The organism is Paenibacillus sp. FSL H7-0357 (genome assembly GCF_000758525.1).
Taxonomy (GTDB): Bacteria; Bacillota; Bacilli; order Paenibacillales; family Paenibacillaceae; genus Paenibacillus_AQ.
In genome coordinates, this window is the sequence record NZ_CP009241.1 from 922,427 (window position 1) to 1,037,769 (window position 115,343).

Consider the following 115,343-nt stretch of genomic DNA (forward strand, 5'->3'; position numbering starts at 1 on the left):
GTTGGCCTAACATGCCTGCCTGTCACGCAGGAGATCGCGGGTTCGAATCCCGTCGGTTCCGCCATTAGTATGGCATCAGGGATCAGAAGTATAAGCTTCGCAAGAATTACTTTGCAATCTCGCAACGAAGTGCAGAGTATCCGCCCTGTTCCGTGTTTTTAGCTAATTATAAATATTGGGGATTAGCCAAGCGGTAAGGCAACGGACTTTGACTCCGTCATGCATAGGTTCAAATCCTATATCCCCAGCCATTTTCATGAGAGCCATTAGCTCAGTTGGTAGAGCACCTGACTTTTAATCAGGGTGTCGAAGGTTCGAGTCCTTCATGGCTCACCATTTCTTTAAAGTGTGCGCGTGTGGCGGAATGGCAGACGCACCAGACTTAGGATCTGGCGTTTTACGACGTGGGGGTTCAAGTCCCTTCACGCGCACCATGTTTTTGCGGACGTGGCTCAGCGGTAGAGCATCGCCTTGCCAAGGCGAGGGTCGCGGGTTCGATTCCCGTCGTCCGCTCCATATAGATTTTGCGCCCTTAGCTCAGCTGGATAGAGCGTTTGACTACGAATCAAAAGGCCGGGAGTTCGAATCTCTCAGGGCGCGCCATTTTTAATATTAACGGGATGTAGCTCAGCTTGGTAGAGCACCTGGTTTGGGACCAGGGGGTCGCATGTTCAAATCGTGTCATCCCGATTGTACACCTATGCGGGTGTAGTTCAATGGTAGAACTTCAGCCTTCCAAGCTGATAGCGTGGGTTCGATTCCCATCACCCGCTTAACAGAATAAACCACAAAAAAAGCCTGCGATATGGTCATACCCCTGTCAAGAAGACAGATGAAAAAAAGCTAAGCAGCCAGCGCGTGCCGATACTCGATCGGCGCGCGCTGTTTGAGTTTCGCCTGGAAACGTTGGTAATTATAAAAGTAGATATACTCCTCGACGGCTTGATGAATCTCTGCTTCTGACTTAAACTGGTGAAGGTACAACTTTTCTGTCTTCAGATGCGAAAAGAAGGATTCGATGCAGGCGTTATCTAGGCAGGTTGCTTTGCGAGAGTGGCTGCCCTTGACGCTGAATGCCTCTAATCGTGTGTTGTACGCCTGAGACGTGTATTGGAAGCCTTGGTCCGAATGGAGTACGGCTTCAGACACGTCTCTTTTTCGTGTCCACTGTTCAACTGTATCCAGGACGAGTTTTACGTCGTTTCGCTCTGAGATCTGCCAGGCCACAATTTCATTGTTAAACAGGTCCTGAATGGCGGACAGATAATAAAAGCGCGTGCCGTCTGAGATATACGTAATGTCGGTTACCAGCTTCTGTTGAGGAGCTGTCGCATGAAACTGGCGCTTTAATCGGTTAGGATAGACCACGGAAGGAGCATAGCTCGAGCGATTCCTTTTCTTTCGAATGACCGACTGGATCGACAGTTCTTTCATGAGCCGCCACACCTTCTTGTGGTTGACGAGGTAGCCGGCCTCCCACAGGGCTGTTCGCATTCGAGGATATCCAAAATAGGGATGGGCTAAGTGAACGGCCACCATATGCTCTTTAATTGCGTGCTCCTGCGCATGGGCTTCAATCCGCTGAGCCTGTGTACCTCGCCACTTGTAGTAGTTTGCTCGAGATACACCTGCAATAGCTAATAGGCGGGTAACGCCATGCTGGTCACGTAGCTCTTCGATTACGGCGTATTTGTCTTGTAGCCCGAACTTCGCTCCGTTAACAGATTTGGATACCGCTTTTTTAAGTAATCCACCTGTGCCTTCAAGTAATCTCGTTCTTCTTCGATACTGGCAAATGTAGTACGAGGACGTCCTTTCAAAGGGTTTGTTGTACCCTTACGTGTATCAAATGGCTCTCCAATCCGATATTTCTTTACCCATACTTTAAGCTGGGTACAACTCGCAATCCCCAACCTTTCTGCGACTACCTTGTAGCTCTCTACTCCTTTAAGATAGGTTTGAATAGCCTCTACCTTGAATTCCTCTGAGTACGATTGAAATACTTGTCCCTTTTTCGCCATACAAAAACCCCCTCCAAGTTCACTCATTTCCTCATGTTAACACAGGAGGTTTTTTACGAGTGTCTACTTGAAGGGGATAATACCAATATGCAAGGCTTTTTTTGTGCTGTGTGCTCAAGAGTCATGCAGCAGCTACAGTCTAGTGAAATTAGGAAAGTTAGAGTGGGACAATACTATACATAATAAGTTCCAATAAACCGATTATAAGTTATAATTGCCCATTTTTTCATGGGATAGTAATAAAGTTGAAGGGACGTAGTAATGGTGGATTCGAAATTCAATTTAGATGCATTATCGGGCAGTTCTATTTCAAACGATACAGAGATACATAAAGCGTATGGGCATCAAGGTTTTGGGGGCTGGCTCATTTTTTTTCAAATCAGCATTTGGCTGGGATTCATACTAGTGATATTTAAATTTTCAAAGGATTTAGTTTTGGATGAATTTTCATCAATAATGAAAGTAACAGAGAAAAGCTGGGAGTTATCGCCAGAATATGTTTTTTCTCATTGGCTTGCATATTTGCAAAATCCTTTTTTCATTGTGCTGCTGCTCGTCATAATATTTTTGTTTTATTTTAAGAAGAAACAGACCATTCATTGGGTTAGAGGATACCTGATCGTAATATCACTGATTTCGATTGCAAATTGTTGGTTAAGTTATTATTCGGGCAATTATTATATAGGTGAGCCTTTAATTATGGTGACGATCGTTTCTGTAATAAAAAATCTAATCTGGACTGCTTACTTTACTTTATCTGAAAGAGTTGAGAATACATTTGATCAATAGCTAATCGCAAAGGGAAAGCAAACTAATTAATAGTAGCTTGACGAACACGTTGGGAGATAGTTCCTTCGTGTTTTTTTGTCTGCCGGAAAGTGTGTTTCGTGACAGCCAGCGGGTCTGTGAAGCTGGTATATTAGATTTACGATATCGGGCTTCAATGATCAGGAAGTATTAAGGAGCAACTCAAATGAAAGATAAAGTAATTCGAATCTTCAGAATTATTAATGCGATTCAATCTAATCCTGGTATTACGGCGACAGATTTGGCTTTCAGATGTGATGTGAACGTTAGAACGATCTACAGGGATCTTGAGATCATCAGCCATTTTGCGCCCGTTACGAATGAGGGTAGAGGCACTGGCTATAAGTTTCTTGGTAAGTTCTTTCTCTATCCGCTTGATTTTTCCGAGCAGGAAGCGTTGGCATTCTCTCTTTTACCTTCTGTACTCAATGAGGACAAAATCCCTCCGGGTTTCCATACAGCTTATGACAAAGTAATGGGTACACATATGAAGGAGAAATCCAGGCAGAATGGGATTCTGGAGAACATTGCCGACATCATTCAGATGGGCACACCCGCCTATCGTAAAGAAAGCCGGAATTTTCTCCAGCCGATTATAGGGGCGATTGTGGAGCAGCGGCGGATCCGAGCTGTATATCACTCGCAGTCGCGCGATGCGACAACGGAACGTGAGATCGATCCCTATTATTTGATTCCGCGTGATCAGCGCTTTTACCTCATTGGGTATTGCCACCTTAAAAAGGCCATCCGAACCTTCAGAATCAGCCGTTTTCTGGACGTGGAGGTAATGGAGGCGAGCTTCGACAAGGGGAACTTCAATATTAAGAAATATTTGAAAAATACATGGTCCATTGACCGCGGCAATAAAAACATAAAGTTCAAGGTGCGGTTCCAGCCGGAGATTGCCCGCTATATTAAGGAAGAGGAACTGTTTGTTCATCCGCGGATGAGCGATGAGCCGGATGGCAGTCTGCTGTTCGAAGTGACTGTGAACAATGAAAAAGAATTCATGAAATGGATATTGCAATACGGGCCAAATGCCGAAATCCTGGAGCCGACATCGGCCAGAGTGGAGCTAAAGCACCGGCTGGAGCATTGGATGAGTATTTATAAGGAATAGGAGTAAAGTATCCTCTTGATCCTGATCTAAACACCGTCATTTTTAGGGCAACAAGAAACCCCGAATCCTCAAGGTCCGGGGTTTTGCATATGATTTATTCAGCTAGAGGTACAGGCAATCCCAGACCTTCGGCGATGCGCTGACCGAATTCAGGATCGGCTTTGTAAAAGTGGCCGATCTGGCGGATTTTGATCTCATCAAACTCGACAGGAGTCATGGCACCGACAATATTGCGGACAAGACGCGCACTTTCCTCTTCGCTCAGCAGCCGGTAGAGGTCGCCTGCTTGTGTATAATGATCATCGTGATCATAAGGGACACTGTCTGCCTGACCGGAAACGTTGTATGGAGCTGGTTTATGCTGCGGAGATTCCGTTGCTCCGCCGAAGCTGTTAGGTTCATAATAGACAGAGCTGCCGCCGTTGCTGCCAGAGTTCATTGCACCGTCACGCTGATTGTTGTTGACCTCGGCAATAGGCCGGTTGATCGGCAATTGGTTATGATTCGCACCTACCCGGTAGCGGTGGGCATCGGCATAGGCGAATAGGCGGCCTTGCAGCATTTTGTCGGGGGATGCTTCAATGCCCGGAACAAAAGAACCAGGAGAGAAGGTAGCCTGCTCTACTTCTGCGAAATAATTTTCCGGATTGCGGTCCAGGACCATACGGCCAACCTCAATTAATGGATATTCCTTCTGCGACCATACCTTGGTCACATCGAATGGGTCGAAACGGTACGTGTCGGCATCCTCTACAGGCATAATCTGCACATGCAGTCTCCATGCCGGGAAATCTCCTTTATCAATTGCGTTGAACAAATCCTCTGTATGATAATCCGGGTTCTCCCCGGCAATTTGTGCCGCCAGATTTACATCAAGATTTCTTACGCCCTGTTCAGTTTTGAAATGGTATTTCACCCAGACAGCCTTGCCTTCGGCATTCACCCATTTGAAGGTGTGGCTGCCGAACCCGTGCATATGACGGAGTGTAGCCGGGATGCCGCGGTCGGACATAAGAATGGTTACCTGATGCAGGGATTCAGGAGATAGAGACCAGAAATCCCAAACAGCATTCGGATTCTTCAAATGAGTCTGCGGGTGACGTTTCTGGGTATGGATGAAATCCGGGAATTTGATCGCATCGCGAATGAAGAAGACCGGTGTATTGTTGCCGACGAGATCATAATTTCCTTCTTCCGTGTAGAACTTTACTGCAAACCCGCGTGGATCGCGGACCGTGTCGGAAGAGCCCAGCTCTCCGGCAACGGTGGAAAAACGAATGAACATTGGCGTGCGTTTGCCGACTTCGGACAGGAATGCTGCCTTGGTATATTGTGACAAATCCTGAGTGACTTCAAAATATCCATGAGCACCGGCTCCTTTAGCGTGGACAACACGTTCAGGAACACGCTCCCTGTTAAAGTGGGCCAATTTCTCCAGCAGATGAACATCCTGCAGCAAGGTAGGTCCACGGGAGCCTGCGGTCATTGAGTTCTGGTTGTCTCCGACAGGAGCACCCCAGCTTGTTGTAAGTTTGTTATTGCTCTGACTCATGAATACAATCACCTCGTAATAAGATTTGATTTTAGATTTAGTATAAGTTCTATAATAACAAATAAAACGGGAAAAGCAATTCTTTTTTATAATGATTTTAATTAACAATATGCGGAAATGGGTTGAATCATGATAATGGGAAAAGAGGCACGTCCGATGAGGGAAGCTCGAGTTGTAATCACCTAAGTTAATAAGGATGTGGTAAAGGATATTCATGAATGTTGTTGAAAGTAAGGGGAATTCATTGCAGGAATGGGGAGGAAGCGAGATTGGAGAAGCGCAGTATCATACGCTTCATTAATGCAATCATCTTAAAGAAGACCGCATACAAATAACTCCCATCCGCAGCAGCGGACGGGAGCAGGGTAAAAGCAGGATAGGCTAAGGCGTCAGAGAAGCAATATACTAAAGATTGACGCTGAAAAATACGCTGCTTAGCCTTTGATATACATTCTGCTGTAATATTCATCCAGCATACGTTTGCTCGCGAATTCAACACGAGTGGTCTCGATACTCTTGCGCATCATTTGTACCCATTTCTCCCGGTTGTCATAGAAGGTAGGGAGCACGCGGTTCAAGAGGGTGTCGTAAAGCGCGTCGCTGTCATGCTTGTCGAGCACTTCGAAATCGGTGGTCTCGAAGCCGTCGCCAATCTGCCAGCCATTCTCGCCGTCAATGCAGGCTTCCGGCCACCAGCCATCCAGAATCGAGCAGTTGAGGACGCCGTTCATAGCCGCTTTCATTCCGGAGGTGCCGCTGGCTTCCAGCGGTCTGCGCGGATTGTTGAGCCAGATGTCGGAGCCGCGGGTCAGCTGTGCCCCAATGGTCATATCGTAGTTTTCCAGGAAAACGACACTTTTCGGATATTTTTTCATCATCGCCACGAGATTGCTGACGATTTTTTTGCCGTTGTCATCCAACGGATGGGCTTTGCCGGAGAAGACGATTTGGATTTTTCCGTCCCTCAGGTAAGGCTCAATGACTTCCGGCTGGGAGAAAATCAGGTCGCTGCGTTTGTAAGGAGCGGCGCGGCGGGAGAAGCCGATAAGCAGATTGTCCGCATTCAGGGCGATGCCGGAGCGTTCCTCGATGAACCCGACCAGCTCATTTTTAATTTCTTTATGCGTGGCCCAAAGATCCCCGTTCTCCTCAAAGGTGCGGGTAATCCGTTCGTCCACCCAGGTAGGGGTATGAATGGCATTAGTAATGCCGATGATCTCCGATCTGCCGGCAACTTCCTTCCACATTTTGTTCGCAGTATCAGCGTGAAGCTGGGCCACTGCATTGGAAATGCGCGACAACCGCAGACCGGCTACGGTCATATTGAAAGGATCTCCACCGATACGTTCCATTTGATCGCGGGTTAAGCCATTGAATGCGCCCATATACTCGAGGCGGTCGAGCGGATGCGTTTCATTGCCTTCCTTGATGGGTGTATGGGTAGTGAATACAACTTCTTCCCGGGTAGCTTTCCAGGCTTCCTCAAAGGTACTGCCGCCGGACATTTTTTCACGGATCAGCTCGATGGCGGCCAGTGCCGCATGTCCTTCATTGAAGTGATAGACATCAATCGGAATTTGCAGTGCACGCATTGCTTTAACGCCGCCAATCCCAAGAACGATTTCCTGAGCGATCCGTTCTTCGCCGAACCAGCCGTACAGTTGGCCTGTAATCCAGGCATCGCTGTTCTCGGGAATATCCGTGTCCAGCAGGTACAGCGGGTTGTTGCCAAACTGCTCAGTCTTCCACACTTTACAGACAACATCGATTTTTCTAACTTTAACCGTTACTTTAACCCCTGTATCTTCAAGGAAATCATAAACATAGTTGTGATAGGAGTCATACGGATTGCCGTGGGCATCAATCTTTTGATCCGTGTACCCTTGCTTCCACTTCAGCCCGATTGGAATGATAGGAGCGTTGATATCCTTCGCGCCCTTGATGTAATCTCCGGCCAGGATGCCCAGGCCTCCGGCGTACATTTTGAAATCGGAATGCAGGCCATACTCCATGCTGAAATAAGCAACTGACGGTAATTGGTTCTCGTTCACTTGATAAGCCTCCTAATACGAATTAGATTATAATCTGGTATTGCTGTAGGCTCAATCTAAGGTGCAAACGTTTGCTCAAAATGATGTAGTCTTCCCTGGAAGCGATTGCACACCTATTCTAGCACACTTGCAGTCAAAAAGCATAACGAAGTTTTTGTGAAGAACAAACATAAGGATTCAAGAAAAAACTATATAGATTGAACTTGAGAATTTGAGATAAAGGAAAGGAGCAACGAAGGGGGATTTGGGAACTGTAGGAGCGACAGCAACCGGAAGTCTAAATATTCACCGTAGTTGCGACTGATCCTGTACTCTAACCACAAGTTCAATCTATATAAACAGAAAAGTTTGATAAAGATGGCTTCAGGCCATAAGATAAGGAAGGGACAATATCACCCTTTGAAGTGATTGCTGCTGCTGAAGCGGGCTATATGGATGTGAGAGTGACAGTTCAGCATGGTTCCGGCCGGAAGGATATTCAGGTTCTATACCGAAAGCGGACAAATTATGGCCGCAGCGGCTTAAGATAAGTATAGGTTGTAAACCCCGATTGTTCAAAATAACTAATGGTGGTGTAAAGCTTGAGTATAGTGGTGATCGGAAGTTTGAATATGGATATGGTGGTACGCACCTGCCGGGCCCCTGAAGCCGGGGAGACTTTGTTTGGACAAGGCTTCGCCTTGTCACCGGGAGGAAAAGGCGCCAATCAGGCAGTAGCCGCAGCGCGTCTTGGTGCCGAGGTAGCCATGATCGGAAGTGTCGGCCGGGATGCTTTTGGCAGTGAGCTGCTGGAGATTATGCGGCAGGAGCATATTGATGTCCGGCATATTGCCCAGAGTAACTCGCAGGCTACCGGCGTCGCGTCAATTGTGGTCGATGGAGAAGGGGAGAACCGGATTATTGTTGTGCCGGGAGCGAATATTGAACTTGGTCCAGCGGATATTGAGGCGCTTGAGCACGTAATCAGCGGAGCTGAAATGATCGTGATGCAGCTGGAGACGGATCTTCCGATGTGTGAACAGGCGGCTTCCATTGCGCAGCGCCACGGCATTCCGGTCATTCTGAATCCGGCTCCGGCCAGAGAGCTTAGCCAGGAAATGTTGAGAAATGTGACATATCTGACCCCGAACGAAACCGAAGCGGGAATCCTGTCCGGCATTGAAGTAAACAATACGGAGACGGCTGAGCAGGCGGCGCTTATTTTGCTGGGGAAAGGGGTACGGAACGTCATTGTCACTCTGGGTTCCAAGGGGGCGCTGATCGTGACTGAATCCGGCAACGCGCAGCATATTGCCGGATTCCCGGTACAGGCGGTCGATACGGTTGCGGCAGGCGATTCCTTTAACGGGGCGCTGGCTTACCAACTGACCCGCGGTGTGGCCTTGGAAGAAGCGGTGAGGTTCGCCAATGCAGTTGGTGCGCTGGCTGTAGGCAAAGAAGGGGCAATTCCGTCGCTGCCGAAGCTGCCGGAGGTCGAGCAGTTCCTGAAAGAAACAGCTGAACGGTAAGCCGGGGATAGATATAGATCGGATAGATGAGGAGCTGAAGTAAATGAGTGGCACTGTAACGGTTAAGAATGTGACTCTGGGCGAGGGAATGCCCAAGATTTGCGTATCGCTGATCGGAGCAACATTGACCGAACTGAAGGAAGAAGCGGAGGCACTGAAAGCTCTGGCACCGGATGTGCTGGAGTGGCGGAGCGATTTTTTTGCCGGAGTGGACAATATTGAGGCAGTTACGGAAGTACTGGAAATGATCCAGGCTATTCTTCCGGACCTTCCGCTGATCTTCACGTTCCGCAGCGCCAGAGAAGGCGGGGAGCGGCAGATTGCCACGGAGGATTATATCCGGCTGAATAAGGCTGCAGCCGCGAGTGGACTCGTCGATATCATTGATGTGGAGCTGTTCAATGAGGAAGCTGATGTACAGGCGCTTATCGCTGCCGCGCATAACTGCGGGGTGTTTGTGATTGTGTCGAACCATGATTTCCAGGGAACACCTTCTGAGGAGGAGATTGTGTCCCGGCTGCGCAAGGCTCAGGAGCTGGGCGGAGACCTGCCGAAGATCGCCGTTATGCCATGCAGCGCGGCAGATGTGCTGACACTGCTGGCTGCGACAAACCGGATGCAGGAGTTGTATGCGGACCGTCCGATCATTACGATGTCCATGGCCGGAGAGGGCGTAATCAGCCGCCTAGCCGGGGAAATCTTCGGCTCTGCGCTTACCTTCGGCGCGGCCCATAAGCCATCTGCCCCTGGACAGGTTGCGGTTGCCGAGCTGCGGCAGGTGCTGGAGCTGCTGCACCGCAGCCTGTAGAACCGTTCATTTATTGTCCGGCAGCAATAGAAACAATTAGAATGGGGTGTTCTAAGCCAGTGAAACGGCGGGAACACCTTTTTTGGATAGTTAATAGTTAAACATATATATGGTTCACACTATAAATCATCTTCAAGGTGCGGCAGGGTTTGAATCAGCGCCCGGTCATGCCCTACAATGAAGGCAGCCAAGTAGTTAAATCATCCACTTGCGGAACGAAGAAAGGGAGAACTGCCAATGACGGAATCCATCCTGGTCGTGGAGGATGAAGAAAAAATCGCCCGGCTGCTGCAGATTGAGCTGGAATGCGAGGGCTATCGCGTATTTATTGCGGGCAGCGGCCATCAGGCGCTTGAAATCTATCAGGCACAGCAGCCGGACCTCCTTCTGCTTGATGTGATGCTTCCCGGGTTCAGCGGAATTGAGCTGCTGCGCCGTATCCGGGTCAATGATGCGCTTACCCCTGTACTGATGCTGACTGCCAAAAGCTCGGTGGAAGACAAAGTGTCCGGGCTTGACCTTGGGGCAAATGACTATATCACCAAGCCCTTTCAAATTGAGGAGCTTCTGGCGCGTGTCCGCGCTGCGCTGCGGCTTGCGTCTACCCGAAACATTGAGGAGACAGGCAGCTGGCTTAAAGCGGATGATCTTGAGCTGAACGAAACCACGCGTGAAGTTGTTCGGGCTGGCAGAACGATTGACCTCACCCCGAGGGAGTTCGATCTGCTGGTGTTCTTGCTGAAGAACAAGCGCCAGGTGCTGAATAGAGAGCAGATTATGACCGCGGTTTGGGGGTACGATTATTACGGTGATACCAATGTCGTAGATGTGTATATCCGTTATGTCCGTAAAAAACTTACCCAAGGGGATCAGAGCGAGCTTATTCATACCGTCCGGGGCATCGGGTATGTCCTGAAGGACTCCCCATGAAGCTGCGGAGCAAAATTTATCTTTATTCCAGCGTGCTGTTTGCTGTACTCCTTGTCATTATGAACCTCGTCATTTACTTTATGTTCAGCCGGTTGTCGACAGATAATCAGCTGGATCAGGCCGCTGCAGAGACTGCCAAAATCGCTGCCGATATGCGAAGAGTTGGAACCGGTGTGGCTGCCCCGGAGCTGCTTCGGGCGTACGTGCCGATTGAGGGAATGCTCCGGCTGCTGGCTCCGGACGGGAGCGGACCGGCGCCCGTGACTTCGGCGTCGGAACAGGAGATCAGCCGGCTGAAGCCGGTATATTATAAAGACAAGCTTAGTGAAATTATCAAGGTGGATGGCCGTTCCTATGCTTTTGTGACGACTCCGGTCATCTGGATAGACGGGATCGTGATGAATGTCCAAATGACCAAAAGCCTGGAGAGTACGATGAATACGCTCCGCGTGCTGCGGGTTGTGCTGGCGGGGGCAACCGCCTTTGCACTGCTTCCGCTGCTGCTCTCCAGCCGTGTGCTGTCCGGGCTGATTATGCGTCCCATTGTGCAAATGACAGCTACGATGCGGGAGATCAAGAACAGCGGGAAATTCAGCAGACTAACGCTGGAAGATACATCCAGAGATGAGCTGGTTGAAATGGGGCGCACGTTCAACGATATGATCGCTTTGCTGGAGAGTAATTATTTGAAGCAGGAGAAATTCGTGTCCGACGCCTCGCATGAGCTGCGTACACCGCTGACGGTGATTGAAAGCTACGCCAGCCTGCTCAAAAGGCGGGGACTCACCCATCCTGAATTGTTCAATGAATCCGTTGAAGCCATCCATTCCGAGGCGATTCGGATGAAGGAGCTGACCGAGCAGCTGCTGCTGCTGGCGAAGCACCACGAACAATGGGATCTGTCCATGAAGGTTGTTGATCTGAAAGAGCTGGCCAACGCATCGGCTAAAGTCTTCCGCAATGCATATGGCAGAGAAGTCACCGTCAATGCACAGGGGGAGGTTAAAGGGTACAGCGATGAAGCGAAGCTGCGACAGCTGCTGTTCATATTTTTGGACAATGCCCGCAAATACAGCGATGAAGCCATAACCATCACACTTGGAGCCTCCGGGCAGGAGAGCCACATTATCATTACTGACCGGGGCATCGGGATTCCGAGCGGGGAGCTGCCCAGAGTGTTCGACCGCTTCTACAGAGTAGATGAGGCAAGAGGCCACCAGGGCGGAGGAGCAGGGCTGGGGTTGTCACTCGCTGCGGAAATTGCCGAAGCCATTGGAGCCAAGCTGTCCATGGAGAGTGTGGAAGGCGCCGGAACATCGGTTATGATCCGAATTGCGGCTGAGAGCAGGGGAAGACAATGAAAATAAAGAAACCTGAGAGCAAAAAATTCATATACAAAGCCGTCATTATTATTGCTGCCGTGCTGCTTCTGTCCATTGCTGCGTTTAAAATATTCACAAATGAATCCGCACAGCTGTTGACGAAAGAGCAGGCGAAGCAGGCTGTGCTGAAAGAGTATTCCGGCAGCTTAGAGAACCTGACCCTGCAATCCGGGAACTATGTAGCGGAGCTGAAAACCGGCCAGGGTCTCTATGAGCTGGAGCTGGATGGGGCAACAGGTGAGATTGTTTCCATTGTCCTGCTGGAGCCAGCCGCTTCCGCAGAGGTCCGGCCCACACCATTGCCTTCTTCGGCCCCTCCGGCAGGCGGCAGCGCCCTGCCATCCCCTTCACCGACTGCTCCGCGTGCAGTGTCAGAAGACGAGGCAGTCAAGCTGGCGCTGCAGGAGGTGCCGGGAGAACCGGATGATGTGGATACCGAAATTAACGAATCAGGCGCCTTTTATCTGGTGGAAGTTAATACAACGGATGGGCGTGAAGCGGTGGTCCAGGTGGACGCGATCTCCGGAAACATTATGTCCGTGGCTTGGGAAGAACCGGATGAGGATCATCCTTAAGCAGAATTCTCATCAATTTCTAATGTTACTGCCGCCTTTCTCTCATTTGGGCTGTGTATATTGAATACATGAGCAGCACAGATTGAACATGAGGAGGCGGCAATAAATGATGAAGATGAAATTATGGAGCAGTGTAGCGGCGGCAGCCATTCTGTTCGGGGGTGCATACAGCATCAGCGAGGTTCAGGGTGCTTCCGCAGGATCAACTGCTTCACAAAGTCAAAGCAAGACACTGATTGGCGTGGACAAGGCAGAGGCGTATGCGCTGAAGTCAGCACAGGGCCGAGTAGAGAGCATTGATCTGAAGGAGAGAATCAGCGGTTCGTATTACGAGGTTGAGATCCGTCATAACAACCAGGAAATTGACGTTCGGGTTGATGCCTACACAGGTAAAATCTTAAGCGTGCGCAAAGAAACCGATGACGATGACGATGATGACAACTACGCAGCAGCCACATCACAAAGCGGAACGATGATCAGCGCAGCTAAAGCGGCAGAAGCGGCCTCCGCCTCCGCAAAGGGTACAGTTACTGAAATTGACCTTGATGGGGACAATGGAAGTTTCGTATATGAAGTGGAGATCAGAAACGGCAAAGTGACGACCGAAGTGGGAGTCGATGCCTATACTGCGAAGGTTCTGTATACGGATGTAGATTCTGATGACGATGAGGATTGAATCCATGAATATGCAGAGGAATTAACACTTTATAAAAGCGGGGCAGCCGGATATCGGCTGCCCCGCTTTTATAGATCATACAACTGCTGTATCACTCCGGGCAAGCGGAGTGGAAGACTACTGCGTTGTACCTGTATAGACGTGCACAGTATCTCTCAGGAACTCGGCCAGACCCGGACGGCGCTTGTCATAATAGGCGGTAAAGCGTTCGTCATCCACATACATTTGTGCTACGTGGGCGTGAGCTTCTTTAGTATAAGTGTCCCAGTAGAAGGTGAGCCACTGGCGGTGCAGCTCAGCGGCTTGCTGCGCCAGCTCGCTGGCGGAATCGCCTTCCTCCATCGCCTGCTCAAGGGCTGCGAACATGTCTGCTTCAAGCAGCTGGATGGCGGCATACTGCTCTTCGGTCATATTTTTCAGCTTGCGGTTAGACTTCTCTACAGCTTCCTCCCCGTATTTGCTGCGGGCTTCCTGTCCGTACGTACGCTCATTATCGTCAATCAGCTTTTGCTTAAAGCCTGCAAATTTCTCTTCATTGCTCATGGTTATTCTCCCTTCACTTTGGGCCAGTGTTTTTTCGACGTTTGCGATTAATTGATCCAATTGCTCTCTCCGCTGAAGCAGCTGGTCATGGTGCTCCCGCAGTGCCCGGGTGCCGTCAAAGGACGGTGCGGTCACGATTTCTTTGATTCCTTCGAGGCTTAAGCCCAGTTCCCGGTAAAAAAGAATCTGCTGCAGCCGGTCGACCTCGGCCTGGCCGTAGATGCGGTATCCCGAGGAGTTGATTCTCGCCGGCTTGAGAATGCCAACCTCATCGTAATAGCGCAATGTCCGCGTACTGATGCCCGCCAAAGCTCCCAGCTTCTGCACCGTGTATTCCATAGTGGCTGTACCTCCCATAACTTGTTTCAGCGTAGTATTATTGGACCCAATTGCACACTTGTAAGCTGTGGTTTGCTGCTTACAAGATCACTCTACACCTTCACGCAACGGCAATGTCAAACACTCTTTTGTGGGGAATATCGCTCAAAAAAACAGCAGCTCCCTATAGTATGTCCACTAAGGAAACTGCTGTTAACCTTGTATTACACATGAAGCCGGATTATTTCTTGCCGACCTGTGCCGTGAAATATTCCCGCAGCTCTGCCAGCTTCCGGGGATCCGCCAGCGCATCTTCACCCGGGAAGTAATGTTCGGCGACCAGTTCCCAGGTGGGAACGATTTTTTGGGAGATCATTGCCTTGATGGCGATCTTGACCGTCTTGCGTTCTCTGGCGTTGGAGAAGGTGTCCTTGTAATGCTGGGACCGCTCAAAATCCAGGTCGTTAAAGACAGCGCGGAAAATCTCCGCGGTCATCTTGGCATCGTCCAGCGCCCGGTGAGCGGAACCGGAAGGCTCAAGCTCGAACAGGGTCATCGCACCTTCGACGCTGATATCATTGCTAAGGCCGCGGGCACGAAGCACGCCCTTCAAGAGATCAAAATAGGTTGCAGCCATCCAGTAGGAATCATCCATTTTGTGCATCCGGATGTCCTGAATGATCCGCTTCATATCCTCGCCGCCCCAGGTCAGAAGCAGCACTCCGTCACTGCTCTGATCCAGCCAGGCTCTAAAGGCGGTAATGACCTTGGGGAAACGGTCGGCGACGTCGATATCCTCTTGGGGAATGCCGGTTTTTTTCTTAATGAACGAATTCAGGGTGGAGAAGTATATAGGTTTAATTAAGGCTGAGAACTCATCCTTAACTTGCAATGAAGCGTCTAACCGGACGGCTCCAATCTCAATGACCTCCATAGGATGCTCGCTGGCAAATTTGCGGCCGTTGAATTCGATGTCCAGAATAATATAATCCACAGGTAATGCCTCCGTTTCAGTGACTGGCGCCTTACAAGCTGAAGAATGCGCCGACCCTTCTATTTTAGCAAAAAAAGCGGAGGAATGGGAAATAAGACGGGGAATTGCCGTCCGGGGTGTGCGGCTAAGGCTGTTTTTGTATTGAAGAGTGATGAGGAGCCGCGGTAAACGTGAAGAAGGATAAGGGAGAAGGTTGGAAGAATAAGTAAGCATGATGGCGTGAATTGGGAAATTGCAATTGATATATTTTTGGGGGAGGGCAATGATGAATACTCATGAAAAAGTTAAACAGTGGGAGAACGGAGAAGGGGTTGCTTTATTTCAAGGCTTAGGACTTGCAGAAGATGCGGAAATTTTGGACTACGGTTGTGGCTTCGGACACTACACCTTTGCTGCATCAAGAGCTCTAAATGGCCGGGGGACGGTTTATGCTGTTGATATTAATAAAGAATGCATGAAGGCTGTGGGTAAGGTATCCAGTGAAGAGCATTTAAATAACATTCAAGTTTTGACGGGGAATAAGGACTACACTTTGAATTTTGAGGACAGGTCTTTGGATATGATCATGTATTACGATATTTTACACGGCAACGGAACTCACCGGTTTACCTTGTACGAGGAAGCGAAGAGAACGTTAAAGCCGGATGGGATTTTATCTATTTTGCCTTTTCATTTATCTAATTTCCGAGATCAGGAAGGAAAAAAGAAAACGTACAACTATAAAAAAATCATAGATGAAGTTCTTGAGTTTGGTTTTTTTGTGCAGCAAGACCAGACGAAGATGGGCATTCATTTCGAAAAGTATCATAGTTCCTATTATATAGATAAAGGCTGTGTGGAGTTTGAGGCTCTGGAGAGAGCGGAAATACTCAATTTTAGAAAGAACAGCTGAATGCACTGAACAATTTGCTTCAGGGAAGAAAATCTTAAGTTGGAGCAGTACTTCGGTTCCTGGTGTTGATTTGTACATTGAACACTGATAGGCAGTATAGTTTAGCTATAATTGTTTTTCCCTAGCCATGGAATCTACTAGAGAGATATGCTAAGCAATAGGACATTTTTCCAGGGAGGGATATATCATGGACAGCAATACTTATTATATTTCTGAAGAAAACACTTTTATCATTGACTGTAAGGATGTAATTTTAAGAGAATTCAAAGTTTCTGATTTAGATAAGTTTCATTCACTTACATGGCAGCCTGAAATACATGAATACTTGCCAGGTTGGAACGTATCAAAAGAGCAAAGAGAAGATTGGTTAATAAATTACGAAATTCCAGAGAACAAGCAGTTTCTACATGCTGTATCGGAAGGTGGAGACATTGGTGAACTCCGTCTTCGCTTGGGAATTATATTGAAAGAGACGGGAGAGCTTATCGGCTGGTGCTGTACGGGATTAAAGGATGAATTGCCGCCCCCAAACCGAGAGATCATGTATGCCATATCAAAAGATCATAGAGGTAAAGGTTATACAACCCAAGCCGCCCAAGGGATAGTCAAGTATTTATTTGAGAATACGAACGTCGAGGTGCTTAATGCTATTGCTCTTTTAATTAACTTGCCATCGAGTAGAGTCATACAAAAATGCGGGTTTGACTTTCAAGGTGTTATCGGGATTGATAACGATAGATTTAATTTTTATAAACTTGATAAAAAGGGTTGGACAATCAAACGCTAAAAGTCGAACGCAGAACTAGAATGATTTTCATTCAATGGCACAGGAGGCAGACGATGAGCGGAAACGGATATAGATTTGTAATTGACGAGGTTACGTTTCAACTGCAGGAGGCCTACTCTTTTGATTGGCTGACGGCAATGGGGCGGGTGTTCCGGGTGTTTGATGAGCAGGATTCCGGAAATATCAGCTTTGGGGTTGAGCAAGACGGATGCAAGTATTTTGTGAAGTTCGCCGGAGTGAAAACGATGGAATTTCATGGTGATCCTGCGGAAGCGGTTGAAAGATTGATTCAGGCGGTTCCTCTCTATGAGGAGCTGCGGCATCCGTCGCTAATCCAGTTGTTATCTCATGGTCCTGTGGAAACGGGATATGCAGTTGTTTTTGAATGGACGGAAGGCGAGTGCCTGCATTCGCATTGGGCTTTTGGCGGAGCGGCCAAGTATAGTGATCCCAAATCGCCTTTTTACCGCTTTAGGGCCTTGTCGACGGAGAAACGGCTGGATTCTCTGGAGGTCATCTTTGGCTTTCATGAATACATAGAGTCTAAAGGATATGTGGCTGTGGATTTTTATGACGGAAGCATTCTCTATGATTTCACTAAGGACCGTACAGCGATTTGCGATATTGATTTCTATCAACCTAAGCCCTTCTTTAACGGCATGGGAGAGCAGCTATGGGGTTCCAAACGGTTCAAATCACCGGAAGAGTACCTTCTGGATGCCCCAATCGACGAAATCACCAATGTATATAATATGGGGGCTACTGCTTTTGTACTACTGGGTGGAGAAAGTGACCGTTCCAGGGATAAATGGGAAGCGGGACCGGAACTGTACAAGGTTGCGCTGCGGGCCGTAGATCCAGAGCGGGCTCAGCGTTACCGGAGTGTCTCGGAGTTCAAGGCGGAATGGGATAAGGCGAGGAAGGAAGCAAACGATGGATAATAAATCCACTGCAAAACAAAAATTTTTTTCGATAGTAAAGGCAATTATTATTGGAGTTATTCTGGGGTTAGCAGCAAAACTTGTGGATAATCCGAATATAAACCCGATATTTGACAATCTCGGAGGACGTCTTGGTATATGGGTATTTGTTGCAACACTTTTATCAGTTTTCAGTTATTCTCCCAAATTAGCGGCTGTTAATATATTTGCCTTTTTTGGGTCGATGCTTACCGTTTATTATCTTTACACAACGATTGTGCTGCATTTTTTTCCAGAAAGAGAAATTGTTTTTTGGGGGTTATGCGCGGTGGTATCTCCTGTTAGTGCTTATGTTATGTGGTATGCACGCGGGAGCGGATTGTTTTCTAATCTTATTTCGGCCCTTCCAATCACAGTATTACTGTCAGAAGGGTTTGAATTACGTAACGCTTACTTACCCGTTCACCATCATTTCTATTTAATTCCATGGCTTATGGGGATATATCTAATAATGATAGTTGTTTTGTTACTTAGCATTCCGAAAAACAAAATTCAAATTTTGTCCATTCTGCCTATAGCCCTTATTTTGTCTTTTATCATGATCTATTTTAATGTTTTTGGCCGGATATTTGGTGGAATGAACGGTGTATTGTAGGGCCGGATTTCGCCGGGTACGAATAGTGGCAGAAAGAAGGATTACAGTGCTTGAAAAAAAAGGCTTAGGATACAAGGAACTGAACGCAATGGCCAAGCAGATCTGTGAACTGGAAGAGAAGCTGCTGAACACGGAGGTGCGCACTTCGCCGGATGAATTGTCGCGACTGCTGGCAGACGATTTTTTTGAATTTGGAAGCTCCGGGAAGGTATGGCATAAGCGGGACTTGATGGGCGAAGAAGGAGCGGGCGAGGTCCGAATGACCCTGAGCGGGTTCGAACTTCATCCGTTATCCGGGGAGGCTGTGCTGGCCACCTACCGGATCATGAACGAAGAGACGGGTGGAGAGACACTGCGCAGTTCAATCTGGAAATTCAGGGATGGGCGGTGGCAGATGTTTTTTCATCAAGGAACTCCGGTGAGAGGATAGGGTTAATCAGGCTGTGGGTTTCCCCAACGGAGACCCTCTGTTTATAGGTTATCCATGCTTAGTCCCGGATCACATGCCCCTGCCCAAGGGTGACTTCCACAAACCCGGCCATCTGCCGGGCTTGATAGCGGATCGGCTTGCCGCTGCCCATGATGATGATATTGCGGATGTCGGCGGTGCCTTCCGAAGGGAGGGCAAAGGCTTTGATATAGGCGAATTCCCCGGCTAAAGTCGTGTGGATGGCCCCTATCAGGCGGTCCTTTTCACTTCTGCCCATCAGGTTCATGATGATGGAGCCGCGGCTGTTCAGCTTGAAACGGGCCAGGGTGAAGAACTCGCTGGAGACCAGATGCCGGGGAGTGCCGTCAGCGGTGAAGGCATCCAGAAGAATGAAGTCATAGCGGCGTTCCGGCTCGCCCTCCAGAATGCGCCGTCCGTCCCCGACAATGACATTGTCCTGGCTGTAGCCAAAATGCTGCCGGCTCAGCTTCACAACCTCCGCATTCACTTCGGCCACTTTAAAGCGCTTCTCCGCAAAATAACCGGCAATCGTTCCGATCCCATGTCCAATCAGGAATACATCTTCGAAATAAGGTTCGCCAGCTTCCATTAGATGGATCATCGCGCGCGGATATTCAAAGATCACCCGCCGGGGGTGGTCCAGATCAAGGGCGCCCTGAATGGCGTCTCCCGAAAACTGCAGTACGCGGAATCTGCCTCTCTCACCATATAATTCTGTCGTTTCGTACACCTGGATTTCGGGGTTGTTCTTTGAGTTCAGGAACTCTGGATGCAAGGTATCATTCTCCTTAAACAAGTGAAATGCGTTTATATTCGTTCGGCGTAACACCGACAACTTTCTTGAACAGCTTGTTGAAATAAGCAGGGTCGGGATAGCCGACCTCGGTGCCGATCTCGTGCACCTTCAGATCCGGCGCATTCTTCAGCAGCTGCTTCGCTTTGCGGATGCGGGTTTCAATTACATAGTCGGTCAGTGTCAGCCCGGTCTCCTGCTTGAACAGCTTGCTTAAATAGCTTGGCGTCAAAAATACCATACCGGCCAGCATGTTCAAATCGGCATGCTGATTATAATGGGCCGCTACCCAGCGCTTGACCGTTTCAACGGCCGTACCGGACATCTCCAGCCGGTGCTTGCGGATTTCGTTCAGCGCGACCGAGAAGGAGGAGGTGAAGAGTTCCTCAATTTCAGCAAAGGCCATGCAGGCTTCGATTTGCTCTTCCAGCCGCTGGCTGCAGTCTTTTCGGTAGACCGCCTCAAATTCCTGCAGCTCCTTGCGGGCAGTATCCTCAACCTGCCGGCAGGTGCGCAGGATCAAGTCGGGATAAGCCTGCTGCAGCTCCAGCACAGAGAACAGCTTGTGCAGCCCTTCCAGCACCCCGGCCACATTTAGAATCTGCAGCTCATGGATCAGCGGCTCCCGGAATGGAGGGAAGGGATCACAGACAGCCTGCACCGGTGCCTGGAGCTCTTTAATCGTAACATAATGCAGCGGCAGCGGACTATAAATCCCTGCATCGCAGGCGAGCTTGGCTTCAAGATAGGCTGTTCTAAATTTGCCGGGATCATCGTAGGAGCGGCTGGCCCCCGCATGGAGACGCTGGCCCTTGCTTGCAAAGCCGATAATCTCTCCGATTTCGTGTGATTCTTCAGGGGTGAGCGGCTGTGCGGAATAACAGATCCATGCCTGCAGCCCTTTCTGCACTTCCAGCGTATCGAGGAGAAACGCCTTCTCTTGCCGCAGACTGTCTGCAATTCCGCAGACTTTTTCCTGGGAGCTTCCTTTAAGGACATAGACTGTGAAATAAGGCTGGGGCAAGGTAAGGCCGCTTAAAAGAACGGCAGAGGGCTCTTCGATATGCAGCAGGGAGTGCAGCAGGCCGGTGCGCTGGCATTCTTCTTTTTCCCGCAACAGCTTCTGCTCCTTCTCCAGACTATACAGCACTTCGAAGAGCTGTTCTTTGTTGATAGGTTTGAGCAGATAATCTACCGCTGAACTGCGGATGGCTTCCCGGGCATAATTAAATTCAACGAATCCGCTCATCAGCAGGCTGCGAATCCCGGGGTGGTTCGCTTTAAGCTGCCGGATCAGCTCCAGCCCGTCGATTTGCGGCATACGGATATCGGTTATAACAACGTCAATGTGGAGCGAGGGGAGCGCATCAAGTAAATGTTTGCCGTCCGGATAAATGCCGGCGACAACGAAGGTGCTGCTCTCTTTGCTGATCATTCGTGCCAGACCTTCGCGAATCAGAACTTCATCATCTACAATCGCAATACGCAGCAAGCCGAGTCCCCCTTGTTGGAATGATATTATTCTTCGCTGTGATCGTCCGAAAGATCCTCGATTCGTAAGGTCACACGGGTTCCTGTGCCAAGTTCACTCTGCACGTGTAATCCGAAGGGGCCGCCGTAATGCAGACGAATGCGCTCATTCACATTTCGCAGACCGATTCCGAACATTTCACCGTCTGCCCCGCCCATCAGACTGTTATTCAAAGCGCGCAGGGTATCCTCATCCATACCTATTCCGTCATCCTCGACGCAAAATACAGTATTACCGTCCTCCTCCCAAGCCGTAATGTTCAGTGTGCCCGGCCCCTCCTTAGGTTCAAGCCCGTGAAAAACGGCATTCTCGACAATCGGCTGGAAGACCAGCTTGATCACCGGCAGCGGCAGGAATTCCTCCGGCACATGGATATTGAGCCGGAATTTATCCGGAAAGCGGATTTGCAGCAGATGCAAATAATTACGCACATGATCCAGCTCATGCCGGATCGTAACGGTTTCTTCACTGCGGACAATGCCGTAACGCATCTGCAGCCCAAGCAGATAGGTGAGCTTCGCGACGCGGGGGTCATCACTGCTCTCCGCCAGCATGCGGATGGATTCCAGCGTATTGTAAATAAAATGCGGGTTAATCTGGTTCTGCAGCGCCCGCATATCTGCCTTTTGTTTGCGTTTCTCCGTAAGGGAGACCTCCTGAAGCAGATCCTTGACCCGGATAATCATCCGGTTGAAGTGGCTGCCGAGCATCCCGATTTCGTCATTATATTTCGGATGCAGCCAGACATCCAGATTGCCGTGCTGCACCTGCTTCATCAGACGGACCATCGACTTCAGCGGTTTGGTCAGTGCATAGGAAATAAAGGTGGCAACGACGAGCGCGAAGGCAATAATCGACAGAGTAGTGAAAATCAGCCGGTTGCGGTTCTTCTCCACCGGGGAGAGGATACGGTCCAGCGGAATGGAAACAATGGTCGTCCAACCGGTCTTCTGGGATACCCTGTACACTGCAAGAACATCAAGGCCATCCAAAGTGATTTGAAAGTGGCCATTGGGAGCGGTAACTTTCTGCAGCAGCATCTGTGCATGTTCCCGTTGTTTCGGGGTCTCTTGGCCGTCCATATGCTCACCGTCGTACATTAATTCGCCCTTGTCGTCCACGATCAGCGTATTGCCCTGGGTGACGGCGTTTACAGGATCAACGATCCCCTTGAAGAGGTTGTTGATATCAATGTCGAAGACAAGGATTCCGATATTTTTGAGCGTGCTGACCGAAGTAATGGTGCGCAAAACGCTGAACACCTCTTTGTGGTCACCGGAGTTTACACGGATCGTATGCCTGCCTTGGACTACCGGAGCTACACCGGCCCCCTCGGTGAGGCTTTGCCACTGCGCCAGCCGTTCCGCCGGGAACAATTCATTGATGCCGGGAGCCCTGTCAAAAAAAACGGAACCGTATTTGTCCACTAAGTATACGGCAATAATCTGTTCTTTCGTATGGTTCAAATAGCTCAGGAACATCGACATGCTGGTGTTCTTTTCCCAATCGGTATTACGCTGCTCCAGGTAGAACTGAACATCGGTATTGTACAGCGGCAGCGCCGTGTACCGCTTGAGATCGGCAACATACCGGTCTGTGGTATCCGAAGCGCTGTCTGCCATCTGTCCGGCACTCTTTGTGGAGCTCGACAGCACCGAGTTGAAGGTGGAGCGTGAAGAAAGATAGCTGACGTAAGTGATTGGCAGGGAGATCAGAAAAATAAATACGACAATCAGCTTTCGCTCCATTGGCAGGTTGGCCAGGAACAGCCATATGCTGCGCACAATTCTCCGGATGTAAGAGACCACTATGGTTATTCCTTTCCGTACCCCCTATTTGACGGCGCCGCTGGTTACCCCCTCAAAGATATAACGCTGCAGGAAGAAGTAAAGAATGACTGTCGGCAGCAGGATAAGCAGAATGGCTGCACAGATCAAATTCCAATCGGCTGTATTGACCCCCTGAAAACGCATGAGGACGGTGGTAACGACGCCGAGGCTTTGTTTTGGCATATATAGATAGGGGATGTACATGTCATTGTAGATGCTGATCGTCTTCAAAATAATCAGTGTTGCCGTCGCCGGTGACAGCAGCGGGAAGATGATCGAACGGTAGATTTTGAACAGGGATGCACCCTCAACCATCGCATTCTCATCGAGATCAACGGGGATGTTGCGGATGAACTGTAAATACAGGATGATCTGAATGACGTCTGCTCCGATATAGAGTACGATCGGAGCACCCAAGGTGTTGTAGAGGCCCATACTTTTGATGATGCCAAAGGTCGCTACCTGAGTAGTAATGCTTGGAATGATGGTCGCCACAAGATAAGCGCCGAATACAATCGGCTTCAACTTGAAAGAGAACCGCCCCAGTACATATGCCACCATTGTCCCAAACAGAATGTTCAGGGTCAATGTAATAATGATAATAATCAGCACGTTGCCGAAGCCGCTGAGCAGTCCGCCGCGCTGAAACACAGTCACGAAGTTATCGAAGTTGAAGAAACTGCGCGGCAGAGCCATGGAACTGCTGCTGTTAAATTCTTCGGTTGATTTGAAGGCGTTGACCACCACGACATAAGGCGGAAAGAGTACGACGAATACGCCGATAAGCAGCGTGAAGTATTTAAAAATGTCTTTTAGGCTAAGTTTGGAATGTTCCATGGCTACTTATCTCCTCCCCGGTTAAGAACCAATTGCTGCAGCAAGAGCACAACAACGACAATGAAGATCAGGATAACGCTCATCGCTGAGGCCAGGCCATAGTTATTAAAAGCAAAGGCGGTATCCACTACACGCTGAACATAGGTCTGGCTGGCACCCGCCGGGCCGCCCTTGGTCAGCACGAACGGCAGATCGAACACTTCCAGCGCGCCGGTTACGGTCAGGAATAAATTCAATTGAATGACGGGCTTCATATTCGGCAGTGTAATTCTCCACAGCGTCTGAAACGAGCCTGCACCATCTATTTTGGCCGCTTCATAAATGTCTTTCGGAATCGCCTGCAGCGAGGCAATGTAAATGACCATATTGTAGCCCATGAACCGCCAAAAACCAGTGGAAGCGAGCGAGTAGTTCACCAGTCCTTCAGTACCGAGCCAACTGGTCTGTCCTAGTCCGGTGAGGCCGATGCTGTTCAGGAACATATTGAGTGAACCATTGGTAGTATCAAACACATAGCCGAACATGAAGGCCACGGCTACACCGTTCATGATATAAGGCAGGAAGAGCATAATCCGGAACCCGTTTTTACCCCGCAGCTTGCTGTTCAGCACAACGGCGAAATAAATGGCGACAATATTCTGGACTATCCCCATCGCAAAGTAGGCAAAGTTATGGGTGAACACCTTGAAAATATCAGGATTGCCAAAAACCTCGCGGTAATTGTCCAGACCGACCCAAGGCTTCTCAGGGCTGTACCCGTCCCAGTTGGTAAAGCTGTAATAGACCAGTTTAATGGCCGGATAATAAGTGAATGTCGCCAGCAGGAGCAGTGGAATCAGCAGGAAGGATACAATGATAATGAGCTTTTGCTTGTTATAGGATAATGTTCCGAACATCGCTTAACCTTCTTTCTGAATAGCGCTTTGGTCAATGACGACAAAATGGATTATCCGGAGAAAGCGATAATCCATTTTGCGCCGGGGGATTGCTAGGTTCTAACGTTACTGGTCTTGCTTAAGATTAATAGCCGAGGTCTTTTTTTGCTTTGGCCCAGGATTTGTTCCATTTGTCGAAGACGGATTGCGGGTCCTTGGCCAGGACGAACTCCTGTGCCATAGCCGGCAGATCGAGCTGCGCCTTGTTAGTAATCTCTGTTACCTTGGCATCATCCACTGTACCCTCTTGCAGGGTTACGCCAGTTGCCTGGAATTCCTTCAGTTGGGTCAGCTTGGATTCTTTGCCTTTCAGCGGGGAGATAAATCCGGCGAAATCCTCATAACCGGAATCCTCGATCATCCATTTCACGAACGCTTTGGCAGCATCCAGATTTTTGCTGTCCTTGGCCACAGCATAGAAGAAGTCAGGGCTGAGCGGTGCAGTAAGGGTGCCCGAGTTATCATAAGGAAGCGGGAAGAAACCTACATTGTCAGAAGTAGTGCCGGCGCCGATGACTTGATTGATGACCCAATTGCCAAGGAAGTACATGGCGAATTTGCCTGAGGCAATGTCCTTCTTCGATTGTTCCCAGTTAGTAGAGTTGATGTCTTTTTCCAGATAGCCCTTTTCGTTCAGTTCTCTAAGCAGGTTGAGTGATTTTCCGTAGCCGTTGTCCATAGTGAAAGGTGTTTCGGAGGTCAGCTTTTCGTTCGGGAAATCCGGGTTGCCTGCAATCACGCGGGGAACAGAGTACACCCAATCGTTAAGCGGCCATTTGTCCTTGAAGTTGGAAGCGAGCGGAACGACACCTTTGGCTTTAAGCTTTTCGCAGGCAGCGAGGAATTCATCCCAAGTCTTCGGAACCTCGGTGATGCCTGCATCGGCGAAGGCTTTTTTATTGTAGACAATCCCAGTGGTGGAGTTACCTGTGGTAATTCCGTAAAGCTTGCCTTCATAGGATTTGAAATCTTTAAAGGTGATCTGATCATTCAGGCCGAGATCGTCCAGGGAAGCAAAATATTTCGGAAGATCGGAGTTGGGAATGGAAGGAATGAACATCACATCAGGAAGCTCACCACTGGCCATTCTGACCTTGGCTTGCTGGTTGTAGTCTGTTTGGGAAGCTTCGAACTCGACCTTTATGTTCGGATACTTCTCGTTAAAGCGTTTAACATATTCGTCATACTCTTTGCCGATCATATCGGTTCTGTTGGTCAGGAAGGTAATCTTTCCGCTAATGTCGGAACCGCTTCCAGCCGCTGGCTCAGTAGTTGCTTCACTGCCGGAATTCTCTGGTGCTTTGGTTGCAGCCGGCTCATCTGTGGCTTTAGCTGCGTTGTTATTATTGTTCGATCCGCAGCCTGTCAGAGATAAAGAGAAAGTCATGGTGATAACAAAAAATAACGAAAATAACTTGTTTCTCATTGCGTTGTCCCCTTTTCGTTTTGATGTTAGCGTTTACATTATCATTATAGCGTCATTGATTCCAGCATTAAATGTATTCAATTATTATTTATTGTCTTTATTTGTTTTCTTTCTGGGTTTATAATTACTTTGTTGCTAACAATAAGATAACAAAATATAATGAAACAAATGAATTTTGCTGAAATAGGGAGGACTTATGAAATCATATCATCTTGAATTGACAAGCTGGGAATTTAGAGCCTGCGGTGATGAAACGTGGCTTCCGGCGGTTGTGCCGGGAACGGTGCACACGGATTTGCTCCGCAATGGACTTATTTCGCAGCCCTTTTATGGAAAGAACGAGCATGAGCTGCAATGGATCGACAAGAAGGACTGGGAGTACAGAAGCAAGCTGCGGCTGGAAGAAGAATGGCAGAGCCTGGCCATTACGGAATTGGTCTTTGCGGGCTTGGACACCTATGCCGATGTTTTTGTGAATAATGTGCATGCGCTTTCAGCAGACAACATGTTCCGGGCCTGGACTGTAAATGTCAAAGGGCTGCTGGTGGCCGGTGACAATGAAATTCTCGTGAAATTCCGTTCCGTAGTTAAGGAAGACCTGCCGAAGCTGGCGCAGCTGGGGTATGATCTGCCGGCGCCCAATGATCAATCAGAGCTGGGCGGACTGCAAGAGCAGCGGATTAGCGTATTTGCCCGCAAAGCTCCGTATCATTATGGCTGGGACTGGGGCCCGAGATTTCTTACCAGCGGAATCTGGCGGGAAGCGGCGCTGCAAGGCCGGGATGCCGCAGCCATTACGGATCTCTATATCCGCCAGAATGGAGTCAAGCGGGAAGAGGCGCGGCTTACAGCTGTCGTGGAGATTGAAGCTCCGCAAGCTTGCGAGGGAATGCTGCGGATCACGACTGCTAATGGACAGGAATGGATGCAAGCGGTTTCTGTTCCTTCCGGCAAGCACACTGTGGAGATGGATATTGTCGTTGACCAGCCGGAGTTATGGTGGTGCAATGGGCTGGGCACGCCTCATTTAACTACCTTCCGGGCAGAGCTGCTGGATAGCGCTATGGTATTGTCCAGTGCAGAAGTAACTACCGGGCTGCGGGAGATCAAGCTGATCCGCAAACCTGATGCGAAGGGCGCTTCATTCAAGTTTGAGCTGAACGGCGTCCCGGTATTCGCAAAGGGCTCCAACCATATTCCGAACGATAGCTTCACCACGGAAATAACGGAGGAACGTTACCGGCACGAGATTGCCACAGCGGTAGAGTCGAACATGAACATGCTGCGGGTGTGGGGCGGCGGAATCTATGAGGAGGAAGTTTTTTACCGGCTGTGCGATGAGTATGGGCTGCTGGTCTGGCAGGATTTCATGTTCGCCTGCAGCATGTACCCGGGAGATGAGCCTTTTCTTGAGAATGTACGGAAGGAAGCAGAATACAACGTGCGCAGATTGCGCAATCATCCCTGCATCGCCCTATGGTGCGGCAATAATGAGATTGACTCCGCCTGGTCGCAGTATGAGGATAACATGGGCTGGGGCTGGAAAGAAGGCTACAGCGCTGAGATCCGCGAAACACTCTGGGGTTATTATGAAGAAATCTTCCACCGCATTCTGCCGGAAGCGGTAGCGGCTTATCATCCGGGTGCTGATTACTGGCCATCCTCTCCGCTTCGTGAACTTACTACTGATCAAGATCAGCATGCGACGCGGATCATGGGTGAGGGCGATATTCATTACTGGGGTGTATGGCACGGGATTGAGCCTTTTGAGAACTATAACGTCAAGGTAGGCCGCTTCATGAGCGAATACGGCTTCCAGTCCTTCCCTGAGCTGAAATCGGTGCTGAGCTACGCGGAGGAAGAGGATATGGAGCTGGAATCGGAAGTGATGCTGGCTCACCAGAAGAATGGACGGGGCAACCTGATCATTAAAGAGTATATGGACATCTACCTGCCGCAGCCGAAGGACTTCAGGTCATTCCTGTATATGAGTCAGATTCTTCAGGCAGAGGCGATGAGAATCGCTATTGAAAGCCACAGAAGAAACAAACCGTATTGCATGGGAACGTTGTACTGGCAGATGAACGACTGCTGGCCGGTGGCTTCCTGGGCTGGCATGGATTATTACGGCCGCTGGAAGGCACTGCAATATACGGTGCGCAAAAGCTTCCAGGAACTTCTGCTCTCTATTGAAGAGATGGATGGGGAGAACCTGCAAGTGCATGCCGTTTCAGATCTTCAAAAGGCACTGGCTGGTGAACTGGTACTCCGGCTGTATGATTTCAGCGGCTCGCTATTGCGTGAATGGACACAGCCGGTCCAGCTGGAGGCCGATTCGGCGGCGGTGGTCTTCGCGGTGCCGACTGCGGAACTGCTGCAGGGCAACGATCCGAAGCAGGTGGTATTGGTGGCTTCTCTGCTGGCGGACGGCTCCCTACTGGAGCGTAAGGAGCATTACTTCGCTGCGGCCAAGGACAGCAAGCTGAACCGGCCGGTTCTTACGGTGACCGAGATTCCGGGCAGCCTGGACTTTACGGTCAGCAGCGACGTGCTGGCCAGAGGGGTATACCTGACGGCAGAAGAGGAAGGTATCTTCTCGGATAACTTCTTTGATCTGCTTCCGGGTGAGCCGAAGACCGTGCAGTTTATGCTGCGGGGCAATGGAGATCGGGAATTCATTCCCGTAGCGCCAAAGGGGCTTGAGATTCATTCGATGGCTGACTATGTGAAGGAAGATTACCTGGGGTAAAAAACAGTAGAGAGAAGGAACCGGACCATGGCAATTTGGGTACAGGAAGACAAGGGGATAGTTCATTTACAGAGCAAGGGTATGAGTTATATTATCGGCATCTTCAATAACTATCCGATGCATGTCTATTGGGGTAAAAAACTGCGCCATGACGGCAATCTGGGTGGACTGCCGCATCTCGGGGCGGGTACCGGCCTGGACCGGCTTCCGCAGGAATATCCGCAGTACGGCACGGGCGATTACCGCGTGCCGGCTTATCAGGCCAAGCTTACGGACGGCACGCGGATTACTGAGCTGCAGTACACCGGATACCGTGTACTGCAGGGCAAGCCAACGCTCGCCGGACTTCCTTCCGTGTATGTGGAGTCCCCTGAAGAAGCAGATACGCTGGAAATTACGCTGCGAGATGATTACTCGTCGCTGAACGTTATTTTACGCTATACCGTATATCGTGACACGGATGTGATTGCCCGCTCGGTAGAATTTGTTAATGACGGCCAGGCGCCGCTTGACCTGCTGCGCGCGCTGAGCGCTTCCGTCGATTTCCCGGAGGACGGCCAGTTTGATCTGATCTATCTTTCCGGCGGCTGGTCGCGGGAAGCGAATCTGACCCGCAGACGGCTGGAGCAGGGCACTACCGCACTCCAGTCCCGCCGAGGAATGAGCAGCCATCAGCACAATCCGTTTGCCGCGCTGGCCAAGCCGGGTACAGACGAGCACCAGGGCGAGGTATACGGCTTCTCGCTGGTCTACAGCGGCGGGTTTGCGGCTGAAGCGGAGGTGGATGCCTTTGGTTCGACCCGTCTCTGCATTGGGCTGAACCCTTTTGACTTCTCCTGGCATCTGGCTGCGGGAGAAAGCTTCCAGACTCCTGAAGTTGTTATGGTCTACTCGAATGAAGGCCTTGGGGGCATGTCGCGGATTTATCACCGCCTGTACCGCACCCGTCTGGTAAGGGGGATGTACCGCGACAAGGAGCGGCCGATTCTGGTGAACAACTGGGAGGCAACCTATTTCAATTTCAATGCCGACAAGCTGGTGGAGATCGCCGCCGAAGGCTCGAAGCTGGGCATCGAGCTGTTTGTGCTCGATGACGGCTGGTTCGGCAAGCGCGATTCCGACAACTCCTCGCTTGGCGACTGGACCGAGGACCTGCGTAAGCTGCCGGGCGGACTGGCTGATGTGGCGAAGCGGGTCAACGACCTTGGTATGCAGTTCGGCCTGTGGGTGGAGCCGGAAATGATCTCGCCGGACAGCGAGCTGTACCGTGAGCATCCGGACTGGTGCCTCCATGTACCGGGACGCCGCCGCACCGAAGCCCGCTGGCAGCTGGTGCTGGACTTCACCCGTGCGGAGGTCCGGGAGTACATCTACGATGCGCTGAGCAAGATCTTCTCCACCGTGCCGGTTGCTTATGTCAAATGGGACATGAACCGCAACCTGACGGAGATCGGCTCGGCTTGCCTGCCGGCTGAGCGCCAGGGAGAAACTGCCCACCGCTATGTGCTGGGCCTGTATGAGGTGATCGAGCGCCTGACGGCGGACTTCCCGCATATTCTCTTCGAGAGCTGCTCCAGCGGCGGCGGCCGCTTCGATCCGGGTCTGCTCTACTATATGCCGCAGACCTGGACCAGCGACGACACCGACGCCGCGGAACGCTTGAAGATCCAGTACGGCACCAGCCTGGTGTATCCGGTCAGTGCGATGGGCGCGCATGTCTCGGCGGTGCCGAATCACCAGGTTGGACGCGTCACGCCGCTGTCCTTCCGCGGGGATGTCGCCATGTCCGGGAACTTCGGCTATGAGCTTGACCTGACGAAGTTCACGGACGAGGAGAAGGAGCTGGTGAAAGAGCAGGTAGCGAATTATAAAGAAATTCGCGGCCTGGTGCAGCAGGGCAATCTGTACCGGCTGCAGAGCCCGTTCGAGGGCAACGAGACGGCCTGGATGTTCGTCTCGGACGATCAGCGCGAGGCGCTGGTCTATTACTTCCGGGTAATGGCTGTGCCTTACCCGCCGCGCCGCAGCCTGCTGCTCAGCGGCCTGAACCCCGACTATAACTACACGCTTACAGACAGCGGTGAAGTATACGGCGGTGACCGGCTGATGCAGGCCGGGCTAGCGCTGCCGGACATCCAGCAGGACTATGTGAGCGGATGTTTCCACTTAAAGGCGCAAGCATAATTAGCATTTAGGAGAATAGGAGAAGCCAGGGGGACTTGGCTTCTTTTGTTTTGTTTGGGGAACCACTGAGAGGTGAAAGTGCGTCTGAATTCGGCACATTTTACTGAACGTTGGCCCGCTGAAAAGCGCTAATTGTTCGTGTTTAATGTAACTTTCATGTGAGTTATTGCTTTTTTGTTGCCGAAAATGCGATATTTATGTATAATAACAATTGCTATCGAAGGAATTGTACGATATTCTGTTTTCAAAGGTGGTTTCATGGCAGAACTGGAAAACAGCGAGCAGAAGAAGAAAATGTGCCAGATCTACAATGAGGTCTCTAAGGATTTGTTTGGTTTCGGGACGACCCTGCTCCGCGTTACTGTCGATCAGCGGGTCATTACCTTTCACGCCAAGCACCGCAGATCTCCCCGGTCGACCGCCCTGGAGGGCGAGGCGCCTGAACTAAAGCAGGAAGTGGATTTTCGGATGTCACTGCTGTTTAAGAAGAGATTTAAGGAAAGACTTGAAGCAGAGATGGGACTAACGATTGAGGTTCTGCTCAGGGATTACGACGCACCGACGGGGTGGGCCTTTACGAATATGATATTGGCCGGAGAATGACAGTTTCAATATGATATCCGCGGATTTTCGTTTTTGATCTATCTTAAGCGAAGACCGTCCTTCTATTACGGGTAGCTCTTTGCTTTGTTTATACAAAGAAAAGTGTTCTTGTTCCTACAAGAATGCTTTTCTTTTTTTTATGAAAAAATAAGGGGAATCAAGATTTTACTACCAGCAGGAGGTGCTGCCAAACCGTTTTCCGCCAGAAGCTCACTGGAATGAAGAGAACTGAAATTGCCGCAACTATAGGATGAAGACTGGATTTGTACAGCATATTACACTTGGGAGGTTATTTACTAATGAAAAAAATAATGAATGCGGGTCTTGCCCTTACACTGACTGCTGTGCTTGCTGCTTGCGGCAACAATACCTCGACGAACAACACAGGAACAAATAACGCGGCTGCACCCGAAGCGGCACAATCGGGCGAGCCTACGGAACTGGTTGTCTCCACCTGGGGTTTTTCAGAAGATTTCTTCAAGGAATCGGTCTATGCGCCGTTTGAGAAAGAGCACAATGTGAAAATCGTGGTGGAAATCGGCAACAACGCCGAACGTCTGAACAAAATCCGTCAAGGCAGCTCCGATGTTGATGTCATTTATCTGTCGGACTATTATGCGCAGCAGGCAATTAATGAAGGGTTGTTCGAAACGATCGACAGCAGCAAGATTCCGAATCTCCAGAACCTTTATGATATCGCCAAAGCCCCGCTGGGTGCAGAATACGGTCCTGCGTATACGATCGGACGCCTGGGAATTGCCTATAATCCGGCACTGGTTAAAGGCGACGTAACCGGCTGGAGCGATCTGTGGACGAAGTTTGATAAAAACCTGGCGATGCCGGCAATTACAGCTACAGCAGGTCCAATGGTTGTAGATGCGGCATCTCTTGCGGCGGGCAATGCGGACTTCAACGAGGATACAGCATTCACGAAGCTGAAGGAGCTGGACAGTAACGTTGTTAAATACTACGCCCAGACTTCCGAGTATGTGAACATGTTCGGCCAGGAGGAAATTGCCGGCGGTCCGATTATGGAAATGTACTTCAAGGATCTGCAGGCTGCTGTGCCTGACGCCAAATTTATCGCACCGTCTGAAGGTGCTTATGCTGTAATGAATACAGTCAACGTCGTCAAAGACAGCAACAATAAAGAGCTTGCCGAAGAATTCATCAACTGGCAGCTGAGCGATGAAGTGCAGGCGGCATCCGCCAAAGCAAAGGTCGATTCCCCAGTCAATATGAACGTAATGCTGACACCTGAAGAAGCTGTGGGCGTAACGTACGGACCGGATGTCATCGGCAAGCTGCGCAAGCTGGATATGTCTTTCGTGAACGAGCACATTACAGAGTGGACGGACCGCTTCAACCGTGAGATTGGCGGCTAAGGATGACGGGGCGTAAAAAAGTCATTCTGGACGTAGATACTGGGGTGGATGACGCGCTGGCGATTATGCTGGCGGTGACGAGCGGACAGCTCGACATTCTCGGCATCACCACGGTCAGCGGCAACGTCTCACTGGATCAGGCAACCCTGAACACCTGTAAAATTCTCCAGCTGCTCGGCGTGTCCGGGCAGATTCCGGTATACCGCGGAGCGGACAAGCCGCTGGCCCGCGAAGCGATTTTTGAGTACCGTGTGCACGGTGCAGATGGCATCGGCGGTGCATTGGGTGATATGCCGGTAACAAAGCAGGCGGAAACAGAGCCTGCGGAGGACTTCATCATCCGCCAGGTGCTGGCGCAGCCCGGCGAAATCACGCTGATCATGACCGCGCCGCTGACCAATCTGGCGCGCGCGCTGCAGAAATGCCCGGAGCTTATGCAGCATGCCGCCGAGGTAATCGTCATGGGCGGCGTGGTGCAGGGCTTCGGCAATATCACGCCGACGGCGGAATACAACATGTACGTCGATCCGGAGGCCGCGAAGCAGGTACTGGCTGCCGGGTTCCCCCGGCTGACGCTGGTCGGGCTGGATGTGACCCGCCGTGCGCTGCTTAGCGCGGAGGACATTGCGAAGCTGCGCATTCCGGCAATCCGCGATTATGTGGAGCAGAGCACCTCCGGCTACCGGAAGCGTTATTATGAGCGCAACGGTGTGCAGGCCTGTGCCCTGCATGATCCGCTGGCGGTTGGCGTGGCACTGAACCGCGGGTTCGTCACCGTGCACGATTATTATGTGGACGTGGAGACCCGCAGCGAGCTGTGCGACGGCCAGACCGTCTGTGATTTCCAGAACCGGCTGGGCAAGCCGGTAAATGCCGCTGTCTGCCTGGAGGTAGACGCGGCTGCTTTTCTGGAGTGTTTCATTGATAGCTTGAACCAAGAGCCGAAGAAGGACGGGAGTCATTAGAAAATGAAGAACAAAAGAGCAATGTATCTGCTGCTGCCGGGCCTCTTGTTCCTGGCGGCCTTCATGCTGGTCCCGATCACGCTGACCATTGCCTCCACTTTCGTGCAGGATGGGAAGCTGACGCTGGAAGGGTATCTGCATTTTTTCCGCGACGGGTACTTTAACCGCATCCTGCTGACTACGCTCCGGGTAAGTGTCGTGACCACGCTGGTCTGCATGCTGCTCGGGTATCCGGCGGCTTATTATATTTCGCGGGCAAGCGCACGGAAGAAGAGCCTTCTGCTGGCGCTGTCGATCTTCCCGCTGCTGACCAGTCCCGTTGTGCGTTCCTTCAGCTGGATGATTATTCTCGGCAAAAAGGGGCTGATCAACTCCTTCCTGGTCAACACCGGGCTGATCGAAAAGCCCCTGGATATTCTCTATACGCCTACGGCAATGATGATCGGGCTGGTGCATTTATTCCTGCCGCTGATCATCATCACACTGCTGGGGGTTATGGAGAATCTGGATCATGAGCTGGTCCGGGCGGCGCGCAGTCTGGGCGCTTCCCCGTTTGCGGCGTTCCGCAAAATCACCTTCCCGCTGACAGTGCCGGGGCTGATCATCGGCGGAATTCTCGTCTTCGTCGGCAGTCTGACGGCCTATACCACGCCGGCGCTGCTCGGCGGTAAGGAACGGGTGGTCTCCACCTTCCTGTACCAGAATGCCATGACGCTGAATGACTGGCAGGCGGCTTCGGTTATTGCCGTAATTATGATCGTCATTACATTTGTGGTCGTGGGGCTGATGAACGTCTGGGCCAACCGATTAAATCCGAAGGGGTGAGAACATGAAGGAAGGAAACCGCGCGCTGTCGCTGTATACGCTGTTGGTCTTTATTTTTCTGCTGGGTCCGCTCATCATCATTTCCGTTACTTCCTTTGAGCCGGGCACAGTCCTGAAATTCCCCCCTGAGGGCTTTTCATTGAAGTGGTACAAAAATATCTTCGAGGTCAGCGCGTTCATGGAGACCTTCAAGACCTCGATTGTGATCTCGCTGCTCGGCAATCTGCTGGCGCTTCTCCTGGGTGTACCTGCGGCCTACGCGCTGAGCAGATACCGGTTCCGCGGACGGGATACGCTGAATGCGATTTTTCTGTCCCCCGTCCTGATTCCCGGCATTGTTCTGGGCTTCACGCTGCTGCGCTACCTGATTGTAGTGTACGGGCTGCCGATTGTAGCCGGACTGTTAATCGGACATACGGTAATCATGCTGCCTTTTATTATCCGGGTGATTGCCTCGAGTCTGGAAAATTTCGATTTCGCTGTGGAAGAAGCGGCGCAGAGCCTGGGAGCTTCCAGATTGTACACGTTCTTTAAAGTGGTCCTGCCCAATATCCGTTCCGGTATTCTGGCGGCCATTCTGATTGCTTTTCTGGAATCCTTCAACAATGTGGACATTTCCGTGTTCATGACCGGCCCGGGGATCAGTACCCTGCCGATTCAAATGCTGACCTATGTGCAAAATTACTTCGATCCCACGATTGCCGCGATTTCAGTCATTCTGATGGTGCTGACGGCGGCGCTGATGTTCGTCATTGAGCGTCTGATGGGATTCGCTTATTTTACCAAACGATAAACGGAGGCATAACGCAATGTCACTATTAAGTCTTGATCATGTATCGGTTGCGTATGACAACCGTTTGATCCTGGAGGATTTCAATCTGTCGCTGGCCAAGGGGCAGCTTCTCTCGCTGCTCGGCCCAAGCGGCTGCGGCAAAACGACCACACTGCGGCTGATCGCCGGTTTTCTGAACGCGGAATCAGGAGCATTCATGTTCGGCGGGAAGGACTATACCAAGATCCCCGTGGAAAAGCGGAATTTCGGCTTTGTGTTTCAGAGCTACGCGCTGTTCCCGCATCTGTCAGTCTATGACAATGTGGCGTTCGGCCTCCGGCTGCGCAAGCTGAAGGAAGCGGAGGTTAAGAAGCGGGTTACCCGGATGCTGGAAATTGTCAGCCTGGGCGGCTTTGAGAAAAGACTGCCCGCTGCCCTTTCCGGCGGGCAACGCCAACGGGTAGCGATTGCCAGAGCGCTGGTCATCGAGCCGGACCTGCTGCTGTTCGACGAGCCACTCAGTAATCTTGATGCCAATCTGCGGGTGAATATGCGGGTGGAAATCCGCCGCATCCAGCAGGAGCTGGGCATTACGACCGTCTATGTCTCCCATGACCAGGAGGAATGCTTCTCTATCTCCGATCAGGTAGCCGTGATGAATAATGGCAAGATCGAGCAGCTGGACAAGCCATCGGCGATCTTCAAGTATCCGGCCAGTGAATTTGTGGCCCGGTTCATCGGTTTCGGAAACTTCATTTCCTTTGAGGGCAGGAATGACGAGGGAACGGATATCGAGCTCAGCCGCGGAGCGCTGAAGTTCCTGGCGGCCAAACGGCCGGGCGGGGAAGGCAATACCGGATTGCTTGGTGCCATCCGCCCTGATGATTTGCAATTGCTCGGCACTGCGCCTGATCCAAACACCGCCGGCAACACACTGCCTGGCACGGTGCAGATCAGCACGTATCTCGGCCGCAGCTATCAATACCAGGTGGAGACGGAGCTGGGTGTATTCACCGTTAATCAGGAAATGGAGCAGCCTTTCATTCAAGGACAGCAGGTTACGGTTTATTTTCCAAAAGAGAAGCTGGTGCTGGTGCAGTAGCGCTTCATAAGGAGCATACATGATGATTACAGATCAACTTATACTGAACGCTAAAGTGTACAACAGTTACTATAAACGGTTCGAGACGGCGAATGTCGCCGTGAAGGAGGGGCGTTTCCTCTATGTGGGGGCGCTCGGCGCGGAGACGTTCACAGCCGGGGAGGTCATTCAGGCGGAAGGCCGGTATATGGTGCCAGGCCTGATTGATATCCATCTGCATATCGAGAGCACGATGATTACGCCGGAGACCTTCTCCTACGGTATTCTGCAGCATGGGGTAACAACAATTGTTCCAGAACCGCATGAAATGGCCAATGTATTCGGCGTAGAAGGTGTACATGAGATGATCCGGGCCAGCCGGGACTGTCAGGTGGACATGTTCTATGCGATTCCAAGCTCGGTGCCGGCGACTCCGCTGGAGACAACGGGCGGCTCGATTGAAATTGCCGATATCGACGAGCTGATGGAGACGGAGCAGATGATCTGTCTGGGCGAAGTGATGAATTATGTTGATGTCATCCGCGACCCTGATTGCAAAAGCAACCGCATCATCCAGCATGTCCGCAGCCGTTATCCCGGTCTTGTCATCGAGGGGCATACGCCGAAGCTGCTGGACCTTGATCTGCACCGCCTGATCTATGCCGGGATTGATTCAGATCACACCCACCAGAGCATCGAAGGGCTGACCGCACGGATTGCAGCGGGGATGTTCATCGAGATTCAGGAGAAATCGATGACCCCGGATGTGATGGAGTATCTGATCAGCCATGCGGTCAGCGAGCATTTCTGCTTCGTGACCGATGATGTGATGACCGATTCCCTGGTGCAGACCGGACACCTTGATCATCTGGTACGTAAAGCCATCGCCATGGGCATGGCCCCGGAGGATGCAGTCTATGCTGCTACCTTCACCCCGGCCCGGCGGATGAAGATGGCTGACCGCGGCGTGATCGCCCCGAACAAAGCCGCCGATTATGTGCTGCTGTCGGATCTGGCCAGCTTCGCTATTGATAAGGTCTACAAACGGGGCGTCCAGGTCTACGACCGCATGCAGCCGCTGCCTCAGGTGGAGCGGGGGCCGCGGTTCCCGGCTCATTTCTACCGCAGCGTGCAGTTGGCTCCATTGGCTGCAAGCGACTTCGCGGTGTCATCGGAGCTGGCGGACGGCCGCTATGGCTGCCGGGTGATGATGGTCAACAACGTGTCCACGTTTACCGAAGAGAAGCACGCTGCGGCCGAGGTTAAGGGCGGCCAGCTGCAGTGGCAGGAAAGCGGCTATGGCCTGATCGCCACTTTTGAGCGCTATGGCAAAAACGGCAACCGCGCCTACGGCCTGATCGGCGGCGACACGATTAAACGCGGCGCCATTGCGACTACGTATTCGCATGACAATCACAATCTGCTCGTCGTAGGTCATAACCCTGAGGACATGATCCTGGCGGCGAATACAGTGATAGCTGCACAAGGCGGCTTCTGCGTCGTATGTGATGGTGAAGTGCTCGCATTGCTGGAGCTGCCGGTTGGCGGTATTTTGACCGAAGCACCGCTTGCAGAGACGGCTGAGCGCGTGCTCGCGCTGCGGACGGCAATGGAATCGCTGGGTTATAATCATTACAACCCGATTATGTCGATCAGCACCCATTCGCTCCCTGTCAGTCCTGCACTTAAAATCACGGATCACGGCCTGATTGATGTCGGCGCCGGACGGGTGGTACCGCTGCTGTTTCCGCTTGGAGAAGAGTAGCCGCTGCTAGATGCAGCGGTAAAGTCATTGAGACGGGGTATCCCAGCAGGGGATGCCCCGTCTTCTTGTGAATACTGAATCTGACGTCTGTATGCTGCAACGAGGCATCTCTGCTGATATAGCTCCTAGCTCATAATAGCTCAAAATCGGCGGCTGCTCACCAGCACCAGGTAGCGTCAAGCTCACAGAAGTACATAATTGCATTTACTGCAATTAAAAAGAGCTGCAGCGGTCTATTTTCAGCGATAATTGCATTTCGTACACTTAAAAAGGACAGTAAGCTTACTTTTCCTGGTATCGGCGATATTTAACTGTACAAAGTGCAATTATATTTTGATTAACGCTGATATGCGCCTTTTTAGTTGCACGAAGTGCAGTTAGGATGTGGCAAGGCTCTAATTCTTCTATGGAGCAACAGCCGTACCAGCTCAACAAGCAACCTTTCAGGCAGAAACGCGGACTCAGCAAAAATGGTTTTAGCCTAAGCATATGCTGGCTACTCGCACCGGCTTTTTCCCATAAGATTCGGCTTTTGCGATTGACTTGCGTATGACACGACCCTATGATGATTAATAATATAAAATATAAGCGGAACTGGAAGAGGAGAGAGCGAACAGCATGGCTATGGAAATTGAACGCAAGTTTCTGCTGCCGGAATATCCGGAGCGGCTTATAGAGGACGGACAGCTTACGGTACTCACCCGGCACAGCATAGATCAGACCTATCTCGCGATCGAAGACGGGCAGGAACTGCGGGTGCGCAAAATTACCGATTTGGATTCAGGAGAGGTTACCTTTACACATACCTTCAAGGATGGCAAGGGGATCAGCCGCCAGGAGATTGAATATTACATCTCGGAAGGAATCTATAATCAGATGATTGATGCGGTCAAGGCTATTCCGCTGGTCAAAACCCGGATTACCGGCGTATGGAACGGTACTACGGTGGAAATTGATCTCTACACCCAGTTGGAGCTTACGGTGCTTGAGGTTGAATTTGATTCGCTGGAGGAAGCGGAAAGCTTCGCCGCCCCGGACTGGTTCGGTGAGGATGTCAGCGTAGAGAAGAAGTACAGCAACAAGACCGTCTGGAAGCAGCTGCAGAATAAATAGTGCAGCCGGTTCAGCCCTGATTTTTTATCGCAAAAGTTGACACATAAATAACGGACTTTAACGCTTAAACGTGTTACTATATAGGTTAAATAAAGAGGGGTTCAGGAGGATGAGACAGGTATGGAGTATATAAGCACAAGAGGAAATGTGGAAGCCAGAGGCTTTATTGATACGGTTCTGATGGGGCTTGCGGATGATGGAGGGCTGATGGTCCCTTTTAAGATCCCGGTGATTTCCCCGGAAACGCTGGAAGAGTGGAGAAGCCTCAGCTTCCAGGAGCTGTTCCTGGAGATTTTCTCCTACTATACCAACGACGAAATTCCCTATGAGGATCTAAAAGAAATGGTATACACCAGCTACGGAAATTTCCGTGCGCCGGAGGTTACGCCACTACGCAAGATTAACGATTCGCTACATGTGCTGGAGCTGTTTCATGGTCCTACGTTTGCTTTCAAGGATGTGGCGCTGCAGTTTATGGGTGAGCTGTATTCCTATATCTCCAAGGTGCGGGGCGAGATCATCCATATCCTCGGTGCAACCTCGGGCGATACCGGAGCGGCAGCCATTCAGGGCGTTCGCGGCAAGGAAGGGATCAAGATCTGCATCCTGCATCCGCATGGCAAAGTAAGCAAAGTACAGGAGCTGCAAATGACGACGGTGGATGACAGCAATGTGCTGAACCTGTCCGTGGAGGGCAACTTCGACGATTGCCAGAAGGTAATTAAGGAGCTGTTCGCGGATCTGGATTTCAAAGGGCGTTATCATCTGCGGGCGATTAACTCCATTAACTTTGTACGTATCCTGGCCCAGACCGTTTATTATTTCTATGCCTATCTGCAAATTGAAGGCAGCGACGAGAAGAAGATCAATATCAGCGTGCCTTCTGGCAACTTCGGCAACATCTTTTCAGGCTATTTGGCTAAAAAGATGGGCCTGCCGATCAACAAGCTGATTATCGCCACCAACGAAAATAACATTCTCGAACGGTTCGTACTGACCGGCGAATACAAGCCAGGCAGTTTTACGGGCACTTACAGCCCGTCGATGGACATCCAGGTGGCGAGCAATTTTGAACGCTATCTGTATTATCTGTTGGACGAGGATACAGTGAAGCTGTCTGCATATATGTCACAGCTGCAAACAGACGGCAAAATTACGGTGGACGGCGAGCTGTTCGACCAGGTGCAGGCTGATTTTGCCGCGCTTGGGGTCAAGAACCAGCAATGCCTCGATACCATCGGCAAATACGAGCAGGAATACGGCTATTTGCTGGATCCGCATACAGCCTGCGGCATCGCGGCTTATGAGGCCTTCAGCGGTCCAGGCGAAACGGCCATTACCTTCGCAACGGCGCATCCGGCCAAATTCGACGAGGCGATTGCCCTGACCGGTATCAAGCAGGACTTCCCGGCGCAGATTTCGGCCTTGTTCGAGAAGCCGCAGCATATGACGGTAGTCGAGCATGACAAGGCGGAGATTGTGCGGCAGCTGCAGGCTTTTTACGGATAAACAAGCCAGCTGCTGGCTGAACTAGACACCTTTGATTCATAGAACGCCAAGAGCCCCTTTCTTCACCAGAAGAAGGGGGCTCTTGGCGTTCTTAAAATATAAGAAATTATCTGCTTCACGCTATAAATTATCCTTCTATTTCTCGCTGAAACGGATACCGTCCTATTGAGGACGGCGAAGCCGTTTCCACTTAGCGTTGTACACATAAGGCTGTGATCTGCTCATGCTGCGTTTTACGTTTATACGCCACGCACCGCTGCCAACTGCTGTTCCCTGGCTTTCTCGCAGAAATCAGCGACTTTGTAGGAGACGTAATAGGCCAGCATTTTTTCCGAATCGGAGAAATCGGTATCCAGCAGTCTCGCGATATGATCCAATTTATATCTGAGTGTATTCCGGTGAACATACAGCTCGTCGGAAGCGAGCTGCATGTTCCGGTTGTTTTTGAGATAAACAAAGAAGGTATGGTACAGGGTGGACTGATGGGCGGCATCGTATTCCTGCAGCTTGAGCAGCTCCGGATGACGGTACACCTGCTCCTCGCCGGACATCACCTCGGCAGAAAGCAGCTCATAGAGCTGGACATCGGCATAGTAGGTCAACTGCTGCCCGGGGCAGAGAATCCGGCCGATGCGGATTGCGCTTAAGGCTTGCAGATAGTGCATTCTGCACTGGGTCAGACTGGAGAACATGCTGCTGAGACCTATGGTGATGCCAGTCTGGTCCAGAAATTGCTGCAGCTGCCTGCTGCGGGCAAGCTCTTTGGAGAGATTTCCGTCATGGATCATCACGATCCGGCCCTCGTAATAGCTGCAAGGACTGCCGGGAAAAAGCTGTTGTAAACGCTCTCTTAAATAGTCGTCATAACGGCCCGATCCCTCATAGCGGGTTAGATCGAACAGCAGCACAAGCAGTTGTGTGCCGAACTTTAGGCCTGCCGATAACATCCGGTCCCGGATAGTGCCGGGGTCCTGTGGCTGCTGATCCAGCAGTCCGCAGATGAAATCCTCCACCTTTATATTTTTGGCGTTGCGGTAGTAGCTGCTCTTGCCCATTTCTTCCGCAAGGATGGTGGCGGCAATCGCCAGCAGTTCGGGATCTCTGGGCCGGAAAGGGCTCTTGCAGCCGAGCAGCAGCACGTTGCCGACTTGCTTGCCGCCTACTTTTATTTTGGAGATCAGCTTGGTATTGGCAGTCTCCTCGCAGGTAACTTCATACGCAGCATCCGTTTGTTTGCCCCGCCTTACACTTTCCATTCGGTTCACAGCCGCAATGAAGTCATAAGAGCAGTAGCCCTTGCGGATATTCTCGTTCCACAGATAATCGTCGATATCCTCCTGGCCGGAGTGGGCCACAATCTTGAAGCTTGCGTCAAACACAATCACGGGATTTCCCAGCAGCCCTGCGGCTGTGTTCACAATTGCCGAAAGGCCTGCGCCAGAAATGTATGCTGTGAACAAAGATGCGGTATAGTGCTCAACTTCGATTGTTTCACGCTGCAGCTCATTTAAGGTAACATCCATTGGTATCGCCCCCTAATTATCATAGTGCAATTTGCACTATAAAGAAGTGATTTTTGGCGCTTGTAAATATATTCACAAAGTATCCGGAGCCTTACACTATAGGTGGAGGTGCTAAGCAGATGAAATATGAGAAACTGTTTGCAGCAGGAAAAATAGGACGTCTTACCCTGAAGAACCGGATTGTAATGCCGGCGATGGGCACGTCACTGGCAGCGGCCAGCGGCGAAGCCTCGGACGAAATGATTGCCTTCTATGAAGAACGTGCCGCCGGCGGCTGCGGCCTGATTATTACAGAGATTACGCGGGTGGACAACGAAACGGGTGTGGGAACTCCCAACCAGCTGAATGCAAGTGATCTGTTATTCGTTCCACGTCTGGAGAAGCTGGCCAGAGCCGTACACCGCCATGACAGCAAAATCTTTCTCCAGCTGCAGCATCCCGGACGGCAGAATCACGGGCGGCTGATCGGCGGCAAGCAGATTGTGGCGCCTAGCGCAGTCATGTCATCAGCCATTGGCGAAATGCCCCGGGAGCTGACTACGGAAGAGGTTGAAGGGCTGGTGCGCAAATTCGTATTCGGCGCGGTTATCGCCCAGACTGCAGGGATCGACGGTGTGGAAATCCATGGTGCCCACGGGTATCTGATCGGGCAGTTTCTAAGCCCGCTGACCAACCTGCGGACCGACAAATACGGCGGTTCACTGGAAGGCAGAATGCGGTTCCTGAGTGAGATCGTTCAAGGAATTAAGCAGACCTGCGGGGCCGGATTCCCGGTATCCGTACGGATCGACGGGGATGAATTTGTGCCCGGGGGCATTACGCTGGAAGAAGCGCTGCTCACAGCGAAACATCTGGAACAGCTTGGTGTGGACTGCATAAATGTAAGCGCTGGCACCTATGAGTCGTCCAATACGATCATTGAGCCGATCTCCTATCCGCAAGGATGGAAAAAACATCTTGCTGCGGCCATGAAGCAGGCCGTTCAAATTCCGGTGATTGCTTGTGATGTAATCCGTAAACCGGAGTTTGCCGAGAGCCTGCTCCAGGAAGGAAATACGGATTTCGTGGCGCTCGGCAGAGCCCAGCTGGCCGATCCGGAGTGGGGGAACAAGGCGGCAGAAGGCCGCGAAGCCGAGATCAGAACCTGCATTTCCTGCCTGTACTGTATCCAGGAAGTGATGGAGTGCAAGGTCATTAAGTGCGCCGTCAATGCGCGGGTAGGGCGGGAGCTTGAATTCTCCGAGCCGCCGCGGGATGGCGGCGGCAAGGTTGTAGCCGTGATCGGCGGCGGTCCGGCAGGCATGGAGGCTGCGCGGATTCTGGCGCTGCGGGAGTTCAAGCCGGTGCTGTTCGAAGCGCGGGATGTGCTGGGAGGCAGCGTGGAGCTGGGAAGCCACCCGCCGCTTAAGGAGAAGCTGAACTGGTTCATCGACAATATGCAGCATCAGCTGGAGCAGCTGAATGTGGATGTCCGGCTTTCAACGAAGCCTACGCTGGAGCAGCTGAAGTCGCTGAATCCGTATGCGGTATTTATCGCTGCCGGGGCACAGCCGATTGTGCCTGCTATTCCGGGAGTGGATAAGGCAGCGGTCTGCACAGTTGTCGACGTGTTAAGCGGAGCTGCTGTAATCAAGAACAAGCGGGCGGTAGTAATCGGCTCGGGCATGACCGGACTGGAGACGGCGGAATATCTGGCCAGCCTCGGCAATCAGGTCACGGTAGTGGAAATGCAGCCGCGGGTTGGCCCGGATGCATATCTTCCGAACCTGATCGACATTGTTACCCGGCTGAAAAAGAGCGGCGTGGAGCTGCTGGCTTCGACGAAGCTGGTAGAAGTGCGGGACGGGGCCATTGTGCTGGAGAACAGCGCCACGGGTGAAACCTCAGTGAGGGAAGCAGATGCCGTAGTGCTGTCCATTGGAGTTGCACCTGAGCGTTCATTCACGGAAGAGCTCAAGCTGGCCCTGCCGAAGGTGAAGATAATTGGCGATGCCGGCAAGCCCGGCAGAATCGGGCAGGCGATTCAGTCCGGCTTCGAGACAGCATTTGTACTGAATTGATACTAAATAAAGGAGGATTCAATGATGGGGAGTTTTGTGAAAAGTTTTGCGGATATCAAGAAGTATGGAGGCAGACCGACTACCTTCTATGATGCAGAGATGCTTACGGTGTATTGGGAGACGAAACCGGAGATTATCGAACGCCTGCTGCCGAAGCCGCTGAAGCCTGCCAGCCGTCCGCTCGTCAATGCGTTTGTGGCCGACTATCCGGCAACGAACTTCTGCCCGCCTTACCGAGAAGCCGGATTGTTCGTGCTGGCCGACTATAACGGACAGCTGGGCAACTACTGTCTGTCCATGCCGATTACAAGCGATATCGGTATGGCGATGGGCCGCGAGGTCTGCGGCCTGCCTAAGAAGATGGCCGATATCCGCATGAACAGCTCGGAACGTACCTTCGAAGGGGCGATCAGCCGGAATGGCGTTGACTTTTTCAACATAAAGGCCACTATGGAGGACCGCTTCAATGACGGCAAGGCCGGAGGGGTTCTGGAGGAGTATTACGGCAAGGACATTCCTTTATACAACATCAAATATGCCAATGCGGTTGACGGAAGCGGCTTTGATCTGATGCCTACGCTGGTGACCCAGCGGCTGGTCAGTGACGTCAAGGTGTATAAGGCTGCCGAAGCTTCGATTACCTTCCAGGAGTCTGAGCATGATCCATGGAGCGAGCTTGAAGTCGTGAACATGCTGGGAGCGGTCTATACCGTCAGTACGAATGTGCTGGAAAAAGGCAAAGTGCTGGAACAACTCAATCCGATGGAGTTCCTGCCCTATTGCTATCTCCGCTGGGACTGGTGGGAGAACAAGCTGCAGCCGGAATATACCCCATCGTCCATATAAGTCGAGAACACATCATTATCAGAACAGGCTTACAAAACTATTAGGAGGGTTTACGATGAACAATCTTTTTGACTTAACGGGGAAAACGGCAATCGTGTCGGGCGCATCCAGCGGAATCGGTGTGGAGTTTGCGGAAATGCTCGCGGATCAAGGGGCTGATGTGGCGATATTGGCCAGAAGATATGACAAGCTGAAAGCGGTGGCTGAGAAGATCACGGCGAAGTATCCGGAACGCCGGATTATCCCGATCGAATGTGATGTAACCAAAGAAAACCAGATTATTGCTGCGGTTCAAAAGGTGATGGCCGAGTTCGGCAAAATTGATATCCTGCTGAACAACGCCGGTATCGTCGATTCCGTGCCTATTGAAGCGCTGGAGGAGGAGGCCTGGGACCGTGTGCTTGATACCGATCTGAAGGGCGTGTTCCTGATGTCCAAACATGTTATCCGCCATATGAAGGAACGGAAATACGGCCGGATTGTCAATACCGCCTCCATGCTGGGGCTTACCGCTTCGGCGTCCATCCCTACCCATTCCTATAACGCGGCTAAGGGCGGAGTGATTCACCTGACCCGGGGTGTGGCAGCAACGTATGCGAAGCACGGAATTACTGTCAATGCGATTGGACCGAGCTTGTTCAAGAGTGAAATGACGGAGAATACGCTCTTTTCGGAGCAGGCTTTGAAAATGTACAACGCCGTATGCCCGATGGGCCGTCCCGGAAATCCCGGTGAGCTGAATGGAGCTGTGCTGTATTTTGCCTCGGATGCTTGCAGCTACACTACCGGGCAAACGTTGTTCGTTGACGGAGGCTGGACGATTATATAATTTAAAAGTGTTGTGAGGAGAAGCGCCTGCATTTATGCAGGTGCTTTTTTTCACATAGTGATCCTATCAGAATTTGTCGGAAATTACCCGTTAAAAGTGGACATGACCACCCTGACAGTGAGAAAATAGCATATAGAGATTAGTGAGAACAAAAAAAGGACGGGATCATCATGACAATTCGATTCGGGGTCGTAGGCACCAACTGGATTACAGACCGCTTTGTTCAGGCCGGACTGGAAAATGAGGAATTTCTCCTTACAGCTGTACATTCCCGCACAGAAGAGAAGGGCCGCGCTTTTGCCGCCAAATATGCGGGAGCTGCCATTTACACAGATCTGGAGGAGATGGTCTCCAGCGGCGAAGTGGACGCCATATATATCGCCAGTCCCAATTCCATGCATGCCGAACAGGCGCTGGTGTGCATGAACCATGGCAAGCATGTGATATGTGAGAAACCGGCCGCTTCCAACAGCACAGAGCTGCGGGCGATGATTGAAGCTGCGAACAGCAATGATGTGCTGCTGATGGAGGCAATGAAATCAACCTTCATGCCGAATTTCGGCGTTATTAGAGACAACCTGTACAAGCTGGGTCAAGTGCGGCGGTATTTCGCCAGTTATTGTCAATATTCGTCGAGATATGATGCATACCGGCAGGGAACGGTGCTGAATGCTTTTAATCCGGAATATTCGAACGGCTCGCTTATGGATCTGGGCATTTATTGTCTGTATCCGCTGGTGGCATTGTTTGGCAAGCCTGATTCGATTAAGGCTACGGGCATTATGCTTTCTTCCGGAGTGGACGGGGAGGGGAGTATGGTTATGCGCTATGCCGATATGGATGCGGTTGTCATGCATTCCAAGATTACCGATTCCTATTTGCCTGCCGAGATTCAGGGGGAGAACGGAACGATGGTGATCGACAAGATCAACCAGCCCTATCAGGTCAAGATTCATTACCGCGACGGTACGGTCGAGGAGCTTACGCTGCCGCAGGTATTCGAACCGATGTATTATGAGGTGCAGGAATTCATCCATCTGCTGAGGAATGGACACCGCGAGAGCAACACCAACAGCCATGCCAATTCGCTCGCGGTTGCGGAGGTTATGGAGGAAGCCAGAGCACAGATCGGCCTCCGCTACGCCTCGGATCTATAGTTGAAACCGCTGGGATTACAGAGGGAAAAGGGGAGCAGAACTTGAAGACTTTCAAAAAGGTGTACATCGAGATTACAAGCGTCTGCAACCTGGCCTGCAGCTTCTGTCCGCCCACGGAGCGGCAGAAGAATTTCATGAAGCTCGACACCTTTAATAAGATTCTGGACGAGATCAAGCCACATAGCAGTCATATCTATCTTCATGTCAAAGGCGAGCCGCTGCTGCATCCGAAGATCGGCGAGCTGCTGGACGCTGCCCACGCCAAAGGCTTCAAGGTAAACATTACGACCAACGGCACGCTGATCCATAAGGCGGGGCCGAAGATTCTCGGCAAGCCGGCGCTTAGGCAGATGAACTTCTCGCTGCACAGCTTCGACGGACATGCTGGCTCAGAGAACCGCGAGGGCTATCTCCGGGAGATCATTTCGTTCGTGCGCGAGGTTTCTGCGCAGGGTGTGATTATCTCCTTCCGGCTATGGAATTTGACGGAGGATAACCTGACCAATCTGGAACGAAGCCGCAACCGCGAGACATTGGCCTTGCTGGAGGAGGCGTTTCAGCTGGATTTCAAGATTGAGGAGAAGGTTATGCCGGGCACTGGCGTCAAAATCGCCCCGCGCATCTATCTCAACCAGGACCATGAGTTCAAATGGCCTGCCCTGCACGAGCCGGAGGACGACGGCAAAGGCTTCTGCCATGCGCTGCGCAGCCAGGCGGCGGTGCTGGTCGACGGCACGGTCGTGCCGTGCTGTCTTGATGGCGAGGGTGTCATCAACCTCGGCAACATCCATGAGAAGCCCTTCTCCGAGATTGTCGAGGGCGAGCGGGCGAACAACCTGTTCTACGGCTTCTCCCGCAGGGAAGCCGTAGAGGAGCTGTGCCGCAAATGCGGGTACCGGCAGCGGTTTGGAACTTAAGCTTTTGTAGTTGCTGTATCCAAAAAAGAGAACCGGGACTTTCCGGTTCTCTTTTTTTGGATGGAACAAAGACGTTTAACTTATATCTGCTAGTCCCTAATGATCACATCTGCCTGTATAAGTGTTTTTTCATAACTCGTGCCTGGATTGAGGATTCTCCACAGCAGCTGATCTACAGCTCTTGTACCAAGCAGCTCCTTATTGACATTAACGGTCGCCAGGAATGGTATGGAAGGATGCGTATTGTCAAAACCGGTAAACACCAAAGTGTCGGGTATAGCCATGCCCATAAATTCGAACGTCTCCATGGCGAACAAGGCGTAAATATCGTTTGCGCATACAAAGACCTCGGGCAGTCCGTGTTCGGTAATGGCAGCCGCGAAGGTTTCCCTGAAGTTATCAATTTCGGGTCCGTTAAGTGAAGGGATCTGCTTAAGTTCGATATCGTTATCTTCGAGTGCTGCCCGAAAGACAAGGAATCGTTCATAAAAACTATGGGCATCACGTATGTTTCCAAGGAATTGATAGTCCCGGTAGCCCTTATTAATGACAAAGTTCATCATTTCTTTCATGGATGACGGATTATCGGTAAAGATGGAATCGCAATGAAAGCTGGGGTCGGAGTGATCCACCATCATGACCGGAATGCCCAGACTACGAATCTCTACCAGAATAGGTGTTGAAATGGAACCTACCGTAATCACACCCATGATCGCTTCAGGGTTAAGAAGAGAAAACATCGAGTCGTCTTTAGGTTCCGTTAATGTTAATACGTTAATGCCCCTCTGATTCAATCTGGAAGAGATACCGCTAAATACCGGTCCCCAATACAAAGATTCCGGGTTCTGGTAGCGGATGTTTGGAAATAAAACCAGAACTGTGCCGGACCATTTGCGGGCATCCAGATCGACCAGCTCGCCTGGAGTTTGCGCAGACTTAGAGTCTTTAAAGTAACCAAGCTGTCCGGCGGCCTTGAATATCGTATCTCTCGTCTGTGAACTGACTCCGGGTTTGCCGGATAATGCCCTTGATACTGCAAATTTCGACAGTCCCGTAAAATCAGCTATGGATTGGATAGTTACTTTACGTCGCATACAAATCATCCTACTTTAATCAGATTATTTTATAATTCCCGAAGACAATTACATTACAATTTTACATGAAGAATGAGTGGCTAACACTTGTTTTTTTGAATTTGGTTATTTGCTTCCTTTGGGATGGTTTTGTTATTTTGTTTTAGGGCTATATTTTTGTTTGGGATTTTTGATTATTGTTATTTTGTTATGCAAAAGATAACATTATTATTTACAATGTACAAGTTAATGACTTATTTACGATATAACTTGTCCTATTTCATGGAAAAAGTGAGATTAAGTATAAAAAATGATTGACCGTTTTCTTGGGTGGTGGTAATATTTGTTATGTTAAGAAAAACAAAATACAATAACAAATAAAGGCGGTGTTCCAAACAAACGAAGGAAATTGTGCTTCTGTTATTTTTTTATGCAGTCGTGTAAGCGCTTTAACCAGAAGGGGACAGCACTGACGTATTCATATCATTAACGGGAGGTTTGACGAATGAGAAAGATAAAGGGGTATTCAGTTTTATTATTATGTTTTGTTTTTTTACTTACAGCCTGCAGTGGCGGAAACAATGCTGCCAACAATACAAAAGTAAATGCGACTACTGAGCCTGCAGCTACAGAAGCGGCGGTAGAAGCAACAGCAGAAGCAACGGCAGCACCGGTTGACATGGGCGGACGTGTAATTAAGGTAGCGGCTTGGTGGGATCTGAAGCCTGCGGGCAATTCAGCCTCTGAGAAGGAACGGCTTGCTAAAATTGCTGAAGTAGAGAAAAAGTATAACTGCAAGTTCGAATTTGTAAACGTTCCCTTCCAAGAGTTCATGCCTAAATTCACGGCTACCGCGCTTACGGGTGAACCCTTTGCCGATATCGTCATTATGGAGTACAACTCGGCATGGCCTGCAATCCTCAAGGGACAGCTGCTGAAAGTTAGCGAATATACTACAGCCGCTTCCAATATCAACAATGAAGCTAATCTATTGGTTAAGGCACCTCAAATCGCAAACGAGGACTATGCCTTCGCTGAACCCGGCGTCGGTGGTGCGGGCATCCATTACAACCGCGATTTGTTCAAAAAACTGGGGCTTCCCGATTTGCAGGAGCTTTATGCCAGTGGACAATGGAATTGGGATAAATTCATCGAAGTCGCCAAACAAGCCACTAAGGATACGAATAATGACGGTAAAATCGACACTTATGGATTCTCGGGCTGGGCTATCGATATCCTGCGTAACTTCTCCGCAGCTAATGGTGGAAAGCTAGTGGACGAAGCCACAAGTACACAAGGTCTGACTGATCCCAAAGTCATTGAAACCGCTGAATTTATAAACCGTTTGTACAACGTTGAAAACGTTGTCAAAGTCAAAGGGTCAGACAAAGTTGGCTATGACGAATTCAATACCTTCAAAGATGGCGATGTAGCGATGTTCCCGGCTCCGATTTGGAATTTGGGAGATTTGACTTTCGATTTCGGTGTTGTTCCGTTCCCGAATGGACCCTCAGGATCTCCTGAACTTACCTATGCTGATAACGGCAAGAATGCATTTTTCATTCCTAAAGGTGTAAAAGATCCACAGGCTGTCTACCAGGCTTTCGAAGATACCTATGATATTACTCAAACCGGAGATTTTCCGAGCCAAGAGTGGCTGGAAAGCATCTACACTCATGAAGAAGATGTAGCTATGATGCATGAGCATATCAACAACACAGGCCAGATTCTTTTGGAAACCGCTTACCCGGAATTCCCGACCACCAATTTCATGAAGGACATTATTGTAAACAATCAATCGGTTACAGCAACAGCCGAGAAATATAAGCCAGAGGCGGAGGCTTCCATTGCCAAGCTAGGCAAGTAACAGAAGCGGTTCGTATCGTCATAAGAACAGGGGGATGTCTTGGCGACTCCCCCTGTTGTATGAATATAAGATTTCACCATAGCACGTAAGCTCTCCCGTAAAAGGGTGATAACCGCTTGCGCTTGTAAGGAGGACTTCTGGTGATAAGTAAAATGCGTCAATCCAAAATGGCCAAGAATATAACGCTTGCTGCAATGGCATTATTGATCACGCTTCCGGCAGGCTTAAATGTACAGGTAGATGCAAGTGCGCAAGCAACGTCCGCAGTGGAGCAAGTACCCAATGAAACAACGGCTACAGTGGAGACAGCGGCTTTTAATGAGCATAAATACGTATCCTATTTAACCGAACATGAGGGGGCTTCCAGACCTGATCAAGAAATTGTACTGGAGGCAGCTAATTATAGTCATGTTGAGGGCAGCGGCTTCGAGAAGCTGCCGGATTACGAAGGCATGGCAGGCCAATCTCTATTAACGGGGGAATCCGGCAGGGTCGAATGGAATGTTCAAGTCGCGGAAGAGGGCTTCTATAATTTATCCATGCTGTATTATCCCGTTGAAGGGAAAAGCTCAGCGATTGAGCGCGCCTTATATATTGACGGCAAGCTCCCTTTTCGGGAAGCAGCTTTCTTGCAGTTTGACCGTATTTGGGTTGACCAATTGGATCAGCTGGTTCAGGACAATCAGGGCAATGATCTGAGGCCTAGACAGATTGAGAAACCGGGCTGGAGCGAGAAAGCGTTCCAAGACTCTAACGGTTATGAGAATGAGCCCTTTTTATTTTATTTCTCTAAAGGCTCACACACGTTAACTTTGGAATCTTCCAGAGAACCAGTCGTTCTTAAGCAGTTGAAGCTGTTTAAGCAAGCGGAGCCGCTGCCTTATAAGGAAGTAAAGAAGCAATTGGATGCCGATGGTGTTCAGGCCTCCAGCGGTCAGCTCCTGAGGATCGAGGGAGAGGATGCGGCTGCCAAATCATCGCCAACCTTGTACCCGCTTAGCGAGCGTTCCAGTGCCGCGGTTCATCCTTACAGTTCTTCCAAGATCAAGATCAATACCATAGGCGGGCTGAATTGGCGAATACCCGGCCAGTGGATTGAATGGGAAATTGATGTCCCTGAGACCGGATTATATAAAATGGCCTTTAAGACACAGCAGAATTATGTCAGGGGGATTTATTCCACCCGGAGGCTGACCATAGACGGAATAGTGCCGTTTGAGGAAATGGCAAAGGTTCCGTTTCGATATAAAAGCTCCTACCGGTTGGACATTATGGGTGGGGACGAACCCTATTTATACAAGCTGGAAAAGGGCAAACATGTTGTGAGGCTTGAGGTAAGCCTTGGCGAGTTCGCCCCTTTAATTCGCGAGGTAGAGGACAGCCTGTACAATCTCAATTCCATGTACCGCAAGATCCTGATGATTACGGGAACCAAGCCGGATGAATACCGTGATTACCAGCTGGATAAAAAAGTGCCTGACATGCTTGAGGTGTTTGGTGCCGAACGGGACCGATTAACGGGGATTGCCAAGCAATTGGTCCAGTTGTCAGGACAATCGAGTGATCAGGAAGCGCTGCTCAAAACAATGGCACAGCAGTTGGGCGAATTAATTGATGATCCGGACACCATTCCAAGAAGACTGGCCGCATATAAGACGAATACCGGAGGACTTGGAACATGGGTACAGACAGCAAGAGAGCAGCCGCTTGAAGTAGATGCACTTTACTTAGCTTCTCCCGATAAGAAGTTTCCCAAGAAAGGGATGGGTTTTGGCTCGAAGTTTAAGCATGAGACCGCTACCTTCTTCGCTTCCTTCTTTACCGATTACAACCAAATCGGAAATGTGTCGGAAGAGGATGACCAGAAATCAGTAACCGTCTGGATCGGAAGCGGACGGGATCAGGCGAATACGATGAAGGCCATGATTGATGAGACATTCACATCCGCCACGGGCATTAATGTCAACCTGAAGCTCGTCAACATGACGACATTGCTTCCGGCTACCTTAGCCGGGCAAGGACCCGATGTAGCGATGCAGATCGGCAATGATCTGCCTGTCAACTTTGCGATGCGCAATGCGGCGGCGGATCTGACACAGTTTACAGACTTTGATGAAGTGAGCAGCCGTTTCCGGGAAAGCGCAGTTGTACCTTACAGATATGATAGCGGAGTGTATGCCTTACCTGAGACCCAGACCTTTAATATGCTCTTCTACCGGAAGGACATTTTGGAGGAGCTTCATCTGCAAGTGCCTCAGACTTGGGATGAGGTATCCACTTTACTTGCTGTGCTCAGTAAGAACCATATGCAGTTTGGACTGCCGGTTGTGGTTCAATCCGCAGTCCAAGGGCAGAACATCCCGCCTAACTCGATGTACGCCGCTCTCTTATTTCAGAATGGCGGACAATTTTACCGGGATGGCGGACAGGAGTCAGATCTCGATTCGCGGACCGGGATGGAAACGTTCAAGCAATGGACGGAGTTTTACACCGATTACAAGCTTGAGCGTGAATATGACTTTGCCAATCGCTTCCGCACAGGAGAAATGCCTTTCGGCATAGCCGATTACACACTATATAACCAGCTTTCTGTATTTGCTCCGGAGATTCGGGGGATGTGGGGCTTCGTGCCGATCCCGGGAACCGTGCAAACAGATGGCACCTTGGACCGGACGGTATCCAGCGGGGGAAGTGCTGTCGTGATGATGGATAAGGCCAAAGACAAAGAGGCCTCTTGGGAATTCATGAAATGGTGGACGAGTGAAGAGACGCAAACGGTGTTCGGACGTGAGATGGAAGGGTTAATGGGGGCGGCAGCCCGTTATCCGACCGCTAACATCAAAGCGTTGGACAGCTTGCCTTGGCCCGTTGCCGATTATGATAATTTGAAAGCCCAGTTCGAGTGGGCCGAAGGTGTTCCTGAAGTTCCGGGCGGGTATTTCACGGGCAGACATTTATTCAACGCTTTCTACAAAACGGTAGTCGGCGGCGTGGAAGCACGGGAATCCATTATGGACTATGTCCAATATATTCAGGACGAGATCACCACCAAACGGAAAGAGTTTGGTCTATAGCGGTAAGGAGGAGGGTCAAGCGTGCAAAATTGGTGGAGCCTGAAGTGGCGGGAAATGAGAGCCAATAAGCATTCGTATATTTTGATGGCGCCGTATATGATATTGTTCGCCGTATTTACGGTCTTGCCTGTCTTGGTCTCGATCGTGCTTAGCTTCACATACTTCAATATGTTGGAGTTTCCGAAGTTTATAGGCTGGCAGAACTATACCCGCTTATTTCTGGAAGATGATGTCTTTCTGATTGCCCTCAAAAACACACTGTTATTCGCAGTGATCACAGGGCCGATTAGTTATATCGCCTGTTTTGTTTTTGCCTGGATCATTAATGAGCTGTCTCCAAAGCTTAGAGCTGTAATGACGCTCGTCTTTTATGCGCCTTCCATTTCGGGAAATGTCTATTTCATTTGGCTCATGATCTTCTCCGGAGACCGGTATGGAATCATGAACGGATTATTACTGAAGTTTGGCTTTATCCTGGAGCCGATCCAATGGCTCAAAACGGAAGGCTACATTATGCCTATCATCATCCTTGTTCAATTATGGCTCAGTCTCGGAACAGGGTTCCTCACGTTCATTGCAGGCCTGCAGACTGTTGATGGAACGTTATATGAAGCGGGAGCTGTGGACGGGATCAAAAATCGCTGGCAGGAGCTGTGGTACATCACCTTGCCTTCCATGCGCCCGCAATTGATGTTCGGTGCCGTTATCCAGATAACGACCGCGTTTGCCGTAGCTGATGTTTCGATTGCGCTGGCAGGGTTCCCGAGCGTGAACTATGCAGCGGAAACCATCGTCACACATTTGATTGATTTTGGCACAACCCGATTCGAAATGGGCTACGCTTCAGCTATTGCTACCGTGTTGTTCCTGATCATGGTTGGATCGAACCTAATTGTTCAAAAACTGCTTAGAAAGGTGGGTGAATAGAGGCATGACTATCCCCTTTCAAATGAATGCAAAACAACGGTTAAGCCGGTCGATCCGGATGCCGAAAAAGCGGGTGAACCGTTCAGCATGGGGCACTTTATCTTTATTCGCCCTGCTCACCGTATTTGGAGCATTTATGATTCTACCGCTTGTCTACGCTATTAATAATGCGTTCAAGCCGCTGGATGAAATCTTTATCTTCCCGCCGACGTTATTTGTCCGCCATCCAACGATGAACAACTTTATAGATCTGTTTAATCTGCTCGGAAATTCCTGGGTTCCGTTCTCGCGGTATATTTTCAATACGGTATTTATTACCGGCACGGGTATTGTCGGTCACGTATTGCTGGCCTCGGCAGCGGCGTACCCTCTCGCTAAACATCATTTTCCCGGCAAAAAGATATTGTTCAGCATCGTTGTCTTGTCGCTTATGTTTACGCCGGCAGTAACCGCGATGCCAAACTATATGATCATGTCCTGGCTCGGGTTGATTGATACTTACTGGGCAGTCATTATTCCGGCGTTTGCTTATTCACTGGGTTTATATTTAATGAAGCAATTTATGGAACAGATTCCGGATGTGCTGCTGGAAGCCGCTAAGATAGACGGGGCAAGCGAATACCGCATTTTTTGGTCCATCGTTATGCCTAACGTAAAGCCGGCTTGGCTGACGCTCATCATTCTATTATTCCAAATTCTATGGGGCAGTGACGGGAACGGGTTCATTTACAGTGAACAGCTGAAGTCGCTTCATTTTGCGGCGGGCCAAGTGGTGGCCGGGGGAATTGCCCGTTCCGGTGCAGCGGCGGCGGTAGCTCTCATTTTAATGAGCGTACCCATTACGCTGTTTGTTTTTTCGCAGAGCCGGATTATAGAGACGATGGCTACTTCGGGAATGAAGGACTAAGGGGGGAAGACAGTTGATAGCAAAAAAATGGCTGCCCGCGGTTATGGCAGCATCCCTGCTGTTATGTTATGCAGCTCCTGCGCCGGCGTCTGCTGAATCTACGCCCTATGAGAGCTACAACTATAATTACTGGGAAGAAGCGGTACCTGCTCCTGCTGCTTATGTACCTGACCGTACCCTATCCGGAAAGGATCTCGGTGTGGGCGATTTTCTGGATCCCGGCGATATGGTCGTTGCGGCAAGCGGACTGATCTATATTGCTGATAGCGGGAACGGACGGATTATTTGTCTGGATAGCGACTGGAAGGTCAATAAGGTCATTAGCGGCTTCGATAACAAGGGTAAAGCGGAAAAATTCAAGAATCCAAGCGGATTATATGTTAATCAGGAAGGCAATCTGTTTATTGCCGATACGGATAACGGGCGTATTGTTGTTCTGTCCCCGGAAGGGGACTTGCTACGAATGATAGAGCAGCCGAAGTCCGATATTTTACCGGCTGACTTCAAGTTTATTCCTGTTAAAGTGACCGTAGACCAGGCGGAACGTGTCTATGTCATCGCTAAAGGGATATTCGAAGGGATTATGCAGTTTGATAAAAACGGCGACTTTATCGGTTATGTCGGTACGAACAAGGTGAAGCGTGACTATACCGAATATTTATGGCGGTTACTCTCCACCAAGGCGCAGAAAGCGCAGATGGCACTATTTGTGCCTACAGAGTTTTCCAATATTGATGTTGATTCTAAAGGGTTTCTGTATGCCACGAATATTGATCCGGGCTCGAAGGAACCGATAAAACGTCTGAATCCATCCGGTGAGGATGTGCTGAAGCGATTCGGATACTTTGATGTTAAAGGTGATATCAGGTTCCGCATCTCTATAGGACCTTCTAAGTTCACGGATATTAAAGTTCTTGCCAACGGGATGTACAGTGCTCTTGATGCTAACCAGGGCAAAGTGTTCACGTACAACGATGAAGGTGACCTTCTCTATGTGTACGGCGGTAAAGGCAACCAGGTCGGAACCTTCAAAATACCGGCAGCCATAGAATTCTCTGGCGGGAACCAGCTCGTACTTGACCGCGGCAAAGGAAACATAGTCATCTTCAAGCCAACCCGGTTTGGCACAAGCGTCAATCAAGCGGTAGGGTATCACTATAATGGCGAGGATACCCGGGCTGTCCCGGTGTGGAAGGAAGTTCTGAAGCTGAATTCCAACTATGATATCGCTTATATCGGCATTGGAAAATCATTGCTGATGGACAAAAGCAATAAAGAGGCGCTGAAATATTTCAAGCTCGGAATGGACCGCGACGGTTATTCTGTAGCCTTCAAACGGTACCGCAGGGAAGTCATGCAGGAGCACTTCGGAACATTTCTAACCGTGATAATGATCCTGGTGTCAGGATGGCTTGCTTTCAGGCTCTTACGCTTCTGGAGAAGAAAGCGGCTGTCAGGAAGATCCCGGCAGGCTTCGCAAAACCTTAAGGAGGGTAAAGCCCATGAGGCAGGATTTCATTAAATTCCCGCTGCACCTCATTGTGCATCCGTTTGATAGCTTTTGGGATATGAAGTATGAAGGAAAAGGTAAAATCCGGGTAACGTTGACGATTTTACTGCTTGTAGTTATTTCGATGGTTTTAAAAAATCAGTTCGCAGGATTCCTTGTCAATTATAATGATCCGCGTCATCTGAATAGTATCATACAATTATTAACGATTGTATTTCCCTTCTTTCTGTGGTGCTTATCAAACTGGGCGATCACAACTTTAATGGATGGGGAAGGGAAATTCAAAGAAATTATGATGGCCACAGGTTATGCGCTTGTTCCCATCGTGATCATTTATACGCCGATGATTATTGCAAGCCGGTTTATGGCGGAGGAAGAAACGGCTTTTTATTATTTGATGATGTCGATCTCCTCCATATGGTTTGTAGCGCTTTTATTCGTTGGTATTATGACCGTCCATCAATATACCGTGCTCAAAACAGTGGTAACGATGCTGCTCACGGTTGTTGTCATGGGAATTGTCATATTTCTGGGGACGCTCGTATTAAGTATGCTCCAGCAAATCATCGAGTTCTTCGTTAACATTTATCGGGAATTAACTTTCCGTACGTAAAGGAGGCCGCACCTGTGAAAAATCGTAAAATGCTGGTTGCGGTACTCGCCTGTGCCGCAGCTATTCTAATTCTTGCCGGTTCTGCCCTGTTCTTCACATCCCGCGGAGTAAAGGCTGTTGAAGCCTCCTCCTATATGGAAGTAACTGCTGAACTGGAAGCCGGAAGCGAGCTAACTGCACTGCCTGATTCGTCCAAGGGTGTACCGGGAATGCAACTGGTAGCCGACGATACGGAGCTGTCTTTATACTACAATCCTGAAACCACGGAAGTAGCGGTTAAGGATAAACGCCAAGGTCATATCTGGTACAGCAATCCTGTCAACCGCGAAGAGGATGCTCTGGCTTCGGGGTTCGAGAAAGAGCTGCTGTCATCGCAGTTAACAGTGTTGTTCCGTGATGCTGTAGGCACACTAGAATCCTATACGAACTTTGCCCAGAGCATCAGCAGCAAACAGTTTACTGCCGAAAGCATTAAGAACGGACTTCGTATTGTGTATACGATTGGAGATACGTCGATCGGAATCGACGCACTGCCTAAGTATATAAGCAAGACGAGAATGGAAGAAAAGGTTCTGTCCAAGCTCGATAAACCCACGGCAAAATACGTGGGGCTTCGCTACTACCCGAAAGAGGGCGACCCGGAGGTGCTGGAGCGCATAGATGCACAAGTCTCCAAACCGCTGGTGCTGAGCAAAATGACAGCGGCCTTTACCAAGTCCGGTTATTCTGCAGAAGACCTGGCGTTCGATAATCAGGAGAATGGAGCGGGGGACGGGGCCGGAACGACCAAGCCGAATTTTATTGTTCCGCTGGAATACCGGTTAGACGGGGGATCTCTGGTTGTATCCGTCCCTGTAAACCAAGTTAAGGAAAGCGGGGACTATCAGATTCGCAGCCTTGAGGTGCTCAATATGTTCGGTGCTGCCGATCAGCAGACCGATGGCTATATGCTCGTTCCTGACGGTTCCGGCAGCCTGATCCATTTGAATAATGGAAAAGTGAAGGAAGAGCAGTATGTACAGCGTGTGTATGGCCCCGACCCGAATGATAACAGCTATAGACGCGGGCAAGTCAGTGAGAATGCCAGAATGCCGGTGTTTGGATTAAAGGCTGGTGATGCTGCCTGGTTCGCCGTGATCGAAAAAGGAGATGCCATAGCCAGCATAGCCGCCGATATCAGCGGCAAGAAGAACTCGTACAATTTCATTCACAGCAGCTACACCTTACGGGGTGAGGATGAGCTTGAACTGTACACCGGATCTACCATTCAGGAAATACAGCTCCTGAATGAGGAAATTTACAAAGGCGATATTCAAGTTCGCTACAGCTTCCTGAACAATGACGAGGCCAGCTATTCAGGAATGGCTGAGCTCTACCGGAATAAGCTGGTGACGGAGAAATCACTGCAGCCTTTAGAGGAGGGACAGGGCATTCCTTTTTATCTGGATATGCTGGGGGCTGTCGACAAACAAAAGTCATTTCTTGGCGTACCTTACCGGTCCGAGGTGGCAATGACCTCCTTTGAGCAGGCTGCGCAGATTGCCGATCAATTGAAGCAGGACGGCATTGACCGGCTGCTTATGCGCTATACAGGCTGGTCTTCCAAAGGTGTAAACCATGCTACACCCAATAAGCTGAAGACTGAAGATGTGCTGGGAAGCAAGTCGGAGCTCCTTACATTAACGGAAAAGTTGGAGCAATCAGGCGGGACGTTATTCCCTGATGTGGCCTTCCAGCAGATTTACCATGATGATAGCGGCTTTACACCTTCCTCCGACGCATCCAGATTCGTGACAAGGGAAGAGGCAGAGCTCTATCCATACAATCGGGCATACAACGGGATGGATATGACGCTCGGGAGCTACTATTTATTGTCCCCTGCCAAGCTGCCTTATTACGTTGACGAGTTTATGAACAGGTATAAATCCTTCGGGATGAAAGGCGTATCTCTGCGGGATCTCGGCAATGTACTCAGCTCGGATTTCCGGGTTAGCCGTGTTATACAGCGGGAAACGGCCAAACAAATCGTGGAAGAGCAGCTCAGTAAACTCGACCAGAATATCGATCAAACCATGATCGCAGGGGGGAATGCCTACGCATGGCCTTACTCAGATCATCTGATCAATGTACCGTCATCCTCCAGCGGATTCTTGCTGACCGATGAAGAGATCCCTTTCTATGAAATGGTTGTTCATGGCTTTATCAACTATGCAGGGACTCCGGTTAATCTGAGTGATGAGCAGGATCTCAAGCAGCAGATGCTCCGCTCAATTGAGCTGGGTGCAGCACCCTATTTCTCGTGGTCCTATGAACCCTCCTCCAAGCTGAAGTTCACTCATTTTGACAGCAAGTATGCAACCTATTACAAAGATTGGTACGATCAGGCGGTTTCGATGTACAAGGAAGTCAATAAAGTACTCTCCCCCGTACAGAATGCGCAAATCGTGAACCATATACGCCATCAGGAGGGTGTTGTGGAGGTGCAGTACAGTAATGGTATTTCGATTTATGTGAATCACACAGATAAGGATGTCACCGTCCATGGGTTCGCAATCGGAGCCGGACAATATGGGATAGAAGGTGAGCAGTCATGAGAGGAAGTAAGCTCAGCTTAAATCACAAGCGCTCTTTTCTGGGGATAGCCTTTATTGCGCCATGGCTGCTTGGGTTCGTATTCATGTTCGCAACTCCGCTCGTTCAGTCCATCAAATTCAGCTTCAGTAAATTAACTGTAGATCCATCAGGCTTCTCCTTAGATTGGGTAGGCTGGTCCAACTTCAACAATGCTTTGTTCGTAGATGCAACCTTTAACCGGGTATTAACCGAATCTGTCAGGGATATGGTGCTTAACGTTCCGATGATCCTGTTCTTCAGCCTTTTCTCGGCAACGCTGCTGAATCAGAAGTTTCGGGGGAGAATTCTGGCCCGGGCCATATTTTTTCTGCCGGTCATTCTGGCCTCTAACGCGATATCGGCGGCAGAAGCGTCCGGACTGATCAATCTGGTTGGTGATGCGACGGCTGTCAACGAATTGGGCCAATCGGGCTCACAGTACAATGTCATGTCGATGGTTATGATTCTGAGTGATATCGGGTTGCCGCTGTCGTTCGTGGATTATATTGTAGACGCGATCCTGCGGATCTATGAGATTATTACGAGTTCGGGCGTACAAATTCTGATCTTTCTGGCCGCGCTGCAGTCTGTTCCCGGGGCGATGTATGAGGTGGCGAAGATTGAAGGGGCAACCGCCTATGAATCCTTTTGGAAAATCACATTCCCGCTAGTGAGCCCGCTCATCTTGACCAACGTTATTTATACCATTATCGACTCCTTCTCGGGTAGCAGCGTGACCCAAATGATATTCTCAACCGCATTCACCACACAAAACTTCGGTCTCAGTGCGGCGATGTCCTGGATCTATACGCTGATTATCAGCCTCGTCCTGGTTATCGTTGGTTACGTACTGTCTAAAAGAGTGCATTACAACTGATTAATAGCAAAGGAGGGTACGGCTATGCAATCTCCTCAACCCGTTCACAGAGAAGCGAATCACTATAGAGTTCAGAAGGTCAGAGGTAAGGCAGTTGATATTTTGTATGCATTGTTCCGGTACGCACTTGTCATCGGGATTTCATTTATTATTATTTACCCGCTGCTTATGAAATTCTCCATCGCCTTCAAGGATAAAGCAGATATTTATAATCCGACGATTTATATGATACCGGTCCACTTTACGCTGGATAACATCAAGATGGCGATGCAGATTCTGGATTATTTTCCGCTGCTGGGGAATACCTTGCTCTTCGTCGTAGTGACAACGCTGCTGACTACGGCTTCCTGCGCCTTGGCGGGTTATGGCTTTGCCCGGTTCAACTTTCCGGGAAGCAACATCCTGTTTGCGCTCGTCATTCTAACCTTGCTTGTACCTACCGGCACACTGATGGTGCCTATGTACCTGCATTTCCGAAGCTTTGATATTCTGGGGATTATTCATCTGATCACAGGCAAAGAAGGCATCAACCTGCTCAATACGTATTGGCCTTCCATTATTACATCAGCGACAGCGATTGGATTAAAAGCAGGCTTGTTCATCTATATTTTCCGCCAATTCTTCAAAGGAATGCCGAAAGAAATTGAAGAAGCCGCTTTGATTGACGGCGCGGGAGGCGTTAAAACATTCCTGCGGATCATGCTGCCTAATGCAGTCTCCCCGATGATCACAGTCATTTTGTTCTGCTTTGTCTGGCAGTATAACGATACCTTCTTTACCTCCCTCTTCATGAGTGAAGTGGCGCTTATGCCTACGAAGGTCAGCTCGCTGGCGGCTCAGGCCAATGCCTTACTTCCGGGGTTACTTGGGATAGGTGCAGGCGGGTCTAGTATTAAGGCAGATCCAAACCATGTGGCCATGATTATTGATACCGGCATCTTGCTGGCCATTATCCCGCTGATCTTGCTGTATATGGTGGTGCAGCGTTATTTCGTAGAAAGCGTTGAACGCAGCGGTATTATTGGTTAACAGAATACGTTGCTTCATGGAGAAATGAAATGCTGGAGACCCGCGTAATGTGCCTCCAGCATTTTTTATTAGGAAGGGAGCCGGATAATGAAGCCTAAACGTTTGTTCGTCATGATTTGTATGTTGCTGCTGGCCGTGACGGTGACAGTGACGGCTCTACCTGCGCATGCAGAAACCAAAGAAAAGAGGAGTGCCATGCAAGCTTACGTCGAAGCCATCGGACCGGGCTGGAATCTAGGAAACACCTTCGAAGCTACGGGTGAGGAAACTTCATGGGGAAACCCGAGTACAACCCAGGCATTTATTAAGCAAATTGCTGCTGAAGGCTACAAAAGCATCCGCATCCCGATTACCTGGAAGCACCGGATGGGCGGCGCTCCTGATTATGTGATCCAGAAAGAGTTTATGGCACGGATTCAAGAAATCGTCGACTGGTCGCTGGCTGCGGATCTTCATGTCATCATTAACCTTCATCACGATACGGGCTGGGTCCTGAACATGGAGACGGAGCATGATGATGTGGTTGCCAGATTCAATGCGGCCTGGACGCAGATTGCGGGGCATTTCAAGGATTATCCGGACACGCTGATGTTTGAGAGCCTGAATGAGCCGCGCTTTTCCGAGGATTGGAGCAAGGACACCCCTGAATATTTTACGATGCTGGATGAACTGAATGTTTCTTTTCATGCTATCGTTCGTCATTCCGGCGGGAGTAACAATAAGCGTCCGCTCGTACTTTCTACTCTTACGGCTGCTCCAACCCAGGCCAGACTGGATGAGTTAGCCAAAACCATTACGAAATTAAACGACGATAGGCTGATTGCGACATTCCACTACTATGGATATTATGCGTTCAGTGTGAACCTTGGAGGTTCGACCACATTCGATAACACGGCCAGGGAGGATCTGATTCAGGCTTTCGACCGGGCTTACGATACCTTCACCGCCAAAGGGATTCCTGTTATCGTGGGGGAGTTTGGCCTGCTTGGGTTCGATAAATCGCTGGATACTGTTCAGCATGGCGAAATTTTGAAGTTTTTTGAATACATAACCTACTATGCTCGGGAAAAAAAGATGCCGCTGATGCTGTGGGATAACGGCCAGCATTTCGATAGGCGCACCCTCAAGTGGGTGGATGAGGAGCTTCATCAGGTGATGAAGCAGGGCTGGAAGGGCCGCTCCTCCAACGCGGAAACGGATTCGGTCTATATTCTTAAAGATTCGGAAATTAAGGATCTGGTCATTCCCCTGAATTTGAACGGGAATACCTTCACCGCTCTGCTCAATCAGGAAAATGCGTTAGTGAAAGGTACGGATTATGAGCTTGACGGAGAAAACTTAATCCTCAAATCTGCATTGCTGCAAAAGCTTGTCACGAAGAAGTATGGAATAAATGCGACCTTAACCGCTACGTTCAGTGCAGGTGCCGACTGGAAAATAAATATTATTTATTATGACACGCCCAGCCTGATTAGTGCGCAAGCCCCGGAGGGGATATTCACGATCCCGACCTGGTTCAACGGGGACAGCCTGGCGACACTGGAAGCCGTCTATACGGCTGGCGGCAATGCCGGTCCCAATGATTGGACTCCCTTCAAGGAGTACAAACGTACCTTCTATCCGGACTATACCACTGGAGAGATCAAGTTCACGGACGAATTCTGGAAGGAAGTGAAGGATGAAGAAGTGCAGCTGAAGCTGCATTTCTGGAGCGGCGCAGTGATCCCGTATACGATTACAAAAGCAAGCGGGAAGATCGTAGGGGTATCCGCAGAGGAAGCGAAGAAGAGAGCGGCAGTAGAACAACAAGCAGTTGAACAAGCAGCCGAAACACCGGTAGACACACCGGCAGACTCTGGCGATTCAGCAGCAGCAGCCGTTTCAGCACAGCTCTCCGGCGATAAATCTCCATCAGATGAAGGAAATCATATCCTGAGCATCCCGGTGGCGGTAGCCTCACTCCTGGTCTTGGCAGGTGCGGGAATGTACTGGTGGAGAGCAAAGAGGCGATAATATTGCGAATGGGATTTCATTTGGATACAGTACAAACAAGTCTTCTTGCCAGGTTTTACTCTGGCAGGTTAGAATACGATTATCCTGCAGAACCAGTATAAATAAACGATACGACAAGCAGCAGGCCTCTCTTTGGAAGCTTGCTGTTTGTTATATCGGCAATTTCTTCGGGGGAATTTGAAGGGTGGTCCGAAATGGCTAATACCATAACAAGATCAGACGCAGAGGCGGATCAGGAGATTAGGTGTTCAAACGGCTTATTTTCCGTAGTGATATCCGTACTTGCACTGAGTGGATCGCGGATTGCAAGAACATCGGATGAGAAGGATTTCATTATATGGCTAGCCGAGCATGATCAATCTGTACTGGGAAGCGGTACCTGCGGCTTTACAATCTCGGAAATGCCATGGTCAAGAGACCGGATGCAACTGGAGAAGAGCTTTTTAGACACAACCATTGAGGGGGCCATCCGCTGCTTGGGATGGAGCATGCTCGATTATACGCCCAATGTAACCATGCTCGAACCTGCACTTAATCAGTTTAGGACGCTTGTAAACGAATTGCAGGAGACGGAAATCGATTTTACTGTTGGCCAGTTGTGGCGGGAGGAGCAAGAAGCGGAACGGACCCTTCCGGGTGAATATCCTGTATGTGGTCAACATCATGTTCTTTTATGCTGGCATGGGTGTGTTATTTGTCATGAGAACGCCGGAATACTTCCTGCCGATTCTGATTCAAATGGCCGGTAGCAGGGCTATGGTATAGAGAGAGTTGTTCAATTACATAGGGAGGCACACACATGCTGAAATCATTGCAAGCGATTGAATCGTACCGTGAAGGGGAAGAGTTGCCCGCAAAGGCATTTCCCTGGCTGAAATATATTGTTCAGGCTGAGCAAACCATTGTCAATCTGGAGCGGGTGGAATCGCTGCGCGAACTGGATGAGCAGAATCCTGTGCTGGATTATGTGGAGCGGAGCTTACGCCTGCTGGATAGCCTGCCTTTGTCCTACTGGATCAAGGAACTGGCCGAGGAGACACTGGTCTGGTCGGAGACGGCAAAAGGCGGAACTTCCCGCCAGCGCAGGATGTGGCAGCTGGAGGGCATTAATTGTTTCGTACATAATATTGGCTCGGCACAGCTGTACTGGCGGTATGCCGGGGGAGATCCGGCAACAGAGCATAAAGCGCAAGCGGGCCAGCTCACGGCGGCAGGGGTAGCAGATGCGGAGAAGACGATGATCGTACACCGGCTGATCGAGACTCACGGACTGATCGGGCAGCAGATTCGCGGTGAGGTTCCGCCGTCCGCTAACCGTCCGCTGTCAGCCATGGTGGAGGAAGGGCTTCTGACTGCAGATGAGCTGGAACGGCTGCTGTTCGCGCTGAACCATTGCATCATTTCCGCCGTTTCCCCCGAGCTGTGGCAGGAGGTGCGCGCGGAGGTTATGGAGCTGATTGCGGCAATCGCATCAGGCGCTCTGGATGTCCCGCTGCCGATGAAGGAACGGCTGGAGCGGATGCGATCGGGGCCGATTGCCAAAGGGGAGGATTTCGGCAGCGAATGGAGCAGGCTGGAGTCTGAAGGATTTCGGCCTTCCTTGCTGGAACCGCTGCAGCCCCTTACCTTCTGGTATGTGGAGTCGGCACTCCAGACCTTCTCGCTGGAGCAATTCCTGAAAGTGATAGCTTTGACCGCCTGCGGTGCCGAGCTTTCCGGTCTGAATCATATCAGCTTTGAGGCTGTCATGAATTCGCTCCATTATGACTATAAAGGCGTGAAGAAGATCAATGTGTACAAGAAGCGGATTATTGAGAAGTATTTGTCGGAATTAACCTGGCAGGATATCACGAGCGGAACCATGTCTTCCGGTAATCCGCATCTTGCCCACCGGCTCCGTAGGCAGGCTCACTTGCCGGATACGGTGTTCTTTGATTTTGAATTCTCACCCGCTGCGGAGAAGCTGATCGAATTCTGTATGGAAGCCGAGAAATCAGCCTTGTATGAACGGGCGGTACTGCTGCTGTTCGATCTGTTCGATCTGCGCCGCGATGCCTTTGACCGGTTCCATAACGAGGACAGCTATTTGAGCCAGATGAATGATACAGGTGATTATAAAGCAGTGATTCTGGAGTATGTCACCGGCAGCAAAGTGCTGGATATCGGACCCGGCGGAGGTGTGCTGCTGGATTTGATTGAAGCGCGTATGCCGGATGTCATTCCGGTCGGCATTGATATTTCCAGCAATGTGATTGAAGCGCTGCGGCAGCGCAAGCAGCGGGAAGGGCACCGCTGGGAGGTACTGCAGGGCGATGCGCTGAACCTGAAGGATTTCGTGGACACTGGCAGCGTAGACACCGTCATTTTCTCATCAATACTGCATGAGCTGTATTCGTATGTGCCGCTGGATGGCGTCAAATTCAATCACGGGACAGTGGCTGCAGCTCTGCGCAGCGCCTTTGATGTGCTGTCGGCCGGCGGTGTGATCATCATCCGCGACGGGATTATGAGCGAACCGGAGAGTGATCAGCGCCGCGTACGGTTTCTGGAGGAGGACGGGATGGCCTGGCTTGCACGTTATGCTAAGGATTTTGCCGGACGCCAAATTCAGTATTCGGTGACCGGTGAACAAGAGGTGCTGATGCCTGTGAATGATGCCATGGAATTTCTGTATACCTACACTTGGGGAGAAGAAGCGTATATCCATGAGGTCCAGGAACAGTTCGGCTATTTCACTCCCAGCCAGTATGCCGATTTTATCAAACACAGTCTGGGCGAAAGGGCGAAGGTTGAAGTGTTCCGGCACTATTTGCAGGAGGGTTATACGGAGGCGCTGCAGGGCAGGGTGGTCGTTATGGACGAAAGCGGTCAAGAGGTGGCGTTGCCGGACAGTACCTGCTTTATTGTGATCCGGAAAGCATAAGTGCATTGATCTCAGGAAGGCTGAAGCAGCGTGTGCAGCGTGTAGGAATGATGCGGGACGAATTGCCTCGCAGTGATGATCTAACTTTACAGATGATGTATTCAGATAGTATTATAATCAGCGTATTGTTGTGATGATCATGACCGGTGAAGGAGACTGTGTATATGGGCAAGCAGAACCAAGCGCAAATTGCATACGACAGCATTCTTCGGGATATCAAAGAGAACCAGCTAACCCAAGGCCAGCCCATTATAGAAGAAGAATACGCCAAGAAGCTGGATATGAGCCGGACTCCGGTAAGAGAAGCGATCAGACTATTGTCCGTCGAAGGATTTGTGACCGTGTACCCTCGAAAAGGTGCGTATGTCAGTGTACTGACAGCAGAAGATGTGAAGGAATGTTACGAAATGATGGAAGCCGTTGAGGGGATGATCGCTTATCTGGCTGCACAACAGCCTTCTACTGAGCATGTTAACCAGCTTACGGAACTGATCGGCAGAATGAATGAGCAAAAAAGTCTGTCTAACTTCCATCAGTGGAAGGAATATGACATCGAATTTCACCGGACCCTGCACCGCATGTGCCCTAATAAGCTACTCATTTATCATGTGGAAAAGCTGTTCCACAAAACCTACCAAATTCAGACCCGGTTTGTGGCGGGAGTCAATTTGGAGAAGGCGACAGAGGAGCATCAATTCATACTCGATGCAATCATCGCTAAAGATTCCGAGAAAGCCAGGCATTATACACAGCAGAATTGGAACAGAGCCAGAAATGAACTGGTGAACTACGGATACAACGATAAGCTGTAGGTATCCTGAAAGGTTCATTTTGCAGCTTACAACACATTGGTATCGTATGGACAAGCCATTTGTTGCGCCCTCGATGGGCGTAAACGAGTGGTTTTTTTGTTGTGTGTCATGTTATATTACATTTAATTCGATAAAAATATCTTTTCATCCCCCTAATGTAACTTTTGTTGACAAGGAACATCCTTGTACGTATTATTGTATACAATAACAAAAACAATTTGTTCACAAAAGATTAAGGGGGATTTCCATGACGATTGATATCAGCCGCTTGCCCATCATTGACGACCATTGTCATCCATTCATGCCGACCAGAGAGAAGAAGAGCTTCGATAATTGCTTCACCCTCTCATTGATCCCCCCCAAGAGCCGTGACACCCGAAACACTCTGTTATTCAAAATTGTCCGTAAAGAGATGATCCAGCTGCTTGGGCTTGATCCCCGCGTGACGGATGACGAACTGATCCTGCAGCGTAATCAGCGTTATCAAGCCAATCCCAAAGAATATGTAGACATGCTTTTCAAGGATGTAGGATTGGAATCACTGCTGGTGGACTACGGTTTCCCGGTTATGGGGTCGCGGTTGGCCCAGGATGAGCTTGACTGGTTCCATCAGACCTCGTCGTCCATTCCGACCCGCCGCATTCACCGGGTGGAAGCTACCTATCACCGGCTGTTCGAGGAGAAGGTACCCTTCGGGGAATTGGAAGAGACCTACATCCGGGAGCTGCGGGATGAGGTGGAGAATCAGGGGACTATTGCTTTTAAGACCGTAATTGCCTACCATACCGGACTAAAAATAAACAAGATCAGCAAGAGCCAGGCCGCAGCCAGCTACAGCCGGTTCCTGGAATCACCGGACAATACTGAAGCTGAAAAAGATGTCCGTGACTATCTCGTATTGCTCGCGTTCGAGCTGTGCATGGAATATGACATTCCAATTCAGATGCATTCGGGAGCAGGTGATGCCCCGCTGCTGGATGTGAAGCTCGCAAGTCCGCTGCTGATGCACAGTATCGTCAGCGATCCGCACTATCAGGCTGTAAAGATTATTTTCATTCATACCGCATATCCGTTTGTTGAAGAAGCCGGTTACCTGGTCAATCAGTATCATAATGTGTATCTCGACTTGTCCTCCATGATCCCCTTCAGCAGCATAGGCGTGCAGCCGAAGCTGCGGCAAATCTTTGAAATGGCTCCTTTTACGAAAGTGATGTACGGCTCCGACGGTTTCACGATTCCCGAAGTTAGCTGGCTGGGTGGCCGGATGATCAAGAAAGAGCTGGGTAAAATGCTAACGGATCTGGTGACAGATGGAATTATTGATGAAGAATATGCTTATACTGCGGCTAGCCTGGTTCTCTCGGAAAATGCACGCAATCTGTATATCCGCAACTGGGGCGAAAGATCAAACGGCTAAACCAAGGGAATATACCATCATCTGAACGATAAGGGGATATGTGCGATGCGGAAATGGTTCTATGGAAAAGCTGCGGCAGGTATACTGACACTTCTGATTACGGCGACAGCCTGCAGTTCGGGTAAGGATGCTCCAGCGGCGGCAGCCACGGACAAGCCTTCCGGCGGCAAGCTGGTGGTCACCTCTTTCGGCGGAGCGATTGAAGAAACCCAGCGTGCCTATATCAAACAATTTGAAAAGGAGTACAATGCCGAGGTTGAAGTCGTAACGTTGTATTCGGCAGATGCGCTGGCCAAGATTCGTGCGGAGAAGAACAATCAAACCATTGATGTGGTGCTGTTCTCAGGCGGACAGGAGCAGATTGCAGCCAAAGAGGATCTGATTATGAAGCTCGACCCGGAGCAGATGGAGAACCTGGACCAGCTGTACCCGGAAGCGCGCAGTGCTGAAGGCTATGGACCTACCTTCGGCTATGAAGCTCTTGGTATGATTTATAACCGTGATGCAATCCCAACTCCTCCAGCCTCGTGGAATGATCTGTGGAAGGAAGAATATAAAGGACAAGTCGGTTTGGTTGATATCTCCAACACCTACGGCAATCAGTTCCTGGTAGCCCTCGCCAAGATGAACGGCGGCGGAGAAGATAATATTCAGCCCGGACTCGATGCAATCAAGACTTTGCTGCCCAATGCCGCGGCAATTGTGAAATCCAGTCCCGAAGTCGGCAATTTGTTCGCCCAGGATGAGGCGGTTATAGCTCCGTTCGATTCCGGTTATGCCTATACGTTTGGCAAACAGGGAATTCCCATTAACTTTGCGATTCCCAAGGAAGGAGCCGTCGGCATCTATATTACTGCCCAAGTGGTGAAAGGCAGTCCGAACCCTGAGCTTGCCCGGAAATATATAGACTTCCTGCTGCGTCCGGAGATTCAGAAGCTGACTGCTGAGGGTGGCGGCTATTCCCCGACCAATAGCAAGACAGAGTTGTCCGATGATCTGAAAGGCATTCTTCCGAATGGCGAAGATACGTTTAACGGCCTGATTCATCTTGATTTGGCGCAGGTGAACAACAACAAGGCAGATTGGATGGAGAAGTGGAGCAAATTGATTTCACAGTAGCACTGCATCATTACTATTTGAAGGGAGCTGCAATGCCATGCTGAAACGCATTCCCCCTTACTGGATTCTGCTGGCTCCCGGGCTGATAATTTTCCTGCTGGTGTTTGTCCTCCCGCTTGCCCGGCTGCTGATGCTCAGCTTTTATCAAACGGACTCATCCGGAGCCATGGAAGCGGCGTTCGTCTGGCAGCAATACGGAAGATTCTTCACAGATCCGTTTTATCTGCAAATGCTCTGGCGTTCGGTGTACATCGGCGTTGCCGTAAGCTTCATCTGTCTGATTCTGGGATACTGCCTCGCGTATGGGGTATCCCGGGCTCAGCCCAAACACCGTTTCCTGCTGCTCATCTTAATCGCGCTCCCTCTGTTGACAAGCGCTGTGATCCGCAACTTCGGCTGGATTATTATTCTGGGCCGCAAAGGAATTCTGAATCAATTCCTGCTCGGAATAGGGTTGATCCAGGAGCCGCTTGAGCTACTGTATACTCCTGCGGGTGTGATTATTGCTTTGGTGCATGTCATGCTTCCTTATATGGTGCTCGTTCTTTACTCGGTGCTGGAAGGCATGGACCGCAATCTCGAAAGTGCGGCCGCCAATCTGGGTGCGTCGAAAACAAAGGTATTCTGGTTCGTCACCCTGCCGCTCTCCAAACAGGGGATTATTGCTGGAACATTGCTTGTTTTCTCAATTACATTAAGCTTTTTCGTCACTCCGTCCCTGATCGGGGGGGCCAAGGTGAAGCTGATGGCTACAGAAATCTACAACCAGACAATTAACCTGCTTAACTGGCCTTATGCTTCTGCTATGGGCGTCATTTTACTGCTGACCATGCTTGGGGTAACCAGTCTCTACAGACGGATGCTTAGCGGCAGGAAGCCGGGAGGAGTCGTTTGATATGAGAAGGAAATTTCCGCTCCTTACTATAGTAAATACTCTAATCTATCTATTTATTATGGCACCGCTGCTTGTCATCCTCATTTCATCATTTAATTCCGGTGAGTTTCTGGTATTTCCTCCCAAGGGCTTCTCCCTGCGATGGTATGAAGAGGTGCTGACAGGCGGGAGGTACACCGGGCCCTTCCTGACCAGTATTAAGCTGGCTGTTTTGACTACGCTGTTTGCGCTGCCGCTTGGGACGATGATTGCCTACGCCATACAGCGGTTTGAATTTCGGCTGAAGAATGCGCTGCAGGGGCTGTTTCTGTCCCCTCTGGTCATTCCGACACTGCTGTTCGGCATCGGCCTGCTGATTTTCTTCAGCTATCTGGGCATACGGATGTTCTTCCTGAGACTGCTGCTCGCCCATATCATCTTAATTATTCCTTATGTCGTGCGGACCATGCTGGCCGGATTCTCGCGGATGGAACGGTCGGTGGAAGAGGCTTCAATCATTCTCGGCGCTTCGCCGCTGAAAACCTTCTTCCTGGTGACACTTCCGTTCGCCAGACCCTCGCTGCTCGCCAGTGCGTTCCTCAGTCTGGTACTTTCCTTTGATGAACTGGTTATCGCCTTATTCCTTACGGGTCCAGGTATTAACACGCTGCCGATGACCATTTATTCAGACATTCAGTTCAATCTGTCACCTTCGCTGGCTGCGGTATCGTCCATTATTATTACAGGCACGATTCTGATTGGGCTGCTGGGGATCGGCATAATGCGGTGGGGCAAAAAAACATAGCGGGGAGGCACATCATGAGCCAACTGATCATCGAAAATCTCGTAAAAAATTACGGGCAAAAACCCGTAGTCAACAATCTGAATGTTACTGTAGAGAGCGGTGAGATGCTGTCGCTTCTCGGACCGAGCGGGTGCGGGAAAACGACAACCCTGCGCATGATTGCAGGCATGCATGATCCGACCTCGGGCTCTATCCGGCTGGATGGCAGGGAACTCACAAACATTGCTCCGCATAAAAGGAACATTGGACTCGTCTTCCAGAATTATGCCCTTTTCCCTCACTTAAGCGTTTTTGAAAATGTAGCTTTTGGACTGAAACGTCACGGTGTGCCAAAATCGGAAATCAGGGAACGCGTGGAGGCGGCTCTGCATTCCGTGCGGCTGAACGATTTTGCAGAACGGTTCCCCGCGCAAATGTCCGGCGGACAGCAGCAGCGGGTTGCGCTGGCCCGGACTCTTGTGCTTAAACCGCCGCTCGTATTGTTCGATGAGCCGCTCAGTAATCTAGATGCCAAGCTGCGTCAGGCGCTGGGAATTGAAATCCGCGTGCTGCAGCGGGAGTATGGTTTTACCGGGATCTTTGTTACTCATGACCAGGAGGAAGCGATGGTCATTTCTGACCGTATTGCCGTAATGAACGGTGGGAATATTGTGCAGACCGGAACGCCGCAGCAGATTTATATGCACCCTGCCGACCCGTTCGTAGCCGATTTTGTGGGAGAATCGAACTTGTTTCCGATCAACAATGTCATGGAATCAGAAGGCATGTGGCGTTTCGAACTGACGAAGGGAAACCCCATTTCTGCGGAGAAAACCGGGAACGGGAGCGCTCCGACATATGTTATGGTCCGGCCGGAGGCTGTTTCTGTGCGGCGTCAAAGCCCGGAACCCCACCCGGTTCCCGGGCATGGGCTTAATACGCTGGCGGGTGAAGTGGCCTTTATCAACTACTCCGGTTCTTCCTATCTGATCGGAGTTGTAATCAAGTCGCTGGACCAGCAATTTATTATCCGGCTGCAGAACACGAGAAGAGAGCTAGATCTGCGGGTAGGCGAAGAAGCGGTGGTCGAGTGGCCGGTTCACGAAACACTTACCTTCTGATATGTCAGGAAGGGTCCCGCATGCCGCATGGTTCTGTAACCCTTCATCAAGGTTCATTCATCTCACGGATACAGCTGCGACTGCCCGGCCCCCTGCACTGCCCCTTTGCGGAACTCTGAAGGCGAACATTTCATCGCCTTGCGGAACACCTTAATGAAATAGCTGACATTATCGAATCCGACATCCATAGCGATGTCGGATATTTTGCGGTCGCTTTGCTGCAGCAGATCTGCGGCCTGGCGGATCCGGTAGGAATTGATGTAATCCACCGGCGTCTTGCGGGTCATTGCCTTGAAGAAGCGGCAGAACTGTCCTTCGCTCATGGGTATAAGCTCGGACAAATCACGGGTTCGTATCGGTTCCTGGTAGTTGTCCTGGATGTAGAGGATGACCTTCTTCAGCCGGTTGATCTTGGTTGTATCCGCACCCTCCGACTGGGTATGGTTCACGGAACGGCCCTCGATCGCGATCTGCGAGAGCATGATAAGCAAAGTCCCTTTCATAAAGGACTCAAATCCGGGCATTTTATTAGCATATGCCTCCATCAAACGTTCTAGATGGTGGAGCAATTCCTGCTGCCAGGCAATCTCCGGTGTAAGATGTCTGGGGAAGCTTTGGCGTTTCTCCTGCAGCGGCAGAATCACTGTATGCTGAATGGCATCATACTGGGCGCTGGCGAGCAGATCAGGGTGAAAGACAAGTGCACAGAACCTGCAAGGGCCTTCCTTCAGCACGTAGGCGGCATGAATATCGCCGGATTCGATGAATACGGCCTCACCGGCCCGGAGAGGGAAATAATCGGTATCGACCTGAAACAGAATCTCGCCTTCCAGCAGCATAAAGAACTCTGCCTCCTCATGCCAGTGCGTATCCAGGACATGGGTTCCGGCCGGAAGCTCGATCCAATAGGCGGCTAGCGGGAACATAACATCACCATGCACACGGTCTTCTTTAAGCAAACGTTGTGATGTGCGGTCCATAATTGGACTCCTTTCGGTAAAAACATCAGAATAGTATTATAAATAAGCTATATTATATTAGTTTTGTATTTTTATTATCGTTATAATGCAACTATAAACACCAAATTGAAGGGTGGCAAGTCACACATGAAATTTACAGACGGCCTCTGGCTGGTTCGCGACGGAATCAACATCAACGGCGCAGTACAAAACTATGTAGTGGAAAAAACTTCTGAGGGTTTGACGGCAATTACCCAAACCACTCCAATTACAGGACGCGCAGCAACCCTTAACTCCACGCTGCTGACCGTAAAATTCCATTCTCCGCTTCCGGGTGTGGTAGGCGTGAAGATCATTCATAATGACGGCGTAATTGACCGCGGTCCCGCTTTCGAATTGACCAAGGGAACCGGCGACCACGTACAGGTTGAAGAAACTGATTCGGAAACCGTGCTGATCAGCGGCGGGCTGCGCGTAGTCATCCGCAAGGGCGAGCAATGGGCAGTGGATTTCTACCGCGGCGACGAGCGCATTACAGGCAGCGGTTACAAATCCATGGCTTACATCACAGATCAGGACGGCAACACCTTCATGCGTGAAGAGCTGGATATCGGCGTAGGTGAATTCGTCTATGGTCTGGGTGAGCGCTTCACTGCTTTTGTCAAAAACGGACAGGTTGTTGATATCTGGAACAAAGACGGCGGTACAAGCTCCGAGCAGGCGTACAAGAACATTCCGTTCTATGTAACAAGCAAAGGCTACGGCGTATTTGTGAACCAGCCTGAGCTGGTTTCGTATGAAATCGGTTCGGAAAAAGTGAAAAAGGCCCAATTCAGCGTAGCCGGCGAAAGCCTGGAATACTTCGTTATCGAGGGACCTACGATCAAAGAGGTCATCAGCAAATATACTTCCCTAACCGGCAAGCCAGCGCTTCCTCCGGCATGGACCTTCGGCCTGTGGCTGACGACTTCGTTCACTACCGACTATGATGAAGCAACAGTTAACTCCTTTGTAGAAGGCATGGCTGAGCGTGATCTTCCGCTGCATGTCTTCCACTTCGACTGCTTCTGGATGCGTGAATACCAATGGACCGATTTCCAGTGGGACTCCCGTGTATTCCCGGACCCGGTTGGCATGCTGAAACGCCTGAAGGAAAAAGGCCTGAAAATCTGCGTCTGGATCAACTCTTATATCGGACAACGTTCACCGCTGTTTGAAGAAGGCAAAAAGAACGGCTATCTGATCAAAAAAGCAAACGGCGATGTCTACCAGACTGACCTGTGGCAAGCAGGCATGGGGCTTGTTGACTTCACGAACCCTGCAGCTTGTGAGTGGTATGCCGGATACCTGCGCGACCTGGTGGATATGGGCGTAGACAGCTTCAAGACGGACTTCGGCGAACGGATTCCGACGGATGTTGTGTACTTCGACGGCTCCGACCCACAGAAAATGCATAACTACTACACTCAGCTGTACAACAAGGTTGTCTTCGATGTATTGGAAGAGAAGCTTGGCAAAAATGAAGCGGCAGTATTCGCACGTTCGGCAACCGCCGGCGGGCAGCAGTTCCCGGTTCACTGGGGCGGTGACTGCTACGCAGATTATGAATCAATGGCAGAAAGCCTTCGCGGCGGCTTGTCCCTCGGTCTGTCCGGCTTCGGCTTCTGGAGTCATGATATCGGCGGCTTCGAGAACACGGCTCCGGCGCATGTCTTCAAACGCTGGCTGGCGTTTGGCCTCCTGTCCAGCCACAGCCGTCTGCACGGCAGCACCTCGTACCGTGTGCCTTGGGCTTACGACGATGAAGCTGTTGATGTTACCCGCTTCTTCACCAAGCTCAAATGCAGCTTGATGCCTTACCTGTATGATGTGGCCGGTCAGGCGCATGAAGAAGGCTGGGCTTCGATGCGGGCGATGGTGATGGAATTCCCGGAAGATCCGACTTGCGAAGTGCTGGATCGTCAATACATGATGGGTGATTCCCTGCTGGTGGCTCCAATCTTCCAGGAGAACGGCGAAGTGAAATATTATCTGCCTGCTGGACGCTGGACACACCTGCTTAACGGTGAAACTGTGCAGGGCGGATCATGGCGCAAGGAAACACATGATTTCTTCAGTCTGCCGCTGTTCGTCCGTCAGAACTCGCTGCTTGCAACAGGCAGTGTAGATACCCGTCCGGATTATGATTTTGCCGATGGTGTGAAATTCGGATTGTACTCGCTGGAAGACGGAGCGGCAACGACTGCAACCGTCCGTGATATCAAGGGCGCTCCTGAGCTGACCGTGAAGGCTGAACGCAAAGGCAATACTGTAACGGTAGCTGCTGAAGGCAGCGGCAAAGCATTCACGCTGGCAGTGAAGGATCTGGGTACTATCGCTTCCGTAGAAGGTGCAGACCAAGCGGATGAGACTACAGTGAAGGTAAACGCCGGAAGCAAATCCGTATCGTTCACCATTACACTGAAATAGGTTTATACAGCATATAATTTAAGCTCTCTGATGACAGGGGACCTCCGTCCCCGATTTCATCAGAGAGCTTTTTGGATGCTGAGGGTTACGTGATCAATGATGTGAAGGATAGGTTAAATGCTGTGAAGATAGGTTGAATGCTGTGAACACACGGTAATTAATTTAAGAGGATCTAAGATATGCTTAAATAATGGAGGATTACATATGACAAGGATAATAGAAGACAATGGAGTGTACAGCCAGCCGGACTACTCTTCAGCAACAGCATTATCGAGCGCGGCCAACTATATCATGAACTCGCCGGAGCCGTTCACCCATACCTTCCGGACATACATCCGTTTGCGGGAGAATGGCAGCCTGACGCTTAAATTCTGGCACAGTAACAGCGTGGATTCGACTTGGGATCTGGGGCAGGATGCAAACGGAAGCGAGCCGGGCGGAGAATGGAGCATTGAAGCGGCATACGTCTCAGACGGAGGAAGCGTTCCGGATGGAACGGTAACCGCCGGGACTTCGGTACCGCTAACCTTTGCGGGCAGCCGCACGAAGCAGGTTGAAGCTGGAGAAACCTTCTGGAGCGATGAAGCGAGCCTGGAACTGCCGGAGGGACATTATTTGGCGTTCACCTGGACGATTAAGACGTCATCCCCCGGCAAAACGCTGCCCTACAACGTGGAGGGAATTCTGGTCTCAGCCTATGACGGGCCGGGGAATCTGGCCGGGCAGGAATCGGCAGAGGCGTTTAGCTTGTCGGACAAGCTGCTGGTGCTGCCAAGCTATATCGGCTACAAGAAACAAGTAGCGAAGAAGCTGGTGTTCCTGGGTGATTCAATCACGCAGGGGGTACGGACAGAGAAGGATCAATACAGCTATTGGGCTGCGCGGATTGCCGAGGGGCTGGGAACGGATTACGGGCTGTGGAATATCGGCTCCGGCTGGGGACGGGCTTATGATGTAGCCGCAGATGGCCCGTGGATGAACAAAGCAAAGCAGGGGGATGAGGTGCTAATCGTGCTCGGGGTCAATGATCTTGACATCGGCCAGCGTTCGGCAGAAGAGCTGCTCAGGGATTTAAGCGATATTATCGCCAAGATCAAAGAGGCGAATGGAGGGGCAGAGATTATTCTGAGCACCGTGCCGCCGTTCAACTTTGCGGAAGAGCGGGAGCAGGCGTGGCGTAAGGTCAATATGGCGATCCTTACGAATCCGCCTGCAGGTGTCAGCCGCGTGTTTGACATCGCCTCCGTGCTGGCTATGCCGGCCCCTGCTGAGCACAGAATCAGAGCGGAGTACATGAGCGGCGAATATGACCCGCATCCGAACGGCACCGCCGGGAAGGCTGTTGCTGAAGCCTTTTTGGCATGGTATTGAAGCGTGGAGCGGAGTAATCGTTCAGCATTGTCCGTAAACGTAGACGTAAAGATAGTTACTACGGGTGATGGGTGCAGCTGACGGGTGGCCGCTGCCGGGCATACAGGCAGGGACTCGAAGGCGGGCCGCTGCCGGGCATACAGGCAGGGACTCGAAGGCAGGCCGCTGCTGGGCATACAGGCAGCGGCTCGAAGGCAGGCCGCTGCTGGGCATACAGGCAGCGGCTCGAAGGCGGGCCGCCGCCGGGACTACAGGCAGCGGCTCGAAGGCAAGCCCGCTGCCGGGCATACAGGCAGCGGCTCGAAGGCAGGCCGCCGCCGGGCATACAGGCGGCGGCTCGAAGGCAGGCCGCCGCCGAGACTGCAGGCAGCGGCTCGAAGGCAGGCCGCCGCCGGGCATACAGGCGGCGGCTCGAAGGCAGGCCGCCGCCGGGACTGCAGGCGGCGACTCGAAGGCAGGCCGCTGCCGAGACTGCAGGCAGCGGCTCGAAGGCAGGCCGCCGCCGAGACTGCAGGCAGCGGCTCGAAGGCAGGCCGCTGCCGAGACTGCAGGCAGCGGCTCGAAGGCAGGCCGCCGCCGAGACTGCAGGCAGCGGCTCGAAGGCAGGCCGCCGCCGGTGAGTATGGCCGCATACAGCAGGCGGCGCTGCGGCCTGGGTGCGGATTGCATATATTGCGGGAATAGTGCCCGCTATTTCTTTGACTATGAGGTCAACTCATAGTGGAGCGGGAATTTCTCCCGCTAAATTTGCTGATTCAAAGTATTTCAGGAAACTTGCTCAAGTTACCGGTAAATTTTTCCTCTAATGCTCCCGAAAGGGGCATTTCGAGCAAAATAGCGGGAGGATTCTCCGCTAAGTGTATCGTATTGCCGGTTTCCTTGGGTACCGTCATCCATGGTCTCCGAATCTCACTTGGAAATCACTTGGACCTGACTGGGAACTCACTGAAATCTCATTGGAGTCTCGCGGCAATCTTACGAGATCTCACATAGATACCCAGGGGTTCTTCCCAGTTTGCATATTCCCGTTAAAGCGCTGAGTACCGACACCAACCGTATGGACAGTCAGCATCCGGAATCGGGCGAAATTCCCGGATAATGGTAGCCACAAAGAGCTAAAAAGAGCTATTAAGCTACTAAAGAGCTAACTAAAGAGCTAACTAAAGAGCTACAAAGAGCTGCTAAGAGCTATTAAGCTACTAAAGAGCTAACTAAAGAGCTACTAAAAGCTACTAAGAGCTGCTACGGCAATTCCCGCAATCTTAAATATTTTTCTGGATACGGTAGTCCTTCGGTGAGCTGCCGACCTGCTTTTTGAATACCTTGCTGAAATATTTTACATCATGGAAACCGACCATTTCTGAGATTTGCGACAGCTTCAGGTTGGGATTCTGCAGCAGCAGCTTGGCCTTCTCAATGCGGACATTGCCGATATAGTCGGAGAAGTTGATGCCATATTCCTGTTTGAATTTGCGGGAGACATATTCACGGCTAACGTAGAATTTGCCGGCTACCTCCTGCAGGGAGAGGTCGGATGCATAGTTCTGCTCGACGTACCGGACGATGTCTGACATCGGATTGCTCTCTTTGACCTGTCTGGCCGAAAGCTCTTGCGACAGGCGCTGCATCAGGGCAAAGGACCAATCGCGCCAGGCAAACAGGGAGAAAGAATATCCGTTGGTATAAGGAGCCGGGTTCAACTGGTCGGCATGCTCCAGCTCTGCCAGAGCGGTGTCTGCCCGTACGCCCAAAGCGTCACGCACCAGCCGGGTACGAAACAGCAGGACATCGGCTTTCCAGGCATTTAGCATTTCGGGAGTAACGACGCCTCCGCGGCTTAGTTCATGGGTCCAATGCTGCGCCGCGTCTGACAGCGCTTCGTTGTTTCCGCTGATCACAGCCAATTTCCAATCCTCCTGAACATGGGCGAAAATGACGGGGGATCCGTGGCTGGCGCTCCCATCCCCGGATGGACTAACGGTCTGGCCATGTGCATCGGTTGAAGAAGGGAAATGGCAATAATCCTCATGACTTAACAAATTCCGCCGGAGCAATGCTTCGGCGGCTTCTGTGCGTTGCATCGGCAGCCGGTGCGGCAGGCTTCCTGTATTGCTGATGCCAAAGTGCATCCGGAACTGCAGGGTACGGTAAATACCCTGATTGATCCGGCTGATCAGCTCCACTACAGATTCCTGCACATCCCACAGAATGATTGCGATCTCCGGAGGGCCGCCCCAATAGCGAAAGGCGATGCCCTTGTTTTGCGGGTGCAGGAATTCATTGCAGATGTTCACAATGGCGTAATAGAGCAGCTCGCTGTCACCGCCGAACCGTTTCAGCAGCGGATTGTTCCCGCTGTCTGTCTGTACGAGGATCAGCCGGGAGGATTCGGCATTCCCCGGAATAACCCCCTCGCTTACCAGTCTGCGCAGCGATGCTTCGGAATTGATGGGAACGTCTATCAGTGCCGAGAGCAGTTTCTCCCCGTAAATCGGTTTGATCTCGTTCAGCCGGATGCTCTGCTGCTGCCGCTGGCTGCGTTCCTCTTCCTCGGACCGCCAGGCGGCTACCGCCTTGAAGACCGCGGTATTGATCGCTTCAGCTTCAATCGGCTTGAGGATATAATCAATGCCGCCGTTGCGGACAGTCTGGCGTACGAAGTCAAAATCATTATGCCCGCTGACCACAATGAATTTGGTGTTTCCGGCGAATTCATTGACCCAGGTCATCAGCTCAACTCCGTTGCCCGATTCCATCATCATATCCATGATAACTAGAGCCGGTTTCGCCTCACGAATGACTTCAATCGCTTCATTGCCGTTTCCCGCCTCCAGAATCTCATCAATGTGATGAGCGTCCCAGTCAACCAGGAGCCTTACCGCTTTTCTGACTCTTGCTTCATCATCTACTATAAGTGCCTTCATATCCGTTCACTCTCCACTAGAATTTCAATTTCCAGTCTGACTATTACTCCGCCTGTCTCCAGATTGTCCACGGTCAGGATTGCGTCATCCCCGCATACCAGCCGCAGCCGCGCCAGCACGTTCCCCAGGCCGATGCCTGCACCGGGAGCATCACGTTTGCTGTCACTGCTTTTCAGTGTGGCGACGTCCAGTGAACCGGGCTGCTGAAGCTCCTTGCGGAGCATTTCCAGCCGGGCCGGCGGGATGGAGTGGCCGTTGTTATGAATATTAATTTCCATCCGCCCGGACTCCAGCTTCGCTGCTGTGATCTCAATAAATCCGTCACTGCGGGACAGATTAAAGCCGTGTTTGAAATAATTCTCCACAATCGGCTGCAGAATCATCTTCGGCATCAGGGCATGGAGCAGCGATTCTTCCATATCGTAGCGGAAACTGAACTTATTTTCAAAACGTTCCTTCTGCAGCTCAATATAGGCTTTGACATGGTCCAGCTCATTCTGGATGGTCACGATCTTCTCATCATTATACATGCTGTACCGCATCATTTTGGCCAAGGCCGAGAGCAGGCCATAGATCTGCGGCACCTTCAGTTCAAGCGCAAGCGTGCCGATAATCTGCAGCGTATTGTTCAGGAAATGCGGGTTGATCTGTGCCTGCAGTGCCCTCAGCTCATTGGTTTTATTGGACAGCTCCAGCCGGTATTCCCGCAAAATCAGGTTGTTGATCGTATCCATCATGTTGCGGAAATGTTCAGTCACCACGCCGATCTCATCCTTGCCCGTTGGGCGGATGTCAATCTCAAGATTACCGGTCTGAACTTGGGTCATGTACCGGCTGAGCTGCTTGATTGGAGCCGTGATCCGGAAAGAGATGAGGATCGTCAAGGCGATAATCATAATCATCAGCAGGACCAGCAGGAGGATATTGATTTGTGCCGCCTCTTTAGCTTCGCGGAACAGGTAGGATACCGGAATTTGCTTCACCAGTGTCCAGCTAAGACCGGGACTTTCAATTTTTTGATAAATAAATACAGCCCCGCCTTCTTCAAAATACCCTTGATCACGGTCATTCGCTGCAATCTGCTTATTATACCAAGTAGCATTCAGCGGTTTGCCCAGAGCTTCGGTATCGTGGCTGTAGACCAGTGTTCCGCTGTCATCCACCAGATAGACGTTCTCCTGATTCTGCTCATACAATTGATCCACAATGTCGGTAAGTGCAGTCAGTCTCACATCCACCGACAAATAGCCGAGGACCTTGGAGGACGGGATTTTCTCAATTCTTCTATGCATCGTGAACACAGGCTCTGAAGTGAACTGCGGAAACGGTGAAGTCACCCCGTAGGCGGTGCTCATGTGAGTGCTCTGCACAGCAACCTGGGAGACGCCGGTGTTTTGGGAATCAGCATAAGGAGCGGTTGCCTGCCAGCGTTTGGGTGTCGTATTTTGTGTCACCAGTGTTGCCTTTCCGTCTTTGACGCCGTACAGATACACCTGTGAAATATCAGGCATGGAGGTCGAGATGTAATTGAGCGAGGAATAGATCGAAATATCGGCAGTCAAGTCGTCGTATCCGGCTTCAAGCAAGCGGTAGAAGTCGGAATCCGAATAGGCGATCAGAGACAGCCGGCTCACTTCCTGGATCAGACTATTAATATTTTTGTAGCCTTGATACAGCAGATTCTTATTCTCATCCACGGCCCGGGTCCTTAAGGACTCTGTCGTATAAGAATAGCTGATATACATCGTAGCCATAATACAGACTAATGTTGGCAGGAGTAAAAAAACGATCAGCTTGGTGCGGATATTGTTCCATTTCATCGATTCTTGTCACTTCCGATCAATATTTTACACCTCAAAGATCACTTGCGTAGGTGTAAGGAGTCCACAAAAAAACGGATAATATGTTTAGATCATAAACAAGTAAGTGAGTAAAAGAAAGGGGGACGGGTAAATGCGCGGCAATAAGTTGTCCCAATTTGGTCAACAGCTTTTTTTCGTCGGACCGGCCTTATTGTTCTTTACCCTGATTACGATTATTCCATTTCTAATGGGGATGTATTATTCCTTTACAGACTGGAACGGCGTATCTGGTAATGTAAGCTGGGTTGGCTTTGATAACTTTAAAGCGATTTTTACAAATGATCCGGATTTCTGGTCATCCTTCTGGTTTACAGTAAGATTTACTGTGCTGGGGGTTATATTGACCAATGTAGTAGGCTTTTTCCTGGCCTATCTGCTAACTAAACCTTTAAAAACACGTAATATGCTCCGTACCATTTTCTTCATGCCGAATGTTATCGGGGGATTGTTGCTTGGTTTTATATGGCAGTTTATCTTCATCAAAGGGTTCTCAACACTCGGGGGTATGACTGGCTGGTCCTTCTTCAATCTTCCTTGGCTCGGTGATGCAACAACCGGCTTCTGGGCGATTGTCATGGTCTTTGTCTGGCAGTCTTCCGGTTATCTGATGGTAATCTACATCGCTTCGCTCAGCAATGTGTCGAAAGAGGTGCTGGAGGCGGCTGAGATTGACGGGGCTTCCCGGATGCAGGTGCTGCGCAACATTGTAGTGCCGCTGATCATGCCTGCTGTAACCATCGGTTTGTTCCTGGCGATTTCCTGGTCTTTCAAAATGTTCGACCTTAACCTTTCCCTGACGAAAGGCGGACCGTTCAAATCAACGGAATCCGTGGCTATGAATATTTACAATGAAGCCTTCCTGAACAACCGTTACGGTCTGGGTACTGCAAAAGCGCTGCTGTTCTTCGTAATTGTGGCGATTATTACTGTGATTCAGGTCCGTGTTACGAAGAGCAAGGAGGTCGAAGCTTAATGAACGCAAAGTCAAAAGGCAGATGGAATATCGGGATTGAAGTATTCATGATCCTGCTTGCACTGCTCTTCCTGTCTCCGTTTTATTTCCTGCTGGCGAACTCGGTGAAATCGTTCGGGGAAATCCTAAGCGACGCGGCAAGCTGGCCGGAAGTCTTCATGTGGTCCAACTATTCCAATGCGTGGAAATTGGCCCGCTTCTCTGAAGCTTTCCGCAATTCGATCATAGTCACAGTCATCAGTGTTGTCTTTATCTCGCTGTTCAGCGCTATGGCTGCTTATCGTATGGTTCGCGCCAACACACGGTTCAATCAGATTCTGCTGCTTCTGTTCGTAGCGGCAATGGTGGTTCCTTTCCAGACGATCATGATTCCGATCCTGAAAGTCGTTAATATTATTGGAGTTAATAACTCCTTCGCCGGGCTGATTATCACCAATCTGGGGATCAGTGTTCCGATGGCGATCTTCCTGTTCCATGGTTTCATTAAATCGGTGCCTCTTGAGATTGAAGAAGCGGCAACCGTGGATGGCTGTAATCCGATCAGTGCTTTCTTCCGGATTGTGCTCCCGCTGTTGAAACCGATGCTGATGACGACGATCGTCTTGAATGCACTCGGTATCTGGAATGACTACCTGCTCCCGTCCCTGATTCTTCAGGCACCGGAACTTCGGACCATTCCGCTGGCAACCTTCTCGTTCTTCGGGCAGTACACGAAGCAATGGGATATGGCGCTTCCGGCGCTTGCGCTTGGTGTAGCTCCAATCGTAGTATTCTACCTGTTTATGCAGCGTTACATTGTTGAAGGAATAGCGGCTGGCTCGGTGAAAGGTTAACACCGGGCCCCCCGTTCCAAATATTAAAGCTAGTAAATTTATTCAAGGGGGAAATTAGAATGATGAAGAAACGTTCTGCACTGATGATGTCCAGCGTCCTGCTGATGTCTGTTGTGCTCGCGGCATGCGGTGGCAACAATAACAATACTGCTTCAAATAATGCTCAAAATGGAAGCGCTGGCAATAAAGGCGGCGAAACTAAAACAGTTAAGATCTTCCAATTCAAGACTGAAATCGTTGAAGGCCTCAATGAACTGAAGGTTGAATTTGAAAAAGAAAACCCTAACATCAAGCTGGATATCCAAACTGTCGGCGGTGGCGCAGACTATGCGGCAGCGCTGAAGACCAAATTCGCTTCCGGCGATGCTCCTGACATTTTCTCCAACGGCGGTTATGCCGAAATGGATCTGTGGGGCGATAAATTGGAAGATCTGTCCGACCAGCCTTGGGTGAAGGATCTGATTCCTTTGGCGGCTGAACCGATGACCAAAGACGGCAAAACCTACGGTATGCCAATGAATCTTGAAGGTATCGGTTATGTGTACAACAAAGATCTGTTCGAAAAAGCCGGCATTACTGAAACTCCAAAAACAATCACTGAGCTTGAAGAAGCAGCTAAAAAATTGCAGGCTATCGATGTTATTCCTTTCGGCAACGCTTATCAAGAGTGGTGGCTGCTGGGTAACCAGGGCATCAGCGTAGCTTTTGCACAACAAGACAATGTAGATGAATTCATCAGCGGACTTAACGCAGGTACTTCCACGATCGTGGGCAACCCAGTATTCAAAGATTGGAGCAACCTGCTTAAGCTGACTGTGAAATACGGACAAAAAAATTCATTGACTACTGATGCCAACACTCACCTGGCGATGTTCGCTAACGGCGAAACCGCTATGATGCAGGAAGGCAACTGGGCACAAACACTTATAGACAACATTACACCTGACATGAACATCGGTATGTTCCCAATGCCGATCAATGATGATGCTGAGAAAAATGACAAGCTGACTGTTGGGATTCCTGCCAACCTGGTTGTGAACAAAGAATCCGGATCGAAAGAAGAAGCTAAGACATTCCTGAACTGGCTGGTAACTTCCGATATGGGTAAAGAATACATCACTAAAAAATGGAAATTCATCCCTGCCTTGTCCACAATCGAAGCTACTCCGGAAGATATCGGTTTGCTGGGTTCGGATGTATGGAAATATGTACAGGATGGCAAAGTGTACGGTCTGCAATCCTCTAAATTCCCTGATGGCGTAACACAGGAATTCGCAAGCGTTATTCAACAGCTGGTTGCCGATAAAGTCGACGAAGCCGGCTGGGAAAAAGGCATGCAGGCTGCTTGGGACAAGCTGAAAAAATAACCTCTCACCGTAAACAGAGAGCCCTATAGGGGCCGTAATTGGATAAAGTGGATTGCCGGACGTCCCCGTCCAACTCATCATTGATGTGAAGCGGGGGCGTCTTTTTGATAGGATGGAAAGTGGAAATGGATGGAAGAGAACGGGAGGAGAGGAAGATATGACACTGAACAGTTATAACGCAGTGCAAGTCGGCGTTGATTATTACCCGGAACACTGGGATGAGTCCTTGTGGGCGGCGGATATTCAGTTAATGAAGGAAACCGGGGTCAAGGTGGTCCGGGTTGCTGAATTCGCCTGGAGCCGTTTGGAGCCAAGGGAAGGAACCTTTGATTTTGCCTGGCTGGACCGGGCTATGGAGCTGTTCCATCAGTACGGATTGCAGGTAGTGATCGGCACACCAACCGCCACTCCGCCGCGCTGGCTGACTACAACATATCCGGATGTTCTTCCGGTCTTTGCCGATGGGCAGACGTTCCATCCTGGCGTGCGCGGGCACCGTTGTTATAACAGCGCTTCCCTGCGGGAATATGGCAGCCGGATTATCGAAAAGCTGGCCCGCCATTACAGCGGTCATCCTGCTGTGATCGGCTGGCAGACCGACAATGAATTCGGCATGATTGACTGCCACTGCGAGACTTGCAATGAAGCTTTCCGCAGCTGGGTTAGGCAAAAGTACGGCACGCTGGAGAACGTGAACGCAGCATGGGGAACGGTAGTTTGGAGCGGGGAGTACAGCGACTGGAATGAGCTGACGGTACCGCTGGGCGGCTCGCCGTTCCAGAATCCGTCGTTCCTGCTGGATTTTCAGCGTTTTCAATGGGATTCGGTTGTCCGGTTCCAGAAGACGCAGATTGATATTCTGCGGAGGATTTGCCCGGAGCATTTTATTACCCATAACTTTCACAGTTATCCGCAGCGGCTGGATATGTATGCAGTGGGCACCGACCTCGATGTGGCGGCATTCGACTATTATCCGAACACCTCACCGGACAAACAAGAGACAACGCCCTATAGCGGAGCGCTGTCTCTGGACGTCACTCGCGGGATTAAACGGCAGAACTTCTGGATCATGGAGCAGCTCAGTGGCTCACCGGGCTGCTGGATGCCGATGTGGCGGACACCGTATCCGGGTTTTATCCGCGCCTATGCCTGGCAGGCGATTGCCAGAGGAGCGGATACGATCGTGCATTTTCGCTGGAGAAGTGCTGTCGCCGGGGCCGAGCAATATTGGCATGGCCTGATTGATCACAGCAATGTGCCGGGCCGCCGATTCGCCGAGTTCAGCCAGCTCTGCGGAGAAGTAAACGGCCTCAGCGGCAGGCTGCAGGGGACTGTGCTGAAGCATGAAGTGGCGATTCTGCATTCCCATGAGCAGAAGGCCGCGCTGGACATCCAGCCACAGGCCGGGGGTCTGGACTATTACGGGAACATCAAGCAGGTTCACCGGGCACTTACGAAGCTCGGGATTGGCTGCGATGTAATCCGTGCCGGGGAACCGCTGGGCGGCTATAAAATTGTCATCGCACCAAGCCTGTACGTGCTGGACGAGATGCTTGCGGAGCAGCTTGAAGCTTATGCGGCGGCAGGCGGTCTACTCCTTCTGACGAACCGCAGCGGCGTTAAGGACAGTAACAACATCTGCGTCATGCAGCCGCTGCCGGGATTGTTAAGCCGTGCAGCAGGTGTCCGGGTTGACGAATATGATCCCGTCGGCCTGGAAATCCATACCCTAGTGGACCCTGAAGGGAACTCCTTCGAATGCAGCCAGTGGTGCGATCTGCTGACGCCGGTCACGGCGGTGCCTGTCGCCTGGTACGGCGATGATTTCTACGCCGGAATTCCGGCTGTCACTGTCAACAGCTTCGGGAAAGGGCAGGTGTATTACTTCGGAACCCATGCCGAAGAACGCTACTGGTCACTGCTGCTGGCCGATTTGGCCGGTAAGTACGGAGTAACCCGCTTTGCCGGTCTGCCGGATGGCGTACAGGCCACAATCCGCAGCGGAGAGAACGGCAGCTTCCTGTTCCTGCTGAACCTGAACCGGATGCCGCAAACCGTGCCGCTGCCGGGCAGTTACCCTAGCGTGCTCTATAACGGTGAGATCCGCTCGGGCGAGCTGCGGATGGAGGCTTACGGGGTGGAGATTCTGGAGCTGGCGGAGTAGCAGGAAGGGTGAAAGCAACAGACTCGTTGTACTTAGGCTCAGGGGAGCGAGGTTGGCTTTCATTAACTATTTCATTGCAGTTTGTACATTAGATTCCGCGTACAAGGCAGGGGCAAGCAAGTCAATTGCACTTTGTGCAGCAGAAGTAATTGTGGGCGGAGTGAGAGATAGGATTCATGAAGATAGCAGCAGCTGAATGTCAGACGTTCCCCGGAGTGACTATAAATCTCCTCCCGCGCCTCACCAGTTTGCCAATAGCACTTCGCGCTTGTTAGCTGTTAGTGGAGCTTCCTAAATTGCTCCGGTGTAGTCGCCGACTGCTTGCGGAAGGTGGCTACGAAGTGGCTGACATCGCGGAAGCCAACCAGCTTTGAGATAGCTTTTACCGTCAGGTCAGGCTGGGTGACAAGCAGTTCCTTGCTCTTGCGGATACGCAGGCGGACGAAATAGGCGTAGGGAGACAGGCCAAAGGTCTGCAGAAACAGGCTGTTAAGATAACGGCCGGATACCTCAAGCTGGGACGCGAGATCATAAAGTCCGATATCGGGATCGCCATAATGGACATCCATCCATTTCAGCAGCGGCTGCAGCTTGTCCACATTGCGGGAAATGGAAGTATTGTTATGCAGCCGGCCGTATTTGCTCAAGGTAAGCAGGAAGCGGTAAGCGTCGGTGGAGACGCCCAGGCTGAACATGTCGTCCGAAGCGTCATGGCGGTCAAGCATCTCCTTCAGCATATGAGGAAGAGGGGCTTCGCTTTCCCACCGGTAGAAGGAATTGGCGCCCATACCCAGCGACTCCAGGATGTGCCGGGCTGAGCTGCCGCCGAAGGTGAGATAATAGGTGCACCATAGATGTGGAGTGAGCGATTCATAGCGGTGCGGAGTTCCGGGCAGCAGCAGAACGCCGCTGCCTTCGGAGAGCGTGATTTTTTTGTTCTCAAAATATATAATGCCTTCACCCTGGGCCGTCTGCAGCCAGTGATAGGTGTCGTAGCCTTCGGGGCGGGATACTTTTTCCTGATCGGGGTTAAAGCCCATACTGTCCAGAGTAATGGGTAACTGCTGTCCGCCCTCCTGGGCAAACACAATTCTGCGTACCGCTGTCGCTGGCACAATCATCATCTCCCGTAGTTCCATATTATTATATGTATGGACCTTATTTTTATATATAAAGCGACACGTTAACCGTTTAGAATAAATATATACTTATACTATAAAGGATGTGCGAAGTGTGATCAACGATAAATTGCCAAAGATTTGGTACGGTGGAGATTACAATCCCGAGCAGTGGGATGCCCCGGTATGGGCTGAGGATGAACGGATGTTCAAACTCGCGGGAATTGATGTTGCCACAATTAATGTATTCTCCTGGGCACTGATTCAGCCGTCGGAAGACACTTATGATTTCTCCGGCCTGGATGAATTAATGGACCGCTTATATAAGAATGGAACCTATGTATGTCTGGCAACAGGAACCGGGGCACATCCGGCCTGGATGGCTCACCGTTATCCCGAAGTGACCCGCGTCGATGTACAGGGCAGAAAACGCAAGTTCGGCGGCCGGCATAACTCCAATCCGAACAGTGCGGTATACCGCAAATATGCGGCTAAACTGGCAGGCAAGCTGGCTGAGCGCTACAAGGATCATCCGGGTCTTGTCGCATGGCATATTTCCAATGAGTACGGCGGCTATGACTATTCCGAGCAGTCCGCCGCTGCGTTCCGTGTCTGGCTGAAGGAACGCTACGGTTCCCTGGATGGCTTGAACAAAGCCTGGAACACCCGTTTCTGGGGGCACACCTTCTATGACTGGGAAGAAATTGTCGTTCCGAACGAACTCAGCGAAGAATGGAACGGCAACCGCACCAACTTCCAGGGGATTTCCCTCGATTACCGCAGATTTATGTCGTACAGCCTGCTGGAATGCTATAAGATTGAATACGATGCCATCAAGGAGCATAGTACCAACATCCCTGTTACTACCAACCTGATGGGCTTCTATCCGGAACTCGATTATTTCGAATGGGCCAAACATCTGGACGTGATCTCCTGGGACAACTATCCATCGCTGGATACACCGGTCAGCCACACGGCCATGACGCATGACCTGATGCGCGGCCTCAAGAACGGCCAGCCCTTCATGCTGATGGAGCAAACGCCAAGCCAGCAGAACTGGCAGCCGTACAACTCCCTGAAGCGCCCGGGCGTAATGCGCCTGTGGAGCTATCAGGCTGTAGCGCGCGGTGCTGACACCGTCCTGTTCTTCCAGCTCCGCCGGTCCATCGGCGCTTGCGAGAAGTATCATGGCGCGGTTATCGAGCATGTGGGACATGAGCATACCCGGGTCTTCCGCGAATGCGCTGAACTTGGCAAAGAGCTGGAGCAGCTTGGCGATCAACTGCTGGATGCACGCAGCCAGGCGCAGATCGGTATTATTTACGACTGGGAAAACCGTTGGGCGCTTGATCTATCGAGCGGACCATCCGTAGCACTGGACTATGTTAACGAAGTGCACAAATATTATGACGCACTGTACCAGCAGAATATCGAAGCCGATATGATTGGCGTTGAAGAGAACCTGTCCAAGTACAAGATTGTAATCGCACCGGTGCTGTATATGATCAAGCCGGGATTTGCCGAGAAGGTTGAGGCCTTTGTTAAGGCTGGCGGCACATTCATTACCACTTATTTCAGCGGCATCGTGAACGAAAATGATCTGGTTACGGTGGGCGGCTATCCTGGAGAGCTGCGCAAGGTACTCGGCATCTGGGCCGAGGAAATTGATGCCCTGCTGCCGGGAATGAGCAATGAGATCGTCATGAACAAGGAATGGGGAATGTTAAGCGGTTCCTACAAATGCGATCTGCTATGCGATCTGATTCACTCGGAAGGTGCCGAGGTACTGGCGCAGTACGGCTCAGACTTCTACAAAGGCATGCCGGTATTGACTGTGAACAGCTTTGGTGAAGGCAAGGCCTATTATGTGGCCAGCAGTCCTGAAGTTGGATTCCTGCAAGGATTCCTTGCCAATCTGTGCAAAGAGAACGGCATTAAGCCGCTGGTAAGCGCGCCTGAGGGCATTGAATCCGTTCAGCGTGTAAAAGATGGCGTGTCCTATCTATTCCTGCTGAACCACAAAGAAGGCGATCTTAGTGCAGACATCGGCGCAGCTGAACGCACCGACCTGCTGACCGGCAAAACCTTCAGCGGCTCCGCTGTTGTTCCGGGCCGTGGCGTCCTGATTTTGTCTGACAAGAACTAAACGAGAGTGCAATAAGGGCTGTCTCCAAAGTGGATATTTCTATTCATGAGGCAGTCCTGGTTATTTTCACACTGTAAAAAACAGCAGAGCAGCAGTTCACCCCTTACGGGAGAATCGCTGCTCTGCTGTTTTTGCCTTTGCGTGGCTCGGGTCAGCATATTGAAACTCCATGTTTACTCTTCAGTAAAAGAACCGAAGTCCGTTATTTTCAAGTCATATTTGAAACTTATCTTCGACTTGCTGAATGTATCGTCCCAATGATCCTTAACCTTTTTCCATTCCGCAGGATGTTGGATGCTGAGCATCTCGCCGAAGCCGGCGACATCCGCTTTATAATCACTTTGCAGCTTCTGTATCAGCTTTTGCATCATCTGCGCCAGCTTCTCCTGAAATACGCGGCCGACTTTTTCCGAATACACAGCTGAAGTAGAATAACTGTCATTGTTCCAGGTTTCTATCAGTCGACCCTCGGTACGAATAGAGACTTCAAATGAAATGTCGTCCCCGTCTACCATGGCTTTGATTTTGCTCTTCATTGCCTTCATTTCGTAGGTCATTGGCTCGTTGTCCCAATCATAGGCTTTGATCGCACCGCTTGTGCCCTTATTAGTGAGCCAGGAGAGGCACTCCGTATCCTCCTGTGATAAGGCACCGATCCAGTGTCCTGTATCCCCTTTAATAATTCCAGCACCCGAAAACTCCGTATCGCCATCCGCTGAAATGAGGTTCTGCAGCGCATAACTCCTTTTGGAGTGCATGAGTGCATCCAGTTGTGACAGAATGACCGGATGCATCACCTTGCTTGTCCTGAATTGATTGCTGATCATTTCTTTGATGTGAAAGGAAGGGATTTCACCGGATCGCTTGGAGATGAGCGAGGCATCTGCGCGGCCTTCACTGATAAAAACCATTGTACTCGGACGGATATCGTTGTCGCGGAGCACAAAGTCCATAAGTTGATCCATCTTCTGCCGCTTGAGCAGATCAGTTGATACTATAATGACCTTGAGATGGTGCCCGATGATCGGACGTTCGTTGCGAATGGAGAATTGGCGGAAAATCTCAAGCACGGAGTCGCCGGTTCCCGATAGATTGACATAGGGGGCGGTCTGCTGGCTCGCCTGTTTTGCCATTGTACCTGTCGATTTCACCGGAACAATCTGTAACGTTACTGTAATCAAGTTCTGCTTGGAATAGGTGCCGCCTTGCTCCTCCAGCGTTTGTTCTGTGGGAGTGAGCTTGCCCGTGTCCAAGGAAAGGCCTGAATACAGCGCCAGGTCTTCAATTTCTCTGCTGCTCCAGCATCCTGTCTGCGTAACCAGAAGCAGGAGCGTGCAGAGGATGAGGGGAAGAGTCCGCTTACACATGCTGCTTCAATCCTTTCGTGCGAATAAGCCAAATGACCGAGAGTAGTACCGGCAGCAAAAAGAACAGTACGATTCCCATTTTGCCGATAGCATCGCCAAGGGTAAACAGATCATTAATAGACTTAGGCACCATAGCGGAAATGAAAATGACCGGAACAAGCGCGAAAATAACCGGATGCATGGAAACCCGGAAGATTTGGGAGATGCCCAGAGAGGCCTGAAAGAAGAAGCTGCTGAAGTTGCAGAACATTTGCATCAGCCAGATCACCATGAGCGGAAATTCCATGCGTTCGAAGAAAAATCCCGTGATTTCAAAGCTTCGAATGAGATCAATGGTGGGCCAGGTGCTTGTAATAGCAGAATCTATCGAGAGGCCTCCGATGACCATAACTACCGTCAGAAGATACAAGAATAGCGGGATGCCGATTCCCACCAGCATCGCTTTTAGCGCCTGCCGGGGATTCTGCATGAACGCCACAAGTGTCATGACGACTTCACAGCCTGTAAAGACAAGCACTGTTGACTTCAGGCCGCTGAGCACGGGAAGAATCCCGCTGCCGAGGACCGGGCGCAAATGATTAATATCAAAAAGATTGAGGCTGAAAGCGTAAGAAATGAGCAGAATCATGATGCTGATCGGAAACACGATTTGAAAGACTCTGGAAATGGAATTAATGCCGCCGTACACGAGATAGGTGCCGACCCAGATAAAGGGAAGGATGATCGCCCATGTCGGGGTGCCTTCCAGCAGGAAAAACAGTGTTACCTCCGCGAGCGAGCGGATTTCAAACCCTCCGATGATTAAGAAATAGATAATCAGAAGCAGACATAGAATACCTCCAGGAACCCGGCCAATGATCTTTCCGGCATATTGAAAAATCGTTTTTCCGGGAAACTGCTGGCTGATCTTCACCATCAGTACAATTACCGCCATAACAATCACACCACCCAGCAGCACGGACAGCCAGGAATCCGGTGTCTTCACACTTTGACTCACACTTCGCGGCAGCGTAAGGATCCCGGCGCCAAGCACGGTATTGTTCAGGAACACAGCAGCCTGTGAAGCGGTGATTTTATCGTCTGAACGAGTAAACATTGTACGGCCCCCTTCTTAAATGTGATCATGACCTCCGTTTGCTGTTTTTTGTTTTCATCATGGCAGGTCTGCGTTTCATCATTGCGAGCGGCACACGGAAGAATAAATCCTTCCAATCTCTTGGGCGAAACGGCGATACCGGCGTCAGGTAGGGCACTCCGAAGCTCTTAAGCCTGGTAAGATGGCTGCAGATGAGCAGGAAAAACAGGATCGTGCCGAACATGCCGAGAATGGCGGCAAATATCATTCCGGCAAAACGGAGAAGCCGTAAGGTAATCCCGGCGCTGTACATCGGAATAGAGAAAGAGGATATGGCAGTGACCGCAACGACAATGACCAGGAATGGGCTGACAATCCCTGCATTCACAGCTGCATCGCCAATAATCAGGCCGCCGACGATGCCCATCGCCGGGCCGATGGGTTTGGGCAGCCTGATCCCGGCCTCCCGTAAAATTTCAATCGATATCTCCAAAATCAGCACCTCGATCAGTGAAGGGAAGGGCACACCTTGCCGGGTCTTGATAATCGTGATCGCCAGCTCCGTAGGAATAAGCCCCGGATGAAATGAAATGAAGGAAATGTAAAGGGATGGAGCCATGAGTGCCATAAATGCGGCGGAGAAACGCAGCATCCGCAGAAATGATCCCGGCAGCCACCGGTCATAATAGTCCTCCGGAGATTGCAGCAGCATACTGAATGTAACCGGCACAATCAGCGCGAAAGGCGTCCCGTCCAGAAGAATGGCGATGCGGCCTTCCAGCAGGGCAGTTATAACTCTGTCAGGTCGCTCGGTACTCTGGACCTGCTGGAAAGGACTTAGGTAGTTGTCTTCAATCAACTGCTCGATATACCCCGATTCAGCGAGAAAGTCGATGTCTATTTTGGAAATACGGGTCTGTACTTCCTCCAGCAGCTCCGGATTGACAATATCCTTGATGTAGGCAACCACCAAATCCTTTTGCACGCTGCTGCCGGCCCGGTACGTCTTCAATTCAAGCTGGTCACTGAACCCCTGGCGGCGCAGCATGGAGGTATTCTCGCTCAGCACCTCGGAGAAGCCGAGTCGTGGTCCGCGCAGCAGTGCTTCTGAGACAGGTTCTGCTATCGCACGGTTCGGGCCTCCCGGAAGTTGGATCAGCAATCCCTTCGGCATTCCTTCAATCAGCAGAGCGGCATGTCCGAACAGGACGGATTTGTTGAGTTCTTCCAGATTACTGGCTTCGCGCAAATTGCTGAAGGGCAGCAGATGTTCGGCGATGCCGGAGGCGGACAAGGATTCGGCGGTGGCCTCAAACATTAGAAACTGCATCATCTTCAAATTAAGCAGCCTGTCGTTCTGCATGCCGTCCACATACATAAGCACTCCTTTTGCCTGCAGCTTCGTTAGCGTGAACTCCCTGAAGTGGAGATCACTGTTTCCGCCGATAGCCTCCTTAATGAAGTGAAGGTCGGCGGCGAAATTTCCGCTGAAGGCCGCTGCGGGAGGGGCGGTCTGCGGCAGGGCGGTATCTGATTGTGCTCTGCGGTTAGACACTTTCCCGTTGCCTGAGGCCTGTGGTCCTCTTCCGCTGCCTACATAGGAATGCAAGGTTTTGTATAGACGGCTGGCAATTATGGGGACCAGCAGAGCAATTCCAGCCTGATAAAAAACTCCCCAGCCCGGGATATAGGATAAGATCGATGCGAGCAATAAAATCAACCCCAGCTTTAAGAGTAAACAACTTTGTAAATGAAGTTTTCCAAAGTTTGCTGCGGTTTAGTCATTTCTGTAAAAATATAATTCAACAAAAACGGATGCGTCTGATTTCAGGAGCACATCCATGTCCTCAGGAATATTTAATTAGCTGTCTGCCAGTACATTTCCGGGAAGGAATTAGCGGTGGGGAATGTTGTATAATGCATAATAAAGAGGAGCATCAAGATTACCCGTTCAGGAAAGAGGCAGCAGATGAAAACCTTACTGGTAACAGGGTACCGTGCGCATGAGCTCGGTATTTTTGACAGCAAACATCAAGGCATTCCCTATATCAAAAAAGCACTTGCAGGCAGGTTGATTCCCCTCATTGAAGAGGGGCTGGAATGGATCATTACGCCCGGACAATACGGAGTGGATCTTTGGGCATGTGAGGTGGTGCTTGAGCTGAAAGTGCAGTATCCCGGACTGAAGCTGGGCATTATTACAGCCCATGCCGCACCGGAAGAGAAATGGAAGGAGGAGAAGCAAAATGAATACCGGCGGATCATTGCCGGAGCGGATTACTACGGGGCTGTAAGCAATGCTCCTTATGACGGAAGCTGGCAATTCCGGGCCAGGGATGATCTGCTGTTCCGCAAAAGCGACAGCATTCTGCTCTTCTATGATGAGGACGCTGCCGAAGGAAGCCCGAAGTATTTTAAGGAGCGGGCATTGAAGCTGCATGCGGAGGGGGATTATGGCCTGTTCCTGATGCATGCCGAGGAAATCCAGAATATCGCAGATGAAGAAAATCAACGTGAATATGAATGAGGAGGCAATGCCAATGAATTCTGTTTATGAAGAGGATATTTGTTATGTCATTCTGTTAAGCCCGACCGAACAGGACCGCAGGGATATGGAAATTATACGGGGGCATGTGCGCCATCTGCAGGAGCTGGAACGCAGCGGGCAGCTCGTGATGTGCGGTCCGTTCAGCGATGCTCCTGGCGGGATGGTCATTATCCGCGCGGAATCGCGCGAAGAAGCAGTGGCCATTGCCGAACGTGACCCTTACATCCTCTCGGGCGTCCGCAGCTACGAGCTGCGCACCTGGGACCTGTCGCATGAAGGCAACAAGCATATGGGCATAGCTGCGGATTAACGAAAGTGCCGGTTAGATAAAGCTGCGCAGCGAAGGCGCTTTACGGATCTTGTAATTCTGCTCGTACGCATAAGCCAGCTTGATCAGCATAGGCTCCTGGTAGGCCTGCGCCGAGAAGGTAACGCCGAAGGGGGCGCCGGCCGAGGTATAGCCGGAAGGCACGACGATGGACGGATATCCCGCTCTTGAGGTAATCCGCGCACCGAAGTCGGCCGGGAACAGCAGAGCATCCAGCCGGTGCTCGCTCATGGTAGCGTCGATGCCCTGTTCCTTGCAGAGCTTAAGGTCAGTGGCGCGGTCGCGCAGGTATTGCGGTTCCGTCAAGGTGCCGGAAGAGGTGTATTCAGCATCAATCAGCGTGGCTTGCCCGAACCTTAGCGTCTCGACCGGATGGGCATGATTGAAGTCGATAATGTTCTTCAGCGTGCGCATCGGAACGCCTGGACCCAGGCGGGCTAGATAGGCATTGATGGAGGTTTTGAATTCATTCAGCACAACGGAGGAATATTTGATCTCGCGTGCGGTCTTAATCTCAGCCGGGTCGATAATTGTCGCTCCAAGCTCACGCATTCTCTCCACGGAAGCGTTGAACAATGCCAGCTGCTCTTCCGTTAATTCTTCGAAATAATAATCCCGCGGAATCCCAATGCGTGCCCCCTGCAGCCCGTTTGGGTCGAGGAAGGCAGTATAATCTTCATGCAGTCTGCCTGCGCTTGTTCCCATGGCGGCATCGCCGCTATCCTTCCCGAGCATTGCATTCAGCAGCAGTACGGCATCGCGGACGGTTCTTGCCATAGGTCCTGCAGTATCCTGTGTATTGGACAGCGGGAGGATGCCCGAGCGGCTGATCATGCCTACGGTCGGCTTAATCCCGATGATCGAGCCGAGATTACCGGGGTTGAGGATGGAGCCGGAGGTCTCCGTTCCTACGGACACTGTGCAGAAGCTGCAGGCTACCGCAACCGCAGAACCGGCGCTGGAGCCGCCTGTCGGTGTGGATATGTTATAAGGGTTCAGTACCTGTCCGCCCCGGGAGCTGTAGCCCGAAGGCATGCCGTTCGTCATGAAATTGGCGAATTCGGTCATGTTGGCTTTTCCCAGAATAACAGCCCCGGCTTCCCGCAGTTTAGTAACGATATAGGCATCCTCCCCGGCAAAAGAATCCGCCAAAGCCAGCGATCCCGCACTGGTATGCATTTTATCCCCTGTATTGATATTGTCCTTCAGTAAGACCGGTATGCCGTGCATCGGCCCCCGGGGACCCTGCTGCGAACGTTCTACATCCAGAGATTCTGCGATGAACAGTGCATCCGGATTGATCTCCAGCACGGAGTTGATCGTCAGGCCATTTTTGTCATGGTCGGCAATGCGTTCAAGATACATGAGCACCAGCTGCTTCGAAGTGATCTCTCCGGCAGCAAGCGCAGTTTGAATCTCCGTTATTGTAGCCTCTACGATTTCAAAACTCATACAGGTTCACGCTTCTTTCTCTCTTTGGTTTGTCGTTCTCCTTCATCTAACCATAGTTTGCCGTGTCTTGACAGCGTTCTTTTTACGACTCCCGGGGCATGCGGATTTCGGGTTGTTTTTGATAGGGTGATTAGAGAGTTCCAGATGTTGGGTAATGAATGCTAACCAAACTTTAGCGTATGCTTTCGAAGCGAGTTTTGTCGAAGCCAATTCAGTGAGGTAACGCGCACAAAAATTTAGGAGGACAACATCTTGAGAAAATGGACAACATTCGTACTAGGAGTAACGCTGGCAGTCAGCCTGTCGGCCTGTGGCAACAATGAGGCTGCCGAAAAATCAACGAATGCTGCCGAAGCATCCGCCACTGCTGCTCCGGCACCGGAAGCAACAGAGAAGGCGGCTGCGGAGCAAACTGCAAATGAGGGGACTCCCACTGTAGAAGAGCTTATTCAGAAGACGGCAGATGCAAGCCAGGAACTGAAGAGCTTTGCGATGGAATCGCAGATTTCACAGAAGATGAGCATGACCCAAGGGGAGACGACCCAGGATCAAAACGTTGAAATGACCATGAAATCAGAATATATGAAGGACCCGCTGCAAATGCATCAGGTGATCCAGATAAATCTGGCGGGGCAGGGAGAGCAAAAGATGGAGCAGTACATTACTGATGCCGGTTCTTTTAGCTTGGTCAATGGACAGTGGATAAAAATGCCTGCTGAAATGACTGAGCAAGTAATGTCTGCTATGCAGCAATCGGCCAGTCCGGAGAAGCAGCTGGAACAATTTAAGTCCATCACAGAATTTACGAAGGTCACCGAGGATGGTGAGGATTACGTTCTAACCGCTGAGGTATCAGGGGACAATGTGAAGGAACTTGCGAAAAGCTATATGAACCAGAGCGGCAGCGCGGACCCGCAAATGACGGCTTTGATGGATCAGATGGACATTAAGAGTATGACAATCGTCTATGGAGTTAATCAAAAAACATACCTGCCCACCCGCACGGATGTGGATATGGTCATGGATATGACCACCGACAGCCAGAAAATCAGCATAGATATGAAGATGAAAAATGAGATCGGGCAGCATAATGAAATCAAGGCGATCGAGGTCCCGAAGGAAGCTTTGCAGGCAAAGGAAATACAGACGCCTTCAGCAACAGCAGCATCAAAGTAACAACCACGGCTGCAACAGAGTAAATAATAACAATCGCAAGACAAAACAAAGCCCGGCAAAGGTCATAAGGACCTTTCCGGGCTTTGCTTTATTTTGATTAAATAGGGGCGAATATATGTCTATTCCGCCGGGACAGGGACAAAACCTTCTTCCGCCAGATACTCTTCAGCTTCCTGGATTGTCTCGAAGGCCATCTCGAGCTGAAGCCCGGCGTAGAGGTACCAGAGATCTTCCTCCAGCTTCAGGCTTAAGGTATGTCCGTCTCCATTAACCCAAAGGGTATCGGCAACTGTGGCAGTTTTCTTTTTCTTTTTGCCCTGTGCAGGGACTTCCGGGATATATATGGACAAAGAAGTGATCGACGCATCCAGCAGCTCGCGCAGCTCGGACTCCGAATAGTCGCGGATATTCACAAGACCTTTGTCATCACTTTCGTAGCCCCGCAGGAGCCCGGCGAACACGTAGCCATTACCGTTAGGATGCAGGTGGGAAGCGACAGTTTTCTTCTCATGGCGGCTCTGCTCGTAGTGATAATTCACCCGCCCAAGCGATACATTGCGTCGTTCAAGCTGGGGGTAGGAATCAAGAATAGCTAATTTTTGTTCAAAAGTAAGCATATACAGCCTCCGGTTCACGGTTTATTGTAAGTGATTATACCATGTGGAGGAGCGCCGGACTACTTCTTGCACAAGCTCGTGTCAGGGTGTCAGGGCACCAGCGGCAGTGTCAGCACGAAGCGGCAGCCTTGTTCCTGGCTACTGCCCAGCACCAGTGTTCCGCCCATCGCTTCGGCGAGCAGACGGCTGAAGGTCAGACCGAGGCCCAGTCCGCGCAGTGTGCTTTGCTTGTCGTTGCTGCGGAAGAAGGCTTCGAAGACCTTGTCTCTATTATCCGGCGTAATCCCTGTTCCATTGTCCGCCACAGTAATCTCGGCGTGTCCGGCTGGAGCCAATAGAAGGCTGATGGTGAGCTGGAGGCTGCTTCCCGGTTTCTTGGCCTGCACGCTGTTATTCAATAAATTGACGATAATCTGCTGGATGCGCAGCGGATCACCCCGCAGGAACAGGGATTTCTCCGGCATGTGCAGCAGAGGTTCGTTGACATCTGCGCTTTGTGTCAGCTTCCATTGATAGATGATTTCCTCGAGCAGTGGAACTGCATCCAGCCTGTCGTGGCGGACGGCGACAATACCGGCAGTCAGGGCGTTGTAGTCGAGCAGGTCAGCGACCATACGCTGCAATCGGCTTGCTTCCAGCAAAGCGATATCAAGAAATTCTCCGGCTTCCTCCCCTTCAACCACACCTTCACGGACGGCATGGACCAGCCCTTTGATCGAAGTGACCGGTGTCTTCAGCTCATGTGAGACTCCGGCCAGCATGACTGCGCGCGACTGCTCGAATTGCTGCAGTTTTCCCGCCATCTCCTGAAAGGACATCAGCAGCTCGTGAATCTCACGTTCCTTTGCCCCTGTCTCCAGAACAATGTTATACTGGCCGCCGCTGATTTGTGCAGCGGCGGCAGCCACTTTCTGGATCGGTTTGGCCAGCTTGCTGGAGAGGAGATAGATGGTCAGCCAGCTTAAGATGATCAGAAAGACGACGAGAATCAAGAAGAAGGTAATCTCTTCCTTCGGGATATGGCGCAGGGAACGTTTGGACTGCAGGACAATGACCTGCCCCAGCGCTTCGCCGTCTCCTTGGATTTGGGCGACAGCAGCCTTGAACTCCGGGCTGCGGGAATCGTTTAACGTATCATTGAGCTTATGCCGCATCGCTTCCTCGCTGAGCGGCGGCTCAGAGAACAGCAGCTGTCCCTCTTTATCTGTGATGATCACACACATTTCCACCGTTAATTTGAAGAAGCGCTTGCGGTCCTCAACGAGCTTGCTCAGAGTCGGACTGATGTTCATGTTTCCGTCCGTGCCGACACTGCGGTCGGCGATCTCCTGGGCCAGCAGACCGGAGGTCTGCATGCGGTTGTTCATCGCTTCCTGCTGAATCCACCAGAAAGTGACGAGTGCGGTGAGCAGCAATCCGATGCTGATAATCAGCAGGTAGCGGACAGTCCAATAGAAGAGGATGGAGGTGCGTTTCTTCAGGTTGTCCATAATTGATACCCCGTTCCTCTGAGCGTGCGAATCTCCCCTTCATCCGCCGGCCAGTGCGAGAGTGCCTGGCGCAGTCTTTTGATCGATAGATCTACGGCACGGTCGCTGCCCTCATAGTCCATTTCCCATACCTGCTCAATCAGCTGTTCTCTAGTGCAAATTTGATTCGGGCGTTCAGCCAAAAATAACATCACCGACATGTCGCGCGGGCTGAGGTTGACCTCGGCACCGTTCAGGAAGAGGCTGCGTGCCGAAAAGTCGATGAACAGGCTGCCGAAATGGCGTTTGCGGCTGCCGTCAGACCACTGGGAAGGGCGGCGCAGCACCGCATTTACGCGGGCCACTACTTCTTCCGGGATAAAGGGCTTGGACATATAATCGTCGGCGCCGCCGTCCAGTCCGGCCAGCCGGTCATTGATGCCGTCCCGGGCTGTCAGCATGATGACAGGGCAGCTGCTCTTCTCGCGGATCAGGCCAAGCAGCTCGAAGCCGTCCATGTTCGGCAGCATAATGTCGAGCAGGATCAGTGCGGGAGGGGAAACTTCAAAGGCTTCCAGCGCGGCGCGTCCGTCGGCGGCGCGGGTTACGTGGAAGCCGGCTTTTTTGAGATAGGCACTAAGCACCCGGGCAATGGCTTCCTCATCTTCAACAATTAGAATCGACTTCATATCTAGTGCCTCCTTGAACATGTCCGGCAGGTTGACTGCCATACGGACAGCGGCTGCAGTTTAATTAAAATTTACGACAAGTTTACCACATTGTGCAGGCATGTGCTTTGACTTATTCCCGACATATTGCTTTGTTAGAATGGGAAACAAGCCTAACAGGGCGCATAGAAAATGGATGGAGGGAATAAGGATGAACAAAAAAACATGGGTCTGGATTGCCACAGGAGTCGTTATCATCGGAGCTGTTACGGCCTTTGCCTTCTTGAACAAGAGCTTGGGCAATAACGTTGAAATCGAGTCTGTTATTCCTGCACAGGAACAGGGAACGAATAGTGCGGGCACGGCTGCCGCGAACGCAAATGCAAATGCGAGTGGAGAAACAGCTTCCGGTGCTGCTGTTACAGCGGAACAATTGAACGGTGCCTGGAGTATTGCCGACACTTCCAAAGTCTATTGGTCGGTGACGACCTCCAAAGAGACAGTGAATTTTGTGAACGAAAAGGTGCAGGGAACCTGGAATGTGAATCTTGAGGATGCCGCCGCAATGACCGGGGAAGGGACTCTGGAGATGAGCGCGCTGGATTCCGAAAATACTCAAAGAGATGAGCATGTCAAAAGCGATGATTACCTCGCGGTAACGAAGTTCCCGCAGTCGACCTTCACCGTGAAGTCGTTCTCTGAACTGCCGGCAGAATGGACGGAAGGCACCGCAGTACCCGTAGAGATGCAAGGGACACTTACGGTCAAAGGGATTGAGAAGGACGTGACTTTCCAGTCACAGGCCGTATACAGCGGAGGACAGCTTCTGCTGTCGGGAACAACAACCGTAACATTTGAGGATTTCGGCATGGTAAGTCCACATTCCATCGTATTGGATACGGAGAACAATCTCGAAGTACGCCTGGAACTTACGCTTACTAAATAGAATATACAGAGTCTATCACGACTGTTTGTGCCTATCGCTTTTATAAGTGGAAGTCCACTTCAGTGCAGGGCTGTAAAAGGAAAAGAGCAGGGTTTCTCCCGTTATTGGAGAAACCCTGCTCTTTGTTTGTGGTTCAAACACAATTAGCTTTAAGAAGAGGAGGGGCACGAACAAGTTCTCAAACTTTGAGAGTCACTTATTCTATCCCGGAAATTTGCATCGTCCGAAGTGGCGAGTGCTGGAACCCGGCGTGCAGCCCTCCAGCGGAGCGGCGTAAAAGCTGGAAACCACGCGGATCCCGCTCAATCAAATGTATTGCTACCTTTGAATTGGCCATTCTGCGCGGATCCCGCTCAATCAAAGGTATTACTACCTTTGAATTGGCCATTCTGCGTGGAAACCGCTCAATCAAAGGTATTGCTACCTTTGAATCGGTCTTAACGGCCCGGACCGACCTGCGCGTTACGGATATCAGGCCGGGCTGCTCTGACTAATGCCCGTCTTCCGCTGCTTCTCCATCGCCGGTGGTCTTGTCAGCCGCATCTTCCTTAGGGGGAATGCTCTTCTTCGGTGTGCCCTCCAGGCCATATTCCCAATCGTACGCGTCAAAAATTTTGCGGGCAACCGGTGCGGCACTGTTCGAGCCGAATCCTCCCTCGGGGATGACTACAGCTACTGCCAGCTTTGGATTCTCACGTGGAGCAAAAGCAATAAATACCCCGTTGTCCACTGTAAACTTCGTATTGACTCCATTGACTTTTCTGTAGTATTCCTGCTGGGAGGTTCCAGTTTTGCGTGCAAAGTCATAGGGGAAACCCTCAAATGCCTTAACGTCAGTATTCATTCCTTTAATAACTTCCCGCCAGTAGGACTTGTCGAACTTCACTTCGTTCAGCACTTCCCTCCCGAACGTCTTTACGGTTTTGCCCGCCGAATCTGTGATTTTACTGACCAGCTGGGGTTTGATCCGTGCCCCCTGATTTGCCAAGGTGGAAGCATATTGTGCTAACTGCAGGGCGGTGTAACGCCCTTGCTGTCCGAAGGAGGCGAATACCAGCGCCGATTGTGCGCTGCCAGCCTCAGCTTCTTTAAAATAATTGATGATGCCCTTGTGTTCTCCCGGCAGTCCGCTATCCGGAAATTCACCAAGTCCAAAATCTCTCATATATTTATCCCAGACCTTGACACCTTTTTCATGGTATTTCTCATAAAGCTTTTTGCCGATCATATCGATCATAAATACGTTGGAGGATTTCTCAATTGCTTTGGCAGGGGAACTAAAGTATCCGTAAGCATGACCGCCGGCGTTGCGCACGGTTGTTTCGTGTCCTGCTCTGCCGAAGGTCGTGCTGCCTTTGTCCGTATAGGTACTGTTTGTTGTAATAAATCCTTCGTTCAGACCGATCAATACGGTCAGCGGTTTGATGACAGAACCTAGAAATACTGTCGATTCGAAGTTGTGTCCGGACCGCCCGGAAGAAATAGGTGTAATAGTACCGTTCTGATAATTTAGCATCAGTTCGTTCCATACCGATGTCGGAAGGGTACCCTTGGTCCACAGATTGGTGTCATAGTCCTCCATGCTGGCCATAGCTACAATATTACCGGTATCGACCTCCATGGCAACAGCGTAGCCGGTCTTGGCGTCGGGATGAACCTTTCCCTGTACCGGATTTCTGTGCACCCATTCAAGCTGATCCAAGATAGCCTGTTCTGTCTTCAGTTGAATGTTTTTGTTGATCGTAGTCCACAGGTCATTTCCTTTGACGGGTGGAACCACTTCCTCAATGCCTTCGGCTATGTTCTGTGCATTAACGCCTACCATCAGATATCCGTTGCGCCCGCGCAGCTCTCTTTGATACTGGAGTTCAAGACCGTCGTACCCGACGAACTCATCAGCTCTGTAAGCCAGACCGGGGTCTCCCTCATTTTTCATCGCCGCCAGGATGTTTCTATAAATATCCATGTCCGCATTTTTGAAAGGCTTGATATATCCAACCGTTTGTGATGCTACCGTATCCTTGTCATAATGACGTTCATCCTCTTCACTTATCGTGAGATTGGGGTATTTGCCCTTGTGCTCCATAAAGTAGGCCACTTCTTTATTCGTCAGACCGCGTTTGATCGGACGCAGCATAAAGCCGGAATAAACTTTGGAATCCAGGTCCATGGCTAAGAGTACTTTATCTTTGGTCAGTACTTCCTCTTTGGGTACCTTGGCCCCATATGTTGCGAAATCAGCTGCAAGACCGGCTGCAAGAAGGCCGGCCTTGGCGACGGCCTCTGGAGTACGGGCAGTTTTTTTGGTCTTCTTGTCCGTCGAGGTTTCGGAATATTCTCTTGTTAAAGTAAAATATAAGGTCTGCACCGACGTCGAATAGGCCAGTTTCTCTCCAGCTTGGGCATAAATAGTCCCTCTGATTGAAGCAAGCGGCACACTTTTCGTATCCCTGCTTGTTTCCTCATCTTTGAGCGTAGGTCCCTCCACAAACTGTAGAATGGCAAGACGGACAATAATAATGCAGAATATAATAAACGTGCTGAAGAAAAACACATTGATGCGCAGACTAAGCGACTGGTTCGTTTTTTGGTCATCAGATAAAGAATTTGATTTGAAAATAGACTTCACATGCAGCCTCCCCTACAGATTAAATTGATCCTGTTTGCAGATAGATTATTGAATGAAAATCAGACTTTACCATATTGTACCACAATATACCATCTAGTTTAAAAACGGATAACTATAGGAGGAAAAACGATGATTGAAGTAGCAGCGGCGATTATACATAATAAAGAAGGGCAGATATTGATTGCCCGCAGGCGGCAGGGCAAATCGCAGGCCGGATTGTGGGAATTCCCCGGCGGCAAGCTGGAGGCCGGCGAAGATGTCCCGCAGTGTCTGCGAAGAGAGCTGATGGAGGAGTTGAATATCACCATACGTCCCACCGGGGCTTACGGGGTCAATGAGCATAACTATGGCAGTGTGCAGATCCTGCTGATTGCCTGGAAAGCGGAGTTTCTGGAAGGGGAGATCAGTCTCAGCGATCATGATGAGTACAGCTGGGTGCTGCCTGCTGAACTGGAGAGTTTTGTTTTTGCTCCGGCCGATGTTCCTTTTGTAGAAAGATTGCTGGAAGAGTCCCGCTGATGCTGATCTGAGCCGATATATAAACTTAAAGGAGCTGTTTGATTTTGGCTGAATATCCGAAGCTTGTGCGTGATGGCATTCCGGGGCTGATAGCTTCTCAGGGGCGAACCTTGACTTCCCGAATACTGGAACCTGAAGAATACATAGAATATTTGCGCGCGAAGTTGCGCGAAGAAACGGCGGAGTACTTCAAGGCCGCGAGCGATGAGCATGCACTGGAGGAGCTGGCCGATATGCTGGAGGTCATCCGCGCTTTGGCACAAACTCATGGAGCGGACAGTGAAGTTCTGGAGAACATTCGTGCAGAGAAGGCGGAGCGCCGCGGAGCATTTAAGGAACGGATTTTGCTGCTGCAGCTGGAGGAAGCACACTAGCGGACAATGAGGGAGTTGCCGCATGATTTTTGGTGAGGAGGTACATCCCATGTTCAAAAAGAAAGTGACTTTTACGCTATGTATTATTTCTGCAATTATACCCATTGTGTTATACATCTACCTTTACCCGCGGATGCCGGATTTTGTGCCAATTCACTATGATGGGGATGTAGTTGACCGGTTTGTAGACAAAGGGAGCTACGAGGTGCTGCTGATCAGTTTGTTCGGCTGGTGCGGTTTTGTGTTTATCCGGCTGCTACATTGGCTGCTGCGAAAAGTGTTCATGCGCAGCTACATTGAGAATCTCGCTGTTGTGCACCGAACCTGGAATGCGGCAACGCTGCTTGTGACAGTGGGGTGCTCCGTGACTAGTATATGTGCGCTGCTTGCTATGGCCTAGGGGACACCCCTAACTCTTTTACAGGAGAAGCGCAGTTTGATAGAATCAAAGGGACTAGCAATAGTCCCAAGGAGGAGATATTAGTGTCAGTAGATAACGCTTACAAAGTAAAATGGGGCATTCTCAGCACGGGCTGGATTGCTCACCAGTTTGCTACAGACCTGGCTCATGCCAGCAATGGGACCGCTTATGCCGTGGGATCACGTACGCAGGCAAGCGCTGATGAATTCGCCAAAAATCACGGCATCCCTGTGGCCTATGCTACTTACGAAGATTTGGTGAGCGATCCGGAAGTGGACGCCATCTATATTGGCACACCTCATCCGTTCCATAAGGACAATGTGCTGCTTGCGCTGCGCGCCGGCAAAGCCGTGCTGTGCGAGAAACCGTTCACCGTGAACAGCAGTGAATTGGAAGAAATTGTGGCGTATGCCCGCGAGCAGAAGCTGTTCCTGATGGAAGCCATGTGGAGCCGCTACATTCCTGCGAACGTCAAGGTCAGAGAATGGTTATCTTCCGGAAGGATCGGTGATGTTCGTCTGGTGAAGGCAGATCTCGGCTTTCGTTCCGACTGGAATCCGGAAGGACGTCTGCTGAACCCGGCGCTCGGCGGCGGTGCACTGCTGGATGTCGGCATCTATCCGATTTCATTTGCTTCAATGGTCTTTGGGCCTCATCCAGAAACCATCTCCAGCACCGTGCATATCGGTGATACCGGGGTAGATGAGCATTTCTCGCTGCTGCTGTCCTATGGCGACGGCAAAAGCGCTTCACTGAATGGCGGTATCCGTCTCAAAATGCTGGAGGAAGCCCATGTATTCGGGACAGAAGGTCATATCCTTGTCAAAGGAACACTGGTGAATCCTAGGTCAGCTGAGCTTTACATCGGCGGTGAGCTGGTCGAGACCTTTGAGGATGACCGTACCTCGATCGGATATTCCTTTGAAGCCGAGGATGTGGGACGCTGTCTCCAGGCCGGACTTACGGAAAGCCCGGTGATGACGCTCGATGAGTCCGTAGCCATCATGAAGCTGCTGGATCAGGTCCGTGGACAATGGGGACTTAAGTATCCTGGTGAATAAGAGAGCAACGCTGTTATAACAGATTGGCGGCCCCCGGAGAATGTTCACATCACTCCGGGGGCCGCTGTATATCGGGAGGCGGATAGGAGCTTCCCGATATACGGAAAGATTATCGGCAAATATACTTTTTGACATCCCGCACCTTCAGTACCTTCATATTTCCCTCGAGCAAAGATCTATCACTTATTATCCAGGTATGATCTTTGGAGTTCCTTCTGCGGATCGCCAGGAAATTGTAAGGACTTCCCGCGTAGATTTTAAATCCTTTGCTGAGGCTGCGGGAGCAGAACTTCACGCATTCATTCCGGTTTAGATCTGGAAAATCCACCTGCTCCAAAACAGCACGCTTGATGAGTAAGGTTGCCCCTTGTACCAGAGAAACATATTGATCAGCCCGTTTGGGATAACGGAGCAGGAGCAGTTTTTTACCGTTCAGGTACATGAAGTGGGCGCGTTTGCCGACAATATCGGCATTGGTATCCACCATGCTGCGGCGGCTGCCGGACAGATAGCCAGGGGCGTAATAATCGTCATCGTCAAATTTGGCAATCAGCCCGTATCTGGCCATTTTCACGCCATAATTCAGGCAGGAACCCAGCGAGACATGCCCGGGCAGGCTATACACCCTCACATTAGGATATGGCAACGCGGCCCTGATATAATCGCTTAGCTTCAGGCTTGGATGATTCAAGATCACGATCAGCTCTTTATTCCTGTAATTCTGTCTGTCGTAATTGTGGAAAAGGGTGTCCATATTTTGTCTCCGTTTGGTGCACGTAATGATCGAAACCGCATCCTTCTCGTAAGCAAGATATGGGGAAATCATGAGCGGATATCCTTGGGCTTTTTCTGCACAAATTTTTTGTAATTCTTTACAGACGGAATCGTTTTATGATGAGCAATCAGTTCTTTATCGCTGATGATCCAGGTATGATTGGAGGAGTTTTTCCGGCGGATGGCGACAAAGTTGTATTTTCCTGCGGAATACACCTTGTAGCCCATTTTTTTGCTCCTGATGCAAAATAGATCGTCTTCCCCAACGTTTCGATCCGGAAATTTCACTTTGCTTAATACGTTGCGCTTAATGAAAAGAGTAGCTCCCGGGAGTTTGCTTACGGGCCGGTTCTCATCATGTGGAAAGCGGAGAATCAGTGTTTTGGAGCCCTGCAGATACATATAATGCGACCGCTTGCCAATTACGTCGGCTTTTGTTCTGCGCAAGGCCTGCAAACTATCCGTCAAATAATAGGGGGCGTAATAATCATCATCATCAAATTTGGCAATATAGCTGTATTTCGCCTTCCGCACAGCGAAGTTTAGACAAGCGCCGAGAGAGGTAGAGGCAGGGATGCGGAAAATGTGTACATTGCGGAGCTTTTTGGCCTGCTTATAGTAGGAATCAAGCGGAATCTTATTGTTGTTCACGATGATGATAAGTTCTTTTGTCCGGTATTTCTGTCTATTGAAATTATTAAACAAGTTACGCAAATAACCTTGGCGGTTCGTGCAGGTGATAATGGAAACTCCCTGCTTGTTTAAAGAGCCTGCGGCACCGGCTTCCATTACATCGCTCCCTTTATCCGTAATCTTCCTTTACTATATATATGTGCACGGACAATGGCGGTAACGGCAGATGACGCGACAATGTACTGCCTATTAGGCATAACGTTGATATTTAGGAAATCATGCAAAGGAGGTACTGCAATGGGATTAGATATGGATCGTTATCAAGGCTGTCTGCAAGGGTTGGCGGTTGGAGATGCTCTGGGGACCACAGTGGAATTCAAGGCCCCCGGCACGTTTGTGCCTATGGAGGATATCATAGGAGGCGGCGTGTTTGAACTGCTGCCCGGACAATGGACGGACGATACTTCGATGGCGCTTTGCCTGGCGGAAAGTCTGCTGGCGAAGCAGGGCTTTGACGCTGCTGATCAGATGCAGCGTTATACAGAGTGGTTCCGCGAGGGTTATCTGAGCAGCACGGGGGAATGCTTCGATATCGGCAACTCCACACGGGCGGCACTGCAGCATTTCGAGGACACTGGTGAAGCTTACAGCGGATCGGAGGATCCCCGTTCAGCCGGGAACGGCTCGATCATGCGCCTTGCTCCGGTGGTCATGTACTATGCGCAGCATCCGGCAGCTGCCATAGACTTTGCGGCACGCAGTTCAAGGACAACCCATGCCGCAGAGGAGTGTCTGAGCGCATGCCGCCTGATGGCCGCCTACATCCTCGCCGGGCTGCATGGCTGGCGCAAGGAAGAAATGCTGGCCCCTGATGCATTTGCCGAATGGCTTCAGCAGGACCTGCTGACACCGCATCTTGCCGACATTTATACCGGTTCTTATAAGCAGAAGGAGCCTCCGCAGATTCAAGGTACAGGTTATGTCGTTGAATCGCTGGAAGCGGCGCTGTGGGCTTTTCACAAATCGGCAAGCTTCGCCGAAGGTGCACTGCTCGCCGTCAATCTGGGGAATGACGCCGATACTACCGGCGCAGTCTACGGCCAAATTGCCGGAGCCTATTATGGTCTAAGCGGCATCCCGGCGGGCTGGGCCGGCAAGCTGGCGATGCAGGCGCTGATTAGCGACTACGCCAGGCGGCTGTTTGCAGAGCGCACGGGGAGATAAGCGGGATGGGCAGGAAGTAGGGAAGCCTTTGGCGTGGAAAAACGCCCCCCTGTCAGAAGAGCAGGGGGGCATACGCATGCCTATCGGCATGGGAATTCTTGTTTATATTATGTAATCCTAGATGTACTAGAGCCTGTCTTCAAACTGGAAGAGCTCTGGGGAAGCAAGGATTTAGTATTGAAAGTAGGGCCCTAAAAGCCCGCAGCGGGTTCGTTTACCCGTAAACATTCCTGTATACGCTAAGTTTTCAGCTTAGACAAAAACAAGAGCGCCTCGTATGATGGGGGTGTAAGGGGTCTACAGCCCTAAAAACCCATCAGGAGGCGCTTACTATGAAGTCTAACCGAAACGATAGGACAAATCAACGCATTGAACGAATTAGCATGCAGCATGCAGTGGTCGGGATCGACATCGCTAAGGATGCACACGCCGCACAGATGACCGATTTTCGCGGACGTTCGCTCACTCCCCGTCACCTGTCTTTCCCTAACACACTGGAAGGCTTTGAGAAGTTTTTGCGCTGGGTAAAGGAAGCTCAGTCGAAGCATCGGCTGACATCCCTTCTAATCGGTCTGGAGCCCACCGGCCATTACTGGTTTAACCTCGCCAATTGGCTGCTTCAGCAAGGGATCGAGGTGGTGTTGGTCAATCCAGTGACGACTCACCGCAACAAAGAGAACCGGGACAATAGTCCATCCAAGAACGACCCCAAGGATGCGCTTGTCATTGCGGACGTCGTAAGCCGTGGCTATTACACAGACTACGTTACTCAGGCAGCCGTATTCGAACGGTTAAAGACGCTCATGAGCGATAGAGAGTATTGGGTCAAACAATCGACAAGCCTGGGCAACCGGATCGTTCGCTGGATAGACCTTTACTTCCCGGAATTTCGCCAAGTCTTCCCGGACTGGACGGTGCTAAGGTCGCTGGCGTCGCTCCACGCTTGCCCTATGCCGTGTGACCTAAAGAGACTGAGCATCGACGAAGTCATTGACCATTGGCGTAAGCAAGGGATGAGACGTGCTTCTGGCGTCAGCGGCAGAGCTAAGGCGGCGGCCTTGCTGGCAGCAGCAACGCACAGTATTGGCGATACGAGGGCAACGGAAGAAGCGCGGCAAGACATCCGCCGCCTGCTTCAAACCTATGAGCACGTGGTCGCTATGCTCGGCGAAATGGATGAGGCCATCCAATCTATCTTGGCGGAGATCCCCTTGGCCGAGCAGTTGCGGAGCATCTGCGGGCTTGGAAACATGACGCTGGCAGCCATTCTGGCTTCAGCTGGCGACTTGCGCCTCTATGCGCATGGCAGGCAATTGTTGCGGCGAGCCGGCCTGAATCTGGCCGAGTGCACCTCCGGCAAATTCAAAGGACAAATCAAGCTCTCCAAACGCGGCGACAGTACGCTCCGCAAACACTTATACTGGGGGATGCTGAATCTCGTGCGGCAAAACCCCGATTTCAAGCGGTGGCATGCGCACAACCAGGCGCAGGGTATGAAGAAGCAGGCGTCGCTTTTTAAACTGATTGGCAAGCTGGCTCGTATTCTGATCGGCATGGTGCAGCGAGGGGAAACATACCGCAGTGCACTTGCAGCCCCGGTTGCCGCGTAAACCCGAACCACGAGAATTGACTTATTCGCAGGATTGTACAGCATATATGCATAAGAGAACCGAGTGCTTGAGTCCGTAAGGGCATTGACCCGTTAAGTAAACGCTATCGGTCTCCACGCCATGGACAGGTGTAACGAAGGAATGTGAGGGCGTAGACCCGTTGAGATCTGGGAGGGTGAACCTCCGTGGGCCAAGTGGAGTGTGCAGGATATCGACGATCTAAAGGCACGTCATGCGTTGCTTCTGTTCCCGCCCGCCCGCTAGCCGCTCGACGGTTCAATTTCCATCGCAAGCCAACCATCTCCACCGCTTCGTAGCGATGAAATCCTGCGAATGAGTGAGCATTCGTGAGAATCCCTCTTAATTACGAGGGACGGACTCAGGAGGCGCTATGGAGAGTAAACTCCCTGTTTATTCTCTTTTGCGGACCCAGGCGACCTTATCTGCTCTGCATTCTAGCTAAAAACGGTCAGCAGGGAGAAATAACTGCGCTGGAGTCCGTTGTCCTCCTGTAACAGGCTAAAAGCCCCAATTAAGTGCAACTCGGTCCGTTCGTGCTCAGAGCCAGGAATACACTTTCCAGTCGCACACACACGCCTTCGGAAGAAGAGCGAAGTCTTTGAAACACCGAGACGTAAGCCTCCACCGAAAAAACTACCTAGTGGCGAAACGCCTTTCTCCGCATGTGATCAGAAAATGGTACTGTACCCATGATTCCTTAGGGCATACAGCGGCAGGTTTTGGCGGGGAAGTGGTTTGAAGACATGCCCTAGACTAATTGGTCAATCTGGCTGCCCGGAGGGATTTTTTCTTTATTTGCTTCTGCATAGATCTGTATTTCCGGCGTTGATGAAGCACCTTCGGTTGCCGGATCCTTCTTGTCTTGCACATCTGCAGGAGATTCGTTCGGACTAACTGGCGAAGGGGCTGATTGTACAGCTTCTGTCATTTTATCCTGGGCGCTTTTAGCAATATTCATGAGTTTCTGATCCAGATTGGAAGCTCTTTGGAATAGTCTTGCAGACTTTACAGGGTTACTGTTTTCCAAGGATTTCGCTTCAGTACGCAAAGTGATTTGCGCCATTCTCACAGAACCGCTTTGCTTTAAATCATTATGGGCGGATATAACGCCGTTTAAGGTGTACGTTGTATAGGCAAGCTGCTGTTCCTCAGGCGTTTGTTTGTCCGGGCTCCACGATTTTTGGGAAAGCTCCTCCTCCTTCTTTTTTTTAGTGTCTTCATCCAAACCCTGTGTCTTGCGCTGGTTTTCGACAGAATTCATTCGAATTTGCTCGTCCAGCTGCTGAATTTGCTCATCCAGTGAAGCGAGCTCGGCCTGAACCACTTCGGGACTATCCCCTCTTTTAAGGGCGTTGCCCACATACTCGGAACGTCTGTCGATCAGGGACTGCTTTTGCTCGGTCAATTGATTAATTAGCTTTGTCTGCGGATTTGCTGGAATCTTCATGTCTGGACCGGGCTTCTGTTCTGCCCCCTTTCGCTGTAGCCGACCGTGATCGGCTAATGGAAGGGGCGAACGCTGAATAGAACGCGATACATTCATACGGAACCTCCAATTTGTAGATGTATATACTAAATAAAGTTAAAGCTATGTATATATATCGGTCTTATCAGCCGTTTTGTTAATTAGTAAAGGGGGCTTATAATGAAAGTAGCAGTTCAGGAATAGTAGGAATCATAATGGCTTAAGCAGGGGATGAGAGGGTGTAAAGTGAAAACAATATTGCTAAAGTACCTGACCAGATTCACATCTCTTAATGAAGAAGAGCAACAGGCAATTGTTGAGGAAATTCATATTGAGGAATACAAAAAAGGGACAACGCTCCTTAGACAAGGAGATGTCCCTACTAAATGTTATTTTGTGATGAAGGGCTGTGTGAGACAGTACTCCATAGATCAGGCGGGAAAAGAGTTCACATCTAATTTCTACACAGAAGAACAAGGCATTTCAAGTTTCAATCGTCATAAACATGATAAGTCATCCGAGTATTCTTTAACATGTCTGGAAGACTCCATATTGGTCGTTGGTGATCTTGATACCGAACAGGACATGTATCATAAACACTCC

Annotated in this window: 94 protein-coding genes and 8 tRNA genes (2 of these 102 running past the window's edge); 73 read left to right on the plus strand and 29 right to left on the minus strand. The window is 50.7% G+C overall.

The annotated features are described in order from the left end of the window. The 8 genes from H70357_RS04100 to H70357_RS04135 form a co-directional block, all read left to right on the plus strand. Positions 1 to 64: transfer RNA gene (locus H70357_RS04100), tRNA-Asp, on the plus strand; it begins 14 nt to the left of the window's first position. Positions 65 to 176: 112 nt separating this feature from the next. Further along, a tRNA-Gln gene (locus H70357_RS04105) sits at positions 177 to 251 on the plus strand. Between the two features lie 9 nt (positions 252 to 260). After that, a tRNA-Lys gene (locus tag H70357_RS04110) sits at positions 261 to 336 on the plus strand. 14 nt (positions 337 to 350) lie between these two features. After that, positions 351 to 434: transfer RNA gene (locus H70357_RS04115), tRNA-Leu, on the plus strand. Positions 435 to 441: 7 nt separating this feature from the next. After that, positions 442 to 516: transfer RNA gene (locus tag H70357_RS04120), tRNA-Gly, on the plus strand. A 10-nt stretch (positions 517 to 526) separates the two neighbouring features. Then, positions 527 to 603: transfer RNA gene (locus tag H70357_RS04125), tRNA-Arg, on the plus strand. A 13-nt stretch (positions 604 to 616) separates the two neighbouring features. Beyond that, positions 617 to 690 (plus strand) — tRNA-Pro (locus tag H70357_RS04130). 12 nt (positions 691 to 702) lie between these two features. Further along, a tRNA-Gly gene (locus tag H70357_RS04135) sits at positions 703 to 773 on the plus strand. A gap of 70 nt (positions 774 to 843) precedes the next feature. On the opposite strand, the gene H70357_RS04140 is transcribed toward H70357_RS04135, so the two are convergent. Together H70357_RS04140 and H70357_RS37020 are read right to left on the minus strand one after the other, a co-directional pair. Then, positions 844 to 1,797: an IS3 family transposase gene (locus H70357_RS04140; protein WP_442950466.1), complete on the minus strand. Its 954-nt coding sequence runs from the start codon at positions 1,795 to 1,797 to the stop codon at positions 844 to 846. After that, entirely contained in the window at positions 1,680 to 2,021 is a 342-nt protein-coding gene (locus tag H70357_RS37020) for a transposase (RefSeq protein WP_038586069.1), read from the minus strand. Before H70357_RS37020 ends, H70357_RS04140 begins: the two co-directional genes overlap by 118 nt. Positions 2,022 to 2,282: 261 nt before the next feature. Between H70357_RS37020 and H70357_RS04150 the strand changes: the two genes are divergently transcribed. Both H70357_RS04150 and H70357_RS04155 read left to right on the plus strand, forming a co-directional pair. After that, a complete protein-coding gene (locus tag H70357_RS04150) occupies positions 2,283 to 2,810 on the plus strand; it encodes a DUF2569 family protein (protein ID WP_038586072.1) in 528 nt (175 codons plus the stop codon). Positions 2,811 to 2,994: 184 nt separating this feature from the next. Then, on the plus strand, positions 2,995 to 3,948 hold the full coding sequence (locus H70357_RS04155; protein WP_038586074.1) for a helix-turn-helix transcriptional regulator: 954 nt from the start codon (positions 2,995 to 2,997) through the stop codon (positions 3,946 to 3,948). Between the two features lie 94 nt (positions 3,949 to 4,042). Here the strand turns inward: H70357_RS04155 and katA are convergent, their stop codons facing one another. Then, complete coding sequence (gene katA / locus H70357_RS04160; RefSeq protein ID WP_038586077.1) at positions 4,043 to 5,500, minus strand: catalase KatA; 1,458 nt, start codon at positions 5,498 to 5,500, stop codon at positions 4,043 to 4,045. A 434-nt stretch (positions 5,501 to 5,934) separates the two neighbouring features. Continuing rightward, positions 5,935 to 7,551 (minus strand): alpha-glucan family phosphorylase, encoded by a 1,617-nt coding sequence (gene glgP, locus H70357_RS04165; RefSeq protein ID WP_038586082.1) that lies wholly within the window; start codon positions 7,549 to 7,551, stop codon positions 5,935 to 5,937. Positions 7,552 to 8,141: 590 nt separating this feature from the next. Between glgP and rbsK the strand changes: the two genes are divergently transcribed. The 6 genes from rbsK to H70357_RS34165 all read left to right on the plus strand — a co-directional run bounded on the left by rbsK (position 8,142) and on the right by H70357_RS34165 (position 13,430). Beyond that, positions 8,142 to 9,059: a ribokinase gene (gene rbsK, locus H70357_RS04170; protein ID WP_231578451.1), complete on the plus strand. Its 918-nt coding sequence runs from the start codon at positions 8,142 to 8,144 to the stop codon at positions 9,057 to 9,059. Positions 9,060 to 9,102: 43 nt separating this feature from the next. Next, positions 9,103 to 9,867, plus strand: coding sequence for a type I 3-dehydroquinate dehydratase (gene aroD, locus H70357_RS04175; RefSeq protein WP_038586087.1), 765 nt, complete (start codon positions 9,103 to 9,105; stop codon positions 9,865 to 9,867). A gap of 237 nt (positions 9,868 to 10,104) precedes the next feature. Continuing rightward, complete coding sequence (locus H70357_RS04180) at positions 10,105 to 10,797, plus strand: response regulator transcription factor (RefSeq protein WP_038586089.1); 693 nt, start codon at positions 10,105 to 10,107, stop codon at positions 10,795 to 10,797. Next, complete coding sequence (locus tag H70357_RS04185) at positions 10,794 to 12,158, plus strand: sensor histidine kinase (protein WP_038586092.1); 1,365 nt, start codon at positions 10,794 to 10,796, stop codon at positions 12,156 to 12,158. Before H70357_RS04180 ends, H70357_RS04185 begins: the two co-directional genes overlap by 4 nt. After that, on the plus strand, positions 12,155 to 12,754 hold the full coding sequence (locus H70357_RS04190; RefSeq protein ID WP_038586094.1) for a PepSY domain-containing protein: 600 nt from the start codon (positions 12,155 to 12,157) through the stop codon (positions 12,752 to 12,754). The genes H70357_RS04185 and H70357_RS04190 overlap by 4 nt, the downstream gene beginning before the upstream one ends. Before the next feature lie 106 nt (positions 12,755 to 12,860). Then, positions 12,861 to 13,430, plus strand: coding sequence for a PepSY domain-containing protein (locus H70357_RS34165; protein ID WP_052091811.1), 570 nt, complete (start codon positions 12,861 to 12,863; stop codon positions 13,428 to 13,430). Positions 13,431 to 13,547: 117 nt separating this feature from the next. Here the strand turns inward: H70357_RS34165 and H70357_RS04200 are convergent, their stop codons facing one another. Beyond that, positions 13,548 to 14,312 (minus strand): MerR family transcriptional regulator, encoded by a 765-nt coding sequence (locus H70357_RS04200; RefSeq protein WP_038586097.1) that lies wholly within the window; start codon positions 14,310 to 14,312, stop codon positions 13,548 to 13,550. A 220-nt stretch (positions 14,313 to 14,532) separates the two neighbouring features. Then, positions 14,533 to 15,285: a 3'-5' exonuclease gene (locus tag H70357_RS04205; RefSeq protein ID WP_038586099.1), complete on the minus strand. Its 753-nt coding sequence runs from the start codon at positions 15,283 to 15,285 to the stop codon at positions 14,533 to 14,535. Positions 15,286 to 15,550: 265 nt separating this feature from the next. Here H70357_RS04205 and H70357_RS34170 point away from each other — a divergent pair, with 265 nt between their 5' ends. The 5 genes from H70357_RS34170 to H70357_RS04230 all read left to right on the plus strand — a co-directional run bounded on the left by H70357_RS34170 (position 15,551) and on the right by H70357_RS04230 (position 18,969). Then, the gene (locus tag H70357_RS34170; protein WP_052091812.1) at positions 15,551 to 16,177 is read left to right on the plus strand and encodes a class I SAM-dependent methyltransferase; all 627 of its coding nucleotides are present in this window, start codon (positions 15,551 to 15,553) and stop codon (positions 16,175 to 16,177) included. 187 nt (positions 16,178 to 16,364) lie between these two features. Continuing rightward, a complete protein-coding gene (locus H70357_RS04215) occupies positions 16,365 to 16,964 on the plus strand; it encodes a GNAT family N-acetyltransferase (protein WP_038586102.1) in 600 nt (199 codons plus the stop codon). A 53-nt stretch (positions 16,965 to 17,017) separates the two neighbouring features. Further along, the gene (locus H70357_RS04220) at positions 17,018 to 17,905 is read left to right on the plus strand and encodes a protein kinase family protein (RefSeq protein WP_038586105.1); all 888 of its coding nucleotides are present in this window, start codon (positions 17,018 to 17,020) and stop codon (positions 17,903 to 17,905) included. Further along, positions 17,898 to 18,539 (plus strand): hypothetical protein, encoded by a 642-nt coding sequence (locus H70357_RS04225; protein WP_038586108.1) that lies wholly within the window; start codon positions 17,898 to 17,900, stop codon positions 18,537 to 18,539. The genes H70357_RS04220 and H70357_RS04225 overlap by 8 nt, the downstream gene beginning before the upstream one ends. An 88-nt stretch (positions 18,540 to 18,627) precedes the next feature. After that, positions 18,628 to 18,969 (plus strand): nuclear transport factor 2 family protein, encoded by a 342-nt coding sequence (locus tag H70357_RS04230; RefSeq protein WP_038598585.1) that lies wholly within the window; start codon positions 18,628 to 18,630, stop codon positions 18,967 to 18,969. A 58-nt stretch (positions 18,970 to 19,027) separates the two neighbouring features. On the opposite strand, the gene H70357_RS04235 is transcribed toward H70357_RS04230, so the two are convergent. The 6 genes from H70357_RS04235 to H70357_RS04260 form a co-directional block, all read right to left on the minus strand. Next, entirely contained in the window at positions 19,028 to 19,765 is a 738-nt protein-coding gene (locus H70357_RS04235) for a spermidine synthase (protein WP_052091813.1), read from the minus strand. A gap of 13 nt (positions 19,766 to 19,778) precedes the next feature. Further along, complete coding sequence (locus H70357_RS04240; protein WP_038586111.1) at positions 19,779 to 21,275, minus strand: response regulator transcription factor; 1,497 nt, start codon at positions 21,273 to 21,275, stop codon at positions 19,779 to 19,781. 26 nt (positions 21,276 to 21,301) lie between these two features. Continuing rightward, positions 21,302 to 23,122 (minus strand): cache domain-containing sensor histidine kinase, encoded by a 1,821-nt coding sequence (locus H70357_RS04245; protein ID WP_038586113.1) that lies wholly within the window; start codon positions 23,120 to 23,122, stop codon positions 21,302 to 21,304. A 24-nt stretch (positions 23,123 to 23,146) separates the two neighbouring features. Then, entirely contained in the window at positions 23,147 to 23,980 is an 834-nt protein-coding gene (locus tag H70357_RS04250; protein ID WP_038586116.1) for a carbohydrate ABC transporter permease, read from the minus strand. Positions 23,981 to 23,982: 2 nt separating this feature from the next. Further along, positions 23,983 to 24,876 carry a carbohydrate ABC transporter permease gene (locus H70357_RS04255; RefSeq protein WP_038586119.1) on the minus strand — a complete coding sequence of 298 codons (894 nt, stop codon included), beginning with the start codon at positions 24,874 to 24,876 and terminating at the stop codon, positions 23,983 to 23,985. A gap of 124 nt (positions 24,877 to 25,000) precedes the next feature. Next, entirely contained in the window at positions 25,001 to 26,341 is a 1,341-nt protein-coding gene (locus H70357_RS04260; protein WP_038586122.1) for an ABC transporter substrate-binding protein, read from the minus strand. A 196-nt stretch (positions 26,342 to 26,537) separates the two neighbouring features. Between H70357_RS04260 and H70357_RS04265 the strand changes: the two genes are divergently transcribed. The 11 genes from H70357_RS04265 to thrC all read left to right on the plus strand — a co-directional run bounded on the left by H70357_RS04265 (position 26,538) and on the right by thrC (position 41,292). Continuing rightward, positions 26,538 to 29,090, plus strand: a complete 2,553-nt coding sequence (locus tag H70357_RS04265) for a beta-mannosidase (RefSeq protein ID WP_038586124.1) — start codon at positions 26,538 to 26,540, stop codon at positions 29,088 to 29,090. A 27-nt stretch (positions 29,091 to 29,117) separates the two neighbouring features. Then, the gene (locus tag H70357_RS04270; protein WP_038586126.1) at positions 29,118 to 31,274 is read left to right on the plus strand and encodes an alpha-galactosidase; all 2,157 of its coding nucleotides are present in this window, start codon (positions 29,118 to 29,120) and stop codon (positions 31,272 to 31,274) included. 258 nt (positions 31,275 to 31,532) lie between these two features. Beyond that, on the plus strand, positions 31,533 to 31,877 hold the full coding sequence (locus H70357_RS04275) for a hypothetical protein (protein ID WP_038586129.1): 345 nt from the start codon (positions 31,533 to 31,535) through the stop codon (positions 31,875 to 31,877). A gap of 299 nt (positions 31,878 to 32,176) precedes the next feature. Continuing rightward, on the plus strand, positions 32,177 to 33,262 hold the full coding sequence (locus tag H70357_RS04280; RefSeq protein WP_038586133.1) for an ABC transporter substrate-binding protein: 1,086 nt from the start codon (positions 32,177 to 32,179) through the stop codon (positions 33,260 to 33,262). A gap of 2 nt (positions 33,263 to 33,264) precedes the next feature. Further along, the gene (locus tag H70357_RS04285; protein WP_038586135.1) at positions 33,265 to 34,227 is read left to right on the plus strand and encodes a nucleoside hydrolase; all 963 of its coding nucleotides are present in this window, start codon (positions 33,265 to 33,267) and stop codon (positions 34,225 to 34,227) included. Positions 34,228 to 34,230: 3 nt separating this feature from the next. Continuing rightward, the gene (locus H70357_RS04290; RefSeq protein WP_038586139.1) at positions 34,231 to 35,052 is read left to right on the plus strand and encodes an ABC transporter permease; all 822 of its coding nucleotides are present in this window, start codon (positions 34,231 to 34,233) and stop codon (positions 35,050 to 35,052) included. Positions 35,053 to 35,056: 4 nt separating this feature from the next. Next, positions 35,057 to 35,845: an ABC transporter permease gene (locus H70357_RS04295; protein WP_038586142.1), complete on the plus strand. Its 789-nt coding sequence runs from the start codon at positions 35,057 to 35,059 to the stop codon at positions 35,843 to 35,845. 16 nt (positions 35,846 to 35,861) lie between these two features. Continuing rightward, entirely contained in the window at positions 35,862 to 36,926 is a 1,065-nt protein-coding gene (locus H70357_RS04300) for an ABC transporter ATP-binding protein (protein ID WP_038586144.1), read from the plus strand. 22 nt (positions 36,927 to 36,948) lie between these two features. Beyond that, a complete protein-coding gene (locus H70357_RS04305; RefSeq protein ID WP_038586147.1) occupies positions 36,949 to 38,670 on the plus strand; it encodes an adenine deaminase in 1,722 nt (573 codons plus the stop codon). A gap of 618 nt (positions 38,671 to 39,288) precedes the next feature. Beyond that, positions 39,289 to 39,783, plus strand: a complete 495-nt coding sequence (locus tag H70357_RS04310) for a CYTH domain-containing protein (protein ID WP_038586150.1) — start codon at positions 39,289 to 39,291, stop codon at positions 39,781 to 39,783. A 120-nt stretch (positions 39,784 to 39,903) separates the two neighbouring features. Continuing rightward, on the plus strand, positions 39,904 to 41,292 hold the full coding sequence (thrC, locus tag H70357_RS04315; RefSeq protein WP_038586152.1) for a threonine synthase: 1,389 nt from the start codon (positions 39,904 to 39,906) through the stop codon (positions 41,290 to 41,292). Between the two features lie 239 nt (positions 41,293 to 41,531). Here thrC and H70357_RS04320 read toward each other — a convergent pair whose 3' ends face one another. Next, positions 41,532 to 42,815, minus strand: coding sequence for a PucR family transcriptional regulator (locus tag H70357_RS04320; protein WP_038586154.1), 1,284 nt, complete (start codon positions 42,813 to 42,815; stop codon positions 41,532 to 41,534). 119 nt (positions 42,816 to 42,934) lie between these two features. Between H70357_RS04320 and H70357_RS04325 the strand changes: the two genes are divergently transcribed. The 5 genes from H70357_RS04325 (at position 42,935) to H70357_RS04345 (ending at position 48,624) form a co-directional block, all read left to right on the plus strand. After that, positions 42,935 to 44,875, plus strand: coding sequence for an NAD(P)/FAD-dependent oxidoreductase (locus H70357_RS04325; protein ID WP_038586156.1), 1,941 nt, complete (start codon positions 42,935 to 42,937; stop codon positions 44,873 to 44,875). Positions 44,876 to 44,896: 21 nt separating this feature from the next. Beyond that, the gene (locus H70357_RS04330) at positions 44,897 to 45,721 is read left to right on the plus strand and encodes an acetoacetate decarboxylase family protein (RefSeq protein WP_081965682.1); all 825 of its coding nucleotides are present in this window, start codon (positions 44,897 to 44,899) and stop codon (positions 45,719 to 45,721) included. A gap of 55 nt (positions 45,722 to 45,776) precedes the next feature. Next, complete coding sequence (locus H70357_RS04335) at positions 45,777 to 46,550, plus strand: SDR family NAD(P)-dependent oxidoreductase (RefSeq protein ID WP_038586158.1); 774 nt, start codon at positions 45,777 to 45,779, stop codon at positions 46,548 to 46,550. 170 nt (positions 46,551 to 46,720) lie between these two features. Beyond that, a complete protein-coding gene (locus H70357_RS04340) occupies positions 46,721 to 47,707 on the plus strand; it encodes a Gfo/Idh/MocA family protein (protein ID WP_038586160.1) in 987 nt (328 codons plus the stop codon). 41 nt (positions 47,708 to 47,748) lie between these two features. Beyond that, complete coding sequence (locus H70357_RS04345; RefSeq protein ID WP_038586162.1) at positions 47,749 to 48,624, plus strand: radical SAM/SPASM domain-containing protein; 876 nt, start codon at positions 47,749 to 47,751, stop codon at positions 48,622 to 48,624. An 89-nt stretch (positions 48,625 to 48,713) separates the two neighbouring features. Here the strand turns inward: H70357_RS04345 and H70357_RS04350 are convergent, their stop codons facing one another. Then, positions 48,714 to 49,718 carry a LacI family DNA-binding transcriptional regulator gene (locus tag H70357_RS04350; protein WP_038586164.1) on the minus strand — a complete coding sequence of 335 codons (1,005 nt, stop codon included), beginning with the start codon at positions 49,716 to 49,718 and terminating at the stop codon, positions 48,714 to 48,716. Between the two features lie 484 nt (positions 49,719 to 50,202). On the opposite strand from H70357_RS04350, the gene H70357_RS04355 reads away from it, so the two are divergent. From H70357_RS04355 to H70357_RS04440, 18 genes are all read left to right on the plus strand, one after another. Continuing rightward, positions 50,203 to 51,564: an ABC transporter substrate-binding protein gene (locus H70357_RS04355; protein ID WP_038586166.1), complete on the plus strand. Its 1,362-nt coding sequence runs from the start codon at positions 50,203 to 50,205 to the stop codon at positions 51,562 to 51,564. Between the two features lie 152 nt (positions 51,565 to 51,716). Beyond that, positions 51,717 to 54,638 (plus strand): extracellular solute-binding protein, encoded by a 2,922-nt coding sequence (locus H70357_RS04360; protein WP_081966097.1) that lies wholly within the window; start codon positions 51,717 to 51,719, stop codon positions 54,636 to 54,638. Between the two features lie 54 nt (positions 54,639 to 54,692). Then, positions 54,693 to 55,565 (plus strand): carbohydrate ABC transporter permease, encoded by an 873-nt coding sequence (locus H70357_RS04365; protein ID WP_081966099.1) that lies wholly within the window; start codon positions 54,693 to 54,695, stop codon positions 55,563 to 55,565. Positions 55,566 to 55,623: 58 nt separating this feature from the next. Next, complete coding sequence (locus tag H70357_RS04370) at positions 55,624 to 56,472, plus strand: carbohydrate ABC transporter permease (RefSeq protein ID WP_379144308.1); 849 nt, start codon at positions 55,624 to 55,626, stop codon at positions 56,470 to 56,472. 13 nt (positions 56,473 to 56,485) lie between these two features. After that, positions 56,486 to 57,994, plus strand: coding sequence for an NHL repeat-containing protein (locus H70357_RS04375; RefSeq protein ID WP_052091815.1), 1,509 nt, complete (start codon positions 56,486 to 56,488; stop codon positions 57,992 to 57,994). Further along, positions 57,975 to 58,595, plus strand: coding sequence for a YIP1 family protein (locus H70357_RS04380; protein ID WP_038586172.1), 621 nt, complete (start codon positions 57,975 to 57,977; stop codon positions 58,593 to 58,595). Before H70357_RS04375 ends, H70357_RS04380 begins: the two co-directional genes overlap by 20 nt. Before the next feature lie 14 nt (positions 58,596 to 58,609). Then, positions 58,610 to 61,189 (plus strand): DUF5696 domain-containing protein, encoded by a 2,580-nt coding sequence (locus tag H70357_RS04385; protein WP_038586176.1) that lies wholly within the window; start codon positions 58,610 to 58,612, stop codon positions 61,187 to 61,189. After that, a complete protein-coding gene (locus tag H70357_RS04390) occupies positions 61,186 to 62,085 on the plus strand; it encodes a carbohydrate ABC transporter permease (protein WP_038586178.1) in 900 nt (299 codons plus the stop codon). The genes H70357_RS04385 and H70357_RS04390 overlap by 4 nt, the downstream gene beginning before the upstream one ends. A gap of 24 nt (positions 62,086 to 62,109) precedes the next feature. Then, the gene (locus tag H70357_RS04395; protein WP_038586181.1) at positions 62,110 to 63,114 is read left to right on the plus strand and encodes a carbohydrate ABC transporter permease; all 1,005 of its coding nucleotides are present in this window, start codon (positions 62,110 to 62,112) and stop codon (positions 63,112 to 63,114) included. Positions 63,115 to 63,201: 87 nt separating this feature from the next. Next, positions 63,202 to 65,127, plus strand: a complete 1,926-nt coding sequence (locus H70357_RS04400) for a cellulase family glycosylhydrolase (protein ID WP_063848012.1) — start codon at positions 63,202 to 63,204, stop codon at positions 65,125 to 65,127. 194 nt (positions 65,128 to 65,321) lie between these two features. Continuing rightward, entirely contained in the window at positions 65,322 to 65,876 is a 555-nt protein-coding gene (locus H70357_RS04405) for a hypothetical protein (RefSeq protein WP_038586185.1), read from the plus strand. 50 nt (positions 65,877 to 65,926) lie between these two features. Further along, entirely contained in the window at positions 65,927 to 68,050 is a 2,124-nt protein-coding gene (locus H70357_RS04410; RefSeq protein WP_038586187.1) for a class I SAM-dependent methyltransferase, read from the plus strand. Positions 68,051 to 68,214: 164 nt separating this feature from the next. Further along, positions 68,215 to 68,862, plus strand: a complete 648-nt coding sequence (locus tag H70357_RS04415) for a GntR family transcriptional regulator (RefSeq protein ID WP_038586190.1) — start codon at positions 68,215 to 68,217, stop codon at positions 68,860 to 68,862. A 247-nt stretch (positions 68,863 to 69,109) separates the two neighbouring features. Next, complete coding sequence (locus H70357_RS04420; RefSeq protein WP_038586193.1) at positions 69,110 to 70,279, plus strand: amidohydrolase family protein; 1,170 nt, start codon at positions 69,110 to 69,112, stop codon at positions 70,277 to 70,279. A gap of 45 nt (positions 70,280 to 70,324) precedes the next feature. After that, positions 70,325 to 71,398, plus strand: a complete 1,074-nt coding sequence (locus H70357_RS04425) for an ABC transporter substrate-binding protein (protein WP_038586196.1) — start codon at positions 70,325 to 70,327, stop codon at positions 71,396 to 71,398. A 37-nt stretch (positions 71,399 to 71,435) separates the two neighbouring features. Continuing rightward, positions 71,436 to 72,293 (plus strand): ABC transporter permease, encoded by an 858-nt coding sequence (locus tag H70357_RS04430; RefSeq protein ID WP_038586199.1) that lies wholly within the window; start codon positions 71,436 to 71,438, stop codon positions 72,291 to 72,293. Between the two features lies 1 nt (position 72,294). After that, positions 72,295 to 73,077: an ABC transporter permease gene (locus tag H70357_RS04435; protein ID WP_038586204.1), complete on the plus strand. Its 783-nt coding sequence runs from the start codon at positions 72,295 to 72,297 to the stop codon at positions 73,075 to 73,077. 14 nt (positions 73,078 to 73,091) lie between these two features. Then, positions 73,092 to 74,177 carry an ABC transporter ATP-binding protein gene (locus tag H70357_RS04440; protein WP_038586207.1) on the plus strand — a complete coding sequence of 362 codons (1,086 nt, stop codon included), beginning with the start codon at positions 73,092 to 73,094 and terminating at the stop codon, positions 74,175 to 74,177. Between the two features lie 62 nt (positions 74,178 to 74,239). Here the strand turns inward: H70357_RS04440 and H70357_RS04445 are convergent, their stop codons facing one another. Then, positions 74,240 to 75,157 carry an AraC family transcriptional regulator gene (locus H70357_RS04445; RefSeq protein WP_038586210.1) on the minus strand — a complete coding sequence of 306 codons (918 nt, stop codon included), beginning with the start codon at positions 75,155 to 75,157 and terminating at the stop codon, positions 74,240 to 74,242. Positions 75,158 to 75,283: 126 nt separating this feature from the next. Between H70357_RS04445 and yicI the strand changes: the two genes are divergently transcribed. Next, positions 75,284 to 77,605 carry an alpha-xylosidase gene (gene yicI / locus H70357_RS04450; protein WP_038586213.1) on the plus strand — a complete coding sequence of 774 codons (2,322 nt, stop codon included), beginning with the start codon at positions 75,284 to 75,286 and terminating at the stop codon, positions 77,603 to 77,605. A 204-nt stretch (positions 77,606 to 77,809) separates the two neighbouring features. Beyond that, complete coding sequence (locus H70357_RS04455; RefSeq protein ID WP_038586216.1) at positions 77,810 to 78,976, plus strand: SGNH/GDSL hydrolase family protein; 1,167 nt, start codon at positions 77,810 to 77,812, stop codon at positions 78,974 to 78,976. A 1,262-nt stretch (positions 78,977 to 80,238) separates the two neighbouring features. Here H70357_RS04455 and H70357_RS04465 read toward each other — a convergent pair. Further along, positions 80,239 to 81,900: a helix-turn-helix domain-containing protein gene (locus tag H70357_RS04465; protein WP_038586222.1), complete on the minus strand. Its 1,662-nt coding sequence runs from the start codon at positions 81,898 to 81,900 to the stop codon at positions 80,239 to 80,241. Beyond that, complete coding sequence (locus H70357_RS04470) at positions 81,897 to 83,720, minus strand: cache domain-containing sensor histidine kinase (RefSeq protein ID WP_038586225.1); 1,824 nt, start codon at positions 83,718 to 83,720, stop codon at positions 81,897 to 81,899. Before H70357_RS04470 ends, H70357_RS04465 begins: the two co-directional genes overlap by 4 nt. Before the next feature lie 133 nt (positions 83,721 to 83,853). Between H70357_RS04470 and H70357_RS04475 the strand changes: the two genes are divergently transcribed. The 4 genes from H70357_RS04475 (at position 83,854) to H70357_RS04490 (ending at position 89,099) form a co-directional block, all read left to right on the plus strand. Next, positions 83,854 to 84,735, plus strand: coding sequence for a carbohydrate ABC transporter permease (locus H70357_RS04475; protein ID WP_038586228.1), 882 nt, complete (start codon positions 83,854 to 83,856; stop codon positions 84,733 to 84,735). Further along, entirely contained in the window at positions 84,735 to 85,568 is an 834-nt protein-coding gene (locus H70357_RS04480) for a carbohydrate ABC transporter permease (RefSeq protein WP_038586231.1), read from the plus strand. Before H70357_RS04475 ends, H70357_RS04480 begins: the two co-directional genes overlap by 1 nt. Positions 85,569 to 85,627: 59 nt before the next feature. Further along, on the plus strand, positions 85,628 to 86,935 hold the full coding sequence (locus H70357_RS04485; RefSeq protein WP_038586233.1) for an ABC transporter substrate-binding protein: 1,308 nt from the start codon (positions 85,628 to 85,630) through the stop codon (positions 86,933 to 86,935). A gap of 157 nt (positions 86,936 to 87,092) precedes the next feature. Then, positions 87,093 to 89,099, plus strand: coding sequence for a beta-galactosidase (locus H70357_RS04490; protein ID WP_052091817.1), 2,007 nt, complete (start codon positions 87,093 to 87,095; stop codon positions 89,097 to 89,099). A gap of 278 nt (positions 89,100 to 89,377) precedes the next feature. On the opposite strand, the gene H70357_RS04495 is transcribed toward H70357_RS04490, so the two are convergent. Continuing rightward, a complete protein-coding gene (locus H70357_RS04495) occupies positions 89,378 to 90,214 on the minus strand; it encodes an AraC family transcriptional regulator (protein WP_442950456.1) in 837 nt (278 codons plus the stop codon). A 118-nt stretch (positions 90,215 to 90,332) separates the two neighbouring features. Between H70357_RS04495 and H70357_RS04500 the strand changes: the two genes are divergently transcribed. Then, positions 90,333 to 92,363, plus strand: a complete 2,031-nt coding sequence (locus H70357_RS04500) for a beta-galactosidase (protein ID WP_038586236.1) — start codon at positions 90,333 to 90,335, stop codon at positions 92,361 to 92,363. A 173-nt stretch (positions 92,364 to 92,536) separates the two neighbouring features. Here H70357_RS04500 and H70357_RS04505 read toward each other — a convergent pair whose 3' ends face one another. Genes H70357_RS04505 through H70357_RS04515 form a run of 3 tightly spaced genes read right to left on the minus strand, consistent with a single transcriptional unit; the run spans position 92,537 to position 96,516 of the window. Then, entirely contained in the window at positions 92,537 to 93,730 is a 1,194-nt protein-coding gene (locus H70357_RS04505; protein ID WP_038586238.1) for a Ger(x)C family spore germination protein, read from the minus strand. Continuing rightward, positions 93,723 to 94,826, minus strand: coding sequence for a GerAB/ArcD/ProY family transporter (locus tag H70357_RS04510; RefSeq protein WP_038586241.1), 1,104 nt, complete (start codon positions 94,824 to 94,826; stop codon positions 93,723 to 93,725). Before H70357_RS04510 ends, H70357_RS04505 begins: the two co-directional genes overlap by 8 nt. Positions 94,827 to 94,851: 25 nt before the next feature. Continuing rightward, positions 94,852 to 96,516 carry a spore germination protein gene (locus H70357_RS04515; protein ID WP_038586244.1) on the minus strand — a complete coding sequence of 555 codons (1,665 nt, stop codon included), beginning with the start codon at positions 96,514 to 96,516 and terminating at the stop codon, positions 94,852 to 94,854. 258 nt (positions 96,517 to 96,774) lie between these two features. Here H70357_RS04515 and H70357_RS04520 point away from each other — a divergent pair, with 258 nt between their 5' ends. Both H70357_RS04520 and H70357_RS04525 read left to right on the plus strand, forming a co-directional pair. Then, entirely contained in the window at positions 96,775 to 97,332 is a 558-nt protein-coding gene (locus H70357_RS04520) for an SLOG family protein (RefSeq protein WP_038586247.1), read from the plus strand. 13 nt (positions 97,333 to 97,345) lie between these two features. Next, positions 97,346 to 97,663, plus strand: a complete 318-nt coding sequence (locus H70357_RS04525; protein ID WP_081965684.1) for a YciI family protein — start codon at positions 97,346 to 97,348, stop codon at positions 97,661 to 97,663. A gap of 12 nt (positions 97,664 to 97,675) precedes the next feature. Here the strand turns inward: H70357_RS04525 and H70357_RS04530 are convergent, their stop codons facing one another. Further along, on the minus strand, positions 97,676 to 99,133 hold the full coding sequence (locus H70357_RS04530; RefSeq protein ID WP_038586250.1) for an amidase family protein: 1,458 nt from the start codon (positions 99,131 to 99,133) through the stop codon (positions 97,676 to 97,678). Positions 99,134 to 99,385: 252 nt separating this feature from the next. Between H70357_RS04530 and H70357_RS04535 the strand changes: the two genes are divergently transcribed. Continuing rightward, positions 99,386 to 100,309, plus strand: coding sequence for a DUF6612 family protein (locus H70357_RS04535; RefSeq protein ID WP_052091818.1), 924 nt, complete (start codon positions 99,386 to 99,388; stop codon positions 100,307 to 100,309). A gap of 119 nt (positions 100,310 to 100,428) precedes the next feature. Here the strand turns inward: H70357_RS04535 and H70357_RS04540 are convergent, their stop codons facing one another. The 3 genes from H70357_RS04540 to H70357_RS04550 form a co-directional block, all read right to left on the minus strand. Then, entirely contained in the window at positions 100,429 to 100,926 is a 498-nt protein-coding gene (locus H70357_RS04540; protein ID WP_038586253.1) for a hypothetical protein, read from the minus strand. Between the two features lie 89 nt (positions 100,927 to 101,015). Beyond that, on the minus strand, positions 101,016 to 102,416 hold the full coding sequence (locus tag H70357_RS04545) for a sensor histidine kinase (protein ID WP_038586256.1): 1,401 nt from the start codon (positions 102,414 to 102,416) through the stop codon (positions 101,016 to 101,018). Beyond that, positions 102,404 to 103,084, minus strand: coding sequence for a response regulator transcription factor (locus H70357_RS04550; RefSeq protein ID WP_038586258.1), 681 nt, complete (start codon positions 103,082 to 103,084; stop codon positions 102,404 to 102,406). The genes H70357_RS04545 and H70357_RS04550 overlap by 13 nt, the downstream gene beginning before the upstream one ends. A 190-nt stretch (positions 103,085 to 103,274) precedes the next feature. Between H70357_RS04550 and H70357_RS04555 the strand changes: the two genes are divergently transcribed. Beyond that, entirely contained in the window at positions 103,275 to 104,009 is a 735-nt protein-coding gene (locus H70357_RS04555; protein ID WP_038586261.1) for a YceI family protein, read from the plus strand. A 490-nt stretch (positions 104,010 to 104,499) separates the two neighbouring features. Here the strand turns inward: H70357_RS04555 and H70357_RS04565 are convergent, their stop codons facing one another. Next, positions 104,500 to 106,638 carry a peptidoglycan D,D-transpeptidase FtsI family protein gene (locus H70357_RS04565; protein ID WP_038586266.1) on the minus strand — a complete coding sequence of 713 codons (2,139 nt, stop codon included), beginning with the start codon at positions 106,636 to 106,638 and terminating at the stop codon, positions 104,500 to 104,502. Positions 106,639 to 106,767: 129 nt separating this feature from the next. Between H70357_RS04565 and H70357_RS04570 the strand changes: the two genes are divergently transcribed. From H70357_RS04570 to H70357_RS04585, 4 genes are all read left to right on the plus strand, one after another. After that, positions 106,768 to 107,157: a (deoxy)nucleoside triphosphate pyrophosphohydrolase gene (locus H70357_RS04570; protein WP_038586269.1), complete on the plus strand. Its 390-nt coding sequence runs from the start codon at positions 106,768 to 106,770 to the stop codon at positions 107,155 to 107,157. Between the two features lie 44 nt (positions 107,158 to 107,201). Then, the gene (locus H70357_RS04575) at positions 107,202 to 107,531 is read left to right on the plus strand and encodes a nucleoside triphosphate pyrophosphohydrolase (RefSeq protein ID WP_038586272.1); all 330 of its coding nucleotides are present in this window, start codon (positions 107,202 to 107,204) and stop codon (positions 107,529 to 107,531) included. A 49-nt stretch (positions 107,532 to 107,580) separates the two neighbouring features. Continuing rightward, positions 107,581 to 107,931: a DUF1648 domain-containing protein gene (locus tag H70357_RS04580; RefSeq protein ID WP_038586275.1), complete on the plus strand. Its 351-nt coding sequence runs from the start codon at positions 107,581 to 107,583 to the stop codon at positions 107,929 to 107,931. Between the two features lie 83 nt (positions 107,932 to 108,014). After that, positions 108,015 to 109,013: a Gfo/Idh/MocA family protein gene (locus H70357_RS04585; RefSeq protein ID WP_038586277.1), complete on the plus strand. Its 999-nt coding sequence runs from the start codon at positions 108,015 to 108,017 to the stop codon at positions 109,011 to 109,013. A gap of 109 nt (positions 109,014 to 109,122) precedes the next feature. On the opposite strand, the gene H70357_RS04590 is transcribed toward H70357_RS04585, so the two are convergent. Together H70357_RS04590 and H70357_RS04595 are read right to left on the minus strand one after the other, a co-directional pair. Then, positions 109,123 to 109,839 (minus strand): glycosyltransferase family 2 protein, encoded by a 717-nt coding sequence (locus tag H70357_RS04590; protein ID WP_038586279.1) that lies wholly within the window; start codon positions 109,837 to 109,839, stop codon positions 109,123 to 109,125. Next, positions 109,836 to 110,576, minus strand: coding sequence for a glycosyltransferase family 2 protein (locus tag H70357_RS04595; protein WP_038586282.1), 741 nt, complete (start codon positions 110,574 to 110,576; stop codon positions 109,836 to 109,838). The genes H70357_RS04590 and H70357_RS04595 overlap by 4 nt, the downstream gene beginning before the upstream one ends. Positions 110,577 to 110,717: 141 nt before the next feature. Here H70357_RS04595 and H70357_RS04600 point away from each other — a divergent pair, with 141 nt between their 5' ends. Both H70357_RS04600 and H70357_RS04605 read left to right on the plus strand, forming a co-directional pair. Further along, positions 110,718 to 111,644, plus strand: a complete 927-nt coding sequence (locus H70357_RS04600) for an ADP-ribosylglycohydrolase family protein (protein WP_038586285.1) — start codon at positions 110,718 to 110,720, stop codon at positions 111,642 to 111,644. 332 nt (positions 111,645 to 111,976) lie between these two features. Further along, on the plus strand, positions 111,977 to 113,254 hold the full coding sequence (locus tag H70357_RS04605; RefSeq protein ID WP_038585209.1) for an IS110 family RNA-guided transposase: 1,278 nt from the start codon (positions 111,977 to 111,979) through the stop codon (positions 113,252 to 113,254). Positions 113,255 to 114,023: 769 nt separating this feature from the next. Here the strand turns inward: H70357_RS04605 and H70357_RS04610 are convergent. After that, positions 114,024 to 114,818, minus strand: a complete 795-nt coding sequence (locus H70357_RS04610) for a hypothetical protein (RefSeq protein WP_038586287.1) — start codon at positions 114,816 to 114,818, stop codon at positions 114,024 to 114,026. Positions 114,819 to 114,986: 168 nt separating this feature from the next. Here H70357_RS04610 and H70357_RS04615 point away from each other — a divergent pair, with 168 nt between their 5' ends. Beyond that, positions 114,987 to 115,343, plus strand: the 5' portion of a protein-coding gene (locus H70357_RS04615) for a Crp/Fnr family transcriptional regulator (protein ID WP_038586290.1). 228 nt of this gene lie beyond the right edge of the window; only the first 357 of its 585 coding nucleotides appear in the window; its start codon is at positions 114,987 to 114,989; its stop codon lies off the right edge, out of view.

Bases quoted from the DNA above. Each gene is read 5' to 3' on its own strand.
- H70357_RS04610 (WP_038586287.1), bottom strand. From the start codon at position 114,818: ATGAATGTATCGCGTTCTATTCAGCGTTCGCCCCTTCCATTAGCCGAT.
- H70357_RS04355 (WP_038586166.1), top strand. From the start codon at position 50,203: ATGAGAAAGATAAAGGGGTATTCAGTTTTATTATTATGTTTTGTTTTT.
- H70357_RS04180 (WP_038586089.1), top strand. From the start codon at position 10,105: ATGACGGAATCCATCCTGGTCGTGGAGGATGAAGAAAAAATCGCCCGG.
- H70357_RS04540 (WP_038586253.1), bottom strand. From the start codon at position 100,926: ATGCTTACTTTTGAACAAAAATTAGCTATTCTTGATTCCTACCCCCAG.
- H70357_RS04325 (WP_038586156.1), top strand. From the start codon at position 42,935: ATGAAATATGAGAAACTGTTTGCAGCAGGAAAAATAGGACGTCTTACC.
- H70357_RS04150 (WP_038586072.1), top strand. From the start codon at position 2,283: ATGGTGGATTCGAAATTCAATTTAGATGCATTATCGGGCAGTTCTATT.
- katA (WP_038586077.1), bottom strand. From the start codon at position 5,500: ATGAGTCAGAGCAATAACAAACTTACAACAAGCTGGGGTGCTCCTGTC.
- H70357_RS04435 (WP_038586204.1), top strand. From the start codon at position 72,295: ATGAGAAGGAAATTTCCGCTCCTTACTATAGTAAATACTCTAATCTAT.
- H70357_RS04455 (WP_038586216.1), top strand. From the start codon at position 77,810: ATGACAAGGATAATAGAAGACAATGGAGTGTACAGCCAGCCGGACTAC.
- H70357_RS04490 (WP_052091817.1), top strand. From the start codon at position 87,093: ATGACACTGAACAGTTATAACGCAGTGCAAGTCGGCGTTGATTATTAC.
- H70357_RS04520 (WP_038586247.1), top strand. From the start codon at position 96,775: ATGAAAACCTTACTGGTAACAGGGTACCGTGCGCATGAGCTCGGTATT.
- H70357_RS04290 (WP_038586139.1), top strand. From the start codon at position 34,231: ATGAAGAACAAAAGAGCAATGTATCTGCTGCTGCCGGGCCTCTTGTTC.
- H70357_RS04305 (WP_038586147.1), top strand. From the start codon at position 36,949: ATGATTACAGATCAACTTATACTGAACGCTAAAGTGTACAACAGTTAC.
- H70357_RS04295 (WP_038586142.1), top strand. From the start codon at position 35,057: ATGAAGGAAGGAAACCGCGCGCTGTCGCTGTATACGCTGTTGGTCTTT.
- aroD (WP_038586087.1), top strand. From the start codon at position 9,103: ATGAGTGGCACTGTAACGGTTAAGAATGTGACTCTGGGCGAGGGAATG.
- H70357_RS04155 (WP_038586074.1), top strand. From the start codon at position 2,995: ATGAAAGATAAAGTAATTCGAATCTTCAGAATTATTAATGCGATTCAA.
- H70357_RS04200 (WP_038586097.1), bottom strand. From the start codon at position 14,312: ATGGAATACACGGTGCAGAAGCTGGGAGCTTTGGCGGGCATCAGTACG.
- H70357_RS37020 (WP_038586069.1), bottom strand. From the start codon at position 2,021: ATGGCGAAAAAGGGACAAGTATTTCAATCGTACTCAGAGGAATTCAAG.
- H70357_RS04215 (WP_038586102.1), top strand. From the start codon at position 16,365: ATGGACAGCAATACTTATTATATTTCTGAAGAAAACACTTTTATCATT.
- H70357_RS04605 (WP_038585209.1), top strand. From the start codon at position 111,977: ATGAAGTCTAACCGAAACGATAGGACAAATCAACGCATTGAACGAATT.
- H70357_RS04225 (WP_038586108.1), top strand. From the start codon at position 17,898: ATGGATAATAAATCCACTGCAAAACAAAAATTTTTTTCGATAGTAAAG.
- H70357_RS04475 (WP_038586228.1), top strand. From the start codon at position 83,854: ATGCGCGGCAATAAGTTGTCCCAATTTGGTCAACAGCTTTTTTTCGTC.
- H70357_RS04395 (WP_038586181.1), top strand. From the start codon at position 62,110: ATGCAATCTCCTCAACCCGTTCACAGAGAAGCGAATCACTATAGAGTT.
- H70357_RS04230 (WP_038598585.1), top strand. From the start codon at position 18,628: ATGGCCAAGCAGATCTGTGAACTGGAAGAGAAGCTGCTGAACACGGAG.
- thrC (WP_038586152.1), top strand. From the start codon at position 39,904: ATGGAGTATATAAGCACAAGAGGAAATGTGGAAGCCAGAGGCTTTATT.
- H70357_RS04590 (WP_038586279.1), bottom strand. From the start codon at position 109,839: ATGATTTCCCCATATCTTGCTTACGAGAAGGATGCGGTTTCGATCATT.
- H70357_RS04220 (WP_038586105.1), top strand. From the start codon at position 17,018: ATGAGCGGAAACGGATATAGATTTGTAATTGACGAGGTTACGTTTCAA.
- H70357_RS04255 (WP_038586119.1), bottom strand. From the start codon at position 24,876: ATGTTCGGAACATTATCCTATAACAAGCAAAAGCTCATTATCATTGTA.
- H70357_RS04420 (WP_038586193.1), top strand. From the start codon at position 69,110: ATGACGATTGATATCAGCCGCTTGCCCATCATTGACGACCATTGTCAT.
- H70357_RS04510 (WP_038586241.1), bottom strand. From the start codon at position 94,826: ATGTTTACTCGTTCAGACGATAAAATCACCGCTTCACAGGCTGCTGTG.
- H70357_RS04265 (WP_038586124.1), top strand. From the start codon at position 26,538: ATGAAATCATATCATCTTGAATTGACAAGCTGGGAATTTAGAGCCTGC.
- H70357_RS04380 (WP_038586172.1), top strand. From the start codon at position 57,975: ATGAGGCAGGATTTCATTAAATTCCCGCTGCACCTCATTGTGCATCCG.
- H70357_RS04335 (WP_038586158.1), top strand. From the start codon at position 45,777: ATGAACAATCTTTTTGACTTAACGGGGAAAACGGCAATCGTGTCGGGC.
- H70357_RS04360 (WP_081966097.1), top strand. From the start codon at position 51,717: ATGCGTCAATCCAAAATGGCCAAGAATATAACGCTTGCTGCAATGGCA.
- H70357_RS04330 (WP_081965682.1), top strand. From the start codon at position 44,897: ATGATGGGGAGTTTTGTGAAAAGTTTTGCGGATATCAAGAAGTATGGA.
- H70357_RS04480 (WP_038586231.1), top strand. From the start codon at position 84,735: ATGAACGCAAAGTCAAAAGGCAGATGGAATATCGGGATTGAAGTATTC.
- yicI (WP_038586213.1), top strand. From the start codon at position 75,284: ATGAAATTTACAGACGGCCTCTGGCTGGTTCGCGACGGAATCAACATC.
- H70357_RS04470 (WP_038586225.1), bottom strand. From the start codon at position 83,720: ATGAAATGGAACAATATCCGCACCAAGCTGATCGTTTTTTTACTCCTG.
- H70357_RS04410 (WP_038586187.1), top strand. From the start codon at position 65,927: ATGCTGAAATCATTGCAAGCGATTGAATCGTACCGTGAAGGGGAAGAG.
- H70357_RS04370 (WP_379144308.1), top strand. From the start codon at position 55,624: ATGCCGAAAAAGCGGGTGAACCGTTCAGCATGGGGCACTTTATCTTTA.
- H70357_RS04595 (WP_038586282.1), bottom strand. From the start codon at position 110,576: ATGGAAGCCGGTGCCGCAGGCTCTTTAAACAAGCAGGGAGTTTCCATT.
- H70357_RS34165 (WP_052091811.1), top strand. From the start codon at position 12,861: ATGATGAAGATGAAATTATGGAGCAGTGTAGCGGCGGCAGCCATTCTG.
- H70357_RS34170 (WP_052091812.1), top strand. From the start codon at position 15,551: ATGAATACTCATGAAAAAGTTAAACAGTGGGAGAACGGAGAAGGGGTT.
- H70357_RS04340 (WP_038586160.1), top strand. From the start codon at position 46,721: ATGACAATTCGATTCGGGGTCGTAGGCACCAACTGGATTACAGACCGC.
- H70357_RS04250 (WP_038586116.1), bottom strand. From the start codon at position 23,980: ATGGAACATTCCAAACTTAGCCTAAAAGACATTTTTAAATACTTCACG.
- H70357_RS04310 (WP_038586150.1), top strand. From the start codon at position 39,289: ATGGCTATGGAAATTGAACGCAAGTTTCTGCTGCCGGAATATCCGGAG.
- H70357_RS04300 (WP_038586144.1), top strand. From the start codon at position 35,862: ATGTCACTATTAAGTCTTGATCATGTATCGGTTGCGTATGACAACCGT.
- H70357_RS04350 (WP_038586164.1), bottom strand. From the start codon at position 49,718: ATGCGACGTAAAGTAACTATCCAATCCATAGCTGATTTTACGGGACTG.
- H70357_RS04570 (WP_038586269.1), top strand. From the start codon at position 106,768: ATGATTGAAGTAGCAGCGGCGATTATACATAATAAAGAAGGGCAGATA.
- H70357_RS04555 (WP_038586261.1), top strand. From the start codon at position 103,275: ATGAACAAAAAAACATGGGTCTGGATTGCCACAGGAGTCGTTATCATC.
- H70357_RS04525 (WP_081965684.1), top strand. From the start codon at position 97,346: ATGAATTCTGTTTATGAAGAGGATATTTGTTATGTCATTCTGTTAAGC.
- H70357_RS04530 (WP_038586250.1), bottom strand. From the start codon at position 99,133: ATGAGTTTTGAAATCGTAGAGGCTACAATAACGGAGATTCAAACTGCG.
- H70357_RS04270 (WP_038586126.1), top strand. From the start codon at position 29,118: ATGGCAATTTGGGTACAGGAAGACAAGGGGATAGTTCATTTACAGAGC.
- H70357_RS04600 (WP_038586285.1), top strand. From the start codon at position 110,718: ATGGGATTAGATATGGATCGTTATCAAGGCTGTCTGCAAGGGTTGGCG.
- H70357_RS04465 (WP_038586222.1), bottom strand. From the start codon at position 81,900: ATGAAGGCACTTATAGTAGATGATGAAGCAAGAGTCAGAAAAGCGGTA.
- H70357_RS04190 (WP_038586094.1), top strand. From the start codon at position 12,155: ATGAAAATAAAGAAACCTGAGAGCAAAAAATTCATATACAAAGCCGTC.
- H70357_RS04430 (WP_038586199.1), top strand. From the start codon at position 71,436: ATGCTGAAACGCATTCCCCCTTACTGGATTCTGCTGGCTCCCGGGCTG.
- H70357_RS04485 (WP_038586233.1), top strand. From the start codon at position 85,628: ATGATGAAGAAACGTTCTGCACTGATGATGTCCAGCGTCCTGCTGATG.
- H70357_RS04580 (WP_038586275.1), top strand. From the start codon at position 107,581: ATGTTCAAAAAGAAAGTGACTTTTACGCTATGTATTATTTCTGCAATT.
- H70357_RS04185 (WP_038586092.1), top strand. From the start codon at position 10,794: ATGAAGCTGCGGAGCAAAATTTATCTTTATTCCAGCGTGCTGTTTGCT.
- H70357_RS04365 (WP_081966099.1), top strand. From the start codon at position 54,693: ATGAGAGCCAATAAGCATTCGTATATTTTGATGGCGCCGTATATGATA.
- H70357_RS04425 (WP_038586196.1), top strand. From the start codon at position 70,325: ATGCGGAAATGGTTCTATGGAAAAGCTGCGGCAGGTATACTGACACTT.
- H70357_RS04285 (WP_038586135.1), top strand. From the start codon at position 33,265: ATGACGGGGCGTAAAAAAGTCATTCTGGACGTAGATACTGGGGTGGAT.
- H70357_RS04415 (WP_038586190.1), top strand. From the start codon at position 68,215: ATGGGCAAGCAGAACCAAGCGCAAATTGCATACGACAGCATTCTTCGG.
- H70357_RS04320 (WP_038586154.1), bottom strand. From the start codon at position 42,815: ATGGATGTTACCTTAAATGAGCTGCAGCGTGAAACAATCGAAGTTGAG.
- H70357_RS04445 (WP_038586210.1), bottom strand. From the start codon at position 75,157: ATGGACCGCACATCACAACGTTTGCTTAAAGAAGACCGTGTGCATGGT.
- H70357_RS04400 (WP_063848012.1), top strand. From the start codon at position 63,202: ATGAAGCCTAAACGTTTGTTCGTCATGATTTGTATGTTGCTGCTGGCC.
- H70357_RS04405 (WP_038586185.1), top strand. From the start codon at position 65,322: ATGGCTAATACCATAACAAGATCAGACGCAGAGGCGGATCAGGAGATT.
- H70357_RS04390 (WP_038586178.1), top strand. From the start codon at position 61,186: ATGAGAGGAAGTAAGCTCAGCTTAAATCACAAGCGCTCTTTTCTGGGG.
- H70357_RS04545 (WP_038586256.1), bottom strand. From the start codon at position 102,416: ATGGACAACCTGAAGAAACGCACCTCCATCCTCTTCTATTGGACTGTC.
- H70357_RS04260 (WP_038586122.1), bottom strand. From the start codon at position 26,341: ATGAGAAACAAGTTATTTTCGTTATTTTTTGTTATCACCATGACTTTC.
- H70357_RS04505 (WP_038586238.1), bottom strand. From the start codon at position 93,730: ATGTGTAAGCGGACTCTTCCCCTCATCCTCTGCACGCTCCTGCTTCTG.
- H70357_RS04550 (WP_038586258.1), bottom strand. From the start codon at position 103,084: ATGAAGTCGATTCTAATTGTTGAAGATGAGGAAGCCATTGCCCGGGTG.
- H70357_RS04440 (WP_038586207.1), top strand. From the start codon at position 73,092: ATGAGCCAACTGATCATCGAAAATCTCGTAAAAAATTACGGGCAAAAA.
- H70357_RS04280 (WP_038586133.1), top strand. From the start codon at position 32,177: ATGAAAAAAATAATGAATGCGGGTCTTGCCCTTACACTGACTGCTGTG.
- H70357_RS04275 (WP_038586129.1), top strand. From the start codon at position 31,533: ATGGCAGAACTGGAAAACAGCGAGCAGAAGAAGAAAATGTGCCAGATC.